Source organism: Pararhodobacter zhoushanensis (assembly GCF_025949695.1).
Classification (GTDB): Bacteria; Pseudomonadota; Alphaproteobacteria; order Rhodobacterales; family Rhodobacteraceae; genus Pararhodobacter; species Pararhodobacter zhoushanensis_A.
Window position 1 is genome coordinate 3363485 of sequence record NZ_JAPDFL010000001.1, and the last position, 114380, is coordinate 3477864.

Annotated in this window: 102 protein-coding genes, 2 tRNA genes, 2 pseudogenes and 1 riboswitch (1 of these 107 cut by a window edge); of the genes and pseudogenes, 57 read left to right on the top strand and 49 right to left on the bottom strand. The window is 65.5% G+C overall.

All coding sequences use genetic code 11. From position 1 onward, the window contains the following. Positions 1-12 precede the first annotated feature (12 nt). The 8 genes from OKW52_RS16700 to OKW52_RS16735 all read left to right on the top strand — a co-directional run bounded on the left by OKW52_RS16700 (position 13) and on the right by OKW52_RS16735 (position 7939). Entirely contained in the window at positions 13-879 is an 867-nt protein-coding gene (locus OKW52_RS16700) for a carbohydrate ABC transporter permease (RefSeq protein ID WP_264506718.1), read from the top strand. A gap of 10 nt (positions 880-889) precedes the next feature. Then, on the top strand, positions 890-1720 hold the full coding sequence (locus OKW52_RS16705; RefSeq protein WP_264506719.1) for a carbohydrate ABC transporter permease: 831 nt from the start codon (positions 890-892) through the stop codon (positions 1718-1720). Positions 1721-1731: 11 nt separating this feature from the next. Next, positions 1732-2736, top strand: coding sequence for an ABC transporter ATP-binding protein (locus OKW52_RS16710; protein ID WP_264506720.1), 1005 nt, complete (start codon positions 1732-1734; stop codon positions 2734-2736). Continuing rightward, positions 2733-3500, top strand: a complete 768-nt coding sequence (locus OKW52_RS16715) for an L-iditol 2-dehydrogenase (RefSeq protein WP_264506721.1) — start codon at positions 2733-2735, stop codon at positions 3498-3500. The genes OKW52_RS16710 and OKW52_RS16715 overlap by 4 nt, the downstream gene beginning before the upstream one ends. A 1-nt stretch (position 3501) precedes the next feature. Further along, entirely contained in the window at positions 3502-4974 is a 1473-nt protein-coding gene (locus OKW52_RS16720; protein ID WP_264506722.1) for a mannitol dehydrogenase family protein, read from the top strand. Position 4975: 1 nt separating this feature from the next. Next, on the top strand, positions 4976-5641 hold the full coding sequence (locus OKW52_RS16725; RefSeq protein ID WP_264506723.1) for an HAD family hydrolase: 666 nt from the start codon (positions 4976-4978) through the stop codon (positions 5639-5641). A 13-nt stretch (positions 5642-5654) separates the two neighbouring features. Next, complete coding sequence (locus tag OKW52_RS16730; RefSeq protein ID WP_264506724.1) at positions 5655-7241, top strand: FGGY-family carbohydrate kinase; 1587 nt, start codon at positions 5655-5657, stop codon at positions 7239-7241. 62 nt (positions 7242-7303) lie between these two features. Further along, on the top strand, positions 7304-7939 hold the full coding sequence (locus tag OKW52_RS16735; RefSeq protein ID WP_264506725.1) for a TetR/AcrR family transcriptional regulator: 636 nt from the start codon (positions 7304-7306) through the stop codon (positions 7937-7939). Here OKW52_RS16735 and OKW52_RS16740 read toward each other — a convergent pair. Beyond that, a complete protein-coding gene (locus OKW52_RS16740; protein ID WP_264506726.1) occupies positions 7936-9051 on the bottom strand; it encodes a LysR family transcriptional regulator in 1116 nt (371 codons plus the stop codon). The two genes, OKW52_RS16735 and OKW52_RS16740, sit on opposite strands and share 4 nt — an antisense overlap. A gap of 95 nt (positions 9052-9146) precedes the next feature. On the opposite strand from OKW52_RS16740, the gene OKW52_RS16745 reads away from it, so the two are divergent. Beyond that, positions 9147-10466, top strand: a complete 1320-nt coding sequence (locus tag OKW52_RS16745) for a serine hydroxymethyltransferase (RefSeq protein ID WP_264506727.1) — start codon at positions 9147-9149, stop codon at positions 10464-10466. On the opposite strand, the gene OKW52_RS16750 is transcribed toward OKW52_RS16745, so the two are convergent. Next, complete coding sequence (locus OKW52_RS16750) at positions 10467-12479, bottom strand: AsmA family protein (RefSeq protein WP_264506728.1); 2013 nt, start codon at positions 12477-12479, stop codon at positions 10467-10469. Between the two features lie 132 nt (positions 12480-12611). Between OKW52_RS16750 and OKW52_RS16755 the strand changes: the two genes are divergently transcribed. From OKW52_RS16755 to OKW52_RS16775, 5 genes are all read left to right on the top strand, one after another. After that, positions 12612-13265: a lysophospholipid acyltransferase family protein gene (locus tag OKW52_RS16755; RefSeq protein ID WP_264506729.1), complete on the top strand. Its 654-nt coding sequence runs from the start codon at positions 12612-12614 to the stop codon at positions 13263-13265. Further along, the gene (locus OKW52_RS16760; RefSeq protein ID WP_264506730.1) at positions 13262-14203 is read left to right on the top strand and encodes a phosphatidate cytidylyltransferase; all 942 of its coding nucleotides are present in this window, start codon (positions 13262-13264) and stop codon (positions 14201-14203) included. Before OKW52_RS16755 ends, OKW52_RS16760 begins: the two co-directional genes overlap by 4 nt. Positions 14204-14277: 74 nt before the next feature. Beyond that, on the top strand, positions 14278-14607 hold the full coding sequence (locus tag OKW52_RS16765) for an enoyl-CoA hydratase-related protein (protein WP_264506731.1): 330 nt from the start codon (positions 14278-14280) through the stop codon (positions 14605-14607). After that, complete coding sequence (locus OKW52_RS16770) at positions 14598-15074, top strand: enoyl-CoA hydratase-related protein (protein WP_264506732.1); 477 nt, start codon at positions 14598-14600, stop codon at positions 15072-15074. The genes OKW52_RS16765 and OKW52_RS16770 overlap by 10 nt, the downstream gene beginning before the upstream one ends. A 105-nt stretch (positions 15075-15179) precedes the next feature. Continuing rightward, positions 15180-16793, top strand: a complete 1614-nt coding sequence (locus OKW52_RS16775; protein WP_264506733.1) for an FMN-binding glutamate synthase family protein — start codon at positions 15180-15182, stop codon at positions 16791-16793. A 3-nt stretch (positions 16794-16796) separates the two neighbouring features. Here OKW52_RS16775 and OKW52_RS16780 read toward each other — a convergent pair whose 3' ends face one another. Then, positions 16797-17243, bottom strand: a complete 447-nt coding sequence (locus OKW52_RS16780; protein ID WP_264506734.1) for a MarR family winged helix-turn-helix transcriptional regulator — start codon at positions 17241-17243, stop codon at positions 16797-16799. Positions 17244-17343: 100 nt separating this feature from the next. On the opposite strand from OKW52_RS16780, the gene OKW52_RS16785 reads away from it, so the two are divergent. The 7 genes from OKW52_RS16785 to murA all read left to right on the top strand — a co-directional run bounded on the left by OKW52_RS16785 (position 17344) and on the right by murA (position 22889). Beyond that, positions 17344-17868, top strand: coding sequence for a cytochrome b (locus OKW52_RS16785; RefSeq protein ID WP_264506735.1), 525 nt, complete (start codon positions 17344-17346; stop codon positions 17866-17868). 128 nt (positions 17869-17996) lie between these two features. After that, a complete protein-coding gene (rimO, locus tag OKW52_RS16790) occupies positions 17997-19370 on the top strand; it encodes a 30S ribosomal protein S12 methylthiotransferase RimO (protein WP_264506736.1) in 1374 nt (457 codons plus the stop codon). 76 nt (positions 19371-19446) lie between these two features. Continuing rightward, positions 19447-19869: a GNAT family N-acetyltransferase gene (locus tag OKW52_RS16795; RefSeq protein WP_264506737.1), complete on the top strand. Its 423-nt coding sequence runs from the start codon at positions 19447-19449 to the stop codon at positions 19867-19869. A 55-nt stretch (positions 19870-19924) separates the two neighbouring features. After that, positions 19925-20218 (top strand): DUF1330 domain-containing protein, encoded by a 294-nt coding sequence (locus OKW52_RS16800; protein ID WP_264506738.1) that lies wholly within the window; start codon positions 19925-19927, stop codon positions 20216-20218. Between the two features lie 54 nt (positions 20219-20272). Then, positions 20273-20860, top strand: coding sequence for an imidazoleglycerol-phosphate dehydratase HisB (gene hisB, locus OKW52_RS16805; protein ID WP_264506739.1), 588 nt, complete (start codon positions 20273-20275; stop codon positions 20858-20860). 3 nt (positions 20861-20863) lie between these two features. After that, entirely contained in the window at positions 20864-21502 is a 639-nt protein-coding gene (gene hisH / locus OKW52_RS16810; protein ID WP_264506740.1) for an imidazole glycerol phosphate synthase subunit HisH, read from the top strand. Positions 21503-21578: 76 nt separating this feature from the next. Beyond that, on the top strand, positions 21579-22889 hold the full coding sequence (murA, locus tag OKW52_RS16815) for a UDP-N-acetylglucosamine 1-carboxyvinyltransferase (RefSeq protein WP_264506741.1): 1311 nt from the start codon (positions 21579-21581) through the stop codon (positions 22887-22889). A gap of 86 nt (positions 22890-22975) precedes the next feature. Here murA and OKW52_RS16820 read toward each other — a convergent pair whose 3' ends face one another. The 7 genes from OKW52_RS16820 to OKW52_RS16850 form a co-directional block, all read right to left on the bottom strand. After that, complete coding sequence (locus OKW52_RS16820) at positions 22976-24871, bottom strand: HlyD family efflux transporter periplasmic adaptor subunit (RefSeq protein ID WP_264506742.1); 1896 nt, start codon at positions 24869-24871, stop codon at positions 22976-22978. Positions 24872-25201: 330 nt separating this feature from the next. Further along, entirely contained in the window at positions 25202-25645 is a 444-nt protein-coding gene (locus tag OKW52_RS16825) for a tellurite resistance TerB family protein (RefSeq protein WP_264506743.1), read from the bottom strand. A 68-nt stretch (positions 25646-25713) separates the two neighbouring features. Next, on the bottom strand, positions 25714-26958 hold the full coding sequence (locus OKW52_RS16830) for an Hsp70 family protein (RefSeq protein ID WP_264506744.1): 1245 nt from the start codon (positions 26956-26958) through the stop codon (positions 25714-25716). 79 nt (positions 26959-27037) lie between these two features. Then, the gene (locus OKW52_RS16835) at positions 27038-28327 is read right to left on the bottom strand and encodes a TRAP transporter large permease (RefSeq protein WP_264506745.1); all 1290 of its coding nucleotides are present in this window, start codon (positions 28325-28327) and stop codon (positions 27038-27040) included. Beyond that, positions 28324-28863, bottom strand: coding sequence for a TRAP transporter small permease (locus tag OKW52_RS16840; RefSeq protein ID WP_264506746.1), 540 nt, complete (start codon positions 28861-28863; stop codon positions 28324-28326). Before OKW52_RS16840 ends, OKW52_RS16835 begins: the two co-directional genes overlap by 4 nt. Positions 28864-28867: 4 nt before the next feature. Continuing rightward, the gene (dctP, locus tag OKW52_RS16845; protein WP_264506747.1) at positions 28868-29842 is read right to left on the bottom strand and encodes a TRAP transporter substrate-binding protein DctP; all 975 of its coding nucleotides are present in this window, start codon (positions 29840-29842) and stop codon (positions 28868-28870) included. Between the two features lie 36 nt (positions 29843-29878). Beyond that, positions 29879-30811: a fumarylacetoacetate hydrolase family protein gene (locus tag OKW52_RS16850; protein ID WP_264506748.1), complete on the bottom strand. Its 933-nt coding sequence runs from the start codon at positions 30809-30811 to the stop codon at positions 29879-29881. A gap of 102 nt (positions 30812-30913) precedes the next feature. Here OKW52_RS16850 and OKW52_RS16855 point away from each other — a divergent pair, with 102 nt between their 5' ends. The 5 genes from OKW52_RS16855 to OKW52_RS16875 are packed head-to-tail and all read left to right on the top strand — an operon-like array spanning position 30914 to position 34142. Next, positions 30914-31612, top strand: coding sequence for a GntR family transcriptional regulator (locus OKW52_RS16855; RefSeq protein ID WP_264506749.1), 699 nt, complete (start codon positions 30914-30916; stop codon positions 31610-31612). After that, on the top strand, positions 31609-31929 hold the full coding sequence (locus OKW52_RS16860) for an EthD family reductase (RefSeq protein ID WP_264506750.1): 321 nt from the start codon (positions 31609-31611) through the stop codon (positions 31927-31929). The genes OKW52_RS16855 and OKW52_RS16860 overlap by 4 nt, the downstream gene beginning before the upstream one ends. Before the next feature lie 22 nt (positions 31930-31951). Then, positions 31952-32680: an SDR family NAD(P)-dependent oxidoreductase gene (locus tag OKW52_RS16865; protein WP_264506751.1), complete on the top strand. Its 729-nt coding sequence runs from the start codon at positions 31952-31954 to the stop codon at positions 32678-32680. Continuing rightward, complete coding sequence (locus tag OKW52_RS16870) at positions 32677-33672, top strand: NAD-dependent epimerase/dehydratase family protein (protein ID WP_264506752.1); 996 nt, start codon at positions 32677-32679, stop codon at positions 33670-33672. The genes OKW52_RS16865 and OKW52_RS16870 overlap by 4 nt, the downstream gene beginning before the upstream one ends. Continuing rightward, a complete protein-coding gene (locus OKW52_RS16875) occupies positions 33669-34142 on the top strand; it encodes an SRPBCC domain-containing protein (RefSeq protein WP_264506753.1) in 474 nt (157 codons plus the stop codon). Before OKW52_RS16870 ends, OKW52_RS16875 begins: the two co-directional genes overlap by 4 nt. A gap of 6 nt (positions 34143-34148) precedes the next feature. On the opposite strand, the gene OKW52_RS16880 is transcribed toward OKW52_RS16875, so the two are convergent. The 6 genes from OKW52_RS16880 to OKW52_RS16905 form a co-directional block, all read right to left on the bottom strand. Further along, positions 34149-34628 (bottom strand): DUF2938 domain-containing protein, encoded by a 480-nt coding sequence (locus tag OKW52_RS16880; protein WP_264506754.1) that lies wholly within the window; start codon positions 34626-34628, stop codon positions 34149-34151. Positions 34629-34786: 158 nt separating this feature from the next. Next, positions 34787-35752: an aldo/keto reductase gene (locus OKW52_RS16885; protein WP_264506755.1), complete on the bottom strand. Its 966-nt coding sequence runs from the start codon at positions 35750-35752 to the stop codon at positions 34787-34789. 176 nt (positions 35753-35928) lie between these two features. Beyond that, entirely contained in the window at positions 35929-36516 is a 588-nt protein-coding gene (locus tag OKW52_RS16890; protein WP_264506756.1) for a 3'-5' exonuclease, read from the bottom strand. 151 nt (positions 36517-36667) lie between these two features. Further along, on the bottom strand, positions 36668-37381 hold the full coding sequence (locus OKW52_RS16895) for an anti-sigma factor (protein WP_264506757.1): 714 nt from the start codon (positions 37379-37381) through the stop codon (positions 36668-36670). Beyond that, positions 37378-37821 carry a sigma-70 family RNA polymerase sigma factor gene (locus tag OKW52_RS16900; protein ID WP_406622307.1) on the bottom strand — a complete coding sequence of 148 codons (444 nt, stop codon included), beginning with the start codon at positions 37819-37821 and terminating at the stop codon, positions 37378-37380. Before OKW52_RS16900 ends, OKW52_RS16895 begins: the two co-directional genes overlap by 4 nt. A 227-nt stretch (positions 37822-38048) precedes the next feature. Further along, the gene (locus OKW52_RS16905) at positions 38049-38846 is read right to left on the bottom strand and encodes a DUF4394 domain-containing protein (protein ID WP_264506759.1); all 798 of its coding nucleotides are present in this window, start codon (positions 38844-38846) and stop codon (positions 38049-38051) included. Between the two features lie 189 nt (positions 38847-39035). Then, positions 39036-39248: riboswitch (cobalamin riboswitch) on the top strand. Between the two features lie 131 nt (positions 39249-39379). On the opposite strand from OKW52_RS16905, the gene OKW52_RS16910 reads away from it, so the two are divergent. The 5 genes from OKW52_RS16910 (at position 39380) to OKW52_RS16930 (ending at position 44846) form a co-directional block, all read left to right on the top strand. Beyond that, positions 39380-41236, top strand: a complete 1857-nt coding sequence (locus tag OKW52_RS16910) for a TonB-dependent receptor plug domain-containing protein (protein WP_264506760.1) — start codon at positions 39380-39382, stop codon at positions 41234-41236. Positions 41237-41312: 76 nt separating this feature from the next. After that, positions 41313-42071, top strand: coding sequence for an ABC transporter substrate-binding protein (locus OKW52_RS16915; protein WP_264506761.1), 759 nt, complete (start codon positions 41313-41315; stop codon positions 42069-42071). Next, positions 42068-43057, top strand: a complete 990-nt coding sequence (locus tag OKW52_RS16920) for a FecCD family ABC transporter permease (protein ID WP_264506762.1) — start codon at positions 42068-42070, stop codon at positions 43055-43057. The genes OKW52_RS16915 and OKW52_RS16920 overlap by 4 nt, the downstream gene beginning before the upstream one ends. 8 nt (positions 43058-43065) lie before the next feature. Then, complete coding sequence (locus tag OKW52_RS16925; RefSeq protein ID WP_264506763.1) at positions 43066-44076, top strand: DUF6925 family protein; 1011 nt, start codon at positions 43066-43068, stop codon at positions 44074-44076. Then, complete coding sequence (locus OKW52_RS16930) at positions 44073-44846, top strand: ABC transporter ATP-binding protein (protein ID WP_264506764.1); 774 nt, start codon at positions 44073-44075, stop codon at positions 44844-44846. The genes OKW52_RS16925 and OKW52_RS16930 overlap by 4 nt, the downstream gene beginning before the upstream one ends. Before the next feature lie 400 nt (positions 44847-45246). Here OKW52_RS16930 and OKW52_RS16935 read toward each other — a convergent pair whose 3' ends face one another. The 5 genes from OKW52_RS16935 to OKW52_RS16955 form a co-directional block, all read right to left on the bottom strand. Beyond that, positions 45247-48444, bottom strand: a complete 3198-nt coding sequence (locus tag OKW52_RS16935) for an ATP-binding protein (RefSeq protein ID WP_264506765.1) — start codon at positions 48442-48444, stop codon at positions 45247-45249. Positions 48445-49141: 697 nt separating this feature from the next. Then, positions 49142-49218, bottom strand: a tRNA-Pro gene (locus OKW52_RS16940). A 55-nt stretch (positions 49219-49273) separates the two neighbouring features. Continuing rightward, the gene (locus tag OKW52_RS16945) at positions 49274-50272 is read right to left on the bottom strand and encodes a DMT family transporter (RefSeq protein WP_264506766.1); all 999 of its coding nucleotides are present in this window, start codon (positions 50270-50272) and stop codon (positions 49274-49276) included. A gap of 297 nt (positions 50273-50569) precedes the next feature. Then, complete coding sequence (gene pheT / locus OKW52_RS16950) at positions 50570-52993, bottom strand: phenylalanine--tRNA ligase subunit beta (RefSeq protein ID WP_264506767.1); 2424 nt, start codon at positions 52991-52993, stop codon at positions 50570-50572. Positions 52994-53139: 146 nt separating this feature from the next. Next, the gene (locus tag OKW52_RS16955; RefSeq protein WP_264506768.1) at positions 53140-53928 is read right to left on the bottom strand and encodes a DUF1013 domain-containing protein; all 789 of its coding nucleotides are present in this window, start codon (positions 53926-53928) and stop codon (positions 53140-53142) included. A gap of 137 nt (positions 53929-54065) precedes the next feature. Here OKW52_RS16955 and OKW52_RS16960 point away from each other — a divergent pair, with 137 nt between their 5' ends. Continuing rightward, on the top strand, positions 54066-54716 hold the full coding sequence (locus OKW52_RS16960) for a ribonuclease T2 family protein (RefSeq protein ID WP_264506769.1): 651 nt from the start codon (positions 54066-54068) through the stop codon (positions 54714-54716). A 182-nt stretch (positions 54717-54898) separates the two neighbouring features. On the opposite strand, the gene OKW52_RS16965 is transcribed toward OKW52_RS16960, so the two are convergent. The 3 genes from OKW52_RS16965 to pheS form a co-directional block, all read right to left on the bottom strand. Beyond that, the gene (locus tag OKW52_RS16965; RefSeq protein ID WP_264506770.1) at positions 54899-56338 is read right to left on the bottom strand and encodes an MORN repeat-containing protein; all 1440 of its coding nucleotides are present in this window, start codon (positions 56336-56338) and stop codon (positions 54899-54901) included. Positions 56339-56602: 264 nt separating this feature from the next. Then, entirely contained in the window at positions 56603-57484 is an 882-nt protein-coding gene (locus OKW52_RS16970) for a S1 family peptidase (RefSeq protein WP_264506771.1), read from the bottom strand. Between the two features lie 467 nt (positions 57485-57951). Continuing rightward, entirely contained in the window at positions 57952-59013 is a 1062-nt protein-coding gene (gene pheS / locus OKW52_RS16975) for a phenylalanine--tRNA ligase subunit alpha (RefSeq protein WP_455430311.1), read from the bottom strand. 119 nt (positions 59014-59132) lie between these two features. Between pheS and OKW52_RS16980 the strand changes: the two genes are divergently transcribed. From OKW52_RS16980 to OKW52_RS16990, 3 genes are all read left to right on the top strand, one after another. Continuing rightward, the gene (locus tag OKW52_RS16980; RefSeq protein WP_264506773.1) at positions 59133-60305 is read left to right on the top strand and encodes a YbfB/YjiJ family MFS transporter; all 1173 of its coding nucleotides are present in this window, start codon (positions 59133-59135) and stop codon (positions 60303-60305) included. 85 nt (positions 60306-60390) lie between these two features. Beyond that, positions 60391-61104, top strand: a complete 714-nt coding sequence (locus tag OKW52_RS16985) for a cytochrome c biogenesis CcdA family protein (protein ID WP_264506774.1) — start codon at positions 60391-60393, stop codon at positions 61102-61104. A gap of 22 nt (positions 61105-61126) precedes the next feature. After that, entirely contained in the window at positions 61127-61528 is a 402-nt protein-coding gene (locus tag OKW52_RS16990) for a thioredoxin family protein (protein ID WP_264506775.1), read from the top strand. A 240-nt stretch (positions 61529-61768) separates the two neighbouring features. On the opposite strand, the gene OKW52_RS16995 is transcribed toward OKW52_RS16990, so the two are convergent. Together OKW52_RS16995 and dksA are read right to left on the bottom strand one after the other, a co-directional pair. Further along, positions 61769-62947 (bottom strand): FAD-dependent monooxygenase, encoded by a 1179-nt coding sequence (locus OKW52_RS16995; RefSeq protein WP_264506776.1) that lies wholly within the window; start codon positions 62945-62947, stop codon positions 61769-61771. 25 nt (positions 62948-62972) lie between these two features. Next, positions 62973-63395, bottom strand: a complete 423-nt coding sequence (gene dksA / locus OKW52_RS17000; RefSeq protein ID WP_127110084.1) for an RNA polymerase-binding protein DksA — start codon at positions 63393-63395, stop codon at positions 62973-62975. A gap of 236 nt (positions 63396-63631) precedes the next feature. On the opposite strand from dksA, the gene OKW52_RS17005 reads away from it, so the two are divergent. Beyond that, on the top strand, positions 63632-64477 hold the full coding sequence (locus tag OKW52_RS17005) for an AAA family ATPase (RefSeq protein WP_264506777.1): 846 nt from the start codon (positions 63632-63634) through the stop codon (positions 64475-64477). A gap of 293 nt (positions 64478-64770) precedes the next feature. Here OKW52_RS17005 and OKW52_RS17010 read toward each other — a convergent pair whose 3' ends face one another. Continuing rightward, positions 64771-66108: an ATP-binding protein gene (locus OKW52_RS17010; protein ID WP_264506778.1), complete on the bottom strand. Its 1338-nt coding sequence runs from the start codon at positions 66106-66108 to the stop codon at positions 64771-64773. A gap of 148 nt (positions 66109-66256) precedes the next feature. Between OKW52_RS17010 and OKW52_RS17015 the strand changes: the two are divergent. Both OKW52_RS17015 and OKW52_RS17020 read left to right on the top strand, forming a co-directional pair. After that, positions 66257-67072, top strand: a pseudogene (locus OKW52_RS17015) (MBL fold metallo-hydrolase). A 116-nt stretch (positions 67073-67188) separates the two neighbouring features. Further along, a tRNA-Asn gene (locus OKW52_RS17020) sits at positions 67189-67263 on the top strand. 432 nt (positions 67264-67695) lie between these two features. Here the strand turns inward: OKW52_RS17020 and OKW52_RS17025 are convergent. The 7 genes from OKW52_RS17025 to OKW52_RS17055 all read right to left on the bottom strand — a co-directional run bounded on the left by OKW52_RS17025 (position 67696) and on the right by OKW52_RS17055 (position 73006). Further along, positions 67696-68460, bottom strand: coding sequence for a response regulator (locus OKW52_RS17025; protein WP_264506779.1), 765 nt, complete (start codon positions 68458-68460; stop codon positions 67696-67698). 27 nt (positions 68461-68487) lie between these two features. Further along, positions 68488-69225 carry a sensor histidine kinase gene (locus OKW52_RS17030; RefSeq protein ID WP_264506780.1) on the bottom strand — a complete coding sequence of 246 codons (738 nt, stop codon included), beginning with the start codon at positions 69223-69225 and terminating at the stop codon, positions 68488-68490. 256 nt (positions 69226-69481) lie between these two features. After that, positions 69482-70687 (bottom strand): sensor histidine kinase, encoded by a 1206-nt coding sequence (locus OKW52_RS17035; RefSeq protein WP_264506781.1) that lies wholly within the window; start codon positions 70685-70687, stop codon positions 69482-69484. Next, a complete protein-coding gene (locus OKW52_RS17040) occupies positions 70684-71295 on the bottom strand; it encodes a SpoIIE family protein phosphatase (RefSeq protein ID WP_264506782.1) in 612 nt (203 codons plus the stop codon). Before OKW52_RS17040 ends, OKW52_RS17035 begins: the two co-directional genes overlap by 4 nt. A 17-nt stretch (positions 71296-71312) precedes the next feature. Then, positions 71313-71729 carry an anti-sigma regulatory factor gene (locus tag OKW52_RS17045; protein WP_264506783.1) on the bottom strand — a complete coding sequence of 139 codons (417 nt, stop codon included), beginning with the start codon at positions 71727-71729 and terminating at the stop codon, positions 71313-71315. Further along, positions 71726-72088: an STAS domain-containing protein gene (locus tag OKW52_RS17050; protein ID WP_264506784.1), complete on the bottom strand. Its 363-nt coding sequence runs from the start codon at positions 72086-72088 to the stop codon at positions 71726-71728. The genes OKW52_RS17045 and OKW52_RS17050 overlap by 4 nt, the downstream gene beginning before the upstream one ends. Positions 72089-72091: 3 nt before the next feature. Continuing rightward, a complete protein-coding gene (locus tag OKW52_RS17055) occupies positions 72092-73006 on the bottom strand; it encodes a protoglobin domain-containing protein (RefSeq protein ID WP_264506785.1) in 915 nt (304 codons plus the stop codon). Between the two features lie 256 nt (positions 73007-73262). Between OKW52_RS17055 and OKW52_RS17060 the strand changes: the two genes are divergently transcribed. From OKW52_RS17060 to OKW52_RS17100, 9 genes are all read left to right on the top strand, one after another. Beyond that, the gene (locus OKW52_RS17060) at positions 73263-73838 is read left to right on the top strand and encodes a hypothetical protein (protein ID WP_264506786.1); all 576 of its coding nucleotides are present in this window, start codon (positions 73263-73265) and stop codon (positions 73836-73838) included. Between the two features lie 96 nt (positions 73839-73934). Beyond that, positions 73935-75251 (top strand): coiled-coil domain-containing protein, encoded by a 1317-nt coding sequence (locus OKW52_RS17065; RefSeq protein ID WP_264506787.1) that lies wholly within the window; start codon positions 73935-73937, stop codon positions 75249-75251. Positions 75252-75317: 66 nt separating this feature from the next. After that, positions 75318-76184, top strand: a complete 867-nt coding sequence (locus OKW52_RS17070; protein WP_264506788.1) for an O-fucosyltransferase family protein — start codon at positions 75318-75320, stop codon at positions 76182-76184. Between the two features lie 308 nt (positions 76185-76492). Beyond that, on the top strand, positions 76493-77617 hold the full coding sequence (gmd, locus tag OKW52_RS17075) for a GDP-mannose 4,6-dehydratase (protein WP_264506789.1): 1125 nt from the start codon (positions 76493-76495) through the stop codon (positions 77615-77617). A 137-nt stretch (positions 77618-77754) separates the two neighbouring features. After that, positions 77755-78417, top strand: a complete 663-nt coding sequence (locus tag OKW52_RS17080) for a hypothetical protein (RefSeq protein ID WP_264506790.1) — start codon at positions 77755-77757, stop codon at positions 78415-78417. Beyond that, positions 78414-79388: a GDP-L-fucose synthase gene (fcl, locus tag OKW52_RS17085; protein ID WP_264506791.1), complete on the top strand. Its 975-nt coding sequence runs from the start codon at positions 78414-78416 to the stop codon at positions 79386-79388. Before OKW52_RS17080 ends, fcl begins: the two co-directional genes overlap by 4 nt. Positions 79389-79725: 337 nt before the next feature. After that, complete coding sequence (locus OKW52_RS17090; protein WP_264506792.1) at positions 79726-81165, top strand: mannose-1-phosphate guanylyltransferase/mannose-6-phosphate isomerase; 1440 nt, start codon at positions 79726-79728, stop codon at positions 81163-81165. Continuing rightward, entirely contained in the window at positions 81162-82520 is a 1359-nt protein-coding gene (locus tag OKW52_RS17095; protein ID WP_264506793.1) for a phosphohexomutase domain-containing protein, read from the top strand. Before OKW52_RS17090 ends, OKW52_RS17095 begins: the two co-directional genes overlap by 4 nt. Positions 82521-82622: 102 nt before the next feature. Beyond that, positions 82623-83789 (top strand): nucleotide sugar dehydrogenase, encoded by a 1167-nt coding sequence (locus tag OKW52_RS17100; protein WP_264506794.1) that lies wholly within the window; start codon positions 82623-82625, stop codon positions 83787-83789. On the opposite strand, the gene OKW52_RS17105 is transcribed toward OKW52_RS17100, so the two are convergent. From OKW52_RS17105 to cysD, 7 genes are all read right to left on the bottom strand, one after another. Further along, entirely contained in the window at positions 83772-84101 is a 330-nt protein-coding gene (locus OKW52_RS17105; RefSeq protein WP_264506795.1) for a hypothetical protein, read from the bottom strand. The genes OKW52_RS17100 and OKW52_RS17105 overlap by 18 nt on opposite strands. 323 nt (positions 84102-84424) lie before the next feature. Beyond that, entirely contained in the window at positions 84425-86017 is a 1593-nt protein-coding gene (locus OKW52_RS17110) for a DUF2793 domain-containing protein (protein WP_264506796.1), read from the bottom strand. A gap of 114 nt (positions 86018-86131) precedes the next feature. Continuing rightward, positions 86132-87016: a transglutaminase family protein gene (locus OKW52_RS17115; RefSeq protein WP_264506797.1), complete on the bottom strand. Its 885-nt coding sequence runs from the start codon at positions 87014-87016 to the stop codon at positions 86132-86134. A 9-nt stretch (positions 87017-87025) separates the two neighbouring features. Continuing rightward, positions 87026-89452: a circularly permuted type 2 ATP-grasp protein gene (locus OKW52_RS17120; protein WP_264506798.1), complete on the bottom strand. Its 2427-nt coding sequence runs from the start codon at positions 89450-89452 to the stop codon at positions 87026-87028. Next, on the bottom strand, positions 89434-92916 hold the full coding sequence (locus OKW52_RS17125) for a transglutaminase family protein (RefSeq protein ID WP_455430310.1): 3483 nt from the start codon (positions 92914-92916) through the stop codon (positions 89434-89436). Before OKW52_RS17125 ends, OKW52_RS17120 begins: the two co-directional genes overlap by 19 nt. Before the next feature lie 194 nt (positions 92917-93110). Then, complete coding sequence (cysN, locus tag OKW52_RS17130; protein WP_264506799.1) at positions 93111-95012, bottom strand: sulfate adenylyltransferase subunit CysN; 1902 nt, start codon at positions 95010-95012, stop codon at positions 93111-93113. A 47-nt stretch (positions 95013-95059) separates the two neighbouring features. Next, the gene (cysD, locus tag OKW52_RS17135; protein ID WP_264507730.1) at positions 95060-95995 is read right to left on the bottom strand and encodes a sulfate adenylyltransferase subunit CysD; all 936 of its coding nucleotides are present in this window, start codon (positions 95993-95995) and stop codon (positions 95060-95062) included. Between the two features lie 129 nt (positions 95996-96124). On the opposite strand from cysD, the gene OKW52_RS17140 reads away from it, so the two are divergent. From OKW52_RS17140 to OKW52_RS17175, 8 genes and pseudogenes are all read left to right on the top strand, one after another. Beyond that, entirely contained in the window at positions 96125-97198 is a 1074-nt protein-coding gene (locus OKW52_RS17140; protein ID WP_264506800.1) for a helix-turn-helix transcriptional regulator, read from the top strand. Between the two features lie 52 nt (positions 97199-97250). Further along, the gene (locus tag OKW52_RS17145; protein ID WP_264417363.1) at positions 97251-98225 is read left to right on the top strand and encodes a KpsF/GutQ family sugar-phosphate isomerase; all 975 of its coding nucleotides are present in this window, start codon (positions 97251-97253) and stop codon (positions 98223-98225) included. 79 nt (positions 98226-98304) lie between these two features. Beyond that, positions 98305-98868 (top strand): dTDP-4-dehydrorhamnose 3,5-epimerase, encoded by a 564-nt coding sequence (gene rfbC / locus OKW52_RS17150; RefSeq protein ID WP_264417364.1) that lies wholly within the window; start codon positions 98305-98307, stop codon positions 98866-98868. Further along, positions 98865-99901 (top strand): annotated as a pseudogene (gene rfbB / locus OKW52_RS17155) (dTDP-glucose 4,6-dehydratase). The gene rfbC and the pseudogene rfbB overlap by 4 nt, the downstream one beginning before the upstream one ends. A gap of 79 nt (positions 99902-99980) precedes the next feature. Beyond that, entirely contained in the window at positions 99981-100829 is an 849-nt protein-coding gene (rfbD, locus tag OKW52_RS17160; RefSeq protein ID WP_264506801.1) for a dTDP-4-dehydrorhamnose reductase, read from the top strand. After that, positions 100826-101731, top strand: coding sequence for a glucose-1-phosphate thymidylyltransferase RfbA (gene rfbA / locus OKW52_RS17165; RefSeq protein WP_264506802.1), 906 nt, complete (start codon positions 100826-100828; stop codon positions 101729-101731). Before rfbD ends, rfbA begins: the two co-directional genes overlap by 4 nt. Before the next feature lie 64 nt (positions 101732-101795). Next, entirely contained in the window at positions 101796-102677 is an 882-nt protein-coding gene (locus OKW52_RS17170) for an N-acetylglucosamine kinase (RefSeq protein ID WP_264506803.1), read from the top strand. Next, the gene (locus OKW52_RS17175; RefSeq protein ID WP_264506804.1) at positions 102674-103552 is read left to right on the top strand and encodes an N-acetylmuramic acid 6-phosphate etherase; all 879 of its coding nucleotides are present in this window, start codon (positions 102674-102676) and stop codon (positions 103550-103552) included. The genes OKW52_RS17170 and OKW52_RS17175 overlap by 4 nt, the downstream gene beginning before the upstream one ends. A gap of 35 nt (positions 103553-103587) precedes the next feature. On the opposite strand, the gene OKW52_RS17180 is transcribed toward OKW52_RS17175, so the two are convergent. The 3 genes from OKW52_RS17180 to OKW52_RS17190 all read right to left on the bottom strand — a co-directional run bounded on the left by OKW52_RS17180 (position 103588) and on the right by OKW52_RS17190 (position 107029). Continuing rightward, a complete protein-coding gene (locus OKW52_RS17180; RefSeq protein WP_264506805.1) occupies positions 103588-105423 on the bottom strand; it encodes a M3 family oligoendopeptidase in 1836 nt (611 codons plus the stop codon). A 109-nt stretch (positions 105424-105532) separates the two neighbouring features. Beyond that, complete coding sequence (gene bmt / locus OKW52_RS17185; protein ID WP_264417371.1) at positions 105533-106576, bottom strand: betaine--homocysteine S-methyltransferase; 1044 nt, start codon at positions 106574-106576, stop codon at positions 105533-105535. Positions 106577-106714: 138 nt separating this feature from the next. Then, positions 106715-107029, bottom strand: coding sequence for a DUF1476 domain-containing protein (locus OKW52_RS17190; protein WP_127110608.1), 315 nt, complete (start codon positions 107027-107029; stop codon positions 106715-106717). Between the two features lie 218 nt (positions 107030-107247). Between OKW52_RS17190 and purC the strand changes: the two genes are divergently transcribed. Both purC and purS read left to right on the top strand, forming a co-directional pair. Beyond that, the gene (purC, locus tag OKW52_RS17195) at positions 107248-108009 is read left to right on the top strand and encodes a phosphoribosylaminoimidazolesuccinocarboxamide synthase (RefSeq protein ID WP_127110606.1); all 762 of its coding nucleotides are present in this window, start codon (positions 107248-107250) and stop codon (positions 108007-108009) included. 11 nt (positions 108010-108020) lie between these two features. Then, positions 108021-108260: a phosphoribosylformylglycinamidine synthase subunit PurS gene (purS, locus tag OKW52_RS17200; RefSeq protein WP_127110604.1), complete on the top strand. Its 240-nt coding sequence runs from the start codon at positions 108021-108023 to the stop codon at positions 108258-108260. A 231-nt stretch (positions 108261-108491) separates the two neighbouring features. On the opposite strand, the gene OKW52_RS17205 is transcribed toward purS, so the two are convergent. The 5 genes from OKW52_RS17205 to ftsZ all read right to left on the bottom strand — a co-directional run. After that, entirely contained in the window at positions 108492-108854 is a 363-nt protein-coding gene (locus OKW52_RS17205; protein WP_264506806.1) for a hypothetical protein, read from the bottom strand. A gap of 74 nt (positions 108855-108928) precedes the next feature. After that, complete coding sequence (recN, locus tag OKW52_RS17210) at positions 108929-110578, bottom strand: DNA repair protein RecN (RefSeq protein WP_264506807.1); 1650 nt, start codon at positions 110576-110578, stop codon at positions 108929-108931. A gap of 18 nt (positions 110579-110596) precedes the next feature. After that, positions 110597-111454 carry an outer membrane protein assembly factor BamD gene (locus OKW52_RS17215; protein WP_264417376.1) on the bottom strand — a complete coding sequence of 286 codons (858 nt, stop codon included), beginning with the start codon at positions 111452-111454 and terminating at the stop codon, positions 110597-110599. A gap of 169 nt (positions 111455-111623) precedes the next feature. Further along, positions 111624-112550 (bottom strand): UDP-3-O-acyl-N-acetylglucosamine deacetylase, encoded by a 927-nt coding sequence (gene lpxC / locus OKW52_RS17220; protein ID WP_264506808.1) that lies wholly within the window; start codon positions 112548-112550, stop codon positions 111624-111626. A gap of 228 nt (positions 112551-112778) precedes the next feature. Continuing rightward, positions 112779-114380 carry the 3' portion of a cell division protein FtsZ gene (gene ftsZ / locus OKW52_RS17225; protein ID WP_264506809.1) on the bottom strand. The gene runs 198 nt beyond the window's last position, so only the last 1602 of its 1800 coding nucleotides appear in the window; its start codon lies off the right edge, out of view; the stop codon is at positions 112779-112781.

Genomic DNA, 114380 nt, shown 5'->3' on the forward strand with positions numbered 1-114380 from the left:
CGAGGGTCCGACATGGCCACCCAGCATTCTCGTTCCGCTGCCCGCGTGATGATGGCACCGGCGGTGTTCCTGCTCCTCGTCTGGATGCTGGTGCCGCTGATCCTGACGCTCTGGTTCTCGACCCTCGACTACCGCCCGATGCGCGGCACGTTCGATTGCTGCGAGGGCCTGGGCAATTACACCCGCTTCGTTACCTCATCGGCCTTTCTGTCCAGCGTTGTCACCACGTTGCAGCTGGTCGGCGGCGTGCTCTTGATCACCGTGATCGGGGGCATCCTGCTGGCCAATCTGCTGGACCAGCCGATCTGGGGTCAGGGCGTTGTGCGCATTCTGGTCATCGCCCCCTTCTTCGTGATGCCCACGGTGTCGGCGCTGGTCTGGAAGAACATGTTCATGAACCCGGTGAACGGGCTTTTTGCGCATCTGTTCAAGGCGTTCGGGCTGCAACCGATTGACTGGCTGTCGCAGGCCCCGCTGTTTTCGATCATCCTGATCGTGTCCTGGCAATGGCTGCCCTTCGCCACGCTGATCCTGCTGACCGCCATTCAGTCGCTCGACAGCGAGCAGATGGAAGCCGCCGAAATGGACGGCGCCGGGCCGCTGTCGCGCTTTTACCACATGACCTTGCCGCATCTGGCCCGCTCGATCACCGTGGTCGTGCTGATCCAGACGATTTTCCTGCTGTCGATCTTCGCCGAGATCTACGTCACCACCGGCGGGGCCTTTGGCACCAGAACGCTGACCTATCTCGTCTATCAGCGCGTGATTGAAAGCCAGAACGTCGGGCTCGGCTCGGCCGGTGGCATCATCGCCGTGATCCTCGCCAATATCGTCGCCCTCGTGCTGATGCGCGTCGTCGGCAAGAACCTCGACGCGTAAGGAGACCGCCATGGCCCGCGCCGTCACCACCCGCCGCAAGATCGCCTATACCGCCCTCGCCTGGGCCATTGGTCTGACGATCTTTTTCCCGATCCTGTGGACCATCCTGACCAGCTTCAAGACCGAAGCCGCCGCCATCGCCGACCCGCCGGTGTTCTTCAACTTCGACTGGACGCTGGAGAATTACGCGGTGGTGCAGGAGCGTTCCGACTACATGCGCTATCTGTGGAACTCGGTTGCGCTGGCGGTTGGTTCTACCGTCCTTGGCATCATCATCGCCGTGCCCGCCGCGTGGTCGATGGCGTTTGTGCCCGCCAAGCGCACCAAGGATATCCTGATGTGGATGCTGTCGACCAAGATGCTGCCTGCCGTGGGTGTGCTCTATCCGATCCGGCTGATCCTGATCGAGACCGGGCTTCTGGACAGCAAGGGCGCGCTGATCTTCATCCTGATGATGATCAACCTGCCGATCATCATCTGGATGCTCTACACCTATTTCCGCGAAATTCCGGGTGAGATTCTGGAAGCCGCGCGGATGGACGGGGCCGGGCTGAAAGCCGAGATCCTCTATGTGCTCACGCCGATGGCGATCCCCGGCATCGCCTCGACCGTGCTTTTGAACATCATTCTGGCGTGGAACGAGGCCTTCTGGACCCTCACCCTGACCACCATCGACGCCGCCCCCCTGACCGCCTTCATCGCCAGCTATTCCAGCCCTGAGGGTCTGTTCTACGCCAAGCTCAGCGCCGCCTCGACCATGGCGATCGCGCCGATCCTGATCATGGGCTGGTTCAGCCAGAAACAACTCGTGCGCGGCCTCACCTTTGGCGCCGTCAAGTAAGGAAGAACGACATGGGACGCATCACGCTGGACAAGGTTCGCAAGGCTTTCGGCGATGTCGAGGTCATTCCCCCGCTGGATCTGCGGATCGAGGATGGAGAATTCGTGGTCTTCGTCGGCCCCTCGGGCTGCGGGAAATCCACGCTGCTGCGGCTGATCGCCGGGCTTGAGGATGTCACCGACGGCGAGATCCGCATCGACGGCACCGACGCGACGCGGCTGTCGCCCTCCAAGCGCGGGCTGGCGATGGTGTTTCAAAGCTATGCGCTCTACCCGCATATGTCGGTGCGCAAGAACATCGCCTTTCCGCTGAAGATGGCGGGCCTGTCGCAGGATCAGATCGACGCCAAGGTGAACGCCGCCGCCAAAGTGCTCAACCTTGACAGCTATCTGGACCGTCGCCCCGGCCAGCTGTCGGGCGGCCAGCGCCAGCGGGTGGCCATTGGCCGGGCCATTGTCCGCGAGCCTTCGGCGTTCCTGTTCGACGAGCCGCTCTCGAACCTTGATGCCGCGCTGCGCGTCGGCATGCGGCTGGAGATCAGCGAACTGCACAAGCGGCTGGCGACGACCATGGTCTATGTGACCCACGATCAGGTCGAGGCGATGACCATGGCCGACAAGATCGTCGTGCTGAACGCCGGCCGGATCGAACAGGTCGGCAGCCCGCTGGACCTGTACCGCGCGCCGCGCAACGTGTTTGTCGCAGGCTTCATCGGCTCGCCCAAGATGAACCTGATCACCGGGCCTGAAGCGGCCAAGCACGACGCCCAAACCATCGGCATCCGCCCCGAACATCTGGCGGTCACCGACGGCGCGGGCACATGGACCGGCACGGTGGGGGTGTCGGAGCATCTTGGTTCGGACACGTTCTTCCATGTCACCGTCGAAGGGTTCGATACCCCGCTGACTGTGCGCGCCGGGGGTGAGGTCTCGCTGCATTACGGCGACACGATCCACCTGACGCCGGACCCTGCGCAACTGCACCGCTTTGACGCACAGGGGCTGCGGATCGCATGACACGGCTGACAGGAAAGACCGCGCTGATCACCGGCGCAGCCCGGGGCATCGGGCTGGCCTTCGCGCGCGCCTATGTGGCCGAGGGCGCGCAGGTGATGATCGCCGACATCGACCTGCCCCGCGCGCAGGCCGCCGCCGACGAGATCGGCGCGCAGGCGGTGCATCTGGACGTGACGCGGCAAGACAGCATCGACGCGGCGGTGGACGATGCGGTGGCGCGGCTGGGCCGGATCGACATCCTGATCAACAACGCCGCCCTCTTCACCGCCGCGCCCATCGTCGAGATCACGCGGGCCGACTTTGACCGCCTGTTCGCGGTCAACGTGGCGGGGACACTGTTCACGCTGCAGGCGGTCGCCCGCCACATGATCGCACGCGGTGGCGGCGGCAAGATCATCAACATGGCCAGTCAGGCCGGTCGGCGTGGCGAGGGTCTGGTTGCTGTCTACTGCGCCACCAAGGCCGCCACCATCAGCCTGACGCAAAGCGCCGGTCTGGACCTGATCAAGCACGGCATCAACGTCAACGCCATCGCGCCGGGTGTGGTGGACGGCGAGCATTGGGACGGGGTGGATGCGTTCTTCGCCAAACACGAAGGCAAGGCCCCCGGCCAGAAAAAGGCCGAGGTCGGCGCCGCCGTCCCCTATGGCCGCATGGGCCGTGCCGAGGATCTGACCGGCATGGCGATCTTTCTTGCCTCAACCGAGGCCGACTACATCGTCGCCCAGACGTATAACGTCGACGGCGGGAACTGGATGAGCTGACATGACCGTCCCCCTCTCACAAGCCACTCTGACCACGCTGCCCGAGAGTGTCGCCGCCCCCGGCTATGACCGCGCCGCGCTGACACCCGGCATCCTGCATTTCGGCGTCGGCAATTTTCACCGCGCGCATCAGGCGATGTATCTGGACCGGCTGTTTGCGCAGGGCCAGTCGCTGGATTGGGCGCTGGTCGGCGCAGGCGTGTTCGAGGGCGAGAAGAAGGGTCGCGCCGTGCTGCAGGCGCAGGACTGGCTGACCACGCTGGTCGAGCAAGAGGCCGATCACTCGACCGCCCGCGTGCTGGGCTCGATGATCGACTATCTCGAACCCGCCGACGCCCCGGCGATCATCGCCCGCATGGCGCAGGCCGATATCCGCATCGTCTCGCTGACGATTACCGAGGGCGGCTATTTTCTGGATGCGCAGGACCGCTTTGATCCAACCCACCCCGCAATCGTTGCAGATGCCGCCAGCCCCGAGGCCCCCAAGACCGCCTTCGGCATGATGATTGCCGCGCTCAAGGCCCGGCGCGCGGCGGGCATTCCGCCGTTCACCGTCATGTGCTGCGATAACATCCCGCATAACGGGGTGGTCACCAAGAACGCGCTCTGCGGGCTGGCCCGGCTCAGCGATCCGGCTTTCGCGGACTGGATCGCGGACAACGTCGCCTTCCCCAACGCCATGGTCGACCGCATCACCCCCGCCACCGGCGATCGCGAGCGGGCCATTCTGGCGCAGGATTTCGGCGTGACCGACGGCTGGCCGGTGTTCTGCGAAGGCTTCACGCAATGGGTGCTCGAGGATAATTTCCCCCTCGGCCGCCCCAAGCTGGAAGCCGTCGGCGCACAGTTCGTCGATGATGTCGCTCCGTTTGAGCTGATGAAGCTTCGCATCCTGAACGGCGGGCACGCGGTCATCGCCTATCCTGCCGGGCTGATGGACATCCACTTTGTCCACGAGGCGATGGAACACCCCTTGATCCGCGCCTTTCTGCGCAAGATCGAGGAAACCGAGATCATGCCGCAGGTGCCCCCGGTCCCTGACACCGATCTGCCCGCCTATGTCGCACTGATCGAACGGCGGTTTTCCAACCCCAAGATCGGCGATACGGTGCGCCGCCTGTGTCTGGACGGCTCGAACCGGCAGCCGAAATTCATCATCCCCACCCTGCGCGACGCGCTGAAGAATGGCGGCGCGTACAGCGGTCTGGCGCTGGAATGCGCGCTCTGGGCGCGCTACTGTGCCGGGGTGACGGATACAGGTGTCCCCATCGACCCCAATGACCCCAACTGGGACCGTCTGGTGCCTGTGGCGCAGCAGGCGCGCCGTCGCCCGCAGGCATGGCTGGAACAGGACGCGATCTATGGCGATCTGGCCGGACACGCGGGCTTTGCCGCGCAGTTTGCGCATTGGCTGCATATGCTCTGGCAGGATGGCACCGCGAAAACCCTGATCCGCTACGTCGAGACCGGCTGAGATGCCCCCGGGGCTGGTGATCTTTGATTGCGACGGGGTTCTGGTCGACAGCGAGACGATCTCGCTGTCGGTAATGCTGTCCGTGCTGGCCGAGGCCGGCTGCGTGCTGACCGTGCAGGAAGGCTACGCGCATTTCCTTGGCAAATCGCTGGGCAGCGTCGGCGAGTGGCTCAAGCGCGAGCGCGGCGTGACGCTGACCGATGCGCTGCTGGCCGAGATGCGCCACCGCCTGCTGTCGCGGTTCGAAGCCGACCTGCAACCGATCCCCGGCGTGGCCGAAGCAATCACGGCGCTGGACCTGCCCGTCTGCGTCGCCTCCAGCAGCCAGCCCGACCGCATCCGCCTGTCGCTGCGCGTGACCGGCCTGCTGCCGCTGTTTGAACCGCAGATTTTCAGCGCCACCATGGTCGCCAACGGCAAACCCGCGCCGGATCTGTTCCTGCTCGCCGCCCGTACCCTGGGCGTCGATCCTGCCGATTGCGTGGTGATCGAGGACAGCCCTGCCGGCCTGACCGCCGCCCGCGCCGCCGGTATGCGCGCGGTCGGTTTCGTCGGTGGCGCGCATGCGGAACCCGCCAACCTGCGACTTGAGGTTGAAAAACTCGCGCCAGAGTCCATCATCGACACCATGGCCGACCTGCCCGCGGTACTCCGGGGTCTTGGTTGAGGGTGGAGACACAATGACAGTCTATCTGTGCGCCGTGGATGTCGGGACGCTGAGCGCCCGCGCGGGTGTTTTTGACACCGCGGGCCGGATGCTGTCGCGCGCGGTGGCCGAGATCATCGTCCACGATGCGCCGGGCCAGCGGGCCGAGTATGCCTCGGACCAGATCTGGCAGGCGGTCTGCGCGGCGACCCGCGACGCGGTGGCGCAGGCGGGCGTGGAACCGGGGCAGATCCGCGCGCTGGGGTTTGATGCGACCTGTTCGCTGGTGCTGCGCGACCGTCAGGGCGCACCGCTGGCGCTGGGACCGGACGGGCGCGACACGATCGCGTGGTACGACCACCGCGCCCATGATGAAGCGCTGATCTGCACCGCGACCGGCCACCGGCTCATCGACCATCTGGGCGGCGCGATGTCGCCCGAAATGCAGACACCCAAGCTGCTCTGGCTCAAACGTCACCGGCCTGATCTGTGGGCGCAGCTCGGGTCCGCCCGCGATCTGGCCGACCATCTGACCCGCCGCGCAACGGGGTGTCCGGCGGCCTCGGCCTGCTCCTTGGCAACAAAATGGCCGTATCTGCCTGAGCACGACGGCTGGCAGCGCGATTTTCTGGCGCAGATCGGGCTGGAAGACCTGTGCGACCGCGCCGCCCTGCCCGACCCTGCCACACCCGTGGGCCAGTCCGTCGGCGCCTTAAGCCCGCAGGCTGCCGCCGATCTGGGCCTTGCCCCCGGCACCCCGGTCGCGGCCGGGATGATCGACGCCTATGCTGGCGCGCTGGGTACGCTGGGTCTGAAGCCTGACACCGCGCCTGACCAGCGCCTGACCCTGATCGCCGGCACCTCGAACTGCATCATGGCGATCACCACCCGCCCGCTCTTTGCGCGCGGCATCTGGGGGCCGTCGCTGGGGACCGTCCTGCCCGGCCACTGGACCAGCGAAGGCGGGCAGTCGGCGGCGGGGGCGGCGCTGGACTATGTGCTCGACAGCTGGCCCCTGACCGAACTGGAGACGCGGCCCGACCACAGCGCGGTTCTGGCGCGGATCGCGGTCCTGCTTGCCGAGCACGGCCCCGCTCTGGGCCGCGAGATCGACGTTCTGCCTGATTTCAACGGCAACCGCTCGCCCCTGTCAGACCCGACTGCGCGTGCGGTGATCAGCGGGCTGGGACTGGAGCGCAGCTTTGATGCGCTGTGCACGCTTTACTGGCGCACCGCCGTGGCACTGGCGCTCGGCGTGCGTCAGATCATCGAGCACCTGAACGGCCCCGACCCGGCGGGCAATCGCCCCGCCGAAACGCTGGCCATCGCGGGCGGGCTGGCGCGCACGACGATCCTGAAGCAACTTTTCGCTGACGTGACCGGCCTGAAAATCCTGCGGTCCGAGGCCGAGGATACCGTCCTGCTGGGCACCGCCATTGCCGCCAGCGTCGCGGGCGGGGTGCAGCCTGACCTTGCCAGCGCGGCGCGCGCAATGACCGAACTGGCCACCGTGCTCACCCCCGATCCCGCCCGGCGCGCGGCCTTTGACCGCGATTATGCGGTGATGCTGCGCCTGCAAGCGCAGCGGGCCGAGCTGGCCGTGCTCAAGGCACCGCGCTGACCCTTGCCCGCACTGCCCGGCGTGGCTAAATTGCCCCCTTGGACCCCGCAGGAGGCCGCCGAATGCCCAGCCAGCGCAAGACCCGCGGCCCCGGCCGCACCACGCGCGATGACTGGATGCAGGCAGCGCTGGCGCTGCTGATTGCTGAAGGTGTCGAAAGCGTCAAGATTTTGCGGCTGGCCGACCAACTCGACTGCGCCCGCTCCAGTTTTTACTGGTTTTTCAAGGACCGGGGCGCGTTGCTCGAGGCCCTGCTGGAGCATTGGGAAACCACCAATACCAGCGCCCTGATCGCCGCCACCCGCCGCCCCTCGGACACGATCACGCAGGCGCTGGGGCATCTTTATGCGACATGGGAGGCCCCCGGCGGCTTTGATACCCGGCTCGATTTCGCCATCCGGGGCTGGGCCAGCCGCGATCCCGACGTGCGCGCGCGCCTGTCTGCCTGCGACGATGCGCGGATCGCGGCCATGGCAGGTATGTTCGAGCGTCACGGCTTTGCAGCAGCCGAAGCCGATGTGCGGGGCCGGATCGTGTATTTCACCCAGATCGGCTATGCCACGGTCGATCAACAAGAAAGCGCCGAGCTGCGCGCCTCGCGCGGGCGCGATTACGTGACCTGCCTTACCGGGCAGGAACCCCGCGAGGGTGATCTGGCGCTGGCCTACACGGTGCTCGACCAGCTTTCGCGCGCCTAAGCCTGCGCCAGCAGCCACGCCGCAACCCGCGCCGCAGCGCCGCCCCGAGGCAAGGGGCGCAGGCGTGTCAGTCTCAGGCCGCGCGCCACGGGCACTTCTGGCCCGACGGGTGCGACCAGCCTGCCCGCCGCCAGATGCCGGTCGAGCAAGGCTTTATGCCCCATGAGCACGCCCGCGCCCGCGATCGCCTCGTCCACCGCCAGTGCGTAGAGCGAATGCTCGACCCCGCGTGGCACAGGACGTCCGGGCATCGCGGCGGCGGCCCAAAGGCGCCAATCCCCGGCCCAGGCGGAATCGCTCAGACACGGCAGCCCCGCCAGATCGGCAGGGGTGTTGAAACGGCCAGCCAAACCGGGCGCACAGACCGGGATCAAGGCGTCCTGCGCCAACACCTGCCCGCCTGTCTCGGCGAAAAACAGTGCCAGATCATAGGGCGCGCGCTTGGCATCGGGCAGGCGTTCCAGCGCTGTCACGGACACGCGGACCCCCGGCAAAGCCGTCCGCAGCGCGGGCAGGCGCGGCGCAAGCCAAAGCTGCGCGACGGCAGGCAACGCCGCGATGCGCACCGGCGCTGTGCCGGTCCCGGCTGTGATCCCGGACAGGCTGGCAAGCGCGCGCGACAGGGCGGGCAGGACAGCGCCTGCGCGGTCAGTCGCCGTAACGCCGCGGGCGTGGCGGGTGAAAAGCGGGGTGCCCGCCCAGTCCTCGACACGGGCGATCTGCGCGGCAATAGCGCCGGCTGTCACCCCCAGTTGCTCTCCTGCAGCCGCGAAACCGTCGCAGCGAAGCGCGGCCTCAAACGCGCGCAAGGCACCTAACGGCAAGGGCGCGGTCCCCAAAGGGGCCAGCGCCCGCTGCAACCGCGCAAAGCCCTGCGCCACCTCCGCTGCCAGCAACCCCGCCTCGCGTGTTGGCGCAACACCGTGCGGCAGCGGGCTGAAAAGCGTGACCTCCCACGCGGCCTCAAGCGCGCGGACCCTTGCGCGGATCGCCCCCGGCGTCACGCCGAACGCCTGCGCCGCCGTCGCATAGCCACCCAGCCGCACCGCCGCCTCAAAGGCAGCCAGATGCGCCAGCGGCGGCAGACGGGGCGGAGGCGGGGAAACGGGCATGGAAGGCTCAATTTTTCTGGGCCTTACACGACAGCAAAATGCGTTTGCGCACAAGACCCGCCGCGCGCAGTCTGGCGGCAGAACAGGAGTTTGCCATGACCCATCTTGCCCCCCGTCCCTGGGTTCCCGCCCTTGCCGAAACCCGTGTGCAAGCGCTTGCCACCACCACGGCAACCTCGGACAGCGGGACTGTCGATGCGCGGATCGAGGCGTTGATCCAGCGCAACCAGCAGATCCACGAGCGCGATTGCTTCAACCTGAACCCCGCCACCAACGTGATGAACCCGCGCGCTGAAGCGGCGCTGGCGCGGGGGTTGGGCTCGCGCCCGTCGCTGGGCTATCCGGGCGACAAATATGAAATGGGGCTGCAGGCGATCGAGGAAATCGAGGTGATCGCCGCCGAACTGGCCGCCGAGATCTTCAACGCCAGCCATGCCGAAATCCGCGTCGCCTCGGGCGCGCTGGCCAACCTCTATGGCTTCATGGCGCTGGCCAGACCGGGAGACGCGATAATCGCGCCGCCGGGCAGCATCGGCGGGCATGTCACCCATCACGCCGACGGCTGCGCCGGGCTTTATGGGCTGATCACCCACCCCGCCCCGGTCAATGCCGATGGCTATACCGTCGATCTGGACGCCCTGCGCGATCTGGCGCTGCGGGTGCGGCCCAAGATCATCACCATTGGCGGCTCGCTCAACCTGTTCGCGCATCCCGTGGCCGACATCCGCGCGATTGCGGATGAGGTGGGCGCGAAAGTGCTGTTTGATGCGGCGCATCAATGCGGGATCATCGCGGGCGGGGCCTGGGCCAACCCGCTGGATCAGGGGGCGCATCTGATGACGATGAGCACCTATAAATCGCTGGGCGGCCCCGCAGGCGGGTTGATCGTCACCCGCGACGCCACGATTGCCGAGCGGCTGGATGCGATTGCCTTCCCCGGCCTGACCGCCAATTTTGACGCGGGGAAATCGGCGGCGCTGGCGATCTCGCTTCTGGACTGGCGCGATCATGGCCGGGCCTATGCGCAGAGGATGATCGACACGGCGCAGGCCTTCGCAGCGGCGCTGGCCGAGGCCGGGCTGCCGGTCTTCGCCGCCGAGCGGGGCTTCACCACCTCGCACCAGTTCGCGATCGAAGCGGCAGCGTTTGGCGGCGGTCAGGCGGCCTCAAGGACGTTGGAAAAGGCCGGGTTTCTGGCCTGTGGCATCGGTCTGCCGATTGATCCGGTGGCAGGCGACATGAACGGGCTGCGCATCGGCACGCCCGAGCTGGTGCGCTGGGGGGTGACGGTGCAGGACATCCCCGAAATCGCGGCGCTGGTCGCCGAGGCGCTGCGCTCGAACGATCCGGCGGCGCTGGCCCCCCGGACAAAGGCGCTGCGCGCGCGCTTCGACCGGCTGCATTTTATCCGCTGATCACGGGTTGGCGGGCGCTTCCTGCCTGCCACCCAGCAGCCGCAACAAACCGTCACGCGCCTGATCGCGGAGCGCATCTTCCGGCGTCTGGGCCTCGCCCTCGGGCGTGGTGCCGCCGCCCAGACGGTCGGCCAGTTCCTGCTCGACACGCGACCGGGCCTGATCCTGCAGACGCTGGACCTCTTCCTGCGCGCGGGCTTCCAGACGGGCGCGCTCTTCGGCAAGGCGCTGCTCGGCCAGCCCCTCAAGGTCCAGCCGGTAACGCGGTGCCGACCACGGGCCGGTGATCAGCAGCGGCACGCGCAGCGCCTCGCCGGTCTCGGCGTTGCGCATCGCTTCAGGCGTGACGCGGTAGTTCAGCGTCTGGTTGCCCAGATCGACCGTGCCGTTGCCGCCGACGCCCAGAAGCGGGGCTTCCAGCCGCAGGTCACTGTTGGTCAGCACGCCATTGGCCATGGTGAAGCTGGCGCCGATGCTTTCATAGATCGTGGAATTGCCTGCGCCCAGCGCCGACGCGTCAAGGTTACGCAGCATCGCCGCCAGATCAAATCCAAGGATCTCGCCCGCGCCAAAGGCAATCGTGCCCTGCCCTTCAAGCGAGCGCATGATCGCATCCACCGACTGCCCGGACCCGAGGAACCGCAGATCCGCCGACGCGGTGCCGCTCAGCCGCTCGAACCCGACAGCCTGACGCAGCGCCGCCAGCAGGCTCACACCGCGCAACGCCACCGTGCCCCCGACAGACAAGCCGTTGCGGTTGTTGGCGACCAGCTCGCCCGACAGGGTGCCGTCAAAGGCACGGATCTCGTTGATGCCCAGCACCGCGCGGGCGCGGTCGATGGTCAGCGAGCCGCGGGTCGAATCGATCATGCCGAACCCGGTGTTCACCGGCCCCAGCGTCAGGCCGATCTGCGCATTGGCCAAGGCCAGCGCCGAGGCGTCGATGCGCGCAGTCGGCCAGCCGGTCGCCCCGCCGCTGGCCGAACCACCGCTTTCGCCGCCGGTAAAGCCCGTCAGATCCAGCGTATCGGCGCTGATCTGCCCCGCGATATTCGGGCGGTCGCCGTCAAACGTCGTATCCAGCGCCAGCCGCAGCCGGTTCGAGCCGATGCCGAGCACACCTTCGCGCACATGCAGGCTGCCTGCCGGGGCCAGCGTCAGCTGACCGCCCAGCGTCAGCGGACGCGCGGCACCCGGGATCGGCTCGCCGCCCTCGGCCCCCGCCAGTTGCAGCGCTGGTCCCAGACGGCTGATGTCGATGCTCAGACGCCCCTCGGCCGCGACGGGTTCCAACCCCAGACGCCCCTCGAACGACCCCTGCGCGCCATCGGCGGAAATCGAGGCGCTGACCGCGACCACATCGCCCGCCAGCAGCGCCGACACCGAGCCGAGGCGCGCGTTGATCTCGCCCGTCTGCCCGTTGCGGTCCAGCGAAATGCGCAACGTCGCGGCCCCGCCGCTTTCGGGCATGGTCAGGTCGATGCTGACGCCCTGAACGGTCACATCCGTGCCCGCCGCGCGGTCGATATAGCGCAGCGACGCCCCCTCGATCTGCGCGCGGTCCAAGGAGATAGGCGGCAACGCCGAGCGCGTTCCGGTCTCTGTCGTCGCGGCGGACTGGTCGCCGATCCCGGCAAACATCCAGTTACCCACACCCGAGGCATCGCGTTCCAGCACGATCTGCGGTGAGCGCGCCTCGAACCGGCGCACGACCAGATTGCCCTGAATCAGTGCCGACAGGTCAACGCCCAGATCGACCGAGTCCGCCACCAGCATCGGCCCGGCATCCGAGCCCGCGATATTGGCCAGCGTGACACCCTCGACCCGCGCGCCCAAGACCGGCCAGAAGGTCGGCGTGACATCGCCCGAGATGGTCAGGGACCGGCCCGTCGCCGCCTCGAACTGCCGCGCGGCAAGGTTGGCGATGCGCTCGGCGGGCAGCAGGAACAGTGCCGCCACGGCCATCACGACCAGCACAACCACAACCCCCAGAAGCCTGATGATCAAGCGCATTTTCACTCTCCGGGCAAACCTGTACAGGGCCATGATAGCAGCCGCTGGTCGCGGCACAAGCCGCGCTGTCTCACAGGTGCGGGACTTTGCCTGCCCCCTTTCCAGCGGCGCAAAGCCGTCGCATGATGGGGCATGACGCCAACCCATCCCCTGCGCCGCTTTGCCGCCCGCGTGACCGGGCAAGCCATCGTGCTTTTCGCCCGTGCGATCACCGCCGTCCATGCCGACTGGCGGGGCGTCGGTCCGTCTGCCCGCCAGCGGGTCTATTTCGCCAACCATGTGTCCAATGCCGATATGCCGATGATCTGGTCGGTCCTGCCGCATCACATGCGCCTGCAGACCCGCCCGGTCGCGGCGGCGGATTACTGGCTCAAAAGCAAGCTGCGCGCCTTTGCCGGGGGTGACGTGTTCCGCGCCGTGCTCATCGACCGGCGGCCCGATCAGCGTACCGACGACCCGATGGCGGCGATCAATCAGGCGCTGAGCGACGGCGACTCGCTGATCATCTTCCCCGAAGGCCTGCGCAACCAGACGACCGAGCCGCTGCTGCCGTTTAAATCCGGCCTCTACAACATGGCCAAAGCGCATCCCGGCGTGGAACTGGTGCCGACGTGGATCGCCAATCTCAGCTCGGTCATGCCCAAGGGCGAGGTGATCCCCCTGCCCCTGATGTGCAAGGTGATCTTCGGCGAACCGGTCGCACTGGCGGCTGACGAGGAACGGACAGCCTTTCTGAGCCGCGCCGCCGCCGCCCTGCTGGCGCTGAAACCCGAGGAGCGCGCATGAGCCCGATCCTGCGCGATATTTTCCTGCTCGGCCTGTGCGTGGGACTGGTGCTGCTGGCGCTGACCATCATTGGCGAGCGCATGCGCGCCCGCTTCCCCAAACCCGACCCGGCGGTCGAGGTCTTCATGACCCGCATCGACAGCTGGTGGGCGATGGTGGTGCTGTTCACGCTGACCATGCTGGCCGGACGCTGGGCGATGGTCCTGCTGTTCGCCGTCGCCTCGTTTGCCGCGCTGCGCGAGTTCTACACGTACTCGTCGCGCACACGCGCCGATCACCTGTCGCTAGCGCTGGCCTTCTACATCATCCTGCCCGCGCAATTCCTCTTTGTTTTCTTTGACATACAGCGCCTTTTTGCGGTGTTTATCCCGGTCTACATTTTCCTGTTGCTGCCCTTCGTGTCGGTTCTGCGCGGTTCGACCGAAAGGTTCCTCAGCCGGGTTTCCGAAACCCAATGGGGCCTGATGATCGCGGTCTATTGCCTCAGCCATATCCCGGCGCTGATGTGGCTGGAGCTGCCGGGTTACGACGGGCGCGGCATGCTGCTGATCGCCTTTCTGGTGCTGGTGGTGCAGACCGGCGATCTGGTCGATTTCTATATGGGCAGGCGCTCAGGCTGGCGGCGGATCGTGCCGGATCTGTCACCCAAGACCTGGGGCGGCGCGATCTGGGGGATCGTGGCGGCGGCGGTTCTGGGGCTGGCGCTGTTCTGGATCACTCCCTTTGGTCCGTTGGCCGCCGCGGCGATGGCCGCGCTCGCCTCGGCCTCGGGTCAGGTCGGCAATCTGGTATTGCGCGCCATCAAGCGCGACCGGGGCCTGCGCGACTGGTCGCATCTGATCCCCGGTCAGGGCGGGTTTCTGGATCAGCTCGACAGCGTGATCTTTGCCGCGCCCGCGTTCTTCCACCTGACGCGGCTGTGGTGGCTGGCGACCTGACCCGCCTGCCGCCACGTTGCGCTTGCCCTGCGCGCCCGGCCCTGCCAGCCTGAGCGCGCAACACGGAGGAAACCATGTCCGACGACCGCGTCACCATCGCCATCGAGGACGGCATCGCCGAAGTCACCCTGAACCGCCCCGACAAGCTGAACGCCTTCGATACGGCCATGTTCGCGGCGGTCAGTGCAGCGGGCGACCGGCTGATGACCGAGCCGGGCCTGCGCGCGGTGATCCTGACCGGCGCGGGGCGCGGATTCTGCGCCGGGATCGACACCTCGATGCTGATGGAATTCGCGCAGGATCTCGACGCGCTCCGGGCCGAGATCGTCACGCCCCCGGTGGCCGCGCCGCCAACCGCTTTCAGCACCCCTGCACGGTCTGGGCTGATCTGCCCGTGCCCGTGATCGCCGCGCTGCACGGTGTGACCTACGGCGCGGGCATGCAGCTGGCGCTGGGGGCCGATATCCGCATCGCCGCGCCCGACACCCAGTTGAGCATCATGGAAACCCGCTGGGGCCTGATCCCTGACATGGGCCTGACCAAGCTGCTGCCCGGCCTGATGCGCGCCGATCAAGCGCTGGAACTGATCCTGAGCGCCCGCGTCGTCGACGCCACCGAGGCGCAGACGCTGGGTCTGGTCACGCGCCTGTCCGACGACCCGCTCGCCGCCGCCCGCGACACCGCCCGCGCCATCGCCGCGCGCAGCCCCGAGGCCACACGCGGGGCCAAGGCACTGGTCCGCGCCGCATGGCCCGGCAGCGATGAGCAACTGGCGCTGGAAGCGCGCCTGCAAGCGGCGATCATCGGCTCGCCCAACCAGATGGAAGCGGTGATGGCCGGTATGCAAAAACGTGCCGCGACATTTACCTGATCGACACCAAAGCGACGATAGACATCGGATCAGCAGACGCGGGGTGGTCGGTTTAGCAAGATCTGCTAGGCTGGCCCTCCCACTCCCTAATGCCAGAGGACAGGCATGATCTCGTCGTTGATGCGGTATTCGACCTTCATCCTGTGCGCGGTGCTGACCGTTGTGTCGGCGCTGTTGTTGATCTGGTCCTGGTGGTTCGCCATTCCGCTTGCGATTTTCGGGGCGCTGACCGCCATCGGCGTGCAGGACATGATGCAGGTCCACCATGCCATTCTGCGCAACTACCCGGTGCTCGGGCACATGCGCTACCTGTTCGAAATGATCCGCCCCGAAATCCGCCAGTACCTGCTGGAGGACGACGATGCCGAGGTTCCGTTTTCGCGCGAAGACCGCAACATCGTCTACCAGCGCGCCAAGAACGTCGAAGACAAACGCCCCTTCGGCACCAAGGAAAAGGTCTATGGCGCGGGCTATCAGTGGCTCACCCACTCGATCCGGCCCAAGAAGATCACCAACCACGACTTCCGCGTGCATGTCGGCGGGCCGGACTGCAAGCAACCCTATGATTTGTCGCTGTATAACATCTCGGCGATGAGCTTTGGCGCGCTCAGCGCCAACGCGATTCTGGCGCTGAACAAGGGCGCCAAGATCCAGGGCTTCGCCCATGACACCGGCGAAGGCGGCATCAGCCGCTATCACCGTGAGGGCGGCGGCGACCTGATTTACGAGATTGGCACCGGCTATTTCGGCTGCCGCACGGCTGAGGGGCGTTTTGACCCGGAAAAATTCCGTCAGGTCGCGGCGGATCCGCAGGTCAAGATGATCGAAATCAAGATGAGTCAGGGGGCCAAGCCCGGTCAGGGCGGCATCCTGCCCGCCGCCAAGATCACCGCCGAAATCGCCGAGGCGCGCGGCGTGCCGATGGGCGTCGATTGCCACTCGCCCGATGCGCATTCGGCCTTTGAGACCCCGATCGAGATGATGGAGTTCATTGCCCGCCTGCGCGACCTGAGCGGCGGCAAGCCCATCGGCTTCAAGCTGTGCCTTGGCCACCGGCGCGAATTCATGTGCATTGTCAAAGCCATGCTGAAGACCGGCGTCACCCCGGACTTTATCGTGGTGGACGGGAAGGAAGGCGGCACCGGCGCGGCTCCGCTGGAATTCGCCAACCACATGGGCATGCCGCTGGTTGAGGGGCTGACCTTTGTCCACAACGCCCTGCGCGGCGCGGGCCTGCGGGAGAAGGTCAAGATCGGTGCCTCGGCCAAGCTGATCCACGCTTTCGATATCGCCAAGGCGCTGGCGCTGGGGGCCGACTGGGCCAATTCGGCGCGCGGCTTCATGTTCTCGATTGGCTGCATTCAAGCGCAGGCCTGCCACACCAACCACTGCCCCACCGGCGTCGCCACGCAGGACCCGGCCCGCCAGCGCGCGCTGGTGGTCGTCGACAAGGCCGAGCGGGTGGCGAATTTCCACCGCAACACGATGAAGGCGCTGGGGGATATGGCCGGCGCGGCGGGCCTGTCGCACCCCTCGGATTTCCTGCCCTGGCATCTGCTGATGCGCGAAAACGACCGTGACATGGTCACCGGCGAAGACGTTTATCCCTATATGCCCGTTGGCTTTTTGCTGCGCGAGGATGACGAGCGTTTCGGCTATATGAAGCGCTGGCGTCGCGCCAGTGCCGACAGTTTTGAGCCGTTTGACGAAGGCGTCTGAGCCTCAGAACCTCTCGCCCGGCACCACGACCTGTTGCAGCAGCGCGACCAGCCGGTCGCGATCACCCGGTGCCAAAGGCGCAAGAAGCCGCGCGTTGACCGCCTGACCGACCCCCCGCAACGCGGGGGCCAGCGCGCGCGCAGCCTCTGTGGGCACGATTCGGTGCGTCCGGCGCGAGGCTGGATCGGGCTGCCTGATCACCAGTCCCGACGCTTCCAGCCCGTCCAGATGACGGCTGATCTTCCACGCAGGCATGGCAAAAATCGTCCCCAGGTCGGTTTGAGTCAGGCCTTCTGCCTCAAGCGAGGCCATCAGCAAGGCGAATTGTCCCAGCGTCACACCATGCGGTGCCAGATCCGCCTCCATCTCGGCCTCGAACCGGCGAGACAGGCGCTGGATAAGCCAGCCGGGGCTGGCGTGACGGACGGCTTTGGAGGCGTGTTCACTCATCCTGTCCGTCTACGGCAAATCATTTGCATAAGCAATATTTGCAATTGCAAATGATCGTAAGCTGAGGCATCCTGCTCTGACCCCAGCTCTGGAGATCCTCATGCCCGCGCGCTACCACCCCATCCTTGTCACCCTGCATTGGCTGATTGCCCTGTTGCTGCTGATGGCCCTGATCGCCGGCACGCTGGTGCTGGACGATGTCCCGAACTCGGCACCCGGCAAAACTGACGCATTGCGCATCCACGCGATCATGGGCGTGTCCATCGGCGTCCTGATGCTGATCCGTCTGGCCCTCCGCCTGACCACGCGCCACCCGGCCCCTGCAACGTCCGGCATCGCGCTGGCCGACCGGCTCGCCCCGCTGGCGCATTGGGCGCTTTATGCGCTGGTGCTGGGGATGGTTGGCTCGGGCATTGCCATGGCGGTTCAGTCGGGTCTGGGCGACGCGCTGTTTGGCGATGGCACCCTGCCCGAGACGTTTGACACGCTCTTTGTGCGCGGCGTGCATGGCCTGCTGGCAACGCTGCTGATCCTCACCATCGCCCTGCATATTCTGGCGGCCCTCTATCACGTGAGCGTACGCCGCGACGGGCTGCTGCGCCGGATGTGGTTCGGCGCGCGCTAAGGGGCGGGGGCCAGCCCCCGCGCCCCCGCCCAAGGGGGAGCACACTCCCCCTTGGGAAACCCCCGTGGATATTTGGGGACAGATGATGGGGGCTTTGCGGCGCGCGGTCGGCGGCGTATAGGGCGTTTATGAGTCAGAACCCGCCCAGCCTCCGCCCCGACCTTGCCCCGCGTGCCCTGATCAAGGACGCGCCGCGCGCAGGCCAGCCCACCATCGGCATGGTCAGCCTTGGCTGCCCCAAGGCGCTGGTCGATTCCGAGCGCATCCTGACCCGGCTGCGCGCCGAGGGCTATGCGATCAGCCCCGACTATCAGGGCGCGGATGCGGTCATCGTGAACACCTGCGGCTTTCTGGACAGCGCCAAGGCCGAGAGCCTTGATGCCATCGGCGAGGCCCTGCGCGAGAATGGCAAGGTGATCGTCACCGGCTGTCTGGGCGCCGAGCCCGAGTATATCACCGGCGCGCATCCCAAGGTGATGGCGGTCACCGGCCCGCATCAGTACGAGCAGGTTCTGGACGCCGTGCACGGTGCCGTCCCGCCCTCGCCCGATCCGTTCATTGATCTGCTGCCGGCCAGCGGGGTCAGTCTGACACCGAGACATTTCAGCTATCTGAAGATTTCCGAAGGCTGCAACCACAAGTGCAAGTTCTGCATCATCCCCGACATGCGCGGCCGACTGGTGAGCCGTCCGGCGCATGCGGTGATCCGTGAGGCGGAAAAGCTGGTGGCGGCGGGGGTCAAGGAACTGCTGGTGATCAGTCAGGATACCTCGGCCTACGGCGTCGACATCAAGCATGCCGAAGACCGCGGACACCGGGCGCATATCACCGATCTGGCGCGTGATCTGGGCGCGTTGGGGGCATGGGTCAGACTGCATTACGTCTATCCCTACCCGCATGTGCGCGACCTGATCCCGCTGATGGCGGAAGGGTTGGTGCTGCCCTATCTGGACATCCCGTTCCAGCACGCGCACCCCGAGACGCTCAAGCGCATGGCGCGCCCGGCGGCGGCGGCCAAGACGCTGGACGAGATCGCCCGGTGGCGTGCCGATTGCCCGGACATCACCCTGCGTTCGACCTTCATCGTCGGCTATCCCGGTGAAACGGAAGAAGAATTCCAGACGCTGCTTGACTGGATGGACGAAGCGCAGCTCGACCGGGTGGGTTGCTTTCAATACGAGGACGTCAAGGGCGCGCGCTCGAACGCGCTGCCCGATCACGTGCCCGCCGAGGTCAAGCAAGAGCGCTGGGACCGGTTCATGGAGAAAGCCCAGGCGATTTCCGAGGCCAAGCTGGAGGCCAAGGTAGGCCGGGTACTGCCGGTGATCGTGGATGAGGTCGATGGCGAGGGCGCGACCTGCCGCACGCAGGCCGATGCGCCCGAGATCGACGGCAACCTGTTCATTGACGAAGGGTTCGAGGAACTGAACCCCGGCGATATCGTCACTGTGGAAGTGGAAGAGGCGTCGGACTATGATCTCTGGGGCCGACTTGTTGACTAAGTGACAAAAGGCGGGAAATACGCCCAAATGTCTGGCGTTTAACAGCGCCGTCACTGCCGTCGAACCGGAGACACCGATGATCCAGCCCGCGACGCCAGAAGACCTCGACCGCCTTCTGCCGATGGTTAACGCGCTCTCAGCGCATCACGGCGACCCCGAGGCCTGCACCCGCGAGGCGCTGGAACGCGATCTGTTCGGGCCGGACGCCTTTGTGACCGTGCTGCTGGCCGAGGCGGGTTACACCACCCTCTACCCCACCGCGCAACTGCATTGGGGCGTGCGCGGCATGGAGATGCATCATCTCTTCGTCCACCCCCATCAGCGCGGCACAGGCTTGGGCAAGGCCCTGGTGCTTGCCGCCGTTGCGCACGCCAAGACCCAAGGCGCGCGCTATCTCAGCCTGGGCACCCACCCCGACAACGCAAAAGCGCGCGACTTTTACGCGGCACTCGGGTTCGAGGTCATCGCTCCCGGTCCAAGGCTGCGCCTCAAGTTCTGACTTGCACCGCCGCCGCGACAAAGCCAGTCTGCCTGCAAAATGACGGAGGACTCTCATGCCCAAGGCCTATTGGATCGCCCATGTCGATGTCACGGATCCCGACATCTATGCGAAATACCGCGAGGCCAATGCCATAGCCTTCGCCAAATATTGCGCGCGCTTCATCGTGCGCGGCGCGCCGCAGATCGTGCGTGAAGGCCAGAGCCGCGCGCGCACCGTGGTGATCGAATTTCCAGATCTGGCGGCGGCGACCGCCTGCTTTGACTCGCCGGAATATCAGGCGGCCAAGGCGATCCGCGACCCGATTTCCACCGCCGATATGGTGATCATTGAAGGGTATGAGGGCTAGCCAAGCCCCGCGCCCCGGCCTATACCCACGCCGTTCCAGCGACGGATAAAGCCCATGCGCAGCGCGACCATTTCCCGCAAGACCGCCGAGACCGAAATCAAGGTCACGCTCACTCTGGATGGCTCTGGCCAGTACGACAACCAGACGGGCGTCGGCTTTTTCGACCACATGCTTGACCAGTTGGCGCGCCACGCGCTGTTTGACATGACCGTGCAAGCGGATGGCGATCTGCATATCGACGACCACCACACGGTCGAAGATACCGGCATCGCCATCGGTCAGGCACTGGCCAAGGCACTGGCCGACAAGCGCGGCATCCGGCGCTATGGTGAATGCAGTCTGGCGATGGACGACGCGCAGGTGCGCTGTGCGCTCGACCTGTCGGGCCGCCCGTTTCTGGTGTGGAACGTCAACTTGCCCACGCAAAAAATCGGCACGTTTGATACCGAGCTGGTGCGCGAGTTCTTTCAGGCGCTCAGCACCCATGGCGGCATCACGCTGCATCTGGATCAGGTCCACGGCTTCAACAGCCACCATATCGCCGAGGCCACCTTCAAGGCCGTCGCCCGCGCCCTGCGCGACGCCTGCGAGATCGACCCGCGCAAGGCGGATGCCGTGCCCTCGACCAAGGGCACGCTGTAACCCATGCTGACGGTTCTGGTTGATTACGAGAGCGGCAACCTGCACTCGGCGCAAAAAGCGTTCGAGCGGATGGCGCGTGAGGTGGATGGCGGCGAGGTGATCGTCACCGCACGGCCCGAGGACGTGCTGCGCGCCGACCGGATCGTGCTGCCCGGTGATGGCGCATTCCCGGCCTGCCGTCGCGAGCTGGATGCCGTCACCGGCATGACCGAGGCGCTGACCGAGGCTGTGATCACAAAGGGACGCCCGTTTCTGGGCATCTGCGTCGGCATGCAACTGCTGGCGACGCGCGGTCTGGAATATACCCAGACGCCGGGACTGGACTGGATCGGCGGCGACGTGGTGCGGATCATGCCAGATCAGCCGGGCATGAAAGTGCCGCATATGGGCTGGAACGACATGGTGCTGGACCGCCCGCATGCGGTGCTTGACGGCATCGACACCGGCGATCACGCCTATTTCGTGCACTCCTACCGCTTTGCGGTCGCCGATCCTGCGCATCTTCTGGCGCATGTGGACTACGGCGGGCAGGTCACGGCGATTGTCGGGCGCGACAACATTCTGGGCACGCAGTTCCACCCCGAGAAGAGCCAGTCGGCGGGGCTTCGCCTGATTGGCAATTTCCTGCGCTGGAAGCCCTGACGCTCACCGGAAAGTCGGTTTCCGTGAGCGCCCGGATTTGCTAGGTCTGGGGCAAAACACGAGGGGCACAGGCAGCATGGCACAGGCACAACCGCACGAGCGCATTCAGTATATCGTCGAGGGCGGCCACCGGCTGTCCGGCACGATCGAGCCGTCGGGCAACAAGAACGCAGCGCTGCCCATCGTGGCGGCAGCGCTGCTGACCGATCAGCGGGTCGAACTGACCAATGTCCCGCGCATCCGCGACATCGAGGTGCTGGTCGAACTGATCCAGTCGGTCGGGGCCGAGGCCAGATGGCTGGGCCGCAACCATCTGGAAATCCGCGCCGCCAACCTGCGCCCCGCCGATCTGGACCCCGATCTGTGCGCCCGCGTGCGCGCGTCGATCCTGCTGGCCGGGCCGATGCTGGCGCGCTGCGGCGAGGTGACGCTGCCGCCGCCGGGCGGCGACGTGATCGGCCGCCGCCGCGTGGACACGCATTTTCTGGCGCTTGAACAATTGGGCGCCGAGATCAAGACGAACGGGCATTATTCGTTCAAAGCCAAGCAGTTGCGCGGCGCAGATGTGTTCCTGGATGAACCATCCGTCACCGCGACCGAGAACGCGCTCTGTGCCGCCGTCTATGCAGAGGGCACGACGATCCTGCGCAACTGCGCCTCGGAACCGCATGTGCAGGATCTGGCGCTGTTCCTGAACGCCATGGGCGCGCAGATCGAGGGCATCGGCACCAACACGATGACCATCCACGGCGGCAAGAAATTGAGCGGCTGCACGCATCGCATCGGCCCCGACCATATCGAAGTCGGCTCGCTGATCGGTCTGGCGGCGGTGACCAAATCGGAAATGACCATCAAGAACGCCGGTGTCGAGCATCTGCGTTCCACCCTGATGGGGTTCGAGCGGCTGGGCATCCGCTGTCAGGTGCAAGGGGACGATCTTTTCATCCCCGCCGATCAGGAAATGCGCGTGCAGGCCGATTTCGGCGGGCATATCCCGACGATCTCGGATCAGCCCTGGCCCGCTTTTCCCGCCGACACGATGTCCATCGCCATCGTCACCGCCACGCAATGCGAAGGCGTGGTGATGATGTTCGAGAAGATGTTTGAAAGCCGGATGTTCTTTGTCGACAAGCTGATCGCCATGGGCGCGCGGATTGTTTTGTGCGACCCGCACCGCGCAATTGTCGCCGGGCCGTCGAACATGCGCGGCTCGCGGCTGGAAAGCCCGGACATTCGCGCCGGTATGGCGATGCTGATCGCGGCGATGTGCGCCGAGGGCACCTCGACCATCAACAACGCCCAGCAGATCGAGCGCGGCTACGAGCGGATTGACGAGCGGCTCAATGCGATGGGTGCCAAGATCACGCGGGTGCCGGCGCGGGCCTGAGGCAACACGCGACAGGTAACGTCAGACATAAAAAAAGCGGGGGCCAACCACCCCCCGCTTTTCCTCTTTCCTACAGTATCAGGCGCTTACAGGCCGATCTGTGCGTGAACCCAACCCAAGAACGCGCTGGTCCGCACCGAAACTTGCGCATCTGCCCCGACGGGGGCGGTAAGCGGCGCGTCCGGCATGACCTCGATCCGGGCATAGCGCTCGGCGGCGAAAACCGTGGCGGGCAGACCGGCAAAGCCGGGCCAGTGCGCATCGGGGCTGATCCGGGTGACAGAGCCGTTCACGGTTGTGCCATCGCCCAGACGAAGGGTCGCCCGGTCGCCCGGATCCACGTCACGCGCAGTGGTCGCAAGGATCAACGCATGAACCGTGGGGGCCTCGTTGCCAACCAGCAAGGCCAGTTGATCCCCCGGCTCGATCCACGCGCCGTTTTGCTGCGAGACCTGCTGCACGACGCAGTCACAGGGTGACACGATCGCTTGCCCCGGATCCGCGCGCGCGGCCAGATCGCTCGGCGGCAGTTCCGGCGGCGCGGTTGATGCCGCTGCGCCGTCATCACCCGCCAAGGCACTGGCGACGGCAGCATCGGTGCCAAACAGCTCTGACGACAGGGTAATCAGCCGCGTCGGTTCGGGCTCGACATAGCTGCGCGGGCGCACATAGCCCAGAATCTCACCCGTGGTGACGGGCTGACCTTCGCGCAGGGACAGCTGCGCCAGCGTTCCGGCGGAGGGCACGCTCAGTTCCGTTGCGGTGCTTGTCACGGCAGCATAACGCGACGTGATCGTGGACTGGCTGTCCCAATAGAGCGCCCCGCCCCCGCCAAGGATCGCCAAGGCAAAGAGCAACCGCAGACTGGGGCGATAGCCGCGTGCGCGCGGCGGCGCGGTAACCGCCCCGGCAGCCGGTGCCTGCGGTGCAGCCGTTTGGGCCGCGTGGGGCGCTTTGGGCGCGGATTTCGGGAGTTCGGGGTAAGACCGCTCGGGTTCAGCCAGCATCAGCGCCAGACTGGGCCCGTCATGCGCACTGATGCGCTGCAGCAACTGCACATGCGCGCGGCTCAGGCCGACAAAGGAGAACAGCGTCGGCTCGATCGGATCGCACAGTGCCTGAACCGACATGGACAGCCGGGCAATGCCTTGCCCGATCAACAGCGTCACGGCGACGGTGCGACCGGGATCGACCGAATAGGGGAATGGCGTGACCAGCACAAAGCCGTTGGCGTTCCAGTCCCAGGCCTCGACCTCGTAACCCTGCCACAGCACCGCCATCGGCTCACGCTGCAGCGGGCGCGCGGGCTCTTGCGGGGCACGCTGCGGCGCATCGGTCATAGGCCGTGGATTGGGCGCGCTTTGCGCATCGGCAAACGCCTCATCGTCCCAAGCCTGCGCTTCAGGGGCTTCGTCAGACGGTGTGTGGGGCGGGAAATGGTCGGCAGCGTGCCAGCCGGAAGCAACAGCGGCCAGACGCGGCGCGGGTTGCGCGACCTCGGCATAATGCGGCTCGTCCCTGTAGCTATGCGCCGTTGCCTGCTGAGCGGTCTGAGCCGAGCTGTGACGAAACAGCGGCTCGACCGTGCCCGACTGTTGCGGCAACGATGCTGTCAGGCGCGGCTCGCCGGATACGCGGCGCAACGGAGCCTGCCGGGCCGCGGCCTGCGGTTCTTCGCGGTAGGCGGCCTGTTCGGGCTGATACGGCGATTCGGGCGCACGGGACTGCTGGGCGATCAACGCGCGGCGCAGAGAATCGGGCACGCGCACATCGGGGTCCGTGGCTGCGGGCGCCTGCGGGGCGGCGTGCGCTTGCGGCGCCCGCGTCTGGCCTGCCGCGATCACCGGCGCTGCCCCGCGCGTGCGTGCGTAAACCGGCGGTTGCACCAGCGGCGGCATCGGCGCAGCTTTCTTGCGCGCGCCGCCGTTAGCCTCGGCGGGCAACGACAGATACATCTCGGGGTCGAAGGAATCGTCGTTCATGGCGCCCTTCCCCGCACGCGACGGCTGGCAGGCGCCCGCTCACCGCAGACGAGTCTGGCCTATGCCCGTTGCGCACTGGCAACTTTCTTCTGACACGGCGACCGGAACACCGGCCACCCAATTGTTAATGGTTAATAGGTCGCCTGAGAACGCGGCCAAATTGCGTCAAAGTGGCGACATAGGCGCGGAATGGGCGGCTGAGAGGGGCTGAGTGTTCACAGAAGCGCGAGATAGATGCCGTGACCGCCCGGATTGCCCCGGATCTGGCACCGAAAATGCGGCACAAGTGTCCCGGCGGACGGACCGATTCCAAGCCGTCTGTCAGCTTTCTTACGCGCTGTGCCGTGCCAGAACCCGCTGGCGCGCCGCCGCGCTGTCGTGGTCGGACACCGCGATCAGCGGCGGCAGCCGACGCAGCAACGCGTCCTCGTTCGGATCGCGCTGGTGATCGACCAGAACCACGCTCCACAGCGCCTCGATCAGCTGGATGCGCTGATCTTCTTCCAGCGCGAATTTGATCACGCGGGTGAAGCGCACAATATCGGGCGCATCGCCCTGCGCGACCTCGCCTTGCGCGCGCAGCGCGCGGGCCTCGGCCGGGGTCAGCGAAAAGATCGCCGCCAGCAGCGCGGCGACGGCGTCGCTTTCGTCGGGGGCATAGACCCCGTCGGCGCGCGCCGCATCAACAAGCAGAGCAGCCACGGCGATCTGCGGCGACACCTCGGCGCGGGCGGCGGCGTCGGAACGAAAGAGGGATTTGAACACGTCGATCATGGGTTTCTATGTGCCCCCTCGCCCGGCGCAGGGCAACCCGTTGCGCAACAAGCGCGCGTGATTTGCGGCTACCGCGCCTCGGCAGTGGCCAGCGCCAGACCGTCAACGACCGCTGTAAAGGCCTCGGACCGTCGCAAGGCAGCGCCCGGACACAGCGCGCGGGCCTCATCGGCGACCAGCTGCATCAGGCTGGAACCGCCGACCAGCACCACCGCGCCGATCTGATCCGCCTGCACGCCCGCCTCGACCAGCGTTTCCTGCATCGCGACGCGCAAGCGTTTTCGCGCATCGCTCAGCGACGCGTCCAGCGAGGCCGCCGAGATCGGCGCGGTCAGGCGCGGCTCGATAAAGCCCATCTTGATGCCCGAATCACTGCCGCCATTGGCAGCAATCTTGCCGGCCTCGACGGCGAAGGCCAGCTCGTGGCCCAGCTGCTCGTCGATCACCGTCTCAAGCCGCGCCATCACCTTGGGCTCGACCGCGTGGCGCACCATGTCCTTGACCGCGCGGCGGGTGTCTTGGGTGTAAACGAAGGGGATCTGCGCCCAGGTCGACAGATCGCCGTAGATCGCGTTGGGAACCGGCAGCAGCCCGTCGCCAAAGGTCCGGGTCAGCTGACCACCACGCCCCAGCAGCGGCATCGCGTGGGACATCGACACTGCCTGGTCGAAATCGGTGCCGCCCAGCCGGATACCATGGCTGGCAAGGATGCGCATCTGGCCCGCATCGCTTTGAAAAACCGAAAAATCCGATGTACCGCCGCCGATGTCGACGATCAGTCCCAGCTCTCCTGCAGCCCCCTGTCCCAGACTGGCGCGGGCGGCGGCTTCGGGTTCGAACAGGAAATCGACATGGGTGAACCCGGCGGCAAGGTAGCAGCTACGCAGATCAGCCTCGGCACGGGCGTCACGCGCAGGGTCGGCCGAGTGGAAATGCACCGGGCGACCCGAAAGAACAGCGGTGAACGGGCACCCTGCCGCCGCCTCGGCCCGCTCTTTCACCACGACCAGAAAGGCGGTGACGATATCGGCAAGGGTCTGCCGTTTGCCACCGATCAGGCGCGGCTCGTGCAGCAGATCGGTGCCCAGCACGCTTTTCAGCGCCCGCATGTAGCGTCCCTCATCGCCCGCGATCAGCGCCTCGCCCGCTGCCGTGCCGATGCGCATCGCGCCGGAACCGGCGGGGAAAAACACCGCCGTTGGCAGCGTCTCGTTGCCCGGCTCGATCGGCAGGCGGCGCAGCTGTCCGGCGTCCAGAAACGCGGCAGCCGAGTTCGAGGTGCCGAAGTCGACGGCGAGGGTGGCAGCGGGCATTGGCGCGTCCTTGGGGGTCAAAGAGGGGCCGGGCCTATCCGCTTCCCGCCCGGCCCGCAAGCCAAGAGCCGCGCCTTTCTCAGAACCCGAAAAGAGAGGGCAGAAACAAGGTCACAATCGGGGCATAGGTCACGATCATCAGGCAGATCACCAGCGCGATCAGGAACGGCCACAGGTAACGAACCGTCTCGCCGATACCAGTTTCGGACAACCCGCCCAGCACGAACAGCAGCAATCCAAAGGGTGGTGTGACCAACCCGATCATGATGTTGATGGTGATCATCACCCCGAAATGCACCGGGTCGATACCCAACGCGACGACGGTGGGGAACAGCATCGGCACGACGACCAGAATCAGCGTGCCGGTGTCGAAAAAGCAGCCCAGCAGCAGGAAGATCACGTTGATCAGCGCCAGAAACGCCCAGCGCGACAGGCCGGCGTTATTGACCAGCGCGGCGAGGCTCTGGTCCAGACGCTCGGCTGTCACCGCGTAATTGATCAAGAAGGCCCCGGCGATCAGCAGCATGACGACCACCGAATCCTGCATCGAGCGGCGCAGCACATCCCAGATGCCGCGCAAATTGAGGGCGCGGTAAACGGTTACGCCCAGAAACACCGCCCAAAGCGCAGCAACCGCCGCCGCCTCGGTCGGGGTGAACACGCCCGACCAGATCCCGCCCAGCAGCACGGCAGGCAAGGTCATCGGCAGGATCGCCCCGGCCAGGGCCTTCATCGTCGCGGCGCGCGATTGGCCCGGCGACGCGGGCAGGTTCATCCGGGGCGCGATGATCGCGATGGTCGCCATCAGCGCCAGCCCCATCAGGATCCCCGGCACCACCCCGCCCAGAAACAGCGCCCCGACCGAGGTGTTGGTGTTGAGCGCATAAAGCACCATCGGGATCGACGGCGGGATGATCGGCGCGATGACGGCCGAGGCCGCGGTGATCGCCACCGCCAGCGCGCCGGGATAGCCGCCAACCTGCCGCATCATGCGGATCGACATCATCCCCGGCCCGGCGGCATCGGCCACCGCACTGCCCGACATCGAGGCAAAGATCATGCTGACGGTGACGTTCACATGCCCCAGTCCGCCGCGCGTGCGCCCGACGACCGCGTCGGCGGCCCGCCACAGGCGTTCTGAAATCGTCCCTGCGTTCATCACATTGGCGGCCAGAATGAACATCGGCACGGCCAGCAGCACATACGAGTTGAACAGCGAATTCATGATCTGATCAGACACCAGCCCCAGATCGCGGTCCCCGGCGAACAGATAGGCGAACCCGGCGCAGATCATCGCCACGGCGATCGGCACGCGCAGCAGAGACAGCACGACCAGCACGGCCAGCAGGATCAGGAAAGGCGTGGTCATGTCGGGCGTTCCGTTGACTGAGAAGGATCGGGGGATTGGGAAGGATCGGGCTGCACGAAGGGCAGCAGGGCCTCAAGGATCAGGCGCAGGCCCATAACCCCCTGAAACAGTCCAAAAATCAGATAGACACGGCTGAGCGGCCAACGCATCGCCGGGGTGCGTTCGCGCCACAGAAAGCCGATATAGTCCAGCGTCACCGGCAGCGCCGCCAGCAGGATCAGCCCGGCGGTGATCCCGCCCAGCGCCACCAGCCACCGGCCAAGGCGTGGCGACAGGTTGTCGACGACCAGCCCGACCGCGATGTGTTCGCGTACCGGCACCACCAGCGCCGAGGCGCCGAACACCACCCACAGGAACAGGATCACGATCAGCTCGTCCGACCAGCGCGAGGGCGTGCCCACGCCATAGCGCATGATGATCGTATAGGCGAAAAGCAGCGCCATCACGCCGAAGGCCAGTGAGGCCACCGTCTCGAAGAGACGATGGCCGAGGGTGATCGCACGGCGCAACCAGAGAGGGGCGACCCCGCGGCGCATGGGCTCAGTGACCCATGATCTGATGCATCAGGTCCTGATTCCAGTCCTGTGCCAGATCCGAGGCAGCATAGACCTCATCGGCGCGGGCATAGAACGGGGCAAGGTCGATCTGATCCACCCGCAGGCCGTTTTCGGACACCAGACGCTCGGCCACGGACATTTCATCCGCCAGACGGTTTTCATTGTTCCAGCTGGCCCCGGCTTGTGCTGCATCGCGCAGCACCTGCTGCTGTTCTTCCGTCAGCGCGGTGAAGAACGGGCGCGAGATCGCGTAGAAGACCGGTTGCACCATATGCGAGGTCAACACGACCTGCTCGGTCACCTCATAAAAGCGCGCGGCGTTCATGATGGTCAGCGGGTTTTCCTGCCCGTCGATACCGCCGGTCTGCAGTGCGACATAAACCTCGGGCATCGCCATCGGCGTCGGTTCAACACCGAGGCTTTCGCCCAGCAACAGCCATTCGGGCGTTGCGGGCATCCGCAGTTTCACCCCGGCCAGATCGTCCGGCCCGGTCACGTCGCGCGCCGTGTGAAGGTTGACCTGACGCGTGCCCAGATAGGCCACGGCGAGGATCTCGATGTCCATCTGCTCGGCCACATCGGCGATCATCTGCGCACCGATCGGGCCGCTCATCACCTCCATCATGTGATCATAGTCGCGAAACAGGAAGGCGCGCGACAGAAAGCCCCAGGCCGGGATCTGCGCCGAAATCTCGGGCGCGGCCATGGTGCTCATTTCAAGGTTACCGCGCTGGATGGCGGGAACCTCGGTGCCCTGCCGGAACAGCGCGCTGCCGGGATAGGTTTCCACGGTCAGGCCGACATTGGCATCGGCCACCTGCTGCGCGAAAAGCTCCATGCCGCGGTGCAGGAAGTCAGGGGCCGGACCGGCGGTCGAGAAGCGTACCGTCTGGGCACCGGCGGGCAGCGCGAAGGTCAGCGCCAGCGCCGAGGCTGCAAGAAGGGATTTGATCGTCATAAGGAATACTCCTGTTGGATGAGGGGGATGGCCGCTTCAGGCGGCGCTTGTTTTGGGCGGTTGGATGGTGTTGATCAGCGTGCCGATGCCCTCGATGCTGGCCTCGACCCGGTCGCCGATGGACAAGAAGGTCTGCTTGGCGGCACCGACCCCGGCCGGTGTGCCGGTCAGCAGCACATCGCCCGGATCCAGCGTCATGATCTTTGACGCCGTGGCGATCTGCTCGGCAATGGTGAAGATCATGTCGGCGGTGGTGTCGTCCTGCTTGGCCACATCGTTGACCGACAGGCGCAGGCGGGTGTCTTGCGCATTGGGCAGCGCATCGGTGGGCACAAAGCGCGGCCCCAGCGGGCAGCAGCTTTCCTGCGCTTTGCCCGCCACCCAGTCGAGCTTGTAGAACTGCTCGGGGGCCTTGTTCAGATCGCGGGCGCAGAAATCGACGCCGACGGTATAGCCCGCGATATGCGCCATCGCGTCTTCCGGTGTCACGTTCCGCGCGGTCTTGCCGATCACGATGGCCAGCTCGACCTCCCAGTCGAAGGCTTTGGTGTCGAGGGGCATGTGCACCACCGGCCCCTCGCCCACCACCGCGTTGCGCGACGGTTTGAAGAAGAAGAACAGGCGCTGGCTGTCCTTGGAAGCGACCGGAAAGCCCATCTCGGCCATGTGGCGGTAATAGTTCGCCCCGGCGCAGAGCACCTTGCCCGGAAAGAGCAGCGGCGACAGGCGGGGTGCATCGGCGGGCATCAAATCGGCCGCGTCGAGCGTGGCCACGGCCGCTTCGATCACACCGCGCGCAGCGTCCCAGTCGTCGAACAGGTCGATCACCCGAGCCACACCCGGACGCCCGGCGCGGGCAAGGCTGGGCTCCAGCCGGTAGAGGCCGTCGTTGGTTTCAAGGCAGGCAACGGGGCCGGTATCGCCCGCGACAGTCGCCAGGGCCCAGGAATGTATCGGCGAAGAGGTCATGGTTGTATCCGTGCTCTGGTTAGAAAGGGATTCGCCGGGATTGACGGCTTGCTTTGCATGAAATAGGTTAGATTTTATAAAATATGTAAGTCAACATAAAATATGCTCACCACAGAACCCGACCTCACCTCAGCCTATGACCGCCTACGCCATGAGATCCTGCAGGGTGATCTGCAGCCTGGAGAGCGTTTGCGAGTCGCCGATCTGCACGCGCGCTATGCGTTCGGGCTGACCCCGTTGCGCGAAGCCCTGATGCGGCTGACCAGCGAAGGGCTTGTGATCACCGAAGCCAATCGCGGCGCCCGCGTGCGCGAGGCAACGCTGGATGAATTCCGCGACCTGATGCACACCCGCCGCGAGATCGAGGCGCTGTGCCTGCGCGCGTCGATCGCCAAGGGCACCTCGGAATGGGAGGCGCAGGTGCTGTCGGCCATGCACCTGCTGGCCCGCGCCGATCTGCCCAGTTCGCCCGAAGACCGCGCCACCGCCTCGGCGTGGGAGCGCAAGCACCGCCGGTTCCATCATGCGCTGGTCTCGGCCTGTGACTCGGTGTGGCTGCTGCGGATCTGGGATGATCTGGCCGATCATTCCGAACGGTATCGCAAGCTTCGCCTGCTGAATTACCGCAATCTGGCCGCCGATGTGCGCGACGTGAACGCCGAACACAGCGACATCATGGAGGCCGCGCTCAACCGCGACCCCGAACGCGCCATTGCCCTGATGCACAACCATCTGGCGCGCACCGAAGCCGCCGTGGCCCGCCTGTTGACCGACGATCCAACCTTGGGGAAACCATCATGATCATCCGTTCCGCCCTGCTGGTGGGCACCATTGCGCCCGAAATACAGACCGCTTTTGACGCCTGCATGCGCGGGGCCGTGATCGATGCGATCCGCCAGTATCCCGGCCTTGTGGACGTGACGCTGCGCAAGACCGCCACGGCGGACGAAGGCTCGCCCGCGATCTACATGCAGTTCGACCTGCGCTTCGACAGCATGGCGGCGATGGACGCCGCACTGGCCAGCCCTGCCCGCGCCGCCGTGCGGTCGCAGATCATCGCCGGGATGGCCGATTTCCAAGGCAAGACCATCCATGTGGTGTCCGAAATCCTCGACTGACCCCGACAACGGAGCAATCCCCATGACAAAACGCACCGCTTTCGTGACGGGCGCGGGCCAGGGCATCGGCCTTGCCAGCGCGCGCGCTCTGGCCGTTGACGGCTGCCGCGTCGTCCTGATGGACCGCAATGCGGCGCAACTTGAGGCCGCGGTCGCGCAGTTGCGCGCGCAGGGACTGGATGTCACCGGCCATGCTGGCGACGTCTGCGACCGTGCCAGCGTCCGCGCGGCGATGGAGGCCGAGGGGCGTGTGGATGTCGTGGTGACGGCGGCGGGCGTGTACTGGGATCGCGCGCTGGCAGATCTGACCGAAGATGATTTCCGCACCATGATGGAGGTCAACCTGATCGGCACTTTCATCATCGCGCAAGAGGGCATCGCCCGAATGTCCGGGTCGGGACGGGTGGTGACGGTGTCCTCTCGCGGCGCGCTGGGGGGCACGCGTTTTGCGCATTACGTCGCCTCGAAAGCCGCCGTGGTCGGGCTGACCCGCGCCCTGGCGATGGAAACACGCGGCACCGGGATCACCGTGAACTCGGTCGCGCCCGGCTTCACCGACACGCCGATGACCCGCTCTGCCCCCGACGAGATGTTCACCGCCTGGAGCAAACTGGAACCCGCCGGCCGTGCTGCCGATCCGTCCGAGATCGCCGATTCCATCGTCTGGCTGGCCAGCGATGCCGCCCGGTTCGTCACTGGCCAGACGCTGTTCGTCGATGGCGGCAAGTCATTGGGCGGGCTGGGCATTTGAGCGCGGCGACCGGCCCTGTCCTGATCACCGGCGCCGGGTTGATCGGCAGCCAGACGGCGCGGCTGTTATCGGCGCGCGGGCAGCCCTGCACCCTGTTCGACACCCGCCCCCCGGCCGCGGAGATCGGCGCCCTGCCCGGCGTGCGGTTCGTCACCGGCGACCTGACGGACAGGGCGGCGCTGGAGGCCCTGTTTGCCGCGACCCGCTTCACCGGTGTCGTGCACACCGCGGCCATGCTGTCGAACGGGTTGCGCGCCGATCCGGTCCGCGGGCTTGAGGTCAACATTCTGGGCACCACGCACCTGCTGCAACTGGCCGCAGCGCAAGGCGTCCGGCGCTTTGTGCAGGCCAGTTCCGCGACCGTGGTTTATGCCGGGTTCGACCGCGCCCCAGCCGGGCCGATGACCGAGGACTGCGCGCTGTCGCTGATCTCGCAGCGCCCGCGCAGCCTCTATGCGCTCAGCAAACTGACCTGCGAGCATCTGGCGCTGCACTGGCGCGAGGCGTTCGGTCTTTCCACCGTCTCCTTGCGGTTCGCGGCGGTGCTGGGCGGTGAGGCGGCGGTGCCCAGCAGCGTTCCCGGCCAGTTGATGAACCGGCTGATTGCGGCAGCGCGGCAAGGCGGCACGCATGCGCTTGACGATCCGCTTTTCCTCTGGGACGGCGAAGAGGAATTCGTTGACCTGCGCGATTGCGCGCGGGCGATGGTCAGCGCGCTGGACGCGCCCGCCCTCGCGCAGGGCGTCTACGCCATTGCCGGGCCGTCAGGCCACACGCTTGCCGATGTGGCTGCCTGTGTCGCCGCGCAGTGCGGGGCGTTCACGCTGGACGTGCCGCCACACGCCCCGGTCGGCTTCGCCGGTTTCCCGCATCCGCGCCCGGCCCGCAGCGACCAGAGCGCCGCACGACGCGAGCTTGGCTTCACGGCGCGGCACAGACTTGAAGACACCTTGCGCCATTGGTGGCCCCAGACGGAAAGACACGCGCTATGACGACAAACAGCATCACCCGTTCGGTCCATGTTCCGCTCTCACCCGAGGCGGCGTTTGACCTGTTCACCACCGGCTTCGCCCACTGGTGGCCGCGCGAGCATTGCTTTTGCGGCGAGGCGGCGCTGGACCGGGTGTTCGTTGACCTGAATGCCGGGACTTGGGGCGAGGTCACACAGGCTGGCGAGACCCTGTTGTGGGGCGAAATCTTGCACGCAGAGCGTCCCTCACACCTGTCCCTCAGCTGGCAGATGGACGCCCGCATCAGCCCTTGGGTGCCCGAACCGGACCCAGCCCGCGCCAGCCTGATCGACCTGCGCATCGTACCGGAAGGCGACGGCTCGACCCTGTCCCTGACCCATCACAGCTTTGACCGCCACGGTGACGGGGCCGAAATCATGGCCTCGGTGATGGTCGGCATGGACCGATGGGCGGATTGGCTGGCGGATTTCGCCGCCGCCGCCAAGCGCTGACCCCGCTCAGGCCAGCAGCAGCGCCGTGACCCACAGGCCCAGTGCAAAGACTGTGTGATCCACCAGATTGAGCGCGCGCACGGTCCACGGGTTCGGCGTCTTCGCCGCCCCCCAGCCCAAGCCCATGCCGGGCTGCAACAGGAACCACGCGGCCGAGACGGTCAACAAACCCATGATCCACGCCGGGACAAAGCGGGGTTGCGCCAACCAGCCCTGCCCGACGATCAGCACGAAAACAACGCCATAGACCAGCCCCGTCGCGTAATGCGACAACCAGCCCAGCGCCACTTCCTGTGGCGCGGGCGCGGCGGTGGCGATGTCGTCATGAAACACCGTCCCGTCGCGCAGATGCCAGAACCAGCGGCCCACAACGCCCCAGGTCATCATCCCGCGCCCCAGCAGCCGGTTTTGCAGGATCGCCCAGAGATCCATGGCAACGGTCGCGCCTATGCCGATCAGCGCCCCTTTTGTAAGAAGTTCCAGCATCTGCCCTCGCCTTCACGCGACCGCGCCGCGCGTAACGGTGCCGCCTGAACGGCACCAAGTCCACCTTCATGCGGCCAATCTGTCCAAAGCCGTGCCTGACGCCGACGCGCGCTTTCACCCGTGAAGGCGAAGGGGCGACAGGGCGGGTTGTGAAACCCTTATGACGAGGCTGCGTTGAGCGTCTTAAGTTCCTCAGGCGTCAGCGCCAGGGTTGCAGCCGCCACCAGATCCTCGACCTGCGCGACCGACGTGGCCGAGGCGATGGGGCCGGTCAGCCCGGGCTGCGCCGCAACCCAGGCCAGCGCCACCTGCGCCGGGTTCGCACCCTGTTGCGCGGCGACCGCGTCCAGCGCATCCAGAATGCGGAAGCCGCGCGGGGTCATGTAGCTTTCCAACCGCCCTTTGCGCGTCTTGCCTTCCGCCGCTGCCAGCGTGCGATAGAGGCCCGACAGGAACCCCGACGCCAAGCCATAGAACGGGATCACCCCCAGCCCCTGCGCCCGGCACAGGGTCAACAAGCGCCCTTCCAGTTTCGAGCGGTCATAGAGGTTGTATTCGGGCTGGATCGAACTGTAGCGCGGCAGGCCTTCGCGGTCGGCCACCTTCAGCGCGGCCTCCAGCTGGTCGGACGAGAAATTCGACGCCCCGATCGAGCGGATCTTGCCCGCCTTGATCAGCCGGTCATACGCCGCCAGCGTCTCTTCATGGGGCGTGCTGTCATCGGGCCGGTGCGAAAAATAGTGGTCGATGGTCTCGACGCCCAGACGGCGCAGGCTGCCCTCGACCGCCTGTTCGATCCAGCGCGCTGACAGACCCACGGCGGGTTCGCCCGCCGGATCGGTCCCCATATCCATGCCGACCTTGGTGATCAGCACGATCTTTTCACGCGCACCGGGCCGCGCCTTGAGCCAGCGGCCGATCATCGTCTCGCTCTCGCCGCCCGCATGGCCGGGCACCCAGCGCGAATAGACATCCGCCGTGTCGATGGCGTTCAGCCCGGCGTCGGTCGCGGCGTCGAGCACGGCGAAACTGGCGCTTTCATCCGCCGACCAGCCGAACACGTTGCCGCCCAGAACCACCGGCGCGACGGATAGGCCCGAGGCCCCAAGAGGACGATACTGCATGACAACTCCTGCTGACGGACCGGCGAAGGGCCAGTCTGGTGTCGGCAAGAAAGCGGATTTGACCGCTGGGGGCAATCCCGGTACGGCGCTTTGGCGGGCCGCTCGGCAGACGGGTGCCGACAGAGCGGCGGATCACCGAGACGAAGCGGACCACGCAGCGCGGTGAACAGCCGCGCTCAGCGCGCCGTGCGCACCCAGCCCAACAGCGCGTCGAACCCCAGACCTGTGCGCTCTTCTGCCAGCAGCACGACTTCCGCCGCCGCCCGCGCATCCTCGCCCGCGTCATGGTGGCGAAAGCTGAGGCCCAGACGCTGCTTGAGATGCGCCAGCCCGTGCCCGCCATTCCCCTTGAACTCGGGCCAGCCCATCCGCGCGATGCGCACACTGTCGCCCCATTGCCACGGCGGCACCACGCGACCAATCGCGGCGCAGGCACCATGGATCGCGCGGCGGTCGAAACTGCTGTGCTGGATGACCGGCTGGCCCGCTAGCAAGGGCTCAAGCAGTGCCACCGTCTCGGCAAATCCCGGCGCATGCCGCACATGCGCAGGCCCGATACCGTGCAGCTGAGTATTGAACGGCGAAAAGGCGACCTGAGGGTTCACATAGGTCGTCCAGGTGCGAATGGAGTTATCCAACCCGACGCAGGCAATACCGATCTGACAAATGCTGGCCGGGTCGCTGCACGCCGTCTCGACATCCAGCGCGACAAAGCGCAGCCCGGCGTCGAAGCGTGGCAGGTCCGCCTGTGTGTGAGGGTTCATCGGCTTCTCCCGTGCGCCGTGCACATGCCACAAGGCTGCGCCGCAACGCAAGACACGCCACAACCGCGAACCGGATCAGAGCGCGCGCCGCGCTCCTTGGGCCTCACATCGAACTCAGCCTGCCCCCCGACAGCAGCACATAACCCTGCTGTCAGTACACCGGCGCCTGCGCCTGTCCGACGCCGTGGATCGGCCCCGTCGGCAGGTTGGTCGGGGAGCCGCCCAGCGGCTCGTAGGTGATCTCGTAAAGCTGGTTGGCATGCGGCGGCGGGAAGCCGGGCAGCGACAGCGTGCGCGAGTTGCCTTCGGCAAGAAGACCCAGCGAGACCGGCGGGCCGTCATCGTCAGGCTTGGTCCAGACCTGCATCACCCGGTCGTCGGGCACCTGCGCGCGTTCCAGCAATGTAACCCGCGTGGTGTTGTCGACACTGCCCTCAACCAGCGCCACGGGTGCGCCAGCCGCGTCGAGCAGCACGGCGATGACCGAGGGCTGAGGCGTGGCCATCAGCACCCAGCCCAGCATCACGGCCAGCAGCAGCGCGGCGGCCACGCCGCTCAGGGCTGTCGCCCGCCAGCGCGTGGCCTGAAGGCGGACGGCGGACAGATCGACCACATTGTCGCGCACGCGAACAGCAGCCTCGACCGGTGCATCCAGCGCCGTGTCGATACGGGTCCACAGCGTTGCCGGGATCTCCAGCGTGTCGGCGGTGTCATCGAGCGCACCATAGCGCAGCCGGGCGCGCTCGACCTGCGCCGCCACGGCGGGATCGCGCGCGCACAGCGCCTCAAGTGCCGCCGTCTCGGCCTCATCGGCCAGTCCCACAACCAGTTCGTCGATGCGTTCGTCGAGAGGGCGCTCGCTCATGACAGGCACTCCCGCAGTTTCAGCAACCCGCGCCGGACCCAGGCCTTGACCGAGCCCAGCGGTGCCCCCATCCGTCCGGCGATTTCGCCGTGGCTGTAGCCCAGCACATACGAGGACAGGATGGCCATTCTTTTATCGGGCTCAAGTGTTTCAAGGCATTGGCGCAGATCGTTGGTCAGATCCAGCCGGTGATAGGCGGTTTCCAGCGTCGCGCTGTCCGAGGCGGTCTCAAGCGCGGCCGGGTCCAGCAGCTCTTCGCGGCCCGCATTGCGCAGCAAGGTCAGGCAGCGGTTGCGCAAAATCGTGTAAATCCAGGCCTTTGCCGAACCGCGCTCGGGATCGTACTGGCCCGCGCGCCGCCAGATCAGCACAAAGCTTTCCTGCGTCGCATCCTCGGCCAGATCCTGTCTGCGCAGCATACGGCGGGCAACGCCCAGCATCCGCCCCCCTTCGGCATCGAGCAGGGTTTTCAGCGCGGATCGGTCGCCCGAGGCACAGGCCTGAAGCAAGCTGGCATGGTCTGTCACAGTGTCGAACGTCCCCTTGCGGCAGGGCACATCGGCGTCTGCAGGGGCAAGGTAAGTGATTGGCCCGGAGGCTGTCAAATGCTGGCTGGTCTCGCAGGTGCGGGCCACCGTCATCCTCACGCCTCCGGGCCGGGAACCGCTTACATCGCGGTCATGAAGGTGATGTCGCGCACGGTCACGCCGTCAGCGCCGGTCAGCGCCCAGTTGTCCCCCACAGCGCCGGTTTCCAGCGACACGGTATACAGCGTCGAACCCGCGACCAGCCAGCCGGTGTTGGTGCCTTCGGCGTCGGTGGCGATGTCAAACGCGTAGGCGTCGGTCGCGTCGATGCCCAGAAGACCAACCGCCGCCAGCGTGCCGTCGTTGGGCGAAACCTGACGGATCAGCGCGACGATGGTGGCGTCGATGTCATACATTGCCGTCGATTCCGGGCGGCCATACGAGTTGATATAGGCAGCCGCCACAATCGCCGGGGCTTCGCCGGCATGCATGTCGGCCTCGACATAGGCGAGGCTGCCGTCAACCGTCACAGCACCGGTATCGACGTCGACGCGGTGGTTGGTGACGCCCGACATGAAGCGCAGCTTGTCGGCCATCGGGTTGAAGTCGACGATGACAGCGGCACCGTCTTCGATCGGCAGCGGGGTGTTCATGGTGGAAATCACCGTGGCCGCGCCGGTGGCCGGGTCGATCTCGACGACCTCGAAATCAGCGGTCACGCCGATCAGCTGGCCGGTGGCCGGGCGCAGGTCGATGCCCAGCAGGCGGTCGACGCCCTCGACCGGCATCGAGGCGGTCACGGTGGCGGTGCTGACATCAATCATGTGCAGCATGTTGTCGCCCGACAGCGCAACGGCGGTCATGCCCGATTGGGCCGAGGCAATCGAGGCAGTCGTGGCGAGGGCGGTTGCGGCCAGCGCAGTGGTCAGCTTGGTCATCGGGTGGCTCCTTGGGTTGCCTGCACCATGGACGATCCACGGTGCTGTACTTCCAAGACTCGCGCCGGGGCCTGTTTGGATGCAGCGCGCGTAAACTTTTTTCGGGAAGACAGAAAAGCCTCTGCCCGGTGGCCCGAGCGAGAGTGTCGCAGGGCCCGAACTGCCCTTGACCCTCAGCCATGACGGGTGCTACCCAAAAGGTGTTCCGGTTCCCGTGCAGCTGTGTGCGGGACGCAAGAAGGGAACCCGGTAAGCCGCCGACAAGGGGGCGATTCCGGGGCTGCCCCCGCAACTGTGAGCGGTGAGTGCGGTCGGATATGCCACTGGAGCGCGTCGCTCCGGGAAGGCCCGACCAAGCGTTGACCCGTGAGTCAGGAGACCTGCCGGTACACACCCTGTTCCGGGCGCGGAGGGCGCCAGGGCAACGGCTATGCCGTCGCGGTGACATTCACCCGCGGCGGTCTTGTAAACCCCGCACATTGTTGACCTGACGGCGCCCTTCGCTGGCGCCTGCGCATCCGTTCGGGGGTATCATGCGCCGAATTCTGTCTTCCGTTTCCCTGTTGGCCCTTGGCCTGTCCACCCAGCCTGCCATGGCGCAAGAGTATTACGATCTTGGCACGCTGATCCTCAGCGGCGGGCTGACCCCCATCGAGCAGGCCAATCTTGGCCGCGCCGTCACCGTCGTCACCGGCGACGAGATCGAAGAGCGCGGCCTGACCACCGTGCAAGAAGCCCTGCGCGCTCTGCCCGGGGTGGCGGTCAACGGCTCGGGCGACAGCTTCACGCAAGTGCGTATCCGCGGCGGCGAGGCCAATCACACGCTGATCCTGATCGACGGGATCGAGGCGGCGGGCGGTGACGGGGAATACATCCTCAGCGGTCTGGAAACCGCGATGATCGAGCGCATCGAGGTGCTGCGCGGCCCGCAATCGGTGGTCTATGGCTCGAATGCCTCGGCGGGGGTGATCAACATCGTCACCCGCCGCGCCACACCCGGCCTGACCCGTGACATCCAGATCGAGACCGGCGCGGCGCATCGGGCAAGCGGGTTCTTTGGCTGGCGCGGTACGCGGGGCGGCGTGTCGCTGGCGTTGTCGCATCTCGACGATCAGGGCTACGACAATTCCGGCGATGGCGGCGAACGGGACGGCATCCGCCGCTCGACGGCGATCCTGTCAGCCGATTACACGCTGAGCGACACGCTGGTGCTGGATGTCACCTTGCGCCGCTCGCGCGAGCATTATGACTTTGACTCGACCAACTGGGCGGCGACCGATGCCGACGGCTATGTCGTCGATGATCCCACCCAGTACAGCGACCGCGACGAGATGACGGCGGGTCTGGGATTGACCTATACCACGCTCGGCGGTCGGCTGACGCACCGGGTGTCGCTGGCCACGACGCAGAACAGTCAGGCCAACAATGGCGCGGCCCCCACGGATACGCGCAGCGATGCCGCGCATTACCGGCTGAGCTTCGGGCTGGATGGCGCGCCGGTCGAGACCTCGGCGCATCTGCTCAACGCGATGGTCGAATGGGAGCGCGATTCGAGCAGCTCGAACCCGCTCTATGACCGGACCAGCACCTCTTACGCGCTGGAATATCGCGGCGAGATCGGCGGCTGGTCGGTGCAGGCCGGGGCACGCCATGACGACAACAGCGTGTTCGCGGATGCCAGAACCTGGACGCTTGCGGCGGCCTATGATTTCGGCGGCGGCTGGCGGTTGCATGGCTCGGCGGGCACCGGGGTGGTGAACCCCAGCTATTTCGAGCTTTACGCCAATGCCTTTGGCTATGTCGGCAACCCCAACCTTGCGCCCGAACGCAACCGCTCGATCGATCTGGGGCTGGAGATGCCCTTGGGCGACACCGGCACACTGGATGTGACGGTGTTCCGCGAGGCTCTGACCGATGAGATCACCGCCGTCTCGACGGGACCGGGCAGCTTCAGCTACATCAACCAGACCGGCGACAGCCTGCGTCACGGGGCCGAGATCAGCGCGCGCACGCAGGTGTCGGACACGCTGTCGCTGCGCGCGGCCTACACCTATCTTCAGGCCGAAAACCCCGATGGCAGCGTCGAGATCCGCCGCCCGCAGCACGAGCTGGCCCTCGGGGCGAGCTGGGGCTTTGCGCAGGGGCGCGGCAGGCTGAGCGCCGACCTGCGCCATGTGCGCGGCAATTGGGACACGCAGTTCTGGGGCGCAAATGCCACGGTCGAGCTGCCCGCCTACACCACCGTCGATGTCGCCGCGCAGTATGATCTGAGCACGCGCATGACGCTGGTCGGACGGGTGTCGAACCTGTTCGACGCCGAGGTGATGGATGTCTGGGGTTACGCAGGACGGGGGCGCGCCGCTTATGTCGGTCTTCAGGCGCGTTTCTGAGGCGTTGGCTCTGGTGTTGGCCCTTGCCGTTCCGGCAGGGGCGCAGCCCCCGGAGGCGCCGCGCCGGGTGGTGTCGATGAACCTGTGCACCGACCAGCTGGCCCTGATGCTGGCGGCGCCGGGGCAGCTGGTTTCGGTCAGCTATCTGGCGCAGGACGGTGTCGTTGCCCCGCTGCAAGAGGCCGCGCGCGCCCTGCCCGCCAATCATGGGCTGGCCGAAGAGGTCTACCTGCTGCAGCCGGACCTCGTGCTGGCCGGGCGGTATTCGACGGTCGCAACCGTCGCGATGCTGCAGCGCCTCGGCGTGCCTGTGATCCGGTTCGAGCCTGAGAACAGCCTTGATGACGTCGAAGCCTCGCTGGCACAGATGGGGGCCGCGCTGGGGCGCGACGCCGAAGCCCAAGCGGTCATCGCCCGTTTCCGCCAGGACCGTGCGCTGCTCGCCACCCATGCCGCGCAGGTCCGCGCCGGGGCCGAGGGACCGCGCGCGGTGCTCTATTCCGCGCGGGGCTGGACCGGCGGGTCAGAAACCCTGTCCGGTGACATCCTGCGCGCCGCCGGGCTGCGCAATCTCGCTGACGAGCTGGGCCTCGCGTGGGGGGGCATGGTTGCCCTCGAATCCCTGCTGATCGCCGATCCGGACCGGCTGATCCTTGGCCAGCCGGGCCACAGCCCCGAAGGCTGGTCCGAGGCGCGCGCGCTGCTTCACCATCCGGCCCTGCGCCACAGCCGCGCCTACGCTACGGGCGTCACCGCGAATGACCGGGACTGGGTCTGCGGTACGCCGTATGTTCTGGGCGCGATTGCCCGGCTGATCGACGGGACGGCACCATGAACAGACTGCTGACCCCTGCCCTTGTGATCCTCGTCATCCTGCTGATGCTTGCCTCGATTCTGATCGGTCCCGCTGCGGTGCCGGTCGGTGACAGCCTTGCGGCGCTGATCCGGGGCGACGGCGGGCCGCTGACACTGGTGATGCGCGAGCTGCGATTGCCGCGCGCGGTGCTGGCCGCGACCATCGGTGCCGGGCTTGGCCTGTCGGGCGCGGTGATGCAGGGCTATCTGCGCAACCCGCTTGCCGAGCCGGGCCTGCTGGGCGTCTCGGGCGCGGCGGCGCTTGGTGCGGTTCTGGCGCTGCAAACCGGGCTGGCGGCGGCAATGGCGCTGGCCCTGCCGCTCTCGGGCCTTGCCGGGGCGTTCACCGCCGTTCTGGTGCTGGCACTGTTGGCCGGGCCGTCTGGCGGCGCGCTGACGTTGATCCTTGCAGGGATCGGGGTCTCGGCCCTGTCCGGGGCCGGGCTGGCGCTGGTGCTGAACCTGTCGCCCGATCCCTTCGCCGCGCAGGAGATCGTGTTCTGGTTGATGGGCTCACTGGCCGACCGATCCTGGAGCCATGTCGCCCTTGCCCTGCCCTTTATCGTCGTGGGCTGTGCGGTGCTGCTGACACAAGCTCAAGCCCTGTCAGCCCTGACGCTGGGCGAGGAGGCGGCGGCTTCCATGGGCGTGAACCTTGGCCGCCTGCGGGTGGTGGTGCTGCTGGGCACCGCCGCCGTGGTCGGCGCATCCACGGCGGTCGCCGGGTCCATCGGCTTCATCGGCCTGATGGTGCCGCATATCCTGCGCCGCGTCACACGGGGCAATCCCGCGCGTCTGCTGCCCGTATCAGCCCTTGGCGGGGCGGCACTGCTGCTGGCCGCCGACATCGCCGTGCGCCTGATCCTTCCCGGTCGCGACCTGAAACTGGGCGTGCTGCTGGCCATCCTCGGCGCGCCGTTTTTCCTGATGCTCATCCTGCGCACCCGTTTTGCGCAAAACGCCTGAGGTCCGTCATGAACCTGACTGCAACCCTTTCCCTGCTCGACCGCCAGCTCGCCGATCCTGCCACCGGCTGGTCGATGGGCTCTTTTGGTGCCATCGCCGAGTTCCGTCACGATCCGGGCGAACCTGCGCAGACCGGCCCGCTGATGCGGGTAACGGCACGCGGCGGCGTCCAGTTGTCTCTGCCGCCCGAGCTGCACCCGGTCGCCTGCGAGACGCTCTCGCCGCGCGCCGGTCTTTGGGGGCAGGCGCTGATGCTGTGCCTGCCGACCGAACTTTCGGCGATGAGCCGCCGCGCGGGTCTGACCGAACTTGGCCCCGACCGCGCCGCCCTGCGCCCGCAGGACCGTGACGCCGTGCTCTTTGACATGGGTCTGGCACAGCCGCAGGTGGATTTTTGTATCCGCACCGCTGATCCTGCCCTGCTCAAGACGCTGCGGGCCGCGGTCGGGCAATCGCTGATGACGCCGGGAAATCCGGCGATGGCCGCGATCCTTGCCGCGCATCCGCACCGCATTGCCCTGACGCGGCTGGGCCGGGTCGAGGTCTTCCAGAAGATCGGCGGCCCCGATACCGGCGGCGTCTCGCCCGCCGGGCCGCACACCCATGTGCTGCCGCAACTGCTGCGCGCCGGGCGCACGCATTCGGCCAATCAGGCGATCCCGGCAGGGCTGGTGCCCTGCGCCGGGCTGTATCCTGCCAGCCCCTTCACCACCGGCGAAGGGCGCGAAAAGCCCTATGATCCCGAGGCGGCCCGCGCCTGGGCGTGGCTCTATGAGCGGTTCGGCCCCGCCGATCTGGTTCTGCTCAAGGCGGAACTGACGCAGCATCTGCGCGCCGGGGTCAGCCCGGATGTGCTGATCCTTCCCGATGGGCGCGAACAGCGCCGCGCGTTGCGGGTGGGTCTGCGTCAGGCCGCGCGGGACGCGGAGCTGGACGAGGCGCTGGTGCGCGCCTGGGCGCTGGCCCATGACGGCGGCGTCGAAGCGATCGAGGACACCCCCGAAAGGCTGGGCCATTGACGCCGCCGCTTCTCGACATCGCGGGTCTCGGCGTCGCCCGGCGCGGGCGCACAACGCTGTCGGGTGTCAACCTGTCCGTCGGGCCCGGCGAATGCGTCGGACTGATCGGGCCGAATGGCGCGGGAAAGACCACGCTTCTGCAGGCAGCGCTGGGGTTGATCCGTCATCAAGGCCACTCGTCGCTGACCGCCATGCCCCCGTCGCAACGCGCGCTGCACGCGGCGTTCCTGCCGCAAACGCGCACCGTGGCCTGGCCGATGCCGGTGCGCGATCTCGTGGCGCTGGGTCTGCTGCCCCACCGGTCGCGCAAGGCTACCCTGCCCCGCGACACAGCCCACCTGGTCGACGATGTGCTGGCCGCGCTGGATCTGGGCGATTTCGCGGATCGAACCGCTACGGAGCTTTCGGGCGGCGAACTCGCCCGCGTCCTGCTGGCCCGGGTTCTGGTGCAGCGCACGCCGTTGATTCTGGCCGATGAATCGACCGCCGGACTGGACCTTGCCCAGCAGATCGCGCTGATGGGGCGGCTGCGACAGCTGGCCAGCGCCGGTCGCGGTATTCTCGTCTCGCTGCACGATCTTGGACTGGCCGCGCGCTTTTGCACCCGGCTTGTCTTGATGCAGCAGGGCCAGATCGTCGCCGACGACATCCCCCACCGCGTGCTGACGCCTGAGCGCATGGCCTCGGTCTTCGGGCTGGCGGCTACTTACGTCGACACGCCGGAAGGCCCGTTTCTGGTGCCCCTCGCGCTCTCGGATCGTGCGACATGACACGGCTTGAACCCCTTCAGGACCTCATCAACCGGGGCGGGCCGGTCATGGCGCGTCTGGCTCTGCTGTCCGTGCACATACGGACGGTCATCGTGTGGTAAACACTGACGCTCTGGCGGCACGGCGCGTTCTTTCACCACGCGGCGCGGGTTGCCGCCGACCGCTGTGCCCGGAACCTGCGTTCCAATCCTGGCGGTGCCGCTGCACCCTCACCCAGGCGAGAAACGACAGGTTCCGCTTGAAGGCCAGCGCCAGCGGTACGGAGAAAAAACGGAAGGGCAAGGATGTCTTCCCCCACGTCCGCCCCCCGAAACACACTCTCAAGCCGGGCCGGGTGTCGACAGCCCCCCGGTCAGTTTGGTTTGGACATCAAGAACGTGGCGACACGCTGACCGGTTTGTCACACCCCGGCAGCGCTGTGCGCGCGCGAGAGAACGTCGACCAGCTTCGCCAAGCTGATCGGTTTCGGCAGCGTGTCGATAAAGCCGACCTTTCGGTATTCCTCGACCTGTTCCTTCATGACATTGGCCGTCGCGGCGATGGCTGGGGGCAGCGGCGTACCGGATTTTCTGGCCTCGCGCTGCATCGTCTGAAGCGTCTCTATTCCATCAACGACCGGCATCGAGATATCGAGGATGAACAGATCGAAGGGCTGCTCGCGCCATAGCGTCAGGGCCTGCGCACCGTCCTCGGCAAAGCGCGCGTTGACCCCCAGCTTTCCCAGCATGATTTGCAGGATCTTCTGGTTGGTCGCGTTGTCCTCGGCCACCAGAACCTTCAGCCCGACCAGTTCCTTCGTTGCCGCGCCCTCCTTGGCTTGCTGGCCATCCGTGGCCGTACCAGCGGCACCCCATTGCCTGACCGCAGCGCCCAAAGGCAGGTGAAGCGACACAGCGGTGCCCTCACCGGGCACGCTGGTGACCGCAACAGTGCCTCCCATCTGCGCAACCAGACGATGGACGATGGACAGGCCCAGTCCCGACCCCCCAAATCGCCGCGCGATGCCTGAATCGGCCTGCTGGAATTCTTCGAAGATGCGGGACAGCTGCTCGTCGCTCATGCCGATCCCGGTATCCGTGATCACGAAGTCAACATGATCAGGATGGCTTGTCTGCACCTCGATCCGCACGCGCCCCGTTTCGGTGAATTTGATGGCGTTGCCGACAAGATTCTGCAGGATCTGCGTGACCCGCGTAGGATCGCCGACACGCGTCAGCGCCTCGCCTTCCAGCACGACATCGAAAACGAGCCCCTTGGTATGCGCCACCGCGCCGTGCAGCGCATCGAGACGATCCAGAAGCAGCGACAGGTCGAACGGCTTGCTTTCCAGCTCGACCTTGCCGGCTTCAAGCCGGGACAGATCAAGGATGTCGTCCAGCACGGCCAGCAGGCTCCACCCGGATTCGCGGATGGTGTCGAGCATGTTGCGCTGGTCGGCGCGTAGCGGCGTCCCGGTCAGCAGGTCGGCCATCCCCAGAACGCCGTTGAGCGGCGTGCGGATCTCGTGGCTCATCGTCGCCAGAAACGCCGATTTCGCAGCATTGGCCGCTTGGGCGCGCTGGGTGGATTCGACAAGTTCGGTGATATCCATGTGGATCCCGGACATCAGCAAGGGCCTTCCGGCGGCATCACGCTGCAGCACCCTTCCGCGCGAAAGAACCCAGATCCAGTGACCGTCCTTGTGGCGCAAGCGGAACCGATAGTCCAACTGAGCCCGGCTGCCCGACAAGATGGCCTCGCGGTCGGATTTCATCTTTTGGAGGTCCTCGGGGTGGCACATCGCTTCGAACGCTTCGATCTCCGTCGAGATCTCGTCCAGCCGATACCCGATCATCTCGGCCCAGCGGGCGTTGACCTCGTTCTGGCCTGTCGGAACGGTCCATTCCCAGGTGCCCACAGAGGCGCCTTCAATGATTGCGCGCAGCTTCAGCTGAGACAGCGTCAGCTCGGTGATGTCGCTGCACAGCCCCACGCGTCCGCCATCGGCAGTAGGATTGTCGCGAACCCGCAGCACGCGCCCGTCCTCAAGCCGCTGGACCACGTGGTCAAAGACACGACCCGCGCTGCGCGTTGCCAGAAACTCCCCCTTCTGAGCCTCGTTCAGTGACATTTCCCCAACGTCCGATCCCCAGCGGAAAATGTCCGAGAACCGGGCCCCTTCGACCATCAGATGGGCCGTCGCGGGGTATAAGGCGCGTTGACGGGTGTTCGCGAGAACCAGCCGATCCTCGGCATCAAAGAGAACGAACCCGTCCTTCAGCGCCTCGACCGCAGACGCCAGTTGCTCCAGCAATGCCTTGGCCCGCTGCTCGGCCGCGCTGGCGGCAGAGCGCGCCTCCACAAGCTCGGTGACATCCGTCTCGACCGAGATGAAGCCCAGATGACGTCCCTTCCGGTCAAACCGGGGCAGTTTCTGGACCTTGAGCCACATGTCTTTGCCCGAGCGGCTTCGGTTCAGGATTTCTGTGTCGATCGCGGTCTGCGCCTCATTCGCCCTGTCGATCTGAGCAATGGTGGCCGCGTCCGTCTGGTTACTGTTCAGAAAGCTGCCGGGCGTGCGGCCGCGCACCTCGGCCAGCGTCCAGCCGGTGCTGGATTCAAAGGCAGGATTGACCCATTCGATGCGGCTCTCGGCGTCGGAAACCACGACCAGATTGCTGGTCCGGCGCGCCACCTCTCCCAGCCATTCCAGCTCGTGCAGACGGGTGCGATGATCGGTGATGTCCTGAATCGCCATCACATAGCCACCGAAATCATGCGCGGCTGCCGAGATCTGATACCAGTGTCGGCCGCCGGGCATGTCGTAATAGAAACTGCGGCCTTGCGAACTCCCGGTCGCATCGACTTCGGCGATGACCTCCCGGGCGATGGCAGCGCCCGCGGGTGGAAAGACGTCCTCTGGCAGACGCCCTTTCAGGCCTTCGGCGATGGGAAGATAGTCCGTCGAGCGGCCGACGTGATACTTGACGAACCGCCCGTCGGAATCGAGTTCAAGCACCATGTCAGGAATGGCATTGAGCGTCGCTTTCAAACAGGCGTTTGCCCGCTCCACGCTCTCAGGCAGAACGGCCCGTCTTGTGGCGGAAGCCAGTGCGGCGGCGACCGTTTCTGCAAACTGGATCTCTTCGGGCGAAAAGTCACGCGGCGAGCCCATCGCCGCAAAGCCGAGAACCCCGATCAGCTCGGCGTCGTGGCGGACAGGAACGACCAGTAGCGCGTTAACGCACTGAGCCCGGAACAGATGTTTCTCAGGGAGGTCATCGGCCAGACTGGCCATATCGGGAACATGCAGGAACTCACCGGCTGCAAAGCGTCCGCGCCACGAGGGCATAGCGTCGAGACCAAAGCCGCCACGCGCCCCGAAGGCTGCCTTGACGCCCGGGTCGATCCATTCTCGCCCGATGTCCTTCAGCATCATGTCGCCTGAGAGCCGAACGAAGGCACGGCTAATCCCGAGACCAACCCCCAGCCTGCCGAGCGATTCATCGAATACGCGGTCAAAGTCCTCAGGCGCAGCGGTCAGGATGTCCGTCAGGATCTCGAACGCGGCCCTTTGAAGGTCGGGCGACCATTTGGCTTTGGCAAAAACGGTCTTCACGAGGATCTCTTCTTTCTGCCTGACGTCCGTCGAAGATACACACAAGTCTCCAGTCCGACTGATTCAAAACGACTATCGCGGCAGTGTGGCGGGATTGTGCCGACGTAGCCCGGCATGCACGAAGCCCCAGTTGCCAGCACTTCATCGCAGCGTGTCGTCAGACGGGGTGTGCCGAATCTTCCGCAACATCTTGCTCGCGCGAACCGTCATCATCGCGGGTCTTCAAGAGCCTGCCGTGGACCTTCACCGGTCAGGCGGGCAGTGTCGCCGGATGACTGGCGCGCCCTGAGAGGTGAGCATCCCCTTGGTGGGTTCTCAGACGAAGCCCTCGTAAAACCCGCGATTCCCGGTGGAGATCAGCCCAATGCGCAGACGAAAGTGGGCGAGCGAACCTCGGCTCAGGGCCGCGACTGCCAGCAGTTCCCGTCAACGGAAGAAGTGTCTGCGGGCGCAGGTGCAAGATGTGGCGTTCCGCCACCGACCTCGTTCGTCGTAGCGCCGAATGACCGGCCTCAATGCGCCCGACGTCGCTTTAAGGATGACAGACTCACGCCTCGATGAGTGCGTAATATCCCCAATAGCCTGTGCCCCCGATGTCTGGTCGGGGCGGCGGCTGTTTGGCGGGGTATTTTTTGCGTGAAGCCTGGGCGGGCTTTCTTCGTGACGCACATAGCTTGCGCCAAGCGTCTGATTTTACTGGTCGGAGTGAGAGGATTCGAACCTCCGGCCCCTGCCTCCCGAAGACAGTGCTCTACCAAGCTGAGCTACACTCCGACCGTGAGCGGGTGATTAGCCCGCCCTGCGGGGGTTTGCAAGGGGCTTCAGCACCTCATGAGCCACTGTTTTCCGGCATCGGTTCAAGCTCTTCCATCACGATCGGACGCGGAGCCGACACGGATTCGTTGCGCATGCGGGTTTGCTGCACCGGGCGGTTGGCCGACACATTGCGCCGCGATTCGCGGAACACGATATAAAGCCCTGACGCAATGATCAGCGTGGCCCCGACGACGGTTGCCCGCTTTGGCGCCTCGCCAAACAAAAGCGCGCCGTAAAGCGCCGCCCAGATGATCTGCGAGTATTGCATCGGCGCGACCAAAGCGGCCTCGGCCCGACGGTATGCGCCGATGGTCAGCGTCATCGCGATCAACGCGAGCGTTGCAATGACGCCGACAAGCGCCAGATCGCCCAGCTGCATCGGCACATAGACGGCCGGCAGAAGCATCGCCATCACGATCACATTGGCCAGCATCGGATATAGCAACAGCACGGCCGCACGCTCGTCGCGGCCTATCTTGCGCACGATGACGCCGTTCATCGCCGCCGTCATCGCTGAAACCAGCGCCGCGACATGACCCGGCCCCAAGGGTGCCGCGCCCGGCTGGAGCACCACCAGCACGCCGCACAGGCCAACGACCACGGCCAGACCCCGGTGTAGACCGACCCGCTCGCCCAGCATCGGAATCGCCAACAGGGTGATGAGCAAAGGCGAGGCGAAGAGCACGGCATAGACCTGCGCCAAAGGCAGCACGGTGAAAGCGTAAAACGCACCACCGGCCGAGGCGACAACACAGGCTGTCCGGGCCAGTGACCACCACGGATGGACCGCGCGCAGGGTGCCCGGCTCGGGATCGCGGATCAGAATGACGACCAGCAGCGGGAAGCTCAACAGACCCATGTAGAACATGATCTGAAAAACGCTGTATGTCTCACCGAGGATCCGGATCAGAACGTCATGGGTGGCGTATAGCGCGAACCCCAGCAGCGCCATCAAAGGTCCGATCGGACCCGAGGGCGCGCGCTCTGGGGTCATGGCGGTCGGGGCTGTCATCGGCGGGTCCATTTCACTGTTTGCGCCACCAGCCTAAACCGCCCCGCTCTGACGCCGCAAGGGAGGGGATCGGCGCAAGGGGGGCTTTCCGCCCCCTCTTTGGCTGACGCCAAATTCACCCCCCGAGGATATTTCCAGACAGAAAATGCACCGTTAACGAAACCCTAATTCGCGCATTTTCTGTCTGAAAATATCCTCCAGGAGGGTTCGGGAGGATGGAAAATCCTCCCGAGCGGGTGCGGGTGGCAACCCGCGCGGGCCGAGGGGGCTCGACGCCCCCCGAGGCCCGCCCTCGCCTTAGCCGCGCAGCACGCCGCCGGTGGCCTTGCCGACCTTGTCGATGATCTTGGCGCTGACCGCCTCGATGTCTTTTTCGGTCAGTGTCTGGCCTTGCGGCTGCAAGCGCACAGTGATCGCCAGCGATTTCTTGCCTGCGCCCATTTGCGCAATGGCTTTCTCGCCGGTGAACTCGTCGAACACCCGCACGCTGTCGATCAGCCCCTTGTCCGCGCCTTGCGCCGCATTGACCACGGTCAGTGCCTCGACGCCCTCATCAAGCACGAAGGCGAAATCGCGCTCGACCGGCTGCAGGTCGTTGAGCACCAGCGCCGCGCGCGTTGCCGAGGCATTGCGCGGCATCGGCGCGGCGGCAACCGGCAGTGTGAAGGCCACAACGCTGCCCTTGATCCCATACGCCTTGAGCACGCGCGGATGGACCTCGCCAAAGCTGGCCAGCGCCAGTTTCGGCCCCAGCGTCAGACGACCCGAGCGGCCCGGGTGGAACCACCCGGCAACGCTGCGATCCGCCTGCATCCGCGCCGGTGCGCCGATCGCGGCCAGCACCGCCTCGGCGTCGCCCTTGGCGTCGAACACATCGACCGGACGGCGCGCGTGATGCGGATCGCGCGGACCATTCGCCCCCACCAGCAGCCCGGTGGCATGGATCGCCTGTTCGCCCGGCTCGCCGCCATGGAACACCGGCCCCAGCTCGAACAGCGCCATATCGGCAAAGCCACGCGCCTGATTGCGGGCTGCGGCCTGCAACAGGCCGGGCAGCAGATCGGGCCGCATATGGGTCATCTCGCTGGAAATCGGGTTCTCCAGCTTCAACGCATCCTCACCACCGCCGAACAGCGCCGCCGAGGCACCGTCAATGAAGCTGTAGGTGACGCATTCATGGTAGCCCAGCGCCGCCAGCGTGCGGCGCATCAGACGTTCGCGCTTTTGCATCGGGGTCAGGATCGGTGCCGGAACGCCCACCGTCGCCCGCGCCATCGGCTTGCCCTCAAGCTTGGTGAGCGAGGCAATGCGCGCGATTTCCTCCACGATATCCGCGTCGCCCAGCACGTCAGGCCGCCAGCTCGGCGGGGTCACCTGCGTGCCGTTCAGCGCGAAGCCCAGCGCCTCCAGCGTCGCGCGCTGCTCGGCCTCGGGGATGTCCATGCCGACCAGACTGACCACACGCGCCGGATCGAAGCGGTAGTGCCGCGTGGTGTCGGGCGCGGTGCCATCAACCGCCAGTTCGCTCGCCTCGCCACCGCAGAGCTCCTGAATCATCCGCGTCGCCAGGTCCAGCCCCGGCAGGGTGAATTCCGGGTCCACGCCGCGCTCGAAGCGGTAACGGGCATCAGAGTTGATCTTGAGCGCGCGGCCGGTGGTGGCCACGGTGATCGGGTCCCAATAGGCACTCTCGACGAAGACATCGGTGGTCTCGTCGGTGCAGCCCGACTGCTCGCCGCCCATGATGCCGGCGATGCTCTCGACGCCCTTCGCGTCCGAGATCGCCATCATGCCCGCCGCCAGCGTATAAGTCTTGCCGTCGAGCGCGAGGATCTCCTCGCCGCCCGCCGCCGGATGGATGCGCAGCGTGTCGCCCGCCACCTTGGCCACATCGAAGACGTGCAGCGGGCGGTTCAGCGCGAAGGTGAAGAAGTTGGTCACATCGACCAGCGCCGAGATCGGCCGCAGACCGATCGCCGTCAGCCGCTTTTGCAGCCATTTCGGCGAGGGGCCGTTCTTGACGCCGCGGATCACCCGACCGGCGAAAAGCGGGCAGCCCTTGTCCTTGAGCGCCGGATCGATGGCGACGCGGAGAGGGCTGGGGAACCTGCCCGCCACCGGCTCGGCAACCAGCGGCTTCAACGTGCCCAGACCGCGCGCGGCCAGATCGCGCGCAACGCCGCGCACGCCCAGCGCATCGGGGCGGTTCGGCGTGATCTTGATGTAAATCATCGGGTCGTTGAGACCCGCATAGTCGATATAGCGCGCGCCCAGCGGCGCATCGGCGGGCAGGTCGATAATGCCGTCATGGTCGTCGCTGAGCATGAGTTCGCGTTCCGAACACATCATGCCGTTCGACGCCTGCCCCCGGATCACGCCCGGTTTCAGATCGACGCCGGTGCCCGGCACATGGGTGCCCACGGGCGCGAAGACGCCGACCAGCCCGGTGCGCGCATTCGGCGCGCCGCAGACGACCTGTACTTCCTCGGTCTTGCCGCCCGGCCCGTCGGGCAGGGTTTCAACCCGGCAAAGCCGCAGCTTGTCGGCGTCGGGGTGCTTCACGGCTTCCAGAATGCGCGCGATGCGGAACGCGCCCAGACTTTCGGCCGGGTCCGAGACCTCTTCAACCTCAAGCCCCAGATCGGTCAGCGCCTCGACGAGGGTGTCGAGACTGGCTGCAGTGTCCAGATGTTCCTTGAGCCACGACAGGGTGAATTTCATCGCCAGACCTTCGGTTTCGTTCCGCTTTGCGCGTCCTGTTAGCCGATCCGCGCGGCCAAGGAAAGGCGGCAGTCCGGCCTGTGCGCGCGCCAGCAAAAAGGCGCGCCCCCGGGGGAACGCGCCTGATAGGGTCAAAGCGAAGGCGATCAGCGACGCGGCTTGTCGTCTTCCTCATCCTCGTCCTCGTCGTCGTCCTTCTCGCCATCGGGCAGGTTGAAGAAACTGTCGGCGTTGGAATAATCCACCGGCTTCTTGTGCTCGTTGGCGTCTTCATCCGCGTTGCCACCCAGCGTGAACGCCTCGAGCCCGGCCATGTTGCTCGGCAGGCGCGGCTCGTCCGACATGTCCAGCGACTGTTCGGTCGACACCAGCTTGCGACGCTCGTCATCGGTCATCACGGTGCCTTCGGCGGCTTTCGCCTTGGCGGCTTTCTGCACTTCCAGATCCAGCTCGGACTGGCGGCACAGGCCCAGCGCAACCGGGTCGATCGGCTGGATGTTCTGGATGTTCCAGTGCGTACGCTCGCGGATCGCCTGAATCGACGGGTTGGTCGTGCCGACCAGCTTGCGGATCTGGGAATCGGCCAGCTCGGGGTGGAACTTCACCAGCCACAGGATCGAGGCCGGGCGGTCCTGACGCTTGCTGAGCGGCGTGTAGCGCGGGCCCCGGCGCTTTTCCTCACCGACCGACGCCGGGTTGAATTTCAGCTTGAGCGCATAGGCGGGATTCGCCTCGCCCTTCTTGATCTCGACTTCGTCGAGCTGGTTATGGGCGATGGGGTCGAAGCCCTTCACGCCCGTCGCGACATCACCGTCGGCAATGCCCTGCACCTCAAGCTCGTGCAGGCCGCAAAAATCAGCGACCTGTTTGAAGCTGAGCGTCGTGTTGTCTACCAACCACACGGCGGTAGCCTTCGCCATCAACGGTTTAGCCATCGTAATCGATCCTTCAATCCGGCGAGAACCGCATGGCGCGGCAGTCGCCGGGGGACCGGCCGCGCCGCGGGCCACGCATCCTCGATTTCGGGGAATGGAGCGTATATAAGCGCCCCAAGGACCATAGGAAAGAGAAAATGCAGCGCCTGATCCCCGCCTTTGCCGCCCTTTTGCCGATTTTCGCCGCCCAAAGCGCTGCCGCACAGGACCGGGCCGGCGCGTTTGACCATTACCTGCTCGCGCTCAGCTGGATCCCGGCCTATTGCGCCACCGATGGGGATGACCGCGATGACCCGCGCTGCCGGGATGGCAGCGCGATCGGCTGGGCGGTGCACGGGCTCTGGCCGCAGAATGCGGGCGGTGACTGGCCGGAGTATTGCACCACGTCTGAACGCGCGCCGTCGCGGCGCGAAACGGCAGAGCAGGCGGATCTGTTCGGCACCCCGGGCGCGGCCTGGCATCAGTGGAATAAACATGGCCGCTGTTCGGGCCTGTCGGCAGCGCAATACTACCGTCTGGTGCGGGCGGCGGCGGAGGGCATCGCGCTGCCGCCGGTGTTCGAGGGCGTGAACCGCGACCTGCGCGTCGGACCCGAGGTGGTCGAGGCCGCCTTCATCGAGGCCAACCCCGACCTGACGCAGGATCGCATCGTCACCAGCTGCCCCGGCGGCGCGCTGGTCGAGCTGCGCCTCTGCCTGACCCGCGATCTGGAACCGATGGATTGCGGCCCCGCCCTGACGCGCCGTGAATGCCGGCTGAGCGCAGCCACATTGTTGCCCTTGCGGTGACGGGGCAAGGGGGGCCTTCTGCCCCCCTCTGCGCGTACCGCGCATTCACCCCCCGAGGATATTTGCAGAGCAAAGAGGGGCGCTAACACTTTGTTAACCGCGCCTCTTTGCTCGCTAAATATCCCGGGGGGCGGGCCGGAACGGCCCGGTGGGGGGCAGCGCCCCCCGTCCGAAGGCTCAGCTTACCCGTCGTTCGTGGCCGGCGCTTCGGCTCCCGCCGCCTCCGGCTCGACCAGCACACCCTGTTCCCAGCGCCCCGAGACGACCTGCCCGGCGGCGTAGCGCAGCGTGCCGCGGCCGACGCGTTGGCCATCGACGAACTGCCCCTCATACACATCGCCCGTCGCATAGGTCGCGGTCCCTTCGCCCTCGATCCGGCCTGCGCGCCATTCGCCGGTATAGGTGAACCCATCGGCCAGCGTGATCGTCCCCTGTCCTTCGCGCTCGCCGCCGACAAAGCCCCCCTCGAAGCGCGTCGCATCGGGGTAGACCATCACGCCCTGCCCTTCGCGCACACCGCCGACGAAATCGCCGGTGTAGATGCGCCCGTCGGGGTATTCCATGCGGCCTTGCCCCTGCGGCTGGCCGGCGCGGAAGTTGCCCTCGTAGACCATGTTCTCAGCAAGACGCGCCCGGCCCTGACCTTCGATCCGGCCCTCTGACCATTGCCCGCTATAGCCCGTGCCATCGGCATAGGTGATCACCCCCTCGCCGTCGGGCACACCATCGCGGAACTGACCGTCGTAGCGCGCGCCATCGGGGGCGGTCATCACGCCGGACCCGTCGATGCGGTCCGCCACCCAGTCGCCGGAATACACATAGCCCTGCGCCGAGCTGAGCCGCCCGCGCCCCTGACGCATGTCGTCGACGAAATCGCCCTCGTAGATCGCCCCATTGGCCATGATCAGACGGCCGACGCCCTGCAAGACGCCCTGCTCAAAGGTGCCCTCGCGCCGGTCGCCGCCCGGCAGGGTCAGCACACCTGCGCCGTGCAGCATGCCCTCGGACCATTCGCCGTCGTAAATCGTGCCATCGGGCCGCGTCAGCCGCCCCTCGCCGTGGCGCTGATCCGCGTGCATTGCACCGACATAGGTCGAGCCATCGGGGTAGGTGATCGTCCCCTGCCCCTCGCGCAGACCGTGCTGCCACTCGCCCTCGTAGCGAAGTCCGCCGGGACGCTCCATCGTGCCGGTGCCATGCGGTTGGCTGTCGTCGAACGCGCCGGTATAGACCACACCCGTCACGTAGCGCCGCACGCCCTGCCCCATGATGCGGCCTGCGTCCCAGTTTCCCTCGTAGGAAGACCCATCGGCAAACACCATGCGGCCCTGACCTTGCGGGCGGCCATCCTCGAACTGGCCCTCATAGACCGAGCCATTGGGGTAGCGCGCTGTGCCCGCGCCGGTGATCTGCCCCTGCACCCAGTCGCCGGTATATTCGAACCCGTTGGGCAGTCGGTACGTGCCGGTACCGTGCTGCAAGCCGTCCAGAAACGTGCCCTCATAGATGCCGCCATCGGCATACTGACGGGTTATCGTCTCGCTCAGATCCTGCGCAAATACAGGACCGGCGAGACAGGCAACTAGTCCGGCGGCGATCACCCGGTTGCGGAACGGCGTCATGCGGTGGCTTCCCCTTTGGTCATCCGCATCCCCCGGGGGGTGCGGCCCAAACCTAGTTGAGCGGTGTGGGGCATGGCAAGGGTGCACGGGTCAACTCGCCGGGACTGCAGCCCGTCAGGCAGCGAAAAGCGCCCGCAGCTCGGATCGATCCGGCCCGCGCCGGACCCAAGCGCGGCCACGACCAGACGAATGCACACGCCCGGCGCCGCAAAGCGCCGGGGAGGACTGGCGTACCTTTTGCGGCAGACAGCCCCGCTGAGCCGGTTAGTCGGCGCGGCTGTCGTGCCGGTTCATCGTCGCCGCGATCCACTGCTGGAAATGCGACACCCGCGTATAAACCCCCGGCAGATGGGGCCGCGCGCAGCCATCGCCCCAGCTGGTGATGCCAATCACAAACCATTGGCCATTGATTGCCGCCGACAGGGGACCGCCCGAATCTCCCTGGCAGGCATCAAGTCCGCCGCGATGCAGGCCCGCGCACATCATGCTGTCGGTGATGGCACCGTCAGCATAGTTGGTCCGGCAGCGCCGCCGGGTGGTGATCGGCACGACCACACGCTGCAGGCGGTCAGGATAATTCCCGGCACCGTCGCCCATATCGCCCCAGCCGATTGCGTTCAGCCGCATACCCGGGCGACCAATGGCGCGCATGGCGGCGACGGTGGCAGGCACGGCCAGCGGCAGGTCGACCGGCGTGGCCAGATGCAACAGGCCGATGTCGTTAAGCTCGGGCCCGGCCTCGTAATCGGGGTGGGAATAGATCGCATTAACGTCGATCATCGTGCCGCCCGTGGACAACAGGGGCGAATCCGTCAGCACCTGCACAGCCGACGGGGACAGTCCCGGCAGGCAATGCGCTGCGGTCAGCACCCATTGCGGCGCGATCAGCGAACCGCCGCAGAACTGCCCCTGAAACGGATCGGCCCCGGAGGTAACCAGCGCGACAACCCAGCGAAAATGCCGGTTGTATCCCCGGTTACTGACGGCCCAACCGCCCACGATCGAGGGGGTTGGCGCTGTCCCAGCCTCAGCGGCAGCGAGGGCCCGCGCCTCGACACGTTGATGGGCAAAACTGGGGCTCTGCGCCAACGCGGGCAGCGCCGCCACCGCGCTGAACGCCAGAGCCGCGCTCAGGCTGCGCCACAAGGTATATAACTTTGATACCGACATCCCCGAACCCTTCCCCATTACTCATAAAAACACAGCGTCGAGCACGCGCACGGACAGTGTCAAGTCTTCGTGAGTACAGAGCCATGCGTTAAGAAAGTCTTACCTGCGCTACCGATTTCCGGGGCAGAGACGCCAGCTATCGCACAAGCGCGCGCGTTAAGGCTGGCGGTCGACGACCTGTCTGCCTTGCAGGCGCTCGGTGGACCGGCGCACGCAGGAAACACCGCCCCGCAGATGTTGGGGCCTGAGACCGCACTGGTGACGTGGCCCCACGCCGCAGCCATCAGCACATTGACCGACCGCGCCTCGGGCGCACCGTATCCGTTGAAGATCCGATGCCAGCGCCGGTGCGAGAGGGACAATAACGGTAGAGTGCCCGGTTTGCCCAGGACGTAACAGCCTGTCCAACTGCAGCCGGGAGGCCCGGCTGCGCGGACTGAACCTTACCCGGCGTGCACGCTCGGCGCTTCGAGCGCACCAAAGCCATAATGCCGCAGCCAGCGCAGATCACTCTCGAAGAACGCGCGCAGGTCGGGGATGCCGTATTTCAGCATCGCCATCCGGTCGATGCCCATGCCAAAGGCAAAGCCCTGCCACTGGTCGGGGTCGATGCCCCCGGCGCGCAGCACCTTGGGATGCATCATGCCCGAGCCGAGCACTTCCAGCCAACCGTCCCCCTCGCCCACGCGCAATTGCCCGTTGACCCAGGAGCACTGGATATCCACCTCGGCGGAGGGTTCCGTGAACGGGAAATGCGAGGCGCGGAAGCGGGTTTTCACCTTGGTGCCGAAGAAAGCGGTGAAGAATTCCTCCAGCACCCATTTGAGGTTCGCCATCGAGATATCGCGATCAATCGCCATACCCTCGATCTGGTGGAACATCGGCGCGTGCGTCTGGTCCATGTCCATGCGGTAGACGCGGCCCGGCGCGATCACGCGGATCGGCGCGCCCTGCTCCTGCATGGCGCGGATCTGCACCGGCGAGGTATGCGTGCGCAGCACATGCGGCGGGCGGTTGTCGCCGGGCGCGCGGTGCATGAAGAACGTGTCGTGCTCTTGGCGCGCCGGATGCTCTGGCGCGATGTTGAGCGCGTCGAAATTGTACCAGTCGGTTTCGATCTGCGGGCCCTCGGCCACGCGGAAACCCATGTCGGCGAAGATCGCCGTGCATTCCTCGGTCACCTGGCTGACCGGATGGATGGTGCCGCGCGCGCGGTGGCGGGCAGGCAGCGTCACGTCCAGCCATTCGGCTTTCAGCCGTTCGTCGAGCGCCGCGTCTTCCATCGTGGTCTTGCGGGCACGCAGGGCCGAGTCCAGTTCATCGCGCAGCTGGTTCAGCGCCTTGCCGGTGGTCTGGCGCTCTTCGGGCGACATTGTGCCCAACTCGCGCATCATCAGGCTGATTTCGCCCTTTTTGCCCAGTGCGGCAAGCCGCACCTCCTCCAGCGCGGCCGCATCGGCAGCGGCCGAAATACGGGCCAGATAGGTTTCGCGCAACTGATCCATGGCAGCCTCCGACATCACGCGCCCCTGCTATCCGTGACGTGGCGTGATTGCAAGCGGCCGGGGTTGTTGTGACGCAGACGACGCGGCATCAAAGAGCGGAACGCCGGGGGGACAGGCCGATGAACGAGACGAACACGGCCAATCCGTGGCTGGTGCTGACCGGGCTGTCGCTGGGCGTGCTGGTCACCAACGGCTTCGCGCGCTTTGCCTACGGTCTGATCCTGCCCGCGATGCGCGCCGATCTGGACTGGACCTATGCACAGGCAGGCTGGCTGAACACGGCCAATGCGCTGGGGTATATTCTGGGCGCGGCGGGAACGATGCTGGCGTTGAGGCGACGCGGACCCGCCGGGCTGTTCGCGGCCGGTCTGGTGATGACGGCGCTGTCGCTGGTCGCCACAGGTCTGGTGCCGGCGCTGTGGTGGCAGAGCCTGTGGCGGTTCATTGCCGGGCTGTTTGGCGCGCTGTCGTTTTCGACCGCCGGAGCGCTGGCTGCGCGGCTCTGGGCAAACGACCCCAAGCGCAATGCGCTGGGGATCGGTATCCTGTTTGGCTCGGGCGGCGGCATGGCAATTGTGCTGGCCGGGGCGACGCTGCCGTTGATGCTGGCCGAATGGGGCGACAGCGCCTGGCCCTGGGCCTGGCTGATCGTCGGGGGCTTGAGCCTGCTCTGCGTCCCGCTGGGACTGTGGGCGGCGCTGAAAGCGCCGCCGGTGCCGCGCCGCGACGTCAACGCCCCTGCCCTGCCATTGGCGCGCATGCTGCCCCAATTCGCGGGCTATGCCGGGTTCGGGTTGGGGTACATCGTCTATCTCACCTTCCTGTCGGCCTGGATGAAGGAACAGGCCGCGAGTGCGCTGCAGGTGGCGCTGGTCTGGGTGCTGCTGGGCGCGTGCATTTCGCTGTCGCCCCTGCTCTGGCGCGGCGTGTTTGCGCGCCACGCCAGCGGGCGACCGCTGGCGCTGGTGTTGACGGGCATCGCCGTCGGTTCGGCCCTGCCCGTCCTGTGGCCGACGCTGCCGGGGCTGGTCGTCTCGGCCATGGTGTTCGGCTCTTGCGTCTTCATGGCCCCAAGTGCTGTGACCAATTTCACCCGCCAGAACCTGCCGTCCGAAAGCTGGGGCAGCGCCATCGCCCTGTTCACGCTGGTCTTCGCTGTGGCGCAGACTGTCGGCCCCTATGCGGCGGGGATGCTGGGCGACCATGCGGGCAGTATCGGCGTGGCGCTGCTGGCGGGATCGGCGGTCCTGCTGGTCGGCGCTGCGATCGTGTCGCGCCAAAAGCCTCTCTAGATCACGGGTTTGTCATCGCGCGCGCGCAACGAAAGGCCCGGTGGGTCCGTATCGCAAGGGAAAGGCCCCAACCGGACCGGAGCAGATGGATATTCTTCTCGGCTTTCTCGCCGGCGCGCTGACGCTGCTGAACCCCTGCGTGTTGCCGGTGCTGCCCATCGTACTGGCCTCGGCCACCGCCGCCGACAGGCGCGGGCCGCTTTATCTGATGGCAGGCATGGCCAGCAGTTTTGTGCTGATCGGGCTGGCGCTTGCCCGGCTGGGGCCGTCGATCGGCCTGACGCCGGAGACGGTCGAGGGTGCCGCAGCGCTGGTCATGGTCGCCTTCGGCCTGGTGCTGCTGGTGCCGGCGCTGAACACCCGCTTTGCCAGCGCGACCGCCGGGCTGGCAAACCACGCGGACACGAGGATCACGCACCTTGACCAGTCCGGCCCTTGGGGCATGGCGCTTGGTGGCGTGCTTTTGGGCGCTGTCTGGTCGCCCTGCATCGGCCCCACGCTGGGCGGTGCCATCGCGCTGGCCGCCAGCGGCGACGGGCTGGCGCAGGCCGCCGCGATCATGGTCGCCTTTGCGCTCGGTGTCTGCGCGGTAATGCTGGCGCTGGCCTACGGCGCGCGAAACGCCCTGCAACGCCGCGCCGCGCTGATGCGGCGCATCGCCCAAGCAGCGAAACCGGTGCTGGGCGTGAGTTTTGTGCTGGTGGGGCTGGGCCTGTGGTTTGGCATCCACCGTCTGCTGGAAGCCTGGGCGATCCAGACATTGCCCAACTGGTTCAACGACCTGTCCATCCTCATCTGACCCCAAGCCGGAGACCTTCCCCATGCTGAGACGCGACTTTCTGATGCTGACCGCTGCCGTATCCCTGATGCCGCTGGCCGCCCGCGCCGAGTTTGTCCCCTACACCCCGGGTCTGGCCGAAGACGCCATGGCGCGCGGCGACCGGATCATTCTGAATTTCTACGCCACCTGGTGCTCGACCTGCGCACGCCAGCAGCGGGTCATGGAACAGCTGCGCGCCGAGACCCCGGCCTATGACAGCCAGTTGACGCTGATCCATGTCGATTGGGATACCTATGGCAACGGTACGCTGGCACAACGCTTCGCGGTACCACGCCGCTCGACGATCATCGCGCTGAAAGGCGAGGTCGAGCTGGGTCGAACGGTTGCGGGAACCTCGGTCCGCGACATTCAGGGATTGTTCGACCTGGCGCTTAACGCCTGAGCGGGTGTGCGAGGGGCTCCTCGCCCCTCGCGCTCCCTCGCCAGAGGAGGGGGCACGCCCCTCCTCTGGACACCTCCCGTGGATATTTTCAGACAGAAAATGCGGTAAGGTTAACAGACCGTTACCGCGCCTCTTTGCGCTTCAGGTATCCTCAGGGGGTGAAACCGGCGTTGGCCCAAGTGGGTGGCCAGACTGCCCTCTTGCCCGGTGCGTCAAAGGCGACCATGGCCGAGCGGTGCGCTATGGGGCGGTGACATCATGGTCATAAATCCACGCATACCGCCGCAGGGCCAACCCCGGCGCTAGCCGGTCGCCAGCCCGCAGGATGGCGTGAGCCACGGGGGCCAGAGGCGCGCGCAGGTGGTAATTGCGCGCGTTACGGTTGGCTTCGGCGACGACTTTGGCAGCGCGGGGAGCGCGGCGTTTGGCGTAGGCGCTCAGGGCCGCGGCCGGGTCATCGGGGGTCGCGGCCAGCGCCGAGGCGAGCGCCCAGGCATCCTCGAGCGCCAGATTGGCGCCCTGAGCCATGAAGGGCAACGTCGGGTGTGCGGCGTCGCCGACCAGGACCGCGCGCCCGGCGCTGTCGTGCCAGTGCCGGGCGACCGGGTGGCGGAACAGACCCCAAAGGAAGGGGGCACGCACCGCCGCAAGCCACCCCGGCACAGGCCCGCCAAAGCTGGCAAATGCAGCGCGCAGGGCCTCGGGATCGTCGGGATGGTTCCAGCCCTCAGCCGCCCAGCTCTGGCGCTCTTGCACGGCGACGATGTTGCGCAGCGCCCCGCCGCGCAGCGGGTAGCTGACCAGATGTTGGCCGGGACCGGTGAAAATCTGTGCGACGCGCGCACCGCCATCGCCGGGGATCGTCGCCCGCCACGCCACCTGACCGGTAAAGAACGGCTGCGCCGCTCCATTGAGGGCGGCGCGCAGGGGCGACTGCAGCCCGTCGGCACCGATCAGCAGCGGCGTGTCATGGCGCGCGCCGACACCTGTGGTGACGCGCGCGCCTCCCTCAACCAGCGCGATTCCCGTGACTTTCTGCAGCAACTGCACCTCGGTCCCCGAGGCCCGCATGGCACGCTCGAGCGCCGCAATCAGGTCTGCCCGGTGGCAGAGGAAAAACCCGGGATCTTGCGGCAGGTCCAGCCGCGTGACCAACCGCCCGCTGCGATTACGCAGCTCGACCGCCTCTGAAAGATCGCCAATTTCGGCGGGATCAATGCCCAGAGCCCGCAACACGCGCGTGCCGTTCGGGCTGATCTGCAACCCCGCGCCGACCTCGGTTATCGCGGGGGCCTGTTCCAGAATTGCGACCTGCGCGCCGAAGCGGCGCAGCGCCGTCGCGGTGGCAAGCCCGGCGACACCGGCACCCAGAATCAGAGCACGGTGGCCGGACAGCAGAGCGCTTCCGTCTTGGGGCATACTGCCGACCTTGAGCCTTTGGCAATCAGTCGTCGCGGTGGACGCGCTCGCTGCGTTCGTGGCGTTCCTGCGCCTCCAGCGTCATCGTGGCGATGGGGCGCGCATCAAGGCGACGCAGCGAAATCGGCTCGCCGGTCATCTCGCAATAGCCGAACTCGCCATTCTCGATCCGGCGCAGGGCCGCGTCGATCTTGGAGACCAGCTTGCGCTGACGGTCCCGCGTGCGCAGTTCCAGCGCGCGGTCGGTCTCTTCGCTGGCGCGGTCGGCGACATCGGGGAGGTTGCGGGTGGAGTTCGCGAGATCCGCCAGGGTCTCTTTGTTGTCCACGAGGATCTCGTCCTTCCAAGCCAGCAGCTTGCGACGAAAATACTCGAGCTGACGATCGTTCATGAACGGCTCGTCTTCAGCGGGCTTGTAATTGTCAGGAAGAAAACTTTCCGGCTTCATCTCAACTTCCCCTGTTTGCCCGGAAAGCATGGTAACCGACTCGACGATTTGGTTCTTCGCGGTCATTCCGGGTTCCCTATTGGGGACGCCTTACTCCGCGGGGCGCTCAATGTCACGCGCCATTCGGCAACTTTTGCCCCGGCGTGACCTTGGAAGCCCAGCCCGGGCGCGCTCGCCTTGCGGTGCTGCGGCGGCACGGCTAGGGTCTGCGCAACGCCAAACAAGGGTTTTTACGGATGCGCTTTTCCTCGACCGACACCTATATCGCCACCGATGACCTGACGATGGCTGTGAACGCCGCCGTAACGCTGGAGCGGCCTTTGCTGGTCAAGGGCGAGCCGGGAACGGGCAAGACAGAACTGGCGCGTCAGGTTGCCGACTCACTCGGACTGGACATCATCGAGTGGAACATCAAATCCACCACCCGCGCGCATCAGGGGCTCTATGAGTACGACGCCGTCAGCCGGCTGCGCGACAGCCAGCTGGGTGAAGACCGCGTCCATGACGTGCGCAACTATATCAAGAAGGGCAAGCTGTGGCAGGCCTTCGAGGCGGGCAAGAAGGTCGTGCTGCTGATCGACGAGATCGACAAGGCCGACATCGAATTCCCCAACGATCTGCTGCAAGAGCTGGATCGGATGGAGTTCTTTGTCTATGAGACCGGCGAGACGATCCGCGCCGAGATCCGGCCGATCGTCATCATCACCTCGAACAACGAGAAAGAGCTGCCCGACGCGTTCCTGCGCCGGTGCTTCTTCCACTTCATCCGCTTCCCCGAACCCGAGGTGCTGGCGCAGATCGTCAAGGTCCACCATCCCGGCATCAAGGACATGCTGCTCTCGACCGCGCTGACCCAGTTCTTCGAACTGCGCGAAACGCCGGGGCTGAAGAAGAAACCCTCGACCAGCGAGATGCTGGACTGGCTGAAGCTGCTGCTGGCCGAAGACCTGCAACCCGAAGATCTCAAGCGTGACGGGGTCAATGCGCTGCCCAAGCTGCACGGGGCGTTGCTGAAGAACGAACAGGACGTGCACCTGTTTGAACGCCTTGCCTTCATGGCACGCCGCCAACCGGGTCGGTGAGGGGTTTCGCCCTCGGCCGAGACGGCTGACGCCGCCGCGTCCTTGGGCGACCCACGCGTCGCTTTGCGGCGGCGCAGGGGGCATTCTGCCCCCTCGGCCCGTGCCGGTCCTCACCCCCTGAGGATATTTTGGGGCATAAAGTTGCAGGGTTAACGGATCGTTAAGACCCAACTTTATGCTCCAAATATCCTCCAGGAGGGTCCGGGAGGATGGAAAATCCTCCCGGGCGGGTCTGGGCGGCAGCCCAGAGCGGCGCGCGGCGCCCTCAATGGGGGCCGCGCGCCGCCCCTCGCCTAGCGGCGCCCTTGCGGCAGCATCAACCGCGCAAGCAACCCGCCAAAGTCCGGCGTCTCGCCCCGCGCCAGATCCAGCCTTCCGCCATGACTGCGCATCGCGTCCGCGACGATAGCAAGGCCCAGCCCGGCCCCGGCCCCGCGTGAGGCACCGCGGGCCGGGTCGAGGCGCACAAACGGCCGTATCGCGCGGTCATAGTGCTGCGGCTCGATACCCGGGCCATCGTCTTCGACCGAGATGATCGCCCATCCCTGCGCAGACGTGACCGATACACGCGCCTTGCGCCCATAGCGCAGCGCATTGCCGATCAGATTGTCCACCGCCCGTGCCAGAAGTTGCGGCCGCAGCGGCAGAATCGGACCTTCCGGCGCGCCGATCAGGTCGACCGAACGCCCCAGACGCGCCGCCTCATGCACCCGTTGCGCCACCAGCGCGCCCAGATCGGTCGGCGAGACCGGTTCCTCGGCCTCGCTGCGGGTGAAATCGAGGAAGCGGTCGATCAGCGCTTCCATCTCGGCGACATCGGCCAGCAACGCCTGCGCCTCGGGCTCGTCGTCGAACATTGACAGGGCCAGACGCATCCGCGTCAGCGGTGTCCGCAAGTCGTGACTGATACCCGACAACAGCAGGGTGCGCTGCTCGATATGGCGCTCGATCCTTTCGCGCATCTCCAGAAACGCCGCCCCCGCCGCGCGCACCTCGGTCGCCCCGGCGGGCCGGTACGGCAGTGTCTGGCCGCGGCCAAAGGCCTCGGCCGCGCGGGCCAGACGCTGCATGGGACGCATCTGGTTCTTCAGATAGATGAACGACACGAACCCCATCCCCAGCCCGATCACCAAGGTCAGCACCAGCATCTGGTGCGGGTTGCGCGCCGAGATCCGGCCAAGCCCGAAATCGAGCTGCAATTGCCCATACCGTGTGGTCATCCACAACGACACATCGGCACGCCGCAGCAGCACCGAGGTCATCTCGGGCAGCCCCCGTTCAAGTTCGCGGATCGCCAGACGGCCCGAGAGATCGTAAAACGGCAGATCCTCGGCTGTTGCGGTTGGCGGTGCCGTCGGCACCACTGTGGCGTTCAGATCGAACACCAGCGCCAGCGCGGCGGCCCGCGCCTCGGCCGTGGCGCGGTCGGGGGCGGCGTCGACCTCATCGCGCAGGTGATCCGCAACCAGCACAAAGTTGCCGGTCATCTGCCGCGTCACACCGTCATAGTGGCGCTGGATAAAAGCCAGCGAGACGACCAGGAGAATCGTTGCCACGGGCACAAAAACGATCAGCGCGGCGCGCCAGAACAGGCCGCGGGGCAGAAACGGTTTGAGCAGGCGGCCAAGCATGACGATACTCTAGGCCGAGCGCTGGCGCTTTGCCAGCCGTCCCAAACCCGAGGCCCCTGTGACCGACCCTGACTTCGCCCCGCGCACCGGGCATCCGCTGATCCTCGAACCCGGCCTGCGGCTGGTGCTGGCCCCCAACGCCTCGCCAATGACCGAGCGCGGCACCAACACCTACCTCCTGGGGCAAGGCGCGGTAACCGTGATCGACCCCGGCCCCGCCGACCCCGCGCATCTGGCGGCGATCATGGCCGCCCTCGCCCCGAAGGAACGCATAACCCAGATCCTTGTCACCCACGCGCACAAGGACCACTCCCTCTCGCCCGGCCGCTGGCCGAGGCGACCGGCGCGCCGGTGCTGGCCTTTGGGGATGCGTCGGCAGGGCGGTCAGCCCGGATGGCCACCCTGACCGGAGCGGATATCGGCGGCGGCGAAGGGGTTGATGCCGGGTTCATGCCGGATGAGACCCTGCCCGATGGCATCACATTCGACGTTGCCGGCCGCCCAATGCAGGCAATCCACACGCCCGGGCATTTTGGCAATCACCTGTCGTTTCGCTGGGGCGACGCGCTTTTTTCCGGCGACCATGTGATGGGGTGGGCCCCCAGTCTGGTCTCGCCCCCGGATGGCGACCTGACGGACTTCATGGCCAGTCTTGATCGGCTCGAATCACTGGGCGCGTTGCGCTACTATCCGGGCCACGGGGCACCTGTCGTCGATGGACTGGCCCGCACCCGCGCATTGCGCCAGCACCGGCTCGGACGCGAGATCGTCGATTCGTGCTGCCGTGGCAGCCGGAGCCGCCACACTGAACGCGGTGACTGCGGCGGTCTATACCGACATCCCCCCGGCCCTGCTCCCTGCCGCCGCGCGCAACGTTCTGGCCCATCTGATCGATCTCGACGCCCGCGGGATGCTTGTTTTCAACGGCCCGCCGGGCCCCGACACACCCCTCTCTTCGCGCTGAGTTGCCGGTCTGAAAGGACCGGTTGAGGGCCCGTTTCAACGCCGTGACATTCGGGTAAAAAAAACGCTGAAATCCTCTGGACGCCGGTAGGGTGCCTTGTTATACGGCCCCCATGTTCCGGCGTAGCTCAGCGGTAGAGCAGTTGACTGTTAATCAATTGGTCGTAGGTTCGATCCCTACCGCCGGAGCCAAAATCTCTTACTGAGATCAATGGCATAAGGGCCCATCGCAAGATGGGCCCTTGTCATTTCTGGATGCGCTCGCCAGCCCCCTGCGTTCAACATCCGTCCGTGGGATACGAGCCTGCGGTATCGCCATTTTTCGGCAAAGGGTTCGATCAATCCTGACCGCCGCGCCGCGATGGCTTTACCCCGGTCAACCGCTTCCTCTTTCGGGCGCACCGGCACGTGGGCACTCTACGGCCGCGGTCAGACAGACCAGATCGAAACCATCGACCAGCGCCTTCACCGCGCGCAGATCATGCCGCCAAATCTTGTGTATCAGGTAACGACGCCGCTTTCCGGCACATCCCGAACAGACTAGAAAAGCTTGTGATCAGGCGACAAAGCCTTTGCGCGAGACCTCTCGTTGATCGCCAATTTGTCCACATCGCCCTTTTCCCTTTACCGAAACAAGAAACTGTCCGGCTGTTCGGCATCGAGGAAAAACTGAGCCATATCCGCTTCAGGAGGCAGACCGAAGTTCACGCCGACGGTACGAACCACATCGCGCAGACCGTCCTGGAGCGTTTCACGCAAGAGGCTGCGCACATAAGAATCTTCAAGCGCGATCTGCATGAAATTGCGAATTTCATCCAGATTCACCACGGGCTTCGGGTCACCAAAGTATCGAGAAAACTGTCGCGAGCCACTCAGTGCAGAGAGGACGGTTCCCTGCAGGTAGTCGGGTGAAATATCCGACTTCATAATGAAATCCTGGCACCCGTTTTTCATCGCGCTCACGGCGATGCGTTGATCGGCCTGCCCCGATATCATGATGGAAACGGCCCCGGACTGGCTTTTGTGGTTGCGAATGACGTCAAGTGCAGAAAGACCATCCGATCCCGGCATCTTGTAATCGATAAGAAACAGATCAAAATTCTGCCGATCCAAGCATTCCTTCAAGCCCTGAACAGATGTCGCTTCTTCGATGCGCAGCTTCAAATCGAGACCATTTCCCATCCGACAGATACGTTTGCGATCAAAGCTGCTGTCGTCCAGCACGAGTGTGCGAATTTCCGGCAGTTTCGCCAAGTCGACAGAGGAGAATTCAGGTGATTTTGGCGCCACGTTGATTTCCCCCTCTCGGTCAGTCTTCGCCTCGACTCTGTGCAAAATGTCCTTAGAAACCGTAAACATGTCCGCCGGCCGCCACGAGGCGCTGTCCAACGGTCGAACAAATCTTTCGAAAATCCGCTACGTTTCTTCGCACCCATGGTCGGGAAACCATAGCTTGAAGCCCACACCACGCCCGTCTGGCTGATCAACCCAGGCAAGGTGACCACCATGGACTTTCAAGATCTTATGGACATGCGCCAAGCCCATGCCGCTTCCTTCCACCTCATCGCGCGACTTCAATGTTGTCATTGCGTGAAATATCCGTTCGCGGAATTCAGGCCGGACGCCGGGACCATCGTCGCGAAAGGACAGCACTGTTCCGCCGCCTTCTGATCCGGATTCGATCCAGATATGGTGCATGTCAGCATCGCGGTGGCGCACGGCGTTGGACAGCAAGGCACCCAGCAAGGTCAAAAGGTCCCGATCGCAGATGTCTATCGTCGGCGTCTCCAAGGCCACATTCATTTGAACATCGTGGGGAATTGGTTGGTCGGCACAAACAGTGGCAACCGCCGCCGCCAAATCACTTCTGCCGGTTTTTTGTCCTCGACCGATACGCGAATAGACCAGAAGATCGGAAAGCATCTGATCCAACCGTTTGGCATGGACATTCAAAAGTTCAAGATTCTCGCCCAGCGTGCCCTTGATGCTGTGTCCGGCCGCCTCAAGATCCTCTGCAATCCATTGTGGCACCTCGATCAAGGCGCGGATGGAATTCTTCAGATCATGGCTGATCACATAGGCGAAATCGTCGTCGTCCCCGCTCGCATTGGCGAGCGGTCCGGTCCCAGAGCTGACGCTCGATTGACTGTGCACGGTCGAAACCTTCTTCGAGATCTCGCCCCGGTATACGCTGAAAAGCGCTACGAAACCGTTAAGGCAAGTTGCGCACGAACCGCGCAGCGGTTTGATTAAGCCGCTCGCCCTGCGAGTCGCGCGGCCCCGGCGGTTCAGCTACGGCCTCCAGTCATTCAAACCGTTTCAGGGGCGGCGTTGAAGAACCCGTTGATAGCGTTTTTGGCCGAAGCTTTCGTCATCTGTCGACATTGCTGTTCGGATTATCGGCGCAGATTCAGTCTACAAATCTTTTCAACGCAATGGAAAAGGAGCTTCCGACACCTTGTCGTGACGTAAGACTGAGTTCGCCGCCCAGATTGGCCGCGATTCGTTTGCACAGGGCAAGCCCGATGCCGCTTCCCGGATAGGTGTCATAGGTATGCAGGCGCTGAAACAGGGTAAAGATCCGCTCAAAATGTTGCGGAGCTATGCCGATGCCGTTGTCACTGACGGTCACCCGGACTCGCGTGGGCTGGATCTTTGCCGTGATCAGGACGCGCGGTGGCCGACCGGGAGAGCAATACTTTATCGCGTTTGAAATCAGGTTTTGAAACAAAAGCTTGACCTGCATCGGGTCACCCATGATCGACGGAACATCGGCCATTGTGATTGTCGCCCCCGACCGGATGATGTCGAAACGCAGATCCTCCAGTATATCGTGCAGCACGCCGTTAAGATCGACCCGCCCGAGCGGCGCCTGATGATCGAGGCAACGCGAATACGCCAGAACGTCATCGACCAGCCTGCCCATTCGCACGGAAGTCATGCGGATCAGCGCCAGAAGTTCTGCCGCATCCGTATCGAGGTGCTCGCCCAGGGAAATTTCCAGCTCATCGGAGAGCATGGTGATGGTGTTGGAGGGCGATTTCAGATCATGCGATATCGCGTAAGTAAACTCGGCCTGCTCACGGTTTGCCTGGCGCAAATGGTCTAACGTCTTGTCCAGGACTTCGGTTTTTTTCAACAAATCGCGCGTTCGGTCAGCGACGAGCTTGTCGAGCGTGTCCCGCTGGGCGGCCAGTTGAGCCGACGCCTGTCGCAGTTCGGCCTCTGCCTTCTGGCGGTCGGCGACCTCTTGCAGCAGCCGCGGGACGGTCGTTTTGTAGCCCTTCAGGGCCATGTCATACACGGACAGAAACTCGACCACGAAACTCTCGATCTGGTCGCGGCACTGTTGTGAATGACCGTGGTCGACCAGAAGCGCTTGCGATGCAGAGAAGTGTATATCCATGATTTCCGTTAGTTGGATATCCTCAGGCAGGGCTTCACGCGCCAGGGAATAGGCCGCCATCAAACCCGCTTCGCTGTCCTCTTCAACGCATCTGCGCAACGCCTCCTCATACCGCCGGGCTATGGTCTGCGGCTCGGTGCCTGCTGGATGGTGGTGCGCCGAGTCCGTCGCGTCCGCAGAAGTCTGGTGTGGGGGCTGTGACTTTGTCATTGCAGGGCCCTCAGCTCGATCACCAGAACGAGGGAATCATCGTCGGGGCGGCGGAACGCGGGCAGGATCTGCTCGGCTGCCGCCGCGGCCGTCACGTCGGGTGAGATGTCTTGCGCGAACTCACGCCGCACGCCGTCGGTTGTCAGCACGATCAGCGAACCGGGCCTGAGCAACTGCGATTGCGGTGCGACGCCGTTGAAGGTGAGGCCCAGCGTGCCGCCGATCCGGGTAAGTCCGCCCTCCGGTGTCCGACCGCCATCCGCGTGACCAAACAGCGTGCCGTCAACATCGCCCACCGCGGCCCATGTCATCATGCCCGTCTCATCATTGATCCTGATCAGGGCCAGCGCGGCGCCGCGGCCGCGTTTGAGCGCCTGATGGCAACGCTGAAAATCCGCCTCCAGATGCCCGGTCGATGCGTCTAGCGTTTTCAGACACAGTTCGGTTGTCTCGGCCGCCTTGTGCCCACTCCCCGAGCCATCGGCGACGGCGAACAACAGACCATCCGGTTGGCGCCAGATGCCATAGCCATCACCGCTGGGCTCATGCGGTTTCTTGGCGAAGGACGTCACCGCCCAGTTGAGCATCAAACCGCAGCCGGCAAGCATGATTTCGCCCCCGGCGTTCAATGCAACCATTTGACAACCGTCACTTTGACGCCTTTGCCCGGCTCCGAGGCGATATGGAAGTCATCGACCATCCGCCGCGTCCCGGGCAGACCAAGCCCCAGTGATCTGGCGGTCGAAAACCCGTCAGTCATGGCGGCTTCCAGGTTTTCGATGCCCGGCCCGCTGTCCTTGGCGACAACGCGCAAGCCGCGCTTGCTGCCCCGGTTCACCAGCGACAGTTCGATCGTTCCGGTTTTGGCGTAGTTGACGATGTTGCGCGCCAGCTCGGAAATGGAGGTGGCGATCAGGGCCTGATCCGGTCGGCTGAAGCCCATATCGGCAGCGACCGTGCGCCCCTGTTGGCGGGCAGAGACAATATCGGCATCGGACGCAATCTGACAGGCCATGACGATATCGCTTTCAACCGTGTTCATGGCACGTGCCTTGGGCCCAGCAACGCCATGCCTGCATCAAGGTCCAGCGCCGTGGCGACCTTCGGCAGCGACAGGCCCAACAGCACCATCGACAGGGCCACATCGGCCTGTATGCCGACGATCACGGTCTTTGCCCCGCGCAACTGGATCGCGGCGGCAATATCGGACAATGTCCGCGTGCCAAAACTGTCGAGCACGTCCAGCGCGCTCACATCAATGACGACCCCTGTGGCATTGACCGAGAACACCTTGTCCAACAGGTCCTGTTGCAAATTCAGCAGGTCGCTGTCTGACAGCGCATCCTGAACCGACACGATCAGCACCTTTCCTTGCTGCAAAATCGGCACACGGATGGTCATGCTCTACCTCGCCAGGATCGCTTCGGCTTCGATGATGCCGGATTCCAGATCGCCGGCGGTGTTCAGATCAGCCCCGATCACACCGATCTTGACCAAAGACTGCGCCACATCTGACGAGACCCCGGTCAGGATCGAGCGCGCGCCCATCAACCGGGCGGCCTGCATGGACTGGATCAGGTGGTTGGCCACCGAGCTGTCCACGTCGGCCACCCCGGTAATGTCGAGCACCACCGCGCGGGCATGAAACTGGCGAATGCCTTCGAGCAGCGACACGGTCAGGCTGCGCGCCCGGGACCGGTCCAGCATCCCGACGACCGGGATCAACAGCAGCCCCTGCTTGAGCTTGAGCACCGGCGTGGGCAGTTCGCTCATCAGGCGTTGTTGCCGCTCGATCGTTGCTTCGCGCGTCTCGACATAGGTTTCGAGCGCCAGCGCCATGTCGAAATGGGCGATCTTGGCCAGCGACAGGAACAGCCGGAAGGCCGTCGCCGGGTCTTCGGCCATCATGTCGCCGATCAGGGTGCCCAGCCGATGCAGATAATAGGCGTAAGAGCCGATATAGAGCGTGGGGGTGATCCCCGCCACTTCATGGATGCCGCCGATGCGGCGACGGTCGGCAACGTAGGCATCGTCAAATTCGGCCGAGATAAGGTCCGTAAAGTATTTTTTCTGCCCCGCCTTCACCTGCTCGATCTGACCTTTGGACGTGAATTTCTGTGCCGCGTTATCAAAGCGCAGAATATGGGCATAGAATTCCTCAATGATCTGGTCGGCCACCTGATCGCTGATCGGACCAAGCCTTGCTGCCTGATCCCGGTCGACCTGCCCCAGATCGAACCACGCCAGCGCATCATGGGTGGCGTTGCTGGTCGCGCTGCTGTGATGAGCCCTGTGAGACCCGGAGAGGAGTTCATTCATCTGCTGACCTGTCTTTGCCGAAAGCGTCGGTGCACGCCCAGAGATTAGACGCTGTTCATGAACACCCGCTTAATTCCGATCAGGGTCTGTCAGCGACCCTGCGCCCGGGCCGGTTCGTGTCACCCTGCCCCCTCCGCCCGCCCCGCCCATCGGCGTGCAGCCGCCATGTCGCCGCCGCGCTGGCGAAAATCGCGTGTACGCCGCGCGCCGGGCTGATACCGTCCAGTTCTTCCGACCGCTCACAGGTGAGTTCACCGTGTCTGACATTTTCGACGTCTTCACGCGCGGCCCGCTGGCCGCCCTGCGCGCGGCAGAGCTGTGCGAGACGTTGGTCAATGATGTTGCGTTCACACCGAAGATCTACCCCAGTTGGGACAGCGAGGCTGCGCAGGTCACCCTGACCGCGACAAGCGCCCGCGACGAGCTTGTGCAGATTGCCGGTGTCGTGACCGGGACACCGCGCTGGTTGACGCTCAATTTCGATCTTGGTTCCACGACCCTGCAGGTCGGGGACGTGCTGTGCCTGCTCATCGAGGGCAGCATGGACGTGGCAGCAGACCTCGCGCTCTTTCTGCGCAGCGCGACCGCGTGGGGCACGGAAGACACGGCATGGCTGGACCCCTTGCGCCTGAGCGCCGAGAACGGCGTCACAGCCGCGTTTCACACGCTGGCGCCCTTTGACGCGATCTGCGCGAACGAGGGGTATCACACCCTTGTCATCGACCTGCCGACCGCCGATTTCTCTCTGACTCTGCGCGCCATGCGGCTGTTTTGCATCCCGGCAAACCACGGGCTGGCAAGCGTCCCCTATACCCTGTCCAGCGAGGCCTGACATGGCCCCCTCAGCCGCACGCCATCGGGGATGGATTAAGCGAGTCGGATGTGTTTCAAGATATGATTGTCAGAATTTTGGTACGTTGATCTCTGGATGAAACGAACACGCAGCGACACGCCGACATCGGCGCAACCGGCGGTTTTCTTCCTGGATACGCCGGGACGTGCCACCCTGACCCGGATATGCGACGCGCTCGGACCGGGAACGCGGCAAGCGACATCGCTTGACGGGGCGCTCGACAAGGACGGTCCGGTGCTTGTTGTCACGCTGAACCCGGTCGACAGTCTGGCGCTGGCGCTCAGCACAAACCAAGACACGGCACAGGCCTGTCAGGACTGGCTGGCCACGCGCCGCGATCTGGCCGCGCGGCTTCGCAAGGCGCGCCGGCGCCTGACCCTGATCGACCTGAGCAGCCTGGCGCAACCCGAGGCCACCGCGCTGTGGTCCGAAATCGCGCATCGCTGCGGTCTTGGCGGCCCCGCTGCGGCACCCGCCATCGATCCGCCTGCCCTGCCCGATGCGGTCTTTCGCGCCGCAGCGCAGGCCCTGCTGCAAAGCGACGAGACGGTGACGGCGCTGATCGACGAACTCGCGGCCTGCACGCTGGCCCCCTCTACCCCCACCGATACCCTGAACACCGTCGTCAGCGCGCTGACGCAGCAGCGCGCGCTTGAGGCGCAGATCCGGCACTTGCAGGCAACCGTCGCGCGGCAGACCGAGGCCGACCGCAGCATTCGGGACAGCCACGACCAAGCCCGGTCAGAGATCGGGCAGTTGAAGAAAGACAGCGCCGGCCAGCGGGCCGCGCTGGAAAGAGCCCGCGAGGAACAACGACAGAGCGCCGCAGACCTTGAGGGCAAGTCCCGTGCGCTTGGCGATGCAATGGCGCAATCGGACCTGCTGACCCAACAATTGCTGCAGCTCGAAACAGCTCTCGTGCAAGCAAGCCGCGACAGCGACCAAGCCCGCGACCGCGTCACCGCGCTGGAAAAAGCACTGGCCCAACACCGCAAAGAGCTGACCCTGCACGCCGAGCGGGACCAGCAACTGCAGGCCGATGCCGCGCGCCACCGCGCCCAGGTCACGGCGTTGACGGACCGGCTGGCTGATCGGCTGATGCTCAAGGCAACGAACGAGGCGCTTGAACGCGCCCTGGTCGAGGCGCAGGACAGCGAACGGCGCAGGATCGCACTGCTTTCCGCGCAGCTCCTTGCCGATTCAGCAGCCGCGCAGGTCAGCGCCGATGCCCTTGCTGCAACGCAGGCCGACCGTGACAGCCTGCGCGACCGGTGCCGCGAACTGAGCGACGAGCTGACGCGCGTCTACGGTTCGGCTTCGTGGCGCGTGACAGGGTTGGCGCGCGCAGCGCGGCATCACCTCGGGCCGAAATCGCCCGACGCAAAAGGCTGATCGCCGGTGCGTCGTTCGGCATCCCATCCTGACGTTGGCCCCAAAAGACCGGGCGCACCGTCCGTTTTGCGACGGCGTCGGCCCCGACTGTTCCTTGACGCCCAGCACGGACTTTGCAACCGCCTGCGCGCGCTGGCCTCGGGCGCTGTCATCGCGCACAACACCGGGCGCGAGCTGGTCACCGTCTGGCACCGCGACGAGCATTGCAGAGCGACCTTGCACGATCTGCTGGCCTATGACGGCCCCGTCATCGACGGCGAAGCGGGCGCGCTGATGCGCGCACGGGCTGCCCGGGTTTATAACTACATGGAAATCGAACCCGGTTCGCAGTTCCGCGAGGTGTTGAACGCCCGCGACTGGCCCGACGATGGCGATGTCTATGTGCGGTCGGCCTATACGCTGCACAGCCCCCACCGGACGGTTCAGGCGGAAAACCGCTTCCTGCGCGCGCTGCGCCCCTCGCCCGAGGTGCGCGCGCTGGTCGCACGCGTTGACCATCCGGTCGATGTTGCTGCGCATATCCGCATGGGCACCGGCCCTGAATTCGACCATCTGCCCTATGAAGCCCCTGACAACTGGCCCGAAAGCCGCCACGCCGAGCTGGTCGCCTGGCGGCAGAAAAGCGACGTCAGCCGGTTCATCGCGCGGCTGGACCGGATGCTGGTCATAAAGCCGGACCTCAGCGTGTTTGTCGCCGCCGATCTGGCCGCAACCTATGCCGCCCTGCATCAACGCTATGGCGCGCGGGTGCGGTTCTTGCGACGCGAGCGGTTCGATCGTTCGGCACAGCAAATGCAGTATGCACTGGCCGATCTGATCCTGCTGACTGCCGCGCCGCATTTTCTGGCAAGCGAATGGAGCTCGTTCTCCGAGGTCGCGCAGCGTCTGGCGCGCCCATGGCGCACGCTGGAACGCAGCGGCATTGATTTTTGAACGCGATGCGCAGAAAAAGGGCCGGAACGCCCACCGCGACGGCAGTCGCGGACCGGGTTGGCGTGAGCGATCCAGAAGGTCGCACACCGCCACTTCGCAGTTGCGCTGACCTGCGTTCCGCGCCACGATTGCTGCACCTGCAGCCCCCCGCAACACGCGGCTAAACGGGCCGCAAAAGACGCCAGTTTTTAGCTTCAATATAGGATTTCCCGCCGATCCCATCCTTTGTTGCACATGCAGCACCCCGCCTGTAAAACGGCGCAAAGCGAAAAATTTCATGTTCGCCCGCCTCAAGGTTGCGTAGGAAAATGACAGTCAAAAAAGCGCTTATCACCGGCATCACCGGCCAGGACGGTTCGTATCTGGCCGAGTTTCTTCTTGAAAAAGGCTATGAAGTTCACGGCATCAAGCGCCGGGCTTCGTTGTTCAACACCCAGCGTGTCGACCACATCTACCAAGACCCGCACATCGACAACGCACGGTTCAAGCTGCACTACGGCGACCTGACCGACACCTCGAACCTGACGCGCATCCTGTCCGAGGTGAAACCGGACGAGGTGTACAACCTCGGTGCCCAGAGCCACGTCGCCGTCAGCTTTGAAGCCCCCGAATACACCGCCGATGTCGACGGCATCGGCACGCTGCGCCTGCTCGAAGCGATCCGCTTTCTGGGGCTGGAGAAAACCTGCCGGTTCTATCAGGCCTCGACCTCGGAACTCTACGGGCTGGTGCAGGAAATCCCGCAGCGCGAGACGACACCCTTCCACCCGCGCAGCCCCTATGCTGTGGCCAAGATGTACGCCTACTGGATCACGGTGAATTACCGCGAAGCCTATGGCATGTATGCGTGCAACGGCATCCTCTTTAACCACGAAAGCCCGCGCCGCGGCGAGACCTTCGTGACCCGCAAGATCACCCGTGGTCTGGCCAATATCGCGCAGGGCCTCGAGAATTGCCTGTACATGGGCAACATCGACAGCCTGCGCGACTGGGGTCACGCCAAGGACTATGTCCGCATGCAATGGATGATGCTCCAGCAGGACGCGCCGGACGACTTCGTCATCGCGACCGGCGTGCAGTATTCGGTGCGTGAGTTCATCACCTGGTCGGCCCGCGAGCTGGGCATCGAACTGGCCTTCACCGGCTCCGATGTCGACGAAACGGCAACCGTGGTGTCGGTCACCGGCGACAAGGCTCCGGCCGTGAAACCCGGCGATGTGCTGGTGCGCATCGATCCGCGCTATTTCCGTCCGGCCGAGGTGGAAACCCTGCTGGGCGATCCGACCAAAGCCAAGGAAACACTGGGCTGGGTTCCTGAGATCACCGCTCAGGAAATGTGCGCCGAGATGGTCGCCGAAGACCTCAAAACCGCCAAACGCCACGCGCTTCTCAAGGCACATGGCATGGATCTGCCGGTATCGGTGGAAAACTGAGGTCCTGAAAGCTATTGTCCCTCCGTTGCTCGATGTACCACGCGCATCTGAGGGACATTTCAGAACTGAAGGTCGTTGCAGAAGGAAATCGTGACTTCAGATGTCTTGTCGTAAAGATAAAAGGATAGCGAATTCCAATGGATATTGCCCGTTTTGAGAGCTTAGGCGACAACTGCGAGTTCGGGTTTGTCATGGCGCGCCATCAGCCAAAGAAGAGCAGCCTGTTGCGTTGGGCGCTCACCCCCTTTCCGGTGTTGACCAGACTGCTGCGCGACGACTTCAAGGATCTCTATCAGTTCGAAAACCTGGAACCGACCAGCCCCAAGATGTTGCTGGATCGGGGAACGGGTGTCCGGTTTCACACCGACATGGTCCGCGACAGTGTCTTCGTAGAGGATCACAAAGCGGTCTACGAAAAAGAGATCCACAAGGTGGCGCATCTGCGGCAACGCCTGGAAGAACAACTTCAGAACCCGGACATGATCTTTGTCTACAAAGGTCGCCAGGAGCTGCCCAAGGCCGAGCTTCAGACCCTTGCCGATCTGGTGTCCAGGCGGGGTGGCGCGCAGCTTCTCTATGTGACTGCCAAAGGCGATCTTCCGCCGGGTAGCGTCGAAGCCCATGGCGACAATCTACACATCGCCCGGATCGATCGATTTGCCGATTATGCGACCGCCAATGTCACATCTGAGGCCGTCTGGGATCAGATCCTTGAGAATGCATCCATCAAGATCGCCCCGCGCGCACGCTCAGCCAGCGACATGCCCGGGAGCAAGCCAGCAGGACAGGAAACTTCGTGAAGATCTACATCGCCGGACATCGAGGCATGGTTGGCGGCGCGATTTTGCGTCGGTTGAAGGCGCGTCAGGACGCGGGTGAGGCTCTGACGCTGATCACCCGCACGTCATCGGAACTGGACCTGACCGACCAGCCCGCCGTGCGCGACTTCATGCAGGCCGAGCGGCCCGATGTGGTGATCCTGGCCGCCGCGAAAGTTGGCGGGATCATGGCCAACAACACCTACCCCGCTGATTTCATTTACCAAAACCTGATGATCGAGTGCAACGTGATCCATCAGGCTTTTGCTGCCGGGGTTACGCGCCTGCTGCAACTGGGTTCGTCGTGCATCTACCCCCGGGCCGTGCCGCAGCCCATGCGCGAAGACGCGCTGCTGACCGGCGTTCTGGAACCCACCAACGAGCCCTACGCAATCGCCAAGATCGCCGGGATCAAGCTGTGCGAAAGCTACAACCGCCAGCATGGCACCGATTACCGGTCGGTCATGCCGACCAACCTGTACGGACCCGGCGATAACTTCCACCCGCAGAACAGCCACGTCCTGCCCGCCCTGATCCGCCGCTTCCACGAGGCCGCGCAGGCCGGGACCGAGGTGGTGACGATCTGGGGTTCGGGCAAACCGATGCGCGAATTCCTGCATGTCGACGACATGGCCGAGGCCAGCCTTTTCGTGCTCGACCTGCCGCAAGACGTTTACGCCGCGAACACCCAACCGATGCTGAGCCATATCAACGTCGGCTCGGGGACCGATGTGACGATCCTTGAACTGGCGCAAACCGTGGCGGCGGCGACCGGGTTCAAGGGCCGGATCGACACCGATCCAAGCAAGCCAGACGGCACCATGCGCAAACTGATGGACGTCAGCCGTCTTGCCGATATGGGGTGGCGCGCGCGGGTCGGTTTGGCCGAGGGGATCGCTGGGACGTATCAGTGGTTCCTTGAGCAGGATTCTGGTAGCATCCGGGACAAGTAAACTGCGCCTGTGCGCCGCAAGATCTGGCACAGGTCGGGATCTTGCGGCGCGGACGAACGACACGATGGGCCAGACACCCTGTTGATGACCGCCATGTTCAGGAGGCTATTTTTTGGGCAAAACCAGCGACAATCGCGGTCGACAGGCCCGGCACCGTTCACGGACACCCGTCAACGGCCAGCCTGTCATCAGGCGCGCCGACGCCCTCGGCCGAACATGCGCAAATTTCGTCTGATTTCTTCCACCGCTCAGACACTTAGTTCTCTGGGTGCTTCGGATAAGGCTCTCTTCGGATCACTCGGGCACACCACCAATTCTTTTTGAGGCTGCAACTTCCATGATTCATCCTGTTCTTCTGTGTGGCGGCTCGGGTACGCGCTTGTGGCCCCTGTCGCGCAAATCGTACCCCAAGCAATTCTCGTCGCTTGTCGGGGACGCCAGCCTGTTCCAGACCTCGGCGCAGCGCCTGTCCGGCGACGGGTTCGCGCAACCGGTGGTCGTGACCGGCTCGGATTTTCGCTTTATCGTCACCGAGCAACTGACCAGTGCCGAGGTGACGCCCGCCGCCATCCTGATCGAACCTTCGGCGCGCAACACCGCCCCGGCGATTCTGGCGGCCGCGTTGCAGATCAGCGCCAGCAATCCCGACGCGCTGATGCTGGTGGCCCCCTCGGACCATGTCATCCCTGACGCCAAGCACTTCCGTGACACCGTGCAGGCTGCCACCGAGGCGGCGCGCGCCGGGCAACTGGTCACTTTCGGCATCCGCCCCGACCGCCCCGAAACCGGCTATGGCTGGCTGGAGCTGAGCACCGCCCCCGACGCAGGATTTGCCCCTGTCGTGCAGCCGCTGGTGCGCTTTGTCGAAAAGCCGGACCTTTCCACGGCGCAAAGCATGCTCGACGGCGGTTTGCATCTGTGGAACGCCGGGATCTTCCTGTTCGAGGCCCGCACCCTGATCGCCGCGTTCGAGGCCTATCAGCCCGCCATTCTGGCGCTGGTCCGCGATGCGCTGGCCCAGGCGCAGGCTGATCTGGGCTTTACCCGCCTTGCCCCTGACCCCTGGGCCGCGATCGAGGATATCTCGATCGACTATGCCGTGATGGAAAAGGCCGACAACCTGTCGGTCATCCCCTACGGCGGCGTGTGGTCGGATCTGGGCGGCTGGGAAGCCGTCTGGCGCGAGGGCGGGCCGGATGCAACGGGCGTCGTGACCTCGGGGGCGGCACTGGCGATTGATTGCCAGGATACGCTGCTGCGGTCGGAATCCGACGCGGTAGAACTGGTCGGCATCGGCCTGAAAGACATCGTTGCTGTCGCCATGGCCGACGCTGTGCTGATTGCCCACAAGGACCGCGCGCAGGACGTCAAGAAAGCCGTCACCGCGCTGAAAGCCAAGGGTGCCAAGCAGGCCGAAAGCTTCCCGGTCGATCACCGCCCGTGGGGCTGGTTCGAGACGCTGGTGCTGGCCGACCGCTTTCAGGTCAAGCGCATCCATGTCCACCCGGGCGCCGCGCTGTCGCTGCAAAGCCACCACCACCGGTCGGAACACTGGATCGTTGTGTCGGGCACAGCCAAGGTGACGGTCGACAAAGAGGTCAAGCTGGTAACGGAAAACCAGTCGGTCTATATCCCGCTGGGCGCGGTGCACCGCATGGAGAACCCCGGCAAGGTGCCGATGGTGCTGATCGAGGTGCAGACCGGTGCCTATCTGGGCGAGGATGACATCATCCGCTACGAGGATGTCTATTCGCGCGGCCAGGGAGCCAAGGGATGAGCCTGACCTGCTTCAAAGCCTATGACATTCGCGGCAAGCTGGGCATTGATCTGGACGAAGAGATCGCCTTTCGCATCGGTCGCGGCTTCGCCCGCGCACTGGGGGCCAAGAAGGTTGTGCTCGGCCGCGACATCCGAGCCAGTTCCGAGGCCTTGGCGGCCTCGGTCGCCAAGGCGCTGGTGGCCGAGGGGTGCGAGGTTCTGGATCTTGGCCTTTCGGGCACCGAAGAGATGTATTTCGCCACCACGCAGTTCGGCGCGGATGGCGGGATCTGCGTGACGGCGTCGCATAATCCCATGGATTACAACGGGATGAAGATGGTCCGCGCAGGCTCGGCCCCGCTTGACGCCGCAACCGGCCTGTCGTCGATCAAGGCACTGGCCGAAGCGGATGAGTTCGGCCCCGCCCTGCCCGGCGGCAGCGTCACCGATATCGCACAGGTCGCGCGCGCCGCCTATGTCGAGCAGGTGCTCAGCTTTGTCGACGTCTCGGCGCTCAAACCGCTCAAGATCGTGGTGAACGCTGGCAACGGGGCAGCAGGTCCGACCTTTGACGCGATCGCCGAGGCGCTGGCCGCCAAAGGCTCGCCGCTGACCTTCATCCGCATGCACCACACGCCGGATGGCAGCTTCCCCAACGGCATCCCCAACCCCCTGCTGGTCGAAAACCGCCCGGTCACTGCCGACAAGGTGCTGGCCGAAGGGGCCGACATGGCCGTCGCCTGGGACGGTGATTTCGACCGCTGTTTCTTCTTCGACCACACGGGCGGCTTTGTGGACGGCGAATACATCGTCGGCCTGCTGGCCGAGGTGTTTCTGACCAAGGAACCCGGTGCCAAGATCATCCATGACCCGCGCGTGATCTGGAACACGCAGGACGTCGTTTGCAAGGCAGGCGGCACGGCGGTGCAATCGCGCACCGGACATGCGTTCATCAAGCAATCCATGCGCGATGAGAACGCCGTTTACGGCGGCGAGATGTCGGCGCACCATTACTTCCGCGATTTCGTGTTCTGCGACAGCGGCATGATCCCCATGGTGCTGATGGCCGAGCTGGTCAGCCGCAAGGGCGCGCTGGCCGATCTGGTGGCGCAACGCCGCGCGGCCTTTCCGTCCTCGGGCGAGATCAACTTTCACCCGACCGACCCCAAGGCGACCATCGCCGCCGTGCGCGCGCGCTATGAGCCCGACGCCCGCGGCGTGGATGAAACCGACGGTATCAGTCTGGATATGGGCGACTGGCGCTTCAACCTGCGGTCGTCCAACACCGAACCGGTGGTGCGGCTGAACATGGAAAGCCGGGGCGTTCCGCTGGACGCATCGCTGGCCGCCATTACCGCGATGCTACAGGACTGACGCGGACACGCCTTGCATTTGCCCGATTGAACCGGCAGGTCTGCCCCTGTTCTCAAAGGGTCAGGCCTGCCGGCTGTGGCGCGCAAATGCAGGGACGGGACGATGAAAATTGCAGTTGCCGGACTGGGCTATGTCGGCCTGTCGAACGCCATTTTGCTGGCGCAGGGCAATGAGGTCTGTGCGCTGGACATCTCGGCCGAGCGGGTGCGCGCGGTCAACGAGCGCCGCTCGCCCATCGCGGATACCGAGGTTCAGGCGTATCTGTCGCATCACGCGCTGGACCTGACCGCGACCACCGACCCAGCGCAGGCCTTTACCGGCGCGGCCTATGTCGTTGTCGCCACCCCCACCAATTACGACACACTGACCAACGCCTTTGATACCGCCAGCGTCGAGGCCGTGGTCCGCGACGTGCTGCGCTACGCGCCGCAGGCGGTTGTGGTGATCAAATCGACGATCCCGGTGGGCTATACCCTGCAATTGCGCGCCCGGACCGGGCATGACGCGATCCTGTTCTCGCCCGAATTCCTGCGCGAGGGCCGCGCGCTGTATGACAACCTGCACCCGTCGCGCATCGTCGTCGGCGAACGCAGCGAACGGGCGCGGGTCTTTGCCGGTCTGCTGCGCGACGGGGCGATCAAGCGAGATTGCCCGATCCTGTTCACCGATCCGTCCGAGGCCGAGGCGATCAAGCTCTTCGCCAACACCTATCTCGCCTTGCGCGTCGCCTATTTCAACGAACTGGACAGCTACGCCCTGTCTCGCGGGCTGGATACGCGGCAGATCGTCGATGGCGTGGGGCTGGATCCGCGCATTGGCGGGCATTACAACAACCCGTCCTTCGGCTATGGCGGCTATTGCCTGCCCAAGGATTCCCGGCAGTTGCTGGCCAATTATCAGGATGTCCCGCAAAACCTGATCGCTGCCGTGGTCGAGGCGAACCGCACCCGCAAGGACTTTATCGCCAGCCAGATCATCGCGCGCGCCCCGCGCGTTGTCGGCGTCTACCGGCTGGCGATGAAAGTGGACAGCGACAATTTCCGCGAAAGCGCAGTGCATGGCATTGTCGAGCGGCTGCAAGAGAGCGGCATCACCGTCATCATCCACGAACCGGCGCTGGCGCAGGACAGCTTCAACGGCGCGCGGGTCGAACGCGATCTCGCCGCGTTCAAGGCGCAGTCCGATGTCATCATCGCCAACCGCCACGCCGCCGACTTGAGCGACGTGGCGGACAAGGTTTTCACCCGCGATCTATTCGGGGTCGATTGAGCCCCAGACCGGCAAGCCGGCAAGCACCGCGTCCACGCTCAGCGCCCCGCCTTCCGGCACCTGTTGATCCTGCGCTTGATACATCGCCAGCCAGACGGCATCGCGCCACGCGATGAACGCCTGCGCTTCGGCGGCCCACGGCGCGACCGTGGACGTGCGATACCCGGCGCAGGCTGCCGCATCGTTGTAGCCCAAGGCGCGCGCCTGCGCCTCGACCCGGGCATCCACCGCCGCAACGATCTGCGCCTTGAGCACCGCCAGAGCCTCGGCTGCGCGGTCTTCGGCGGTCTTTATGGTCAGGGTGAAACTCATTGGCCTGCCTCCCCCGCACCGCCGGAAGAACAACGGCCCCTGCCGACGCGCTCACGCTCCAGCCGCTTTCCGGCTGATCGCGGGCGGCATCATCGCCCAAAATCACCCGCACCGTGCATCGAATGTCGCCGCCCTGCCGGGTCACGACGCCGATAAAGGGATGATCGCCGCCCCCAGGCCTGCCTTCGCCGCCTTCAGGCACGCCTGAAAGATCATAAGCCACGCCGTCAATGGTCAGAACCTCGTTCATCACCGAGACAGTTGTTTCGGCGGCACCGGGCAGACCCTGACAGGGAGAGAGTGTGATGTGCATGCGTTCCTCCTTAGAACCACAGACCAAGAGCAAAGACATCCGCCGCCACGGCCGTCGCATCGGTGCCACTGCTGGCGCGGTGCGCGCGGATGTAGGTCACGGCGGTTGTCGTGAGCGTTGCGTAGCTGATGTTGAAGATGCGATCCCCGATCGGCGCCGGAGCCCCCTGACACGCAAGGCCCATGAATTTGGGCGCCGCCGCAAAAGCCGCAGGCAAACTCCAGTCGGCGCTGTTGGTGTAGAACGGTGCAGCGCGCGTGCCCGCGCCGTTGGCGGTTGGCGCGCCAAGGCTCAGCGTGTGCCAGCAAAGCTGCACGCCGTTGGCCAAGCGAACATATTTGCCGTTGGCATTGCTGCCATATTCCATCACCGCACCCGTCGGCACCCCGCCGGACTGCGACACCGCTCCTGACAGGTTGCGGGTATGCAGCAAACGCGCCCAGGCGCCAAAGACGCTTGACCCCCTGTTGCGCACGAAGGCCTCGGTCGCATCCGCGCCATTGGCCCGAACGGCAAACTGTGCGCCCGAGCCGACAGACGCCGGCATGTACTGAATCGCCATCCCGGAATAGGCCGCGGGCAGTCCCGTCGCGCCGCTGTTCGCCCCGTTCGTGGCAAGGCCGCCATAAAGAAAGGCGTCCAGATCCGAAATGGTCGGTGCCGTCGCGCCCAGCACCCCGGCATCCCCGGTCTTGAGCAGACGCCCCGCCGTTGTGTCGACCGCGCTCTGCGTGACCGCCGTCCCGGTGACGCCCGTGTTGATCACCGGCGCGCTCAGGGTCTTGTTGCCAAGCGTCTCGGTCCCGTCACGGGTCGCCAGCGTGCCCGCAATCGGCAGTGTCAGCGATGTTGCCGCCGTCGTGGTCAGCGTCACGGCATGATGGCCTACCCGCGTCAGGGTTGCGGCGACGTCATTGGCGACACCGGTGCCGCCTTGTGCCGGGGACAGCGCGGTGCCCAGCAGCAGCTGGGCCACTGTCGTGGCATTGGTGGCGGCATCGACGCTGAGCGCGGTTGTCCAGGCCGTGCCGTCCGGGCTGACCTTGACGCCGAAACTGTCGTCGCCCAGCGTTCCCATCTCGGCCCGGCCCGAAAAGCCGGTCTGGAACACCAGCGATGCCGTATCGCCACTTGCCGCCTTGTTGACCTTCAGCTGGTGGCCCGCACCGTCATGCGTCATCAGCGTCGCTGCCGCTGCCACGGCCAGCTTGTTGGTGCTGTCATAGCTGGTGTTGACGCCCACCCCCGGCACATTCTGCAAATCGGGCAGATCGGGCGCGACCCAGGCCGCGCCGTCCCAGACCCGGATCTCGGTCTCGAGGGTTGCGCGCCAGCCTGTCTGGGGTGCCAGAAACAGCCAGCCGCCGTTGGCATAGGCTGCCAAGGCACCCGCCTGCCCCGCCCAGTCGTTGACCGGCGCCGGGCCGACAGCCCAGACCTGCCCCTCTTGAGGGGTCAGGGGCGGCGTGTTTTGCGAATAGCTTTGCACGCTCAACTGGACGATCAGGTCCAGTTTTTCCAATGCGGCATTGTGGGTCAGGTGCTTTTGCGCCTGCGCGGCCTGCAAATACGGCAGGCTCAGATTGGTGGATGTCTCGTCCATGTCGGCCTCCTGGTCGAAGGCGGACCATAGGGTCAGACCCGCTAGGAAGCGTGGAGTGTCCGGCCCAACGCAACACAGCCCCGCGCAACACGGCCGCGTGCAACAGGCCTGATGTCAGCTTTCGTCAGCGGGCACCACATCGACCGAATGGCGGCTGTCCTGCCCACCCGTGGTGCGCATCACGCCCATAACCGGCGACACATCGCGGTAGTCGCGCCCGCGTGCAACGGTGATGTAATCCACACCGGCGGGCTGATCGTTGGTCGGGTCAAACTCGATCCAGCCGGTCACCGGCCCGGCCCAGGCCCGAACCCAGGCGTGCATCGCATCCGCGCCCTCCAGCCGGGGTTCACCCGGCGGCGGCAAGGTGCGCAGGAAACCCGAGACATAGCCCGCCGGTATCCCCAGCGCGCGCAGCCCCGCGATCATCACATGCGCAAAGTCCTGACAAACCCCGCTGCGCTGCGCGAACGCTTCCGCCGGGCCGGTCTCGACCGAAGTTGCCTCGGCGTCGAACGCCATCGCACGATGCAGCGCGCCGCCCAGCGTCTCGATTGCCTGCCGCGTTGTCATGCCTTTGCCGACGGCCTTGCGCGCAAAGGCCGAAATCTCAGACACCTCGGGCACACGGGCCGACGGACCCCGAAAATGATGCGGCGAGTCGGGCCCGAGATCCGTGCACCCCGCCAAGGCGTCATCCAAATCGCGCAGCAGCGGCGACAGATCGGCCCCCTCGACAGGGGCCAGTCGCTCGACCTTCAGCGCCAGGGTCAGGGCCAGCGCCTCGATCGGGCGATGCCAGACGGCCGTCGTCGTGGCGTTGCCGAAGAAATCTTTCATCTCCCGCTGTTCGTCGGGCCGGGGCTCAAGCGTCAGGCGCTGCGACAGCACCTGCTGTTCGCCCGGCAGGCTGGGTGCCATCAACCGCACCAGCGTGCGCGAGCGGTCCGACGGAGCCGCGTAGTCGTAGTCGATCGTCAGGGCGATGTCATAGATCATGACGCATACTTAGCGCAGATACGCCGCCGTGATCAGGTCAGAAACGCCTGCCAGCTCGGCGCGGATGTGCAAAAGCTGATCCGCGTCGATCTTTTCGGGGCTGACCACGCTGAGCAGCGACTCCAGCGGCACGATTGCCCGCAGCAACGGCGACAAGCGCCCGTTATCCAGCGCATTGGGCAGCGCCGATGCCTGCGCGCGCATCACCTGCATCTGGAACAGGACCGAGCGCGGGTTGTCCGCATCCAGCGCCAGCAGGTCAATGACCGTATCGCGTGACGTTTCCACCGAATAGCGACGGCGGTGGGTGATCACGCTGTCGGCGACCTCGACTGCCAGATCGAGCGCCCCCTCGGGCGCGTCAGCATCCGTCAACCCGTGCAACAAGGCAGTCAGCGCATCAGCCCGCTCCAGCGCCCGGCCCAGCGTCAGGAAACGCCAGCCCTGAAAGCGGTACATGTTGTCTTGCACCAGCCCCGAGAAGCCCGACAGCTTGCGCACCAGAATGCCCATCGCCCGCGCCGCATCATCGCCGGGCTTGATGTCACGCAGCGTCGTCTTGGCCGTGCGGTCCAGATCGACCACGGCTGCCCAGCCATCGACCGAAAAGCGATCGCGCACCTTGGCGGCGCACGACCGCGCCACGCTGATCCGGTCCAGCAGCGCATCGGGCATCGGTTGCGCAATATCAACGCCGTAGCCACCCAGGAAGGCCCTGAGCCGCCGCAGCAGCGGGTCCGCCGGGTTGTCCGTCGCCGCCAGCCGCAGATGATAGGCTCGGATCAGCCGCGCCGCATCCTCGGTCCGCTCGATGTAGCGGCCTAGCCAGAACAGGTTATCCGCCGCCCGCGCCGGCACCACGCCCGGGCTGGCCCGGCGGAACGGCGCCCCCGCGCTGGGTTGCAGCGACACTTTGGGCACCAGCCGGTCCGAGACGATCCACACATCGGCGACCGAGCCGCCCTTTTGCATCGCCAGCGCCGTCGCATCGCCCGAACGCCCGATGCGCGCATAGCCGCCCTTCATGAACCGCCAGCCCTGCGGCGTGCGCGTCGCAAACACCCGCACCGTCATCGGGCGCGGTTGCAGGCGGCCTTCGGCCAGCGTCTCGCCCGGCTCGGTGACCCAGGCGGGCGTCGTGGACAGCGCCACCGCCTCTTGCCCGACCAGTGCCGCGCCCTGCGCCTCGATCCAGTCGGCCAGCTTGCCCTTGACCCCGCCCGCGAATTGCCCGCCCAGCGCCGAGCGCGCCGTGACGTCAAACGGCAGGTCGATAGTCGAAGCCGGACCGATCAGCATCTTGTGCGCGTTCTGGCGCACATAGGCCCGCTCCTTGGCCCCGCCACACCACCATGTCGCGATGTTGGGCAGCGCCAGTGGCTGCCCCTGCAACACCTGCGCGATACGCGGCAAAAACGCCATCATCGCACGCATTTCCAGCACGCCCGAGCCCAGCGCGTTGACCATCGCCAGCTTGCCTTGCCGCGCGGCCTCAACTAGACCCGGCGTGCCGATATGGCTTTGCGCGTTCAGCTCCAGCGGATCGGCAAAGCCGGCGTCAATGCGCCGCCAGAGCACGCCCAGCGGCTTTGGCCCCTCGATCGTGCGCACCATCGCCTCGCCGTTCTCGACCAGCAGATCCTCGCCTTCCAGCAGCATCAGGCCCAGATAGCGCGCGATATAGGTATGCTCGTAATAGGTATCGTTCGACGGCCCCGGCGTCAGAATTGCCGCCCCGGCCAAGGGGTTACCGCCCGCCGTCGCCAGCCGGTCCAGCGTCGCGCGGAAATCGAGGAAGAAGCTGGCCAGCCGGTGAATATAGGCGCGCGGGAACCGCTCGGGGAAGATCCGCCCGGTGGCCATGCGGTTTTCCAGCGCAAAGCCGGCGCCCGACGGCGCTTCGAGCCGGTCACCCAGCACCAGCCACGACCCATCGGGCGAGCGCCCGATCTCGAACGCCAGATGATGCAGGAAATGCCCGCCCGCAGGCGCGACCCCGACCATGGGGCGCAGCCATTGCGGCGACCCGGCGATCAGCGAGGCGGGCAGATGCCCCTCGCTCACCAGCCGACCGGGGCCGTAAAGATCGGCGACGACCGCTTCAAGCAGATCGGCCCGCTGCGCAAGACCAGTGCAGATCTCGTCCCATTCGCTGTCGTGCAGGATCACCGGGATCGGTGCCAGTGGCCAGTCCCGTTCGGCCAGCGGATCGCCGGTGTATTGCCGGTAATAAACCCCGGTATCGCGCAGATAGGCATTGCCGCGCTCAAACCGTGCGGCCAGATCCGTCACGCTCAGCCGGGCAAACCGTTCGACAAAACGCTGCCAGACCGGGCGCATCCGCCCGGCCCCGTCAAACAGCTCATCGGCGACGCCGGGCGTCAGCCCGTAATCGGCAAAGATGTCGCGCGTTTTTTTCACAGCGGACGGTGGCATAAGGCACCTGACGTGTCAGTGCAGACCCGCTGGACGGCGCAAGTCCAGCGTGAGTGGGAATTCAGGATGCGGCGTCTCGGGCGCCGGGCGATACGATCCTGCGGTGTGCCCGAAGGGTTCGAACCGCGCAAGACGCCGCGCTTCCGCCTCATAAGCATTGACCGGGAACGTGTCATAATTGCGCCCCCCGGATGCGCCACATGATAGGTGCAGCCCGCCAGTGCGCGCCCGGTCCAGTCATCGTAGATGTCAAACACCAAGGGCGTGTTAACGGGCAACACCGGATGCAGCGATTCCGCCGGTTGCCACGCCTTGTAGCGCACCCCGCCCACCGACACGCCCGAGGTCTGCGTGCGCGCCAGCGGCACGGGCCGCTGGTTGACCATCACCCGGTAGCGGTCCTGATGCAGCGTCGTCAGCTTGACCTGCAACCGCTCGACCGAGCTGTCCGTATAGCGCACCGTGCCGCCAATCGCACCGGTCTCGCCCAGTACATGCCACGGCTCCAGCGCCTGACGGACCTCCAGATGCACGCCCTCGACCTCAAGCTGACCGCAGAACGGGAAGCGGAACTCGGATTGCGCCTCGAACCAGACGGGATCGAAGTCGAACCCGTTCTGGCGCAGGTCGCCCAGCAGGCTGAGCAGGTCTTCCCACAAGTAATGCGGCAGCATGAAGCGGTCGTGCAGCACCGTGCCCCAGCGCACCGGTTTGCCGATGACCGGGCTGTTCCAGCAGCGCGCAATGATCGCCCGCAGCAGCAGTTGCTGCGCCAGCGACATGCGCGGATGCGGCGGCATCTCGAAGCCGCGGAACTCGACCAGACCCAGACGGCCCGTCGGTCCATCGGGTGAATAGAGCTTGTCGATGCAGATCTCGGCGCGGTGGGTGTTGCCGGTCACATCGGTCAGCATGTTGCGCAAGAGCCGGTCGATCAGCCACGGCGGCGGCAGATTGCCGCCCTGCACCGGATCGCCGATCTGGTCCAGCGCGATCTCCAGCTCATAGAGCGTATCGTGCCGCGCTTCGTCGATGCGCGGGGCCTGGCTGGTCGGACCGATGAACAGCCCCGAGAACAGATAGCTGAGGCTGGGGTGCCGCTGCCAGATCAGGATCAGCGATTTGAGCAGATCGGGCCGCCGCAGGAACGGCGAATCCGTCGTCACTGCCCCGCCCACCACCACATGATTGCCGCCACCGGTGCCGGTATGCCGCCCGTCGATCATGAATTTATCGGCCCCCAGCCGCGAGTTACGGGCCTCGTCATAAATCGCCTCGGTCGTCGCGACACAATCCTCCCAGCTATGCGCCGGGTGGATGTTCACCTCGATCACCCCCGGATCGGGGGCCACGCGGATCACGTTCAGACGCGGATCGTTCGGCGGCGCGTAGCCTTCGATATGGATCGGCAGGTTCAGCTCTTGCGCCGTCACCTCAGCCGCGGCCAGCAGTTCGAGATAATCCTCAAGCGTGTCGCAGGGCGGCATGAACAGGTTGAGCCGCCCGTCACGCGGCTCGATCGCAATCGCCGTGCGCACCGCCCCCGTCACCGGATCAACGCCCTGCTCGTTCACCGCCTGCTTGTCGCTGTCATCCTCGGCGCTGCGGGTGACTTTCTGGTCATGCTGATCGGTCACGCCGGGCAGCATCGCCTTGCGCTCGGCGGCTTCCAGCGCGTCGCGCTCGGCCTCTTCCGCCGCAAGCCGGTCGATTTCCTCCTGCACCTTGCTGCGCCGCGCCTGAATCGCCTCATGGAAATCGGGCAGGGCGGCATAGGGCAGCGTGGTGTCGGCGGGATACGAATAGGGATACTGCGCGGGCGGCACATAGGGCAGCGCGCCCAGCGGCAGGCGGAAGCCCACCGGGCTGTCACCGGGCACCAGAAACAGCTTGCCGCGCCGGGGTTTCCACATCTCGGACCGCCAATGCGAGGCCGTGGCCTTGCTCTGCCAGCGCTGGATCGGCAGCACATAACCCGACGCCTCGGTCAGCCCGCGGTCAAACACGCGGGCATAGCGTGCCCGGTCCTCGGGGTTTTTCAGCTTGGAATTCTCGGGCGTCACGTTCGACGGCAGCTGCGCTTCCTTCAGGATCCACTCGGCCGGATCCTCATAGGCGGGCTGGGCGTAATGCTTCTGGATGCCCAACTGCTCGGCAAAGCGCTCCATGAACTGCCCTGCCTCGACCGAACCATGCGGCTTGGGCTGGCTTTCACGCGCCACCAGCTCGGGGTTCTTCCACACCGGCTGCCCGTCGCGCCGCCAGTACAGCGAGAAGGTCCAGCGCGGCAGGCTTTCACCCGGATACCACTTGCCCTGCCCGTAATGCAGGAACCCGCCCGGCGCGAACCGCCCGCGCAGCCGGCGGATCAGATCATCGGCCAGCGCGCGCTTTTGCGGGCCGACGGCGTCGGTGTTCCACTCGGCGCTCTCGAAATCATCGACCGACACGAAGGTCGGCTCGCCGCCCATGGTCAGGCGCACATCGCCCTTGGTCAGGCTTTCATCAACCTGCTTGCCCAGCGCGTTCAGCCGGTCCCAGCTTTCATCCGAGAACGGCTTGGTGATGCGCGGATGCTCGGCCACGCGGGTGACGGTCATGTCGAAGGCGAAATCGGTCTTCAGCGTCCCTTGCGCCGTATACCCGCCACTGATCGGTGCCGCGTTCTGGTAATGCGGGGTCGCGGCCAGCGGGATATGGCTTTCGCCGGTGAACAGGCCCGAGGTCGGATCAAGCCCGATCCAGCCCGCGCCGGGCAGGAACACCTCGACCCAGGCGTGCAGGTCGGTGAAGTCATTCTCGGTGCCCGAAGGACCGTCGAGCGATTTCACATCCGCTTTCAGCTGGATCAGATAGCCCGACACGAACCGCGCCGCAAAGCCCAGATGCCGCAGCACCTGCACCAGCAGCCAAGAAGAGTCGCGGCACGAGCCCGAGCCGATCCCCAGCGTCTCCTCGGGCGTCTGCACCCCCGGCTCCATGCGGATGGTATAGTTGACCACGCCCGCAATCTTGGCGTTCAGCCCGACCAGCATGTCCACCGTGCGTTGGCGCGAATAGTCCAGGCCCCCGATCAGCTGCGCCAGCAGCGGGCCTTCCGGCTCAGGCTGCCGGTAGATCGACAGATCGGCGCGCAGCTCTTCGGGGTACTCGAACGGCCAGTGCTCGGCGCTTTCCTCGACGAAAAAATCGAACGGGTTGTAGACCGTCATGTCGGCGGTCAGATCGACCTCGATCTTGAATTCGGTCACCGGCTCGGGGAACACAAAACGCGCCAGCCAGTTACCATAGGGGTCTTGCTGGTGGTTCACGAAATGCCCCGCCGGGCTGACCTTGAGCGAATGCGAGATCACCCGCGTGCGCGAATGTGGCGCGGGCCTGAGCCGGATGATCTGCGGTCCCAATGTGACCGGACGGTCATAAGTATAATGGGTCAGATGGTGGATGGACGCGTAGATGGCCATGTTTCAACCTTGTCGGTGATTTGCCTTTACCTTAGGCCCCCACGCGCCCTGTGCCACCGGGAAACGCAAAACTCGGCCCGTTACCGCCAACTTCCCGGGCATTTGCGCAGAATTGCGGCATGTCCACAGCCGCCCCCAAACGCAAAACGCCGCCGGGCGGTTAACCCGGCGGCGGTTCTTGCAAGGCGCACGCCTCAGGGGATCAGGCGTTCGATGATCTTGTCCGCAGCCTCATCCGCCGTCATCGCGGTCGTATCAATGCGGATCTCGGCATTGTCGGGCGCTTCATAGGGCGAATCGATGCCCGTGAAGTTCTTCAGCTGACCCGAGCGTGCCTTGGCATACAGCCCCTTCACGTCGCGCTCTTCCGCCACGCTCAGCGGCGTGTCGACGAAGACCTCGATGAACTCGCCTGGCTCCATCATCCCGCGCACCATGTCGCGCTCGGACCGGAAGGGCGAGATGAAGGCCGTGACAACGATCAACCCCGCATCGGTCATCAGACGCGCCACTTCGCCGACCCGGCGGACGTTTTCCACGCGGTCAGCCTCGGTAAAGCCCAGATCCTTGTTCAACCCGTGCCGCACGTTGTCGCCGTCCAGCAGGAACGTATGCCGGTTCATCCGCGCCAGCTTTTTCTCCAGCGCGTTGCCGATGGTCGACTTGCCCGACCCCGACAACCCGGTCAGCCAGACCACGGCCGGTTTCTGGTGCTTCATCGCGGCGTGGTGATCGCGGCCAATGTCCGTGGCCTGCCAATGGATGTTCGACGCCCGGCGCAGCGAGAAATGGATGATCCCGGCAGCGACCGTGTGGTTGGTGATCTTGTCGATCAGGATGAACCCGCCCAGATCGCGGCTTTCGGCATAGGGCGCAAAGGGGATCTCGCGGTCGGTGGTGATCGTTGCCACGCCGATCGAGTTCAGGTCCAGCGTCTTGGCCGCCAAATGTTCCTGCGTGTTGACGTCCACCTCATACTTGGGCTGCGCCACCTTGGCCGACACCATCTGCGCACCGATCTTGAGCCAATAGGCCCGGCCGGCGACCATCTCGTTCTCGTCCATCCAGACGACGCTGGCCTCGAACTGGTCCGCCACCTCCAGCGGTGCCTTGGACGCGACAATCACCTGCCCGCGCGAGCAGTCGATCTCGTCGGCCAGCGTCAGCGTGACGGATTCGCCCGCCACCGCCTCGTCCTTGTCACCGCCGTACGCCACAATGCGCGCGATGGTCGATGTCTTGCCCGACGGCAGCACCCGCACCGCATCGCCCGGCTTGACCGACCCGCTGGCAATCATCCCCGAGAAACCCCGGAAATCCAGATTGGGCCGGTTCACCCACTGCACCGACATGCGGAACGGCTGCTCCTGATCGGCGGTGATGTTGACCTCGACCGCCTCAAGATAGGGCAGCAGCGACGGGCCGCTGTACCACGGCGTCTTCTCGCTGGGCGCGGTGATGTTGTCGCCCTTGAAGCCCGAAATCGGAATCGCGGTGAAGTCCTTGATGCCGATGCTGGTGGCAAAAGCGCGGTAATCGGCAACGATCTGGTCATAGGTGGCCTGATCATAGCCCACCAGATCCATCTTGTTCACCGCCAGCACGATGTGGCGGATGCCCAGCAGATTGACCAGATAGCTGTGACGGCGGGTCTGGGTCAGCACGCCCTTGCGCGCGTCGATCAGGATCACCGCCAGATCGGCGGTCGAGGCACCCGTCACCATGTTGCGGGTGTATTGCTCGTGGCCGGGCGTGTCGGCGACGATGAACTTGCGCTTCTCGGTCGCGAAAAAGCGGTAGGCCACGTCGATGGTGATGCCCTGCTCGCGCTCGGCGGCCAGCCCATCGACCAAGAGCGCAAAGTCGATCTCTTGCCCCTGCGTGCCCACGCGCTTGCTGTCGGCTTCCAGTGCTGCCAGCTGGTCCTCAAAGATCATCTTTGAATCATACAGCAGCCGCCCGATCAGCGTCGATTTGCCGTCATCCACCGACCCGCAGGTGATGAAGCGCAGCATGGTCTTGTGCTGGTGGGTTTCCAGATAAGCGTCGATGTTTTCCGCGATCAGCGCGTCGGTCTTGTAGATAGGATCGGTCATGTAGTCACCTCAGAGGGTGTTGAAATTGCTTGAAAGAAAGCGGCGGCTCAGAAATAGCCTTCCTGCTTCTTCTTCTCCATCGAGGCGGCCTGATCATGGTCGATCGCCCGGCCTTGCCGTTCCGAGGTCGTGGTCAGCAGCATCTCCTGAATGACCTCGGGCAGCGTCTTGGCCTCGCTCTCGACCGCACCGGTCAGCGGGTAGCAGCCCAGCGTGCGGAAGCGGATCGAGCGCATCACCGGCACCTCGCCGTCACGCAGCGGGAAACGGTCGTCGTCGACCATCAGCGTCAGCCCGTCCCGCACCACGGTCGGACGCGGGGCGCTGAAGTAAAGCGGCACGATTTCAATGCCTTCCAGATGGATGTATTGCCAGATGTCCAGCTCGGTCCAGTTCGAGATCGGGAAGACCCGCATGCTCTCACCCTTGGCCTTGCGAGCGTTATACAGGCGCCACAGCTCGGGGCGCTGGCTTTTGGGATCCCAGCGGTGGTTGGCCGAGCGGAACGAGAACACCCGCTCCTTTGCCCGGCTCTTTTCCTCATCGCGCCGTGCGCCGCCAAAGGCTGCATCGAACCCGTAGAGGTCCAGCGCCTGCTTCAGCCCTTCGGTCTTCCACATATCGGTGTGCAGCGCGCCGTGGTCGAACGGGTTGATGCCACGCTCTTTCGCCTCGGGGTTCTGATAGACCAGCAGCTCCATGCCCGCCTCGGCGGCGGCCTTGTCGCGCAGCTTGTACATGTCCTGAAATTTCCACGTCGTATCGACATGCAGCAGCGGAAACGGCGGCGGCGACGGGTAGAAGGCCTTCTTCGCCAGATGCAGCATCACCGCGCTGTCCTTGCCGACGCTATACAGCATCACCGGCTTCTCAGCCTCGGCAACGACTTCGCGCATGATGTGGATGCTTTCGGCTTCCAGCCGCTGCAGGTGGGTCAGAGTCTTCGCGGACATTGCCGGTTCCTTGTCGTTTGACGCATCGATGTTGACCCCCACCTAACAGCGGCACTACAAGGCGGAACCCCCCATATGGGAGGTATGCCATCACAAAAGCGAAAACCCCCGCATGCTGGGACGCAGCCAAGACGTCGAAACCCTGCGCCTGCTCTATTCTTGTGCAGCGCAACCCGCCGACATCGCCCCCCTTGGGGCGCGTTTCTTGACGCGCTCATCGCCCTGACCCGGGCACAGGCCGCCCATCTGCGGATCGCGGCGGGCAGCGACACGCTGACCTACAGCACCGACCCCGCCGCCACTCTGCCGCCGCTTGAGGGGCTGCGCACGGGCCGGGTCTATGGTCAGGGCGAGATCGCGGGGGCAACCACACCCCTGCGCGCCCTGCGCGTATCGCCGCGCGGGGACATGCAGGCGTGGCTGGTCATCACCACAACCCGGCCCGAGTTTGACGCGATTGACGGCGTCAAACTCAGCAATCTCGCGCCCCATCTCGCTCAGGCGGTTGAGACATGGCTGGCGCTGGCGGGCGAACGCGCCCGTGCCCAGCAAAGCGCCCGCGCCGCGCAGGATCTTGGCGCGGGCTGGCTCTGGCTCGACGCCACCGCCCGCGTCAGCGCCAGCGACGACGGCGCGCGCGCGCTGATCGCCGCCACCCCTGCGCTGCGCCTGACGCTCGACAACCGGCTCGACTTTCGCGACGCCACGCTCGCCCGTGATCTGCGCCGCAGGATCGACCGGGCGCTGCTCCCGGGGGCCGACCCGCAGATCCTGACACTGGAACGATCCCCGCTGTTGCAACTGTCGCTGCTCCCCGGCCTTGCGCCCCGCGCGCCGGGGCTCGAGCCGACCCTGCGCGCGCTGTTGCGACGGGCCCCCAGCGCCCGACACCTTGCACAGCCTGCCTTGGGCGCAGCGTTCGACCTCAAACCCAGCGAAACACGGCTGGCGGCCCTGCTCTGCGACGGGCTGTCACTGGCGGAATGCGCCGCACACCTCGGCTGGACCATCGAGACCACACGCAGCTGCTCGAAGTCGCTCTTCGCCCGCACCGGCACCCGCAGCCAAAGCGATCTGATCCGACAGAATCCTCACCAGCGCCGTCTGGTTCAGCCCGGACTGACCGCCGCCGATCGCGCCTTGCGTGCACCGCAGCCTCTACACCTTGGCGCTCAAACATGCGAGGAACAGCTGGCCGTCGCCCGTCGACATCGCCCGGCATCCCGGGTGTGACGTCAAACGCAGGCCCTGCCCGGGCCTCCGTTCTCGCTGTAAGGATTGAGACATGGCTTTGAACACGATTGTTTCGGTTGATACCGCTGCCGTCGCGCGGCGCGTGCTTCAGGTCGAAGCCGAGGCCCTGATGGCCCTCTCGACCGACCTGCCTGCGGACCTGCCTGCCGCTGTGCAACTGATCCTGGACCGTACCGGCCGGGTGATCGTGTCGGGGATGGGCAAATCCGGCCATATCGGCCGCAAGATCGCCGCCACGCTTGCCTCGACCGGAACGCCGTCCTTCTTTGTCCACCCCGCCGAAGCCAGCCACGGCGATCTGGGCATGGTGACGCCGCAGGACACCTGCATCCTGATCTCGAACTCGGGCGAGACCTCGGAACTGGGCGATATCATCGCCCATTGCGTCCGCTTCAGCATCCCGATTGTTGGCATCTCAAAGCGCGACGACAGCTCGCTGATGCGCACCGCCACCTGCAAGCTGACCCTGCCCGACCTGCCCGAGGCCTGCTCGATCGGCATGGCCCCCACGACCTCGACCACACTGACGCTGGCCTTGGGCGATGCGCTCGCCGTTGCCCTGATGGAGGCCCGCGCCTTCAAGCCTGAACATTTCCGCACCTATCATCCCGGTGGCAAACTGGGTGCCCGGCTGGCCAAGGCCGCGCAGCTGATGCACGGTGCAGACAGCCTGCCGCTGGTGAGCACCACCCAACCGATGACCGAAGTGATCCTGACCATGACGTCACGCGGGTTTGGCGTGGCCGGGGTTGTCGATGCCGCCGGCGCGCTGACCGGCGTGATCACCGATGGCGACCTGCGGCGCAACATGGACGGGCTGATGGGGCGCACGGCGCAAACCGTGGCCACCCGCAATCCGATCACAGTGCGCCCCGAGACGCTGGCAGCCGAGGCGCTGGCGGTGATGAACGCACACAAGATCACTGCGCTTTTTGTCACCGACGTGACAGGCACCCCGCTGGGCATCCTGCATCTGCACGACTGCCTGCGCGCCGGGGTCGTCTAGCGCCAACCGATCACCATCGCGCCTTGTTCACACGCGTGCTCTCGCGGTAAACCGAAACGACCAAGCCAAAGGCCTCTCGATGCAGATTGAAGAAACCGCGCTTCCCGGCGTCCTCATCCTGACCCCGCGCCGCTTTGGCGATGCCCGCGGCTGGTTCAGCGAAAGCTGGAACCGCAAGACGCTGCGCGCCGCCGGGCTGGATCTGCCAGAGTTCGTGCAGGACAATCATTCGCTGAGCGCCCGCATCGGCACGCTGCGTGGCCTGCACTATCAATCGCCGCCGCATGCTCAGGGCAAGCTGGTCCGCTGCGGGCGCGGGCGGTTGCTGGACGTTGCCGTGGACGTGCGCCGCGGCTCGCCGACCTACGGGCACTCGGTGAGCGAAGAATTAAGCGCCGAGAATGGTCGCCAGCTGTGGATCCCTGCAGGCTTTCTGCACGGTTTTGTCACGCGCGAACCTGACACCGAGATCATCTACAAATGCACCGACCATTACGCACCCGAGTGCGACGGCGCCGTGCATTTTGCGTCTGTGGGTGTGGAATGGGGCGTTGAAATGTCAGATATTCAATTGTCTGACAAAGATAAAGCCGCCCCCGCCCTCGCTGACTGGACCTCACCCTTCACCTGGGAGCCCGCATGAAACTGCTTGTAACCGGGGGGCGGGCTTTATCGGCTCGGCTGTTGTTCGGCGGGCAATTGCCCAGGGCCACGGGGTGGTCAATGTCGATTGTCTGACCTATGCAGCCTGCCTGGAAAACGTCGCCAGCGTCGATCAGAACCCTGCGTATTCGTTTGAAAAGGCAAACATATGTGACGCCGAAGCGCTCACGGATATTTTCCAGCGCCACCGTCCTGATGCCGTGATGCACCTTGCTGCCGAAAGCCATGTAGACCGATCCATCGACGGCCCCGGCGCGTTTATCGACACCAATGTGACGGGCACCTACACCCTGCTGCAAGCGGCTCGGGCCTATTGGCAGGAAAGTGGAAAGTCAGACAATTTCCGTTTCCACCATATCTCCACGGATGAAGTCTTCGGCTCGCTCGGGCCGACGGGGATGTTCACCGAAACCACCCCTTACGACCCGCGCAGCCCCTATTCCGCATCGAAAGCCGCCAGTGACCATCTGGTCCGCGCCTGGGGTGAGACCTATGGCCTGCCGGTCGTGCTGACCAATTGCTCGAACAACTACGGCCCCTATCACTTCCCCGAAAAGCTGATCCCCGTGGTGATCCTGAACGCCATCGCCGGGTTGCCGATCCCGGTCTATGGCGCCGGAGAGAACGTGCGGGACTGGCTTTATGTCGAGGATCACGCCGACGCGCTGCTGCTGGTTCTGCAACAGGGCAAGACCGGGCGCAGCTATAACATCGGCGGCGAGAACGAGGCGCGCAACATCGACATCGTGCGCCTGATCTGCGCCCTGCTCGACGAGATGCGCCCCGCCGCGCAGCCCTATGCCGAGCAGATCACCTTTGTTACCGACAGGCCGGGCCATGACCTGCGCTATGCCATCGACCCGTCGCGCATCCGCGACGAGCTGGGCTGGCGCCCGTCCGTCACGCTGGAAGAAGGGCTGCGCCGGACCGTGCGCTGGTATCTCGACAACGACGCGTGGTGGCGGCCGCTGCAGGCCCGGCAAGGGGTCGGCAAGCGGCTGGGCACAGCGTAACGCCGCCCTGTCGCCCCGCCCCGGCCTCAGCGCCGCCGCTTTCGCGCGCGACGCTCAGAACAGCAAGAAAGGTCATACGATGCGCATCCTTGTTTTCGGCGAAACCGGTCAGGTCGCGCGGGCGCTCGCCCCGCTGCTGCCCAAGGACGCGGTCTGCCTGAACCGGGCGCAGGCCGATCTGCTGGACCCTGCCGCCTGCGCCGCCGCGATCCATAGCCACGCCCCGGATGTGGTGATCAACGCCGCCGCCTGGACCGCCGTGGACAAAGCGGAGGGTGAAGAGACCGACGCGCTGACCGTCAACGCGCTTGCCCCCGGCGCGATGGCGGCGGCCTGTGCATCGCGCGGCATCCCCTTTCTCCACGTCTCGACCGACTATGTCTTTGACGGCTCGGGCGATGCGCCCTGGCAGACGGACGCCCCCACCGCCCCACTCAACGCCTATGGCCGCACCAAACTGGCCGGCGAACAGGCGATCCGCGCCGCCGGAGGCCGCGCGGCGATCCTGCGCACCTCGTGGGTGTTCTCGACCCATGGCGCGAATTTCCTCAAGACCATGCTGCGCCTGTCAGAAACCCGCGACGCACTCAGCATTGTCGATGACCAGATCGGCGGCCCCACCCCGGCCGAGGCCATCGCGCGCGCGCTGATCACCATGGCCGAAGCCCTGTTCAACGGCCATCCCGGCGGCACATGGCATATCGCCGGCACGCCCTTCGTCAGTTGGGCCGATTTCGCGCGCGAAATCTTCGCCGCCGCAGACCGCAGCGTGACCGTGACCGGCATTCCCACCGCCGACTACCCAACCCCGGCGCCGCGCCCGCTGAACTCGCGGCTCGACGGCACCACACTTTTGCGCGACTTTGGCCTGCCCCAGCCCGACTGGAAGGCCCAGACCCGTGCCGATGTCAGGAGATTGATCCCATGACCGCCGCAACGCCCCGTCAACGCAAGGGCATCATTCTGGCCGGAGGATCGGGCACCCGCCTGTTTCCGATCACCATCGGTGTCTCCAAACAGCTGATGCCGATCTACGACAAGCCGATGATCTACTACCCGCTGTCGGTGCTGATGCTGGCCGGGATCCGCGAGATCGCGGTGATCACCACCCCGCATGATCAAGAGCAGTTCCAGCGCGCGCTTGGGGATGGGTCACGCTGGGGCCTCAGCTTTACCTATATCGTGCAGCCCTCGCCCGATGGTCTGGCGCAGGCCTTCATTCTGGCCGAAGAGTTCCTCGATGGCGCCCCGTCGGTCATGGTGCTGGGCGACAACATCTTTTTCGGCCACGGCCTGCCCGAATTGCTGGCCGCAGCCAACGCGCGCCCCAGCGGCGGCACGGTGTTTGGCTACCGCGTCTCTGACCCCGAGCGTTATGGCGTCGTCGGGATGGATGACACCGGGCGCGTCACGCAGATCGTTGAAAAGCCGACCGTCCCACCGTCGAACTATGCCGTCACAGGCCTGTATTTCCTTGACGACACCGCGTCTGAGCGTGCCCGCGCGATCAAACCCTCTCCGCGCGGCGAGGTCGAGATCGTGGACCTGCTGCAAACCTATCTCGACGAGGGCGCGCTGGATGTGCAGCGCATGGGCCGGGGCTACGCCTGGCTGGACACCGGCACGCATGGCAGCCTGCTGGACGCGGGAAATTTCGTGCGCACGCTGCAGGCCCGGCAGGGCTTGCAAACCGGCTGCCCCGAGGAAATCGCCTTCCAGCAGGGCTGGATCAGCGCCGAAGACCTTCAGATCATCGCCCGGCCCTTGGCAAAGAACGAATACGGCAAATACCTGCTGAACCTGATCGCCGAAGGCCGCGCCTGGGACTGATGCAGGCTGTTGGCGCGGACGGGGCGCCGGTCTATCGTCGCCCCATGAAAGCAGGAGCGCGGGCATGAGCTGGCTGGGCGTAGACATGGGCGGCACGGCGACGCGCTGGGTCCGCTGCGATGTGTCCGGTGCGGTGCTTGGCCACGGCAAGACGTCGGGCGCGAACGGGATGGTGTTTGATCCCGCAGAGCGTGCCGCCTTTGACGCGGCCCTGACCGGCATCCGGGCCGCCACCGGCCCCTTGTCGGGGGCGTATCTGGGCGTCACCGGCGCGGGATTTACCAAGGATCCCGCCCTCTTGCACGCAGCGGCGCAGGCGCTGGACCTTACCCCGGATCGCGTGCGCGTGGTCAATGACATGGTGCTCGCCTGGCACGCCGTCTGGCCGCAGGGCGGCGGGCATGTGGTGACGGCGGGCACAGGATCGGTCGGCTTTTCCTTGGCGCGGGGAACGACCACGCTGGTCGGCGGACGCGGCATGTTGCTCGACGATGCAGGCTCGGGCGCTTGGATTGGCTTGCAAGCCGTGCGCGCCCTCTGGCGGCTGGTTGAGGATTACGGCAAGCCGCAGGGTGCCGAGACCCTCGCCCGGCTGGTGTTTGACGCGATGGGCGGCAGCGACTGGGAAGACACGCGCCGCTATATCTATGGCCATCACCGCGGAGGCATCGCCGCCCTCGCCCGCCCGGTGGCACAGGCCGCCGCACAAGGCGACCCGCTGGCGCTGGACCTGCTGACCCGCGCAGGCGATGAGATCGCGCGCCTTTGCCGCACCATCGTCGCCCATGCAGGCCCCGGGCCGGTCGCGGTCTTTGGTGGCATCATCGCGCTGCACCCGAGCATTCGCGCGGCGATAGAAGCAGGCACAGCCGGTTTGACCCTCAGCTTCCCCCACCCCGACGCGGCGCTCACCGCTGCCGCCCTCGCCCGATCGGAGATCGCATGAGCAGCACCGAACACGCCGCCGCCCGCTTCGCCGGGATCGAGGACTGGCCGACCGCCGACCTCGCCAGCGCCCTGCTGGAAACCCAGCTTGCCGCCGTTTCCGCCGCTACCAGCGCACAGGCAGCCCTCGCGCAAGCCATTGACGCTGCTGCCGAACGCCTCGCCCAAGGCGGGCGGCTGATCTATCTGGGGGCTGGCACGTCGGGCCGTCTGGCGGTTCTTGACGCCGCCGAACTGCCGCCCACCTTCAACTGGCCCGCCGAGCGCGCCATCGCGCTGATGGCGGGCGGTCCCGGTGCCGTGGTGAACGCCGTCGAAGGGGCCGAGGACAGCGTGACCGAGGCCCCTGCCGCGCTCAAAGCCCTCACGCTCACCGCTTTGGATGTCGTCATCGGCGTCGCCGCCTCGGGACGCACGCCCTATGTCCGCGCGGGCCTTGCCGCTGCCAAGGCCATCGGCGCGCTGACCCTCAGCGTCACCAACGCCCCCGAAGCGCCGCTGGCCGCCGAGGCCGACATCGCCCTGACCGCCGCCACCGGGGCCGAGATCATCGCAGGCTCGACCCGCATGAAAGCGGGCACCGCGCAGAAGGTCTTGCTGAACTGCCTGAGCACCGGGATCATGATCCGGCTCGGTTACGTTTATCGCGGCCGCATGGTCGAGATGCGCCCAACCAACGTCAAACTCCACGCCCGCGCTGTCGCCATGATTGCCGACCTGACCGGCGAAAACACCGAGGCCGCCGAAAAGGCATTGCAAGCCGGGGGCGACATCAAGACCGCCGTGGCGATGCTGCTGCTGACCCTCGACGCCAAGGCGGCGACAGCCCGCCTGACAGCCACCGGCGGAAAGCTTTCGGCCGCGCTCAAGGACTGAGCGCGGCCGATCAAACCGTTCAAAAGGCAGGAAGATTAGTCTTCCATCGCCTCCAGTTCGTCGATGAAGCCCGAGATCATGCTCAACCCCTTGTCCCAGAACGCAGGGTCCGAGGCGTCCAGACCAAAGGGCGCCAGCAGCTCCTTGTGGTGCATCGACCCGCCCGCCGAGAGCATGGCGAAATACTTGTCCTGAAACCCTTCGGGCGCGTCGCGGTAGGCGGCATAAAGCGCGTTTACCAAGCCGTCGCCAAAGGCATAGGCATAGACGTAGAACGGCGAGTGCACGAAATGCGGGACGTAGGACCAGAAGGTCTCGTAGCCCTCCATGAAGTTGAACACCGGCCCCAGACTTTCGGCCTGCACCGACATCCACAGCAGGTTGATATCATCGGGCGTCAGCTCACCCTCGCGCCGCGCGGCGTGCAGCTTGCACTCGAAATCATAGAACGCGATCTGGCGCACGACGGTGTTGATCATGTCCTCGACCTTGCCGGCCAGCAGCGTCTTGCGCTCGGCCGTGGTGGTCGCCTTGGACAGCAGCCGCTGGAAGGTCAGCATCTCACCGAACACCGAGGCCGTCTCGGCCAGCGTCAGCGGGGTCGAGCTGAGCAACTCGCCCTGCCCGGCCGCCAGTCGCTGGTGCACGCCATGGCCCAGCTCATGCGCCAGCGTCATGACGTCGCGCGGCTTGCCCAAGTAATTCAGCATCACGTAGGGGTGCACCGTGGTCACGGTGGGATGCGCGAAAGCGCCGGGTGCCTTGCCCGGCTTGACGCCCGCGTCGATCCAGCCGTCGGTGAAGAACGGCCTGGCCAGCTCGGCCATGCGCGGGTCGAACTCGGCATAGGCCGACAGCACGGTTTCCTGCGCCTCGGACCAGGTGACCAGGCGCGTTGTCTCCATCGGCAGGGGGGCGTTGCGATCCCAGACCTGCAGCTCATCCAGACCCAACCATTTGGCTTTCAACGCATAATAGCGGTGCGACAGGCGTGGGTAGGCGGCAACCACGGCATCGCGCAGGGCCTGCACGACCTCGGGCTCGACATGGTTGGACAAGTGCCGACCGTGTTGCGGCGTCGGCATCTTGCGCCAGCGGTCGCTGATCTCCTTTTCCTTGGCCAGCGTGTTGTGCACGCGGGCAAAGAGCCGGATGTTGGCCTGAAACACTGCGGCCAGCGCATGCGCTGCGGCCTCGCGCCGGTCGCGCGACGGGTCGGTCAGCAGGTTCAGCGTCGATTCCAGCGGCAGCGGGTCTTCCTCGCCCGGCACCTCGAACGACAGGCTCGCCATCGTCTCGTCGAACAGCCGGTTCCACGCCGCAGCCCCCACGGTCGACTGATCGTGCAGGAATTTCTCCAGCTCGTCCGACAGCTGGTGCGGGCGCATGGCGCGCATCCGCTCGATCACCGGGCGGTAGCGGTTCAGCTCGTCATTGGCCGACAGCATCGACTCCATGGCCGCGTCGTCAAGGCGGTTCAGCTCCAGCGAGAAGAACACCAAAGGCGTGGTGGCCACCGTTACGCGGTCCTGCGCGTCGGCCATGAACTTGGCGCGGCTGGAATCGGTGGTCATCTGGTAATAGCGCAGGCCTGCGTAGCTCATCAGGCGGCCCGCGGTGATGTCGATCGCCTCGTAGTCGCGGATGCAGGCCAGAAGCCCGCTGCCATCAAGCGCCGCCAGCTTGCCCTCATAGGCGCTGGCGAAGGCGGCACAGGCGCTGTCGAGCCAGTCAAAATCGCGGGTGATCTCCACGCAATCCTCAGACGGATACAGATCGCTCAGATCCCATTCCGGCAGATTGCCCAAGCCCTTGCCCGATGCGTTGATGTCAAAGCGGCGGAGGTCGGTCAATGCAGGCAGTCGGAACATGGGTCACCTTTTCTTGTGTCGGACAGGATGTAATCACACCAGCCCGGCGGTGCAAGTTGCCCCCCAAGCCAATGAAAACGCCCGGTCCTGAGGACCGGGCGCAAAACTCTCAGCTGGCAGGACGCCGACGACCGCGACGCTCGCGCCCGTGGTTGTGCGAGGGATCGCCGCAGCCCGCCTCGGTCCCGTCCGAGGCCGACGACAGCGGCCCCAGCGCTGCCGTGATCTGCTCCAGCGTCGGACGCTCGCCCATCGGACGGGTGTCCAGCGCTTCGCGCATGGCACGCAAATGCTCGGGCATCGTGCCGCAGCAGCCGCCGATGATCTTCGCCCCGGCGTCGCGGGCCAGCATCGCATAGTCGGCCATCAGCGCGGGCGTGCCGTCATACTGGATCGCGCCATCAACGTATTTCGGGATACCGGCGTTGCCCTTGGCGATCACTGGCAGTTCAGGCCCCTGCGCCATGAAGCCCAGAATGGTGCGCATCAGATCCGATGCCCCGACCCCGCAATTCGCCCCGAAGGCGACCGGCGCATGCTTCAGCTTGCCGACCAGCTTGACGAAATCGGCCGAGGTCACGCCCATCATCGAGCGCCCCGCCGTGTCAAAGCTCATCGTCCCGGCCCAGGGCATGCCCGCCAGCGCGCAGGCCTCGGCAGCGGCGCGGTATTCCTCGGGCGCCGAGATCGTCTCGACCCAGAGCACATCCGCCCCGCCCTCTTTCAGGCCCTCGGCCTGTTCATGGAACATCTCGACCGCCAGCGCATGGGTCAGCGCGCCGATCGGCTCGAAAATCTCGCCCGTCGGGCCCATCGACCCGGCGACCAGCACCTTGCGGCCCGCCTTGTCGGCGACCGCGCGGCCAATCTCGGCCCCGATGCGGTTCAATTCGCGCACGCGGCCTTGCGCTTCGTGCAGCTTCAGCCGGCTGGCGTTGCCGCCGAACGTGTTGGTCAGGAACAGATCCGACCCCGCCTCGACCGCATCGGCGTACAGCCTGGTGATCCGGTCCGGGTGATCGACGTTCCAGAACTCGGGCGCATCGCCCGAGGACAGCCCCATGTTGAACAGGTTCGTGCCCGTGGCCCCATCGGCCAACAGCACACCGCGTTCGGCCAGAAGAAGGCTCAGAGGATCGGACGGGGTCGTCATGGGGGAAACCTCGGTAAATGCAAAACGCGCCGCAAAGCGCGGCGCGTCGATCTTTTCGCATATCCCGGGGCGCGGCGCAAATGCAGCCCGCTCATCAAGGTTATGCAGCCAGTAACAAAGCGGCTAGCAAAGGGGCGTTCAGCCCTCTTTGACCATCTTGTCTTTGACCTCGAGCATCACGGCGGCCATCTTGGTGCGGATCTCAGCCTCGGTCGCCTTGCCGTCCAGATCGCGGACCAGCTTGCGGATCACATCCTCGTCGCCTTCTTCTTCGAAGTCGGCAGAGATGACTTCCATCGCATAGGCATCGACCGCATCGCCGGTCTTGCCCAGCAGCGCAGCGGCCCACTGGCCAATCGCCTTGTTGCGGCGTGCCGAGGCCTTGAACGCCATTTCGGCATCATGGGCATACTTGGCCTCAAAGGCATTTTCGCGTTCGTCAAAGGTCGACATGGGGCTGGCCTCTCGTGCAAATCCGTGGGGTCGTTTCCGCCTCAGATATGGGGGGAGACGCCGCGCGCTGCAAGTCTTGTTTGCACGCGCATAGTGCCGCAGGGGGTGCATCGCAGGCATCCGGGGGCTGCGCTTGCGGGTTGCGACAGCTTGGCGTATAGCCAGCGCTGACTTCAGCAGCCCGCGCCAGCAGCGGGCCCTTCGGGGAATCACCTGACATGGCGAGACGCACCAAGGTTTACGAGGGCAAGGCCAAAATCCTTTACGAAGGCCCGGAACCCGGAACCTATATCCAGTATTTCAAAGACGACACCAGTGCCGGCGACGGCGCCAAAAAGGCGCAGATCGAAGGCAAGGGCGTTCTGAACAACCGGCTGTCCGAATACTTCATGACCGGCCTGAACGAGATCGGCGTACCGACGCATTTCATCCGCCGGGTGAACATGCGCGAGCAGCTGATCCGCGCAGTCGAGATCATCCCGCTGGAAGTCGTCGTGCGCAATGTCGCTGCCGGCTCGATCTCGAAACGACTGGGCATCGACGAGGGCACGCCGCTACCCCGCCCCATCGTTGAATACTACTACAAGAACGACGAGCTGCATGACCCGATGGTCAGCGAGGAACATATCCTCGCCTTCGGCTGGGCCACGCATCAGGATCTCGACGACATCATCGCGCTTGCGCTGCGCGTGAACGACTTCCTGTCGGGCGTGATGATGGGCGTCGGCATCAAGCTGATCGACTTCAAGATCGAAATTGGCCGCATCTATGAAGGCGACTTCCAGCGTCTGGTGATCGCCGACGAGATCAGCCCCGACAGCTGCCGGCTGTGGGACGTCAAGACCGGCGAAAAGCTGGACAAGGACGTGTTCCGCCGCGATCTGGGCAACCTGTCGGAAGCCTATACCGAAGTGGCGCGGCGTCTGGGCGTAATGCCGACCAACGCCACGCCGATCACCAAGCCGAAACTGATGAACTGAGGGACGATCCTATGAAGGCGCGCGTGCATGTGATGCTGAAAACCGGCGTTCTTGACCCCCAGGGCGAAGCCATCCGCCACGCTTTGGGCGCTCTGGGCTTCGCCGGGGTCGAGGGTGTCCGTCAGGGCAAGATGATCGAACTGGATCTGACCGAAACCGACCGCGAGGCGGCGGAAGCGGCGGTCAAGGCGATGTGCGACAAGCTGCTCGCCAACACGGTGATCGAACGCTACGAGATCGAGCTGCTCTGAGCACAGCATCAGACACGGACCGGACACAGGGGGCTTTCAGCCCCCTCTTCGCTTTCAGCGAATTCACCCCCCTGAGGATATTTGAAGAGCAAAGAAAGCGCGGTTAACCAAACGTTAACGCCCCTCTTTGCTCTCTAAATATCCCGGGGGGCGGGCCGGAACGGCCCGATGGGGGGCAGCGCCCCCCGCGCGGCGCGAGCCCCCTCGATGGGGGCGAGCGCCACCGCCTGCTTACAGCGTCATGATCCGCGCCGAGGCCGTGTCATAGGCATAGCTGCAGCGCACCTGCAGGCTCCGCCCGCTCCGGTCGACGTTCAGCATCACGTCGCGCGACACGGCCATGCCATCGGCACCCGTCACCTCCTGCGTGCCGACGACCCCCTGCACGTTGAAACCCGCGTTGCTACCGGCAGCCATACAGGCCTGTTCGGCATTGCTCGGCGTCGGGGCCATGGCCGTGGGCCCTGCGCTGATCGGCTCGGACATCCCGCCGCCGCCCATGTTGGGCATGCGCCCGCGCATGTCAGGCATTTCGCCGCAGCCTGCCAGCGTCAACCCGGCCAGAACCGCGCCTGTCATGATGATCTTGGTCATTATCCCTGCTCTCCAGCGTTTTTGATCTAACGCGCGAGACAGCTGCCGGTTCCCCGGCGCTTCTGCCCGCCGACTCACGCGCCGATAAGCGCCCGCGCCGCGCCGCGCGCTGCATCGGTGATGGTATCACCCGAGAGCATACGGGCAATCTCATCCACGCGTTGATCGGCGGAAAGCGGCATCACATCGCTGAGGGTCTGGCCATCCTTCACGCGCTTTTCAACGCGCCAGTGGTGTGCACCCAACGCCGCGACCTGCGGCGAGTGGGTCACGACGAGCACCTGCGCCCCCTCGGCCAGCGCCCGCAAACGCCGACCGACGGCATCGGCCGTGGCACCACCCACACCCCGGTCGATCTCGTCGAAGATCATCGTCACGCCGGTGACACCCCGGCTCAGGCAGACCTTCAGCGCCAGCAGGAACCGCGACAATTCACCGCCCGAGGCGATCTTGTTCAGCGCCCCCGCCGGCGCCCCCGGATTGGTCGCAACCTCGAAGCTGACCGCATCGGCCCCCTCGGGCCCCGGTTCAGCCGGGGTCAGCACGGTCTGGAACACCGCGCGCTCCATCTTCAGCGGCGCCAGCTCGGCCGCCATCGCCGTATCCAGCGCCTTGGCCGCCCCGCGTCGCAGCGCGCTCAGCGCGTCGCAGGCCGCGTCATAGCGCGCCCGTGCCGCTGCCTCGGCCTGCGCCAGCTTGGCCACGCCGTTGTCGCCCGCATCCAGCGCTTCCAGCCGCTCGCGCAGCCCGTCGGCGTGGGCGCCCAGATCATCGGCCTGCACCCCATGTTTGCGGGCCAGCGCGCGCAGCGCGAAAAGACGCTCTTCGACGCGCTCCAACTCACCGGGATCGGTGTCCAGCGCGCCCAGACAGGCCTCGACCCCTGCCGTCGCCTCTGACAACTCGCCCATCGCGCGCCCCAAGGCTTCGATCGCCGCGTCCAGACGCCCTTCGACGCCGTCCGCCGCATCCTCGAGCCAGCGCAGGGCGTCCAGCGTCAGGCGCTCGACCCCATCCTCGCCCAAGGCGGCGCGGGCACGGTGGATGTCGCCAGTCAGCCGTACGGCGGCCTGCATCAGGCGGCGGCGGCTGTCGAGCACCGCCTCTTCGCCCGGCTGCGGGTCCAGCTGGTCCAGTTCCTTGACCGCGTGACGCAGAAAATCTTCCTCGGCGCGCAGCGTGTCCAGCCGCGCCGCTGCGCCCTCACGGGCGCGCCGCGCCTCGGCCAGCGCGCGCCAGTGGCCGCGCACCTCGGCCAGCAGGCTTTCCGCCCCGGCATAGGCATCCAGCAACTGGCGGTGGCCACGCGGGTTCAAGAGCCCACGGTCATCGTGCTGACCATGCAGTTCCACCAGCGTTTCCGACAGCAGCCGCAACACCTCGCCCGAGGCGCGGCGGTCGTTGATCCACGCCGTCTTGCGCCCCTCGGCGGTGTTCACCCGGCGCAGGATCAGCTCGTCTTCAAAGGGAATTCCGGCCTCGGCCAATACCGCGCGGCCGGGGTGATCCTCGGCCAGTTCGAAAACCGCCTCGACCTCTCCCTGCGCCGCCCCCTGACGGACCAGTTCCGCCCTGCCCCGCCAGCCCAGCACAAAGCCCAGACTGTCGAGCAGGATCGACTTGCCCGCCCCGGTCTCGCCGGTCAACACGTTGAGGCCCGGATGAAACTCCAGGTCCAGCCGCTCGATCAGCAGCATGTCGCGGATCGCAAGGCTACGCAGCATGGAGGCTATCCTATCGGATCAGATCCACTCGCCGCGCACTGTCCGGCGATAGATCTCGCTCAGCCAGCTCTCGCCCGAGGCTTCATCGGTCAGACCTGCGCTCGACAGCAGACGGAAGCTGTCCTCGTAGAACGGGTTCGAACGGAAGTTGTGGCCCAGAATGGCCCCCGCCGTTTGCGCTTCACCGCGCAGACCCAGCGCGAGATACGCCTCGACCAGACGGTGCAGGGCTTCGGGGGTCTGGCTGGTGGTCTGGTAATCCTCGACCACCACGCGGAAGCGATTGATCGCCGACTGATAGTTGCCGCGCGCCAGATAATAGCGCCCGATCTCCATCTCTTTGGCGGCCAGACGGTCAAAGGCCAGATCGAATTTCAGAACCGCCGAGCGGGCGTATTCGGTGTTGGGGTATTGCTCGATCACGTAGCGCAGCTGGGTCAGCGCCTGGAAGGTCAGGCCCTGATCGCGGCCGACATCCTCAATCTGATCGTAATAGGTCAGGGCGACGATATAGGCAGCCCAGGCGGCATCGGGATCGCCGGGGTACTGATCGAGGAAACGCTGCGCGGTGGCGCGCGCTTCTTCATATTGCTGGTCACGGTGCAGCGCATAGGCCTGCATCACGATCGAGCGGCGCGCCCAGTCGGTATAGGGATAAAGGCGCTCGACCTCGCGGAAATAGCGCAGCGATGCATCGGTGCGTGCGTTGTTTTCCAACACGTATTCACCGCGGGCAAAAATCTCTTCTGCGGTGAAGGCGTCCAGCGGCTCATCCGTGCCGACGTTATTGGAGCATGCCGACAGCGCCAGAACCAGCGCCCCCGTCACCGCCAGCGAAGCGTATTTGCGCCCGGTGCCGCCCATGCCGTCCCTCATCTTTCACTTCAACAATGCGGGCCATGGTCGCGCCATCGCTCCGAATCCCACCCACCCCTCTTGGGGGCTTCAGGGCGTCTGTTAGCACGTTTGCCAAACGCACGCAAAACGGCAATGCAGGGAAAATCGCGCGGCGTGTCGGGGAGTTGACGGCTGCGCGGAGCCTTGCTCAGGCCGCAGGCAGCAGGTCGGCGGCGCAGACACCGGCACCGGGCATCGAATGCGCCTGTTCGCTGTCCACGGTGACCCATTCCCAGGCCAGCGGATCAGCCATCAGCGCCCGCACCAGACGGCCCGTGACGGTATGTCCGGCCCGGTGACCGATATAGCGGCCCAGAATCGGCGCACCGGCGACAGCCAGATCACCCATCGCATCGAGCATCTTGTGGCGCACCGGCTCGTTGGCGCGGCGCAACCCGCCGGGGCTGAGCACAGCGTCGCCCTCAACCACCACGGCATTCTCATAGGTGCCACCCAGCGCCAGACCGTTGGCACGCATGAAATCGACATCCGCCTGACGGCAGAAGGTGCGGCAATTGCTCAGCTCACGCACGAACGTGCCGTTGCGCAGTTCCAGATCGTAAACCTGATGGCCGATGGCCGCATCGGGGAAATCGATCTCGAACGCGATCGACAGCGAATCCGCCGGCTCCAGCCGGGCCCAGGCGTCGTTCATGCGCACTTCGACAGGCGTGAGCACCCGGATCGCCCGCAGCGGTGCGTTCTGCGTGGTAAAGCCAGCCGCGACAAACGCCGCGACATAGGCGCGCGACGACCCGTCAAGGATCGGCACTTCCGGCCCGGTCAGCGTCACCAGCGCATTGTGGATACCGCAGCCTGCAAAAGCCGCCATCAGATGTTCGATGGTTGCCACAGTCGTGCCATGATCGTTGCCGATCTTGGTGCACAGATTGGCCTCGATCAACGCATCCGGCGTGACCGCCACCCGCCGCGCCGCAACCGGCAGATCCAGATCGAGGCGCTCGAACACGATGCCATGCCCGGCCGGGGCCGGGTACACCGTCAGCGTCACGGCATCGCCTGAATGCAGGGCGGTGCCGTCAAAGCGCGTAAGAGTGGACAAAGTGGTCTGCACGAGGGGTCCTCGGGACGTTAGGCATATCTTCACAGGGTATCTATGGAGCGAGCCTTCAGAGGTAAAGTCACGCTTTGTAACACGATGTAACAGACCGATCACCGCTGCGCGACATTCCGCGCACGTAAAGTGACCAAGCCTAAATGCCTTGAAAACAAAAGAAAAGAACCGGCTCTCGCCGGTTCTTTACGTCTTGGTCATCGGTGCGATGTGATCGCCACCGTGAACTTAATTCGCCTGACGACGCAGGAAAGCCGGGATCTCGATCTGATCCTGCGCGCGGTGATGCGGGTCATCATCATAGGCCTGAACGGCAGGCTGCTGGCGCACGGCGCGGGCCGTCTGTTCCCCATGACCACCGTGCGAGGCCTGCGCGCCGGTCATCCGGTTGATCAGGCCACCGACCAGACTGCGGCGCTGTTCGGGCTGCTGGGCAACCGGCTGCGGCGCGGGCGCCGGGACCGGGCGACGCTGGGCCGCCTGCTGCTCGGGCTGCTTTTCGACCACACGACGCAGACGGGCCAGAACCTCGGGCGACGGCTCACCGACCGGGCGGCTGGGCCGTGGCGCGGTGTATTGCGCTTCAGGCTGCTGCTGCACGGGCTGGTGGTGAACCGGCTGATGCTGCTGAACCGGCTGCTGTTGCACCGGGGGCGCCATGCGGGTCGGCTGCGGAGCCGGGCGCTGCTGGGCGCGCGGCTGTTCGCGCAGGATGTCCTCCAGGAAGAAATCGTCCTGCACCGGTGCCGGCGCGGCAGGCGCTTCACGCATCTGCTCGTGACGCGGTTCCTGGCGCTGTTCGTGACGGGGTTCCTCGCGATAGGCGGTCTGCTGACGCGGCTCGGGCTGCGGCTCGTAGCGCGGCTCATAAGCCTGTTCGTCATACTGCGGCTCATAGGCAGCCTCTTCGTACCGCTCTTCGCGATACTGCGGCTCCTGCGGCGCGTCGAACATCGGCGGTTCATAGGCGGCGGGCTCTTGCACCGGTGCCGGAGCAGCCGGAGCGGCCTCAACCGTGAGCGGCTCGGCCAGACGACGCCGCGGGACTTCGACGGTCTGCTCGCGCGCTTCGATGCCGGTCGCGACGACCGAGACACGGATCGCGCCTTCCATCGTTTCGTCCAGCGTCGAGCCAACGATGATGTTGGCCTCGGGATCGACTTTTTCGCGGATCAGGTTGGCGGCTTCGTCCAGTTCGAACAGGGTCAGATCGTGGCCACCGGTGATGTTGATCAACACCCCCTTGGCGCCATGCAGGCTGATCTCGTCCAGCAGCGGGTTGGCAATCGCCTTTTCAGCGGCCTGACGCGCGCGGTCTTCACCGGTTGCCTCGCCCGTGCCCATCATGGCTTTGCCCATCTCGTCCATCACCGCGCGAACATCGGCGAAGTCGAGGTTGATCATGCCCGGACGGACCATCAGATCGGTCACACCCTTGACGCCCTGATAGAGCACGTCATCAGCCAGCGCGAAGGCTTCGGTGAAGGTCGTACGCTCGTTCGCCAGCCGGAACAGGTTCTGGTTGGGGATGATGATCAGCGTATCGACGACCTTTTGCAGCTCTTCGACGCCCTCTTCAGCCTGACGCATGCGCTTGGCGCCTTCAAAGGCGAAAGGCTTGGTCACGACGCCGACGGTCAGAATGCCCATCTCCCGCGCGGCATGCGCGATGATCGGTGCCGCGCCCGTGCCCGTGCCACCCCCCATACCGGCGGTGATGAAGCACATATGCGCGCCGGTCAGATGATCCATGATCTCTTCGAGCGTCTCGGCAGCGGCGGCAGCCCCGACCTCGGGGCGCGCACCGGCCCCCAGACCTTCGGTCGCCTG

Excerpts from the sequence above, each read along its gene's own strand:
- OKW52_RS16750 (WP_264506728.1), bottom strand. The coding sequence starts at position 12,479 with ATGCGCTTGATCATCAGGCTTCTGGGGGTTGTGGTTGTGCTGGTCGTG.
- OKW52_RS17205 (WP_264506806.1), bottom strand. The coding sequence starts at position 108,854 with ATGACCAAGATCATCATGACAGGCGCGGTTCTGGCCGGGTTGACGCTG.
- OKW52_RS16855 (WP_264506749.1), top strand. The coding sequence starts at position 30,914 with ATGCTCACCACAGAACCCGACCTCACCTCAGCCTATGACCGCCTACGC.
- OKW52_RS16900 (WP_406622307.1), bottom strand. The coding sequence starts at position 37,821 with ATGCTGGGCGTTGCCCGCCGTATGCTGCGCAGACAGGATCTGGCCGAG.
- OKW52_RS17090 (WP_264506792.1), top strand. The coding sequence starts at position 79,726 with ATGATTCATCCTGTTCTTCTGTGTGGCGGCTCGGGTACGCGCTTGTGG.
- dctP (WP_264506747.1), bottom strand. The coding sequence starts at position 29,842 with ATGACGATCAAATCCCTTCTTGCAGCCTCGGCGCTGGCGCTGACCTTC.
- cysN (WP_264506799.1), bottom strand. The coding sequence starts at position 95,012 with ATGACCGATCCTATCTACAAGACCGACGCGCTGATCGCGGAAAACATC.
- OKW52_RS16890 (WP_264506756.1), bottom strand. The coding sequence starts at position 36,516 with ATGAACCCTCACACACAGGCGGACCTGCCACGCTTCGACGCCGGGCTG.
- OKW52_RS16705 (WP_264506719.1), top strand. The coding sequence starts at position 890 with ATGGCCCGCGCCGTCACCACCCGCCGCAAGATCGCCTATACCGCCCTC.
- OKW52_RS16875 (WP_264506753.1), top strand. The coding sequence starts at position 33,669 with ATGACGACAAACAGCATCACCCGTTCGGTCCATGTTCCGCTCTCACCC.
- OKW52_RS16925 (WP_264506763.1), top strand. The coding sequence starts at position 43,066 with ATGAACCTGACTGCAACCCTTTCCCTGCTCGACCGCCAGCTCGCCGAT.
- OKW52_RS17170 (WP_264506803.1), top strand. The coding sequence starts at position 101,796 with ATGAGCTGGCTGGGCGTAGACATGGGCGGCACGGCGACGCGCTGGGTC.
- OKW52_RS17115 (WP_264506797.1), bottom strand. The coding sequence starts at position 87,016 with ATGATCTATGACATCGCCCTGACGATCGACTACGACTACGCGGCTCCG.
- recN (WP_264506807.1), bottom strand. The coding sequence starts at position 110,578 with ATGCTGCGTAGCCTTGCGATCCGCGACATGCTGCTGATCGAGCGGCTG.
- OKW52_RS16820 (WP_264506742.1), bottom strand. The coding sequence starts at position 24,871 with ATGAACGACGATTCCTTCGACCCCGAGATGTATCTGTCGTTGCCCGCC.
- OKW52_RS16835 (WP_264506745.1), bottom strand. The coding sequence starts at position 28,327 with ATGACCACGCCTTTCCTGATCCTGCTGGCCGTGCTGGTCGTGCTGTCT.
- OKW52_RS16755 (WP_264506729.1), top strand. The coding sequence starts at position 12,612 with ATGACGCCAACCCATCCCCTGCGCCGCTTTGCCGCCCGCGTGACCGGG.
- OKW52_RS16780 (WP_264506734.1), bottom strand. The coding sequence starts at position 17,243 with ATGAGTGAACACGCCTCCAAAGCCGTCCGTCACGCCAGCCCCGGCTGG.
- rfbC (WP_264417364.1), top strand. The coding sequence starts at position 98,305 with ATGCAGATTGAAGAAACCGCGCTTCCCGGCGTCCTCATCCTGACCCCG.
- OKW52_RS16895 (WP_264506757.1), bottom strand. The coding sequence starts at position 37,381 with ATGAGCGAGCGCCCTCTCGACGAACGCATCGACGAACTGGTTGTGGGA.
- OKW52_RS17050 (WP_264506784.1), bottom strand. The coding sequence starts at position 72,088 with ATGACCATCCGTGTGCCGATTTTGCAGCAAGGAAAGGTGCTGATCGTG.
- OKW52_RS16735 (WP_264506725.1), top strand. The coding sequence starts at position 7,304 with ATGCCCAGCCAGCGCAAGACCCGCGGCCCCGGCCGCACCACGCGCGAT.
- OKW52_RS17055 (WP_264506785.1), bottom strand. The coding sequence starts at position 73,006 with ATGAATGAACTCCTCTCCGGGTCTCACAGGGCTCATCACAGCAGCGCG.
- rimO (WP_264506736.1), top strand. The coding sequence starts at position 17,997 with ATGAGTCAGAACCCGCCCAGCCTCCGCCCCGACCTTGCCCCGCGTGCC.
- OKW52_RS16850 (WP_264506748.1), bottom strand. The coding sequence starts at position 30,811 with ATGACCTCTTCGCCGATACATTCCTGGGCCCTGGCGACTGTCGCGGGC.
- OKW52_RS16995 (WP_264506776.1), bottom strand. The coding sequence starts at position 62,947 with ATGCCCCAAGACGGAAGCGCTCTGCTGTCCGGCCACCGTGCTCTGATT.
- OKW52_RS16945 (WP_264506766.1), bottom strand. The coding sequence starts at position 50,272 with ATGACAGCCCCGACCGCCATGACCCCAGAGCGCGCGCCCTCGGGTCCG.
- OKW52_RS17190 (WP_127110608.1), bottom strand. The coding sequence starts at position 107,029 with ATGTCGACCTTTGACGAACGCGAAAATGCCTTTGAGGCCAAGTATGCC.
- OKW52_RS16745 (WP_264506727.1), top strand. The coding sequence starts at position 9,147 with ATGACCCATCTTGCCCCCCGTCCCTGGGTTCCCGCCCTTGCCGAAACC.
- OKW52_RS16765 (WP_264506731.1), top strand. The coding sequence starts at position 14,278 with ATGTCCGACGACCGCGTCACCATCGCCATCGAGGACGGCATCGCCGAA.
- OKW52_RS16825 (WP_264506743.1), bottom strand. The coding sequence starts at position 25,645 with ATGATCGACGTGTTCAAATCCCTCTTTCGTTCCGACGCCGCCGCCCGC.
- OKW52_RS17080 (WP_264506790.1), top strand. The coding sequence starts at position 77,755 with ATGGATATTGCCCGTTTTGAGAGCTTAGGCGACAACTGCGAGTTCGGG.
- OKW52_RS16955 (WP_264506768.1), bottom strand. The coding sequence starts at position 53,928 with ATGGCTAAACCGTTGATGGCGAAGGCTACCGCCGTGTGGTTGGTAGAC.
- OKW52_RS16720 (WP_264506722.1), top strand. The coding sequence starts at position 3,502 with ATGACCGTCCCCCTCTCACAAGCCACTCTGACCACGCTGCCCGAGAGT.
- OKW52_RS17125 (WP_455430310.1), bottom strand. The coding sequence starts at position 92,916 with ATGGCCATCTACGCGTCCATCCACCATCTGACCCATTATACTTATGAC.
- OKW52_RS16775 (WP_264506733.1), top strand. The coding sequence starts at position 15,180 with ATGATCTCGTCGTTGATGCGGTATTCGACCTTCATCCTGTGCGCGGTG.
- OKW52_RS16860 (WP_264506750.1), top strand. The coding sequence starts at position 31,609 with ATGATCATCCGTTCCGCCCTGCTGGTGGGCACCATTGCGCCCGAAATA.
- OKW52_RS17145 (WP_264417363.1), top strand. The coding sequence starts at position 97,251 with ATGGCTTTGAACACGATTGTTTCGGTTGATACCGCTGCCGTCGCGCGG.
- purC (WP_127110606.1), top strand. The coding sequence starts at position 107,248 with ATGGCGAGACGCACCAAGGTTTACGAGGGCAAGGCCAAAATCCTTTAC.
- OKW52_RS16885 (WP_264506755.1), bottom strand. The coding sequence starts at position 35,752 with ATGCAGTATCGTCCTCTTGGGGCCTCGGGCCTATCCGTCGCGCCGGTG.
- pheT (WP_264506767.1), bottom strand. The coding sequence starts at position 52,993 with ATGAAATTCACCCTGTCGTGGCTCAAGGAACATCTGGACACTGCAGCC.
- OKW52_RS17005 (WP_264506777.1), top strand. The coding sequence starts at position 63,632 with ATGCGCTTTTCCTCGACCGACACCTATATCGCCACCGATGACCTGACG.
- OKW52_RS17215 (WP_264417376.1), bottom strand. The coding sequence starts at position 111,454 with ATGAGGGACGGCATGGGCGGCACCGGGCGCAAATACGCTTCGCTGGCG.
- OKW52_RS17180 (WP_264506805.1), bottom strand. The coding sequence starts at position 105,423 with ATGTTCCGACTGCCTGCATTGACCGACCTCCGCCGCTTTGACATCAAC.
- OKW52_RS16710 (WP_264506720.1), top strand. The coding sequence starts at position 1,732 with ATGGGACGCATCACGCTGGACAAGGTTCGCAAGGCTTTCGGCGATGTC.
- OKW52_RS16715 (WP_264506721.1), top strand. The coding sequence starts at position 2,733 with ATGACACGGCTGACAGGAAAGACCGCGCTGATCACCGGCGCAGCCCGG.
- dksA (WP_127110084.1), bottom strand. The coding sequence starts at position 63,395 with ATGAAGCCGGAAAGTTTTCTTCCTGACAATTACAAGCCCGCTGAAGAC.
- OKW52_RS17105 (WP_264506795.1), bottom strand. The coding sequence starts at position 84,101 with ATGAGTTTCACCCTGACCATAAAGACCGCCGAAGACCGCGCAGCCGAG.
- murA (WP_264506741.1), top strand. The coding sequence starts at position 21,579 with ATGGCACAGGCACAACCGCACGAGCGCATTCAGTATATCGTCGAGGGC.
- OKW52_RS16880 (WP_264506754.1), bottom strand. The coding sequence starts at position 34,628 with ATGCTGGAACTTCTTACAAAAGGGGCGCTGATCGGCATAGGCGCGACC.
- OKW52_RS16865 (WP_264506751.1), top strand. The coding sequence starts at position 31,952 with ATGACAAAACGCACCGCTTTCGTGACGGGCGCGGGCCAGGGCATCGGC.
- OKW52_RS17045 (WP_264506783.1), bottom strand. The coding sequence starts at position 71,729 with ATGAACACGGTTGAAAGCGATATCGTCATGGCCTGTCAGATTGCGTCC.
- OKW52_RS16760 (WP_264506730.1), top strand. The coding sequence starts at position 13,262 with ATGAGCCCGATCCTGCGCGATATTTTCCTGCTCGGCCTGTGCGTGGGA.
- purS (WP_127110604.1), top strand. The coding sequence starts at position 108,021 with ATGAAGGCGCGCGTGCATGTGATGCTGAAAACCGGCGTTCTTGACCCC.
- OKW52_RS17035 (WP_264506781.1), bottom strand. The coding sequence starts at position 70,687 with ATGACAAAGTCACAGCCCCCACACCAGACTTCTGCGGACGCGACGGAC.
- OKW52_RS17100 (WP_264506794.1), top strand. The coding sequence starts at position 82,623 with ATGAAAATTGCAGTTGCCGGACTGGGCTATGTCGGCCTGTCGAACGCC.
- OKW52_RS16795 (WP_264506737.1), top strand. The coding sequence starts at position 19,447 with ATGATCCAGCCCGCGACGCCAGAAGACCTCGACCGCCTTCTGCCGATG.
- OKW52_RS16840 (WP_264506746.1), bottom strand. The coding sequence starts at position 28,863 with ATGCGCCGCGGGGTCGCCCCTCTCTGGTTGCGCCGTGCGATCACCCTC.
- hisH (WP_264506740.1), top strand. The coding sequence starts at position 20,864 with ATGCTGACGGTTCTGGTTGATTACGAGAGCGGCAACCTGCACTCGGCG.
- rfbA (WP_264506802.1), top strand. The coding sequence starts at position 100,826 with ATGACCGCCGCAACGCCCCGTCAACGCAAGGGCATCATTCTGGCCGGA.
- OKW52_RS16800 (WP_264506738.1), top strand. The coding sequence starts at position 19,925 with ATGCCCAAGGCCTATTGGATCGCCCATGTCGATGTCACGGATCCCGAC.
- OKW52_RS16730 (WP_264506724.1), top strand. The coding sequence starts at position 5,655 with ATGACAGTCTATCTGTGCGCCGTGGATGTCGGGACGCTGAGCGCCCGC.
- OKW52_RS16990 (WP_264506775.1), top strand. The coding sequence starts at position 61,127 with ATGCTGAGACGCGACTTTCTGATGCTGACCGCTGCCGTATCCCTGATG.
- OKW52_RS17175 (WP_264506804.1), top strand. The coding sequence starts at position 102,674 with ATGAGCAGCACCGAACACGCCGCCGCCCGCTTCGCCGGGATCGAGGAC.
- OKW52_RS17010 (WP_264506778.1), bottom strand. The coding sequence starts at position 66,108 with ATGCTTGGCCGCCTGCTCAAACCGTTTCTGCCCCGCGGCCTGTTCTGG.
- OKW52_RS16725 (WP_264506723.1), top strand. The coding sequence starts at position 4,976 with ATGCCCCCGGGGCTGGTGATCTTTGATTGCGACGGGGTTCTGGTCGAC.
- OKW52_RS16985 (WP_264506774.1), top strand. The coding sequence starts at position 60,391 with ATGGATATTCTTCTCGGCTTTCTCGCCGGCGCGCTGACGCTGCTGAAC.
- OKW52_RS16965 (WP_264506770.1), bottom strand. The coding sequence starts at position 56,338 with ATGACGCCGTTCCGCAACCGGGTGATCGCCGCCGGACTAGTTGCCTGT.
- OKW52_RS16905 (WP_264506759.1), bottom strand. The coding sequence starts at position 38,846 with ATGACCAAGCTGACCACTGCGCTGGCCGCAACCGCCCTCGCCACGACT.
- OKW52_RS17110 (WP_264506796.1), bottom strand. The coding sequence starts at position 86,017 with ATGGACGAGACATCCACCAATCTGAGCCTGCCGTATTTGCAGGCCGCG.
- rfbD (WP_264506801.1), top strand. The coding sequence starts at position 99,981 with ATGCGCATCCTTGTTTTCGGCGAAACCGGTCAGGTCGCGCGGGCGCTC.
- OKW52_RS17095 (WP_264506793.1), top strand. The coding sequence starts at position 81,162 with ATGAGCCTGACCTGCTTCAAAGCCTATGACATTCGCGGCAAGCTGGGC.
- OKW52_RS16960 (WP_264506769.1), top strand. The coding sequence starts at position 54,066 with ATGCAGCGCCTGATCCCCGCCTTTGCCGCCCTTTTGCCGATTTTCGCC.
- bmt (WP_264417371.1), bottom strand. The coding sequence starts at position 106,576 with ATGACGACCCCGTCCGATCCTCTGAGCCTTCTTCTGGCCGAACGCGGT.
- gmd (WP_264506789.1), top strand. The coding sequence starts at position 76,493 with ATGACAGTCAAAAAAGCGCTTATCACCGGCATCACCGGCCAGGACGGT.
- OKW52_RS16920 (WP_264506762.1), top strand. The coding sequence starts at position 42,068 with ATGAACAGACTGCTGACCCCTGCCCTTGTGATCCTCGTCATCCTGCTG.
- hisB (WP_264506739.1), top strand. The coding sequence starts at position 20,273 with ATGCGCAGCGCGACCATTTCCCGCAAGACCGCCGAGACCGAAATCAAG.
- OKW52_RS17120 (WP_264506798.1), bottom strand. The coding sequence starts at position 89,452 with ATGCCACCGTCCGCTGTGAAAAAAACGCGCGACATCTTTGCCGATTAC.
- pheS (WP_455430311.1), bottom strand. The coding sequence starts at position 59,013 with ATGGATCAGTTGCGCGAAACCTATCTGGCCCGTATTTCGGCCGCTGCC.
- OKW52_RS16700 (WP_264506718.1), top strand. The coding sequence starts at position 13 with ATGGCCACCCAGCATTCTCGTTCCGCTGCCCGCGTGATGATGGCACCG.
- OKW52_RS16785 (WP_264506735.1), top strand. The coding sequence starts at position 17,344 with ATGCCCGCGCGCTACCACCCCATCCTTGTCACCCTGCATTGGCTGATT.
- OKW52_RS16980 (WP_264506773.1), top strand. The coding sequence starts at position 59,133 with ATGAACGAGACGAACACGGCCAATCCGTGGCTGGTGCTGACCGGGCTG.
- OKW52_RS16910 (WP_264506760.1), top strand. The coding sequence starts at position 39,380 with ATGCGCCGAATTCTGTCTTCCGTTTCCCTGTTGGCCCTTGGCCTGTCC.
- OKW52_RS17065 (WP_264506787.1), top strand. The coding sequence starts at position 73,935 with ATGAAACGAACACGCAGCGACACGCCGACATCGGCGCAACCGGCGGTT.
- OKW52_RS16740 (WP_264506726.1), bottom strand. The coding sequence starts at position 9,051 with ATGCCCGTTTCCCCGCCTCCGCCCCGTCTGCCGCCGCTGGCGCATCTG.
- OKW52_RS16830 (WP_264506744.1), bottom strand. The coding sequence starts at position 26,958 with ATGCCCGCTGCCACCCTCGCCGTCGACTTCGGCACCTCGAACTCGGCT.
- OKW52_RS16915 (WP_264506761.1), top strand. The coding sequence starts at position 41,313 with ATGAACCTGTGCACCGACCAGCTGGCCCTGATGCTGGCGGCGCCGGGG.
- OKW52_RS17040 (WP_264506782.1), bottom strand. The coding sequence starts at position 71,295 with ATGCTTGCCGGCTGCGGTTTGATGCTCAACTGGGCGGTGACGTCCTTC.